Annotated in this window: 111 protein-coding genes, 1 pseudogene, 2 riboswitches and 1 other annotated feature (2 of these 115 cut by a window edge); of the genes and pseudogenes, 37 read left to right on the top strand and 75 right to left on the bottom strand. The window is 38.0% G+C overall.

Annotated elements, in window-relative coordinates; translation table 11 throughout:
* Window positions 1-182: pseudogene (locus CD31_RS16340) on the top strand (arsenic resistance protein) (its annotated part extends 16 nt beyond the left edge of the window); the annotation flags it as partial.
* Window positions 183-457: 275 nt separating this feature from the next.
* On the opposite strand, the gene CD31_RS16335 reads toward CD31_RS16340, so the two are convergent.
* On the bottom strand, window positions 458-967 hold the full coding sequence (locus tag CD31_RS16335; protein WP_036079175.1) for a DinB family protein: 510 nt from the start codon (window positions 965-967) through the stop codon (window positions 458-460).
* A gap of 338 nt (window positions 968-1,305) precedes the next feature.
* Between CD31_RS16335 and CD31_RS16330 the strand changes: the two genes are divergently transcribed.
* Both CD31_RS16330 and CD31_RS16325 read left to right on the top strand, forming a co-directional pair.
* Complete coding sequence (locus tag CD31_RS16330) at window positions 1,306-1,800, top strand: GNAT family N-acetyltransferase (protein WP_052125394.1); 495 nt, start codon at window positions 1,306-1,308, stop codon at window positions 1,798-1,800.
* A 510-nt stretch (window positions 1,801-2,310) separates the two neighbouring features.
* Window positions 2,311-3,195: a hypothetical protein gene (locus CD31_RS16325; RefSeq protein ID WP_036079173.1), complete on the top strand. Its 885-nt coding sequence runs from the start codon at window positions 2,311-2,313 to the stop codon at window positions 3,193-3,195.
* 434 nt (window positions 3,196-3,629) lie between these two features.
* On the opposite strand, the gene CD31_RS16320 is transcribed toward CD31_RS16325, so the two are convergent.
* Window positions 3,630-5,027 (bottom strand): MFS transporter, encoded by a 1,398-nt coding sequence (locus CD31_RS16320; protein ID WP_036079171.1) that lies wholly within the window; start codon window positions 5,025-5,027, stop codon window positions 3,630-3,632.
* A gap of 117 nt (window positions 5,028-5,144) precedes the next feature.
* On the opposite strand from CD31_RS16320, the gene CD31_RS16315 reads away from it, so the two are divergent.
* Window positions 5,145-6,032, top strand: a complete 888-nt coding sequence (locus CD31_RS16315; protein ID WP_036079168.1) for a LysR family transcriptional regulator — start codon at window positions 5,145-5,147, stop codon at window positions 6,030-6,032.
* A gap of 690 nt (window positions 6,033-6,722) precedes the next feature.
* Here CD31_RS16315 and CD31_RS16310 read toward each other — a convergent pair.
* The 6 genes from CD31_RS16310 to CD31_RS16285 form a co-directional block, all read right to left on the bottom strand.
* A complete protein-coding gene (locus CD31_RS16310) occupies window positions 6,723-8,579 on the bottom strand; it encodes an alpha/beta fold hydrolase (RefSeq protein ID WP_036079166.1) in 1,857 nt (618 codons plus the stop codon).
* Between the two features lie 57 nt (window positions 8,580-8,636).
* Window positions 8,637-9,203: a TetR/AcrR family transcriptional regulator gene (locus CD31_RS16305; protein ID WP_036079164.1), complete on the bottom strand. Its 567-nt coding sequence runs from the start codon at window positions 9,201-9,203 to the stop codon at window positions 8,637-8,639.
* A gap of 300 nt (window positions 9,204-9,503) precedes the next feature.
* Complete coding sequence (locus CD31_RS16300) at window positions 9,504-10,448, bottom strand: serine hydrolase domain-containing protein (RefSeq protein WP_244905026.1); 945 nt, start codon at window positions 10,446-10,448, stop codon at window positions 9,504-9,506.
* Window positions 10,449-10,650: 202 nt separating this feature from the next.
* Window positions 10,651-11,412 carry a glycosyltransferase gene (locus CD31_RS16295; protein ID WP_036079160.1) on the bottom strand — a complete coding sequence of 254 codons (762 nt, stop codon included), beginning with the start codon at window positions 11,410-11,412 and terminating at the stop codon, window positions 10,651-10,653.
* A gap of 68 nt (window positions 11,413-11,480) precedes the next feature.
* Window positions 11,481-12,044, bottom strand: a complete 564-nt coding sequence (locus CD31_RS16290) for a GNAT family N-acetyltransferase (protein WP_036079158.1) — start codon at window positions 12,042-12,044, stop codon at window positions 11,481-11,483.
* Between the two features lie 25 nt (window positions 12,045-12,069).
* Complete coding sequence (locus CD31_RS16285; protein ID WP_036079154.1) at window positions 12,070-12,564, bottom strand: DinB family protein; 495 nt, start codon at window positions 12,562-12,564, stop codon at window positions 12,070-12,072.
* Between the two features lie 192 nt (window positions 12,565-12,756).
* On the opposite strand from CD31_RS16285, the gene CD31_RS16280 reads away from it, so the two are divergent.
* The gene (locus CD31_RS16280; protein ID WP_026023331.1) at window positions 12,757-13,143 is read left to right on the top strand and encodes a hypothetical protein; all 387 of its coding nucleotides are present in this window, start codon (window positions 12,757-12,759) and stop codon (window positions 13,141-13,143) included.
* Window positions 13,144-13,254: 111 nt separating this feature from the next.
* On the opposite strand, the gene CD31_RS16275 is transcribed toward CD31_RS16280, so the two are convergent.
* Window positions 13,255-13,842: a hypothetical protein gene (locus CD31_RS16275; RefSeq protein WP_036079151.1), complete on the bottom strand. Its 588-nt coding sequence runs from the start codon at window positions 13,840-13,842 to the stop codon at window positions 13,255-13,257.
* A gap of 308 nt (window positions 13,843-14,150) precedes the next feature.
* On the opposite strand from CD31_RS16275, the gene CD31_RS16270 reads away from it, so the two are divergent.
* Window positions 14,151-14,642 carry a PaaI family thioesterase gene (locus CD31_RS16270; RefSeq protein ID WP_036079148.1) on the top strand — a complete coding sequence of 164 codons (492 nt, stop codon included), beginning with the start codon at window positions 14,151-14,153 and terminating at the stop codon, window positions 14,640-14,642.
* A gap of 82 nt (window positions 14,643-14,724) precedes the next feature.
* Here the strand turns inward: CD31_RS16270 and CD31_RS16265 are convergent, their stop codons facing one another.
* From CD31_RS16265 to CD31_RS16225, 9 genes are all read right to left on the bottom strand, one after another.
* The gene (locus CD31_RS16265) at window positions 14,725-15,573 is read right to left on the bottom strand and encodes a stalk domain-containing protein (RefSeq protein ID WP_036079146.1); all 849 of its coding nucleotides are present in this window, start codon (window positions 15,571-15,573) and stop codon (window positions 14,725-14,727) included.
* Between the two features lie 149 nt (window positions 15,574-15,722).
* Window positions 15,723-16,160 (bottom strand): dUTP diphosphatase, encoded by a 438-nt coding sequence (gene dut, locus CD31_RS16260; protein WP_036079144.1) that lies wholly within the window; start codon window positions 16,158-16,160, stop codon window positions 15,723-15,725.
* 12 nt (window positions 16,161-16,172) lie between these two features.
* Window positions 16,173-17,141 (bottom strand): class 1b ribonucleoside-diphosphate reductase subunit beta, encoded by a 969-nt coding sequence (nrdF, locus tag CD31_RS16255; RefSeq protein WP_004229921.1) that lies wholly within the window; start codon window positions 17,139-17,141, stop codon window positions 16,173-16,175.
* Window positions 17,129-19,222: a class 1b ribonucleoside-diphosphate reductase subunit alpha gene (nrdE, locus tag CD31_RS16250; protein WP_036079141.1), complete on the bottom strand. Its 2,094-nt coding sequence runs from the start codon at window positions 19,220-19,222 to the stop codon at window positions 17,129-17,131. The genes nrdF and nrdE overlap by 13 nt, the downstream gene beginning before the upstream one ends.
* Window positions 19,219-19,578: a class Ib ribonucleoside-diphosphate reductase assembly flavoprotein NrdI gene (gene nrdI, locus CD31_RS16245; RefSeq protein ID WP_016991735.1), complete on the bottom strand. Its 360-nt coding sequence runs from the start codon at window positions 19,576-19,578 to the stop codon at window positions 19,219-19,221. Before nrdI ends, nrdE begins: the two co-directional genes overlap by 4 nt.
* Window positions 19,575-19,799: a glutaredoxin family protein gene (locus CD31_RS16240; protein ID WP_016991734.1), complete on the bottom strand. Its 225-nt coding sequence runs from the start codon at window positions 19,797-19,799 to the stop codon at window positions 19,575-19,577. Before CD31_RS16240 ends, nrdI begins: the two co-directional genes overlap by 4 nt.
* 118 nt (window positions 19,800-19,917) lie before the next feature.
* Window positions 19,918-20,095: riboswitch (cobalamin riboswitch) on the bottom strand.
* A gap of 306 nt (window positions 20,096-20,401) precedes the next feature.
* Entirely contained in the window at window positions 20,402-20,683 is a 282-nt protein-coding gene (locus tag CD31_RS16235; RefSeq protein ID WP_036079139.1) for a hypothetical protein, read from the bottom strand.
* A gap of 9 nt (window positions 20,684-20,692) precedes the next feature.
* A complete protein-coding gene (locus tag CD31_RS16230) occupies window positions 20,693-21,079 on the bottom strand; it encodes an SHOCT-like domain-containing protein (RefSeq protein WP_016991732.1) in 387 nt (128 codons plus the stop codon).
* A gap of 13 nt (window positions 21,080-21,092) precedes the next feature.
* Window positions 21,093-21,458, bottom strand: coding sequence for a DUF2089 domain-containing protein (locus CD31_RS16225; RefSeq protein WP_036079137.1), 366 nt, complete (start codon window positions 21,456-21,458; stop codon window positions 21,093-21,095).
* A 674-nt stretch (window positions 21,459-22,132) separates the two neighbouring features.
* On the opposite strand from CD31_RS16225, the gene CD31_RS16220 reads away from it, so the two are divergent.
* On the top strand, window positions 22,133-23,614 hold the full coding sequence (locus tag CD31_RS16220) for an Lsa family ABC-F type ribosomal protection protein (RefSeq protein WP_036079133.1): 1,482 nt from the start codon (window positions 22,133-22,135) through the stop codon (window positions 23,612-23,614).
* A gap of 32 nt (window positions 23,615-23,646) precedes the next feature.
* Here CD31_RS16220 and CD31_RS16215 read toward each other — a convergent pair whose 3' ends face one another.
* Window positions 23,647-24,066 carry a hypothetical protein gene (locus CD31_RS16215; RefSeq protein WP_036079132.1) on the bottom strand — a complete coding sequence of 140 codons (420 nt, stop codon included), beginning with the start codon at window positions 24,064-24,066 and terminating at the stop codon, window positions 23,647-23,649.
* Window positions 24,067-24,155: 89 nt separating this feature from the next.
* On the opposite strand from CD31_RS16215, the gene CD31_RS16210 reads away from it, so the two are divergent.
* Window positions 24,156-24,896: a DUF3888 domain-containing protein gene (locus CD31_RS16210; RefSeq protein ID WP_036079130.1), complete on the top strand. Its 741-nt coding sequence runs from the start codon at window positions 24,156-24,158 to the stop codon at window positions 24,894-24,896.
* A gap of 28 nt (window positions 24,897-24,924) precedes the next feature.
* On the opposite strand, the gene CD31_RS16205 is transcribed toward CD31_RS16210, so the two are convergent.
* Window positions 24,925-25,392 carry a DinB family protein gene (locus CD31_RS16205; protein WP_036079128.1) on the bottom strand — a complete coding sequence of 156 codons (468 nt, stop codon included), beginning with the start codon at window positions 25,390-25,392 and terminating at the stop codon, window positions 24,925-24,927.
* A 589-nt stretch (window positions 25,393-25,981) separates the two neighbouring features.
* Here CD31_RS16205 and CD31_RS16200 point away from each other — a divergent pair.
* On the top strand, window positions 25,982-26,347 hold the full coding sequence (locus tag CD31_RS16200; RefSeq protein WP_036079126.1) for a hypothetical protein: 366 nt from the start codon (window positions 25,982-25,984) through the stop codon (window positions 26,345-26,347).
* Window positions 26,348-26,427: 80 nt separating this feature from the next.
* On the opposite strand, the gene CD31_RS16195 is transcribed toward CD31_RS16200, so the two are convergent.
* Window positions 26,428-26,859, bottom strand: coding sequence for a DUF2935 domain-containing protein (locus CD31_RS16195; RefSeq protein WP_036079124.1), 432 nt, complete (start codon window positions 26,857-26,859; stop codon window positions 26,428-26,430).
* Window positions 26,860-26,929: 70 nt separating this feature from the next.
* Window positions 26,930-28,345: a MocR-like pyridoxine biosynthesis transcription factor PdxR gene (gene pdxR / locus CD31_RS16190; protein WP_036079122.1), complete on the bottom strand. Its 1,416-nt coding sequence runs from the start codon at window positions 28,343-28,345 to the stop codon at window positions 26,930-26,932.
* Between the two features lie 165 nt (window positions 28,346-28,510).
* On the opposite strand from pdxR (CD31_RS16190), the gene CD31_RS16185 reads away from it, so the two are divergent.
* Window positions 28,511-29,128, top strand: coding sequence for an FMN-binding negative transcriptional regulator (locus tag CD31_RS16185; RefSeq protein ID WP_036079120.1), 618 nt, complete (start codon window positions 28,511-28,513; stop codon window positions 29,126-29,128).
* Window positions 29,129-29,174: 46 nt separating this feature from the next.
* Here CD31_RS16185 and paiA read toward each other — a convergent pair whose 3' ends face one another.
* Entirely contained in the window at window positions 29,175-29,693 is a 519-nt protein-coding gene (gene paiA, locus CD31_RS16180; protein WP_036079118.1) for a spermidine/spermine N(1)-acetyltransferase, read from the bottom strand.
* 125 nt (window positions 29,694-29,818) lie between these two features.
* On the opposite strand from paiA, the gene CD31_RS16175 reads away from it, so the two are divergent.
* Complete coding sequence (locus CD31_RS16175; RefSeq protein ID WP_016991721.1) at window positions 29,819-30,421, top strand: YczE/YyaS/YitT family protein; 603 nt, start codon at window positions 29,819-29,821, stop codon at window positions 30,419-30,421.
* Between the two features lie 49 nt (window positions 30,422-30,470).
* Here CD31_RS16175 and CD31_RS16170 read toward each other — a convergent pair whose 3' ends face one another.
* The 3 genes from CD31_RS16170 to CD31_RS16160 all read right to left on the bottom strand — a co-directional run bounded on the left by CD31_RS16170 (window position 30,471) and on the right by CD31_RS16160 (window position 33,990).
* Complete coding sequence (locus CD31_RS16170) at window positions 30,471-31,079, bottom strand: DUF4304 domain-containing protein (protein ID WP_036079116.1); 609 nt, start codon at window positions 31,077-31,079, stop codon at window positions 30,471-30,473.
* A gap of 171 nt (window positions 31,080-31,250) precedes the next feature.
* Window positions 31,251-32,666 (bottom strand): amino acid permease, encoded by a 1,416-nt coding sequence (locus CD31_RS16165; protein ID WP_036079114.1) that lies wholly within the window; start codon window positions 32,664-32,666, stop codon window positions 31,251-31,253.
* A gap of 121 nt (window positions 32,667-32,787) precedes the next feature.
* Complete coding sequence (locus CD31_RS16160) at window positions 32,788-33,990, bottom strand: MalY/PatB family protein (protein WP_036079111.1); 1,203 nt, start codon at window positions 33,988-33,990, stop codon at window positions 32,788-32,790.
* A 201-nt stretch (window positions 33,991-34,191) separates the two neighbouring features.
* Between CD31_RS16160 and CD31_RS16155 the strand changes: the two genes are divergently transcribed.
* Entirely contained in the window at window positions 34,192-34,656 is a 465-nt protein-coding gene (locus tag CD31_RS16155; RefSeq protein WP_036079108.1) for a MarR family winged helix-turn-helix transcriptional regulator, read from the top strand.
* A 286-nt stretch (window positions 34,657-34,942) separates the two neighbouring features.
* A complete protein-coding gene (locus CD31_RS16150) occupies window positions 34,943-35,851 on the top strand; it encodes a C40 family peptidase (RefSeq protein ID WP_036079104.1) in 909 nt (302 codons plus the stop codon).
* Window positions 35,852-35,978: 127 nt separating this feature from the next.
* Here CD31_RS16150 and CD31_RS16145 read toward each other — a convergent pair whose 3' ends face one another.
* Together CD31_RS16145 and pdxR (CD31_RS16140) are read right to left on the bottom strand one after the other, a co-directional pair.
* Window positions 35,979-37,508, bottom strand: a complete 1,530-nt coding sequence (locus CD31_RS16145; RefSeq protein ID WP_036079102.1) for a DHA2 family efflux MFS transporter permease subunit — start codon at window positions 37,506-37,508, stop codon at window positions 35,979-35,981.
* 973 nt (window positions 37,509-38,481) lie between these two features.
* A complete protein-coding gene (gene pdxR / locus CD31_RS16140; protein ID WP_036079099.1) occupies window positions 38,482-39,915 on the bottom strand; it encodes a MocR-like pyridoxine biosynthesis transcription factor PdxR in 1,434 nt (477 codons plus the stop codon).
* A 352-nt stretch (window positions 39,916-40,267) separates the two neighbouring features.
* On the opposite strand from pdxR (CD31_RS16140), the gene qoxA reads away from it, so the two are divergent.
* From qoxA to qoxD, 4 genes are read left to right on the top strand one after another with little or no spacing between them, the layout of a single operon-like run.
* Window positions 40,268-41,158: a cytochrome aa3 quinol oxidase subunit II gene (qoxA, locus tag CD31_RS16135; RefSeq protein ID WP_036079097.1), complete on the top strand. Its 891-nt coding sequence runs from the start codon at window positions 40,268-40,270 to the stop codon at window positions 41,156-41,158.
* Between the two features lie 20 nt (window positions 41,159-41,178).
* Complete coding sequence (gene qoxB / locus CD31_RS16130) at window positions 41,179-43,128, top strand: cytochrome aa3 quinol oxidase subunit I (protein ID WP_036079095.1); 1,950 nt, start codon at window positions 41,179-41,181, stop codon at window positions 43,126-43,128.
* A complete protein-coding gene (gene qoxC, locus CD31_RS16125) occupies window positions 43,125-43,721 on the top strand; it encodes a cytochrome aa3 quinol oxidase subunit III (RefSeq protein ID WP_036079094.1) in 597 nt (198 codons plus the stop codon). The genes qoxB and qoxC overlap by 4 nt, the downstream gene beginning before the upstream one ends.
* Before the next feature lies 1 nt (window position 43,722).
* On the top strand, window positions 43,723-44,007 hold the full coding sequence (gene qoxD / locus CD31_RS16120) for a cytochrome aa3 quinol oxidase subunit IV (RefSeq protein WP_036079092.1): 285 nt from the start codon (window positions 43,723-43,725) through the stop codon (window positions 44,005-44,007).
* Between the two features lie 202 nt (window positions 44,008-44,209).
* On the opposite strand, the gene CD31_RS16115 is transcribed toward qoxD, so the two are convergent.
* Window positions 44,210-44,764, bottom strand: a complete 555-nt coding sequence (locus tag CD31_RS16115; RefSeq protein ID WP_036079089.1) for a helix-turn-helix domain-containing protein — start codon at window positions 44,762-44,764, stop codon at window positions 44,210-44,212.
* Between the two features lie 134 nt (window positions 44,765-44,898).
* Here CD31_RS16115 and CD31_RS16110 point away from each other — a divergent pair, with 134 nt between their 5' ends.
* Together CD31_RS16110 and CD31_RS16105 are read left to right on the top strand one after the other, a co-directional pair.
* On the top strand, window positions 44,899-46,107 hold the full coding sequence (locus CD31_RS16110; RefSeq protein WP_036079086.1) for an MFS transporter: 1,209 nt from the start codon (window positions 44,899-44,901) through the stop codon (window positions 46,105-46,107).
* Between the two features lie 126 nt (window positions 46,108-46,233).
* Entirely contained in the window at window positions 46,234-47,091 is an 858-nt protein-coding gene (locus CD31_RS16105) for a PhzF family phenazine biosynthesis protein (RefSeq protein WP_036079083.1), read from the top strand.
* A 321-nt stretch (window positions 47,092-47,412) separates the two neighbouring features.
* On the opposite strand, the gene CD31_RS16100 is transcribed toward CD31_RS16105, so the two are convergent.
* Window positions 47,413-47,592 carry a hypothetical protein gene (locus tag CD31_RS16100; protein WP_036079080.1) on the bottom strand — a complete coding sequence of 60 codons (180 nt, stop codon included), beginning with the start codon at window positions 47,590-47,592 and terminating at the stop codon, window positions 47,413-47,415.
* A gap of 93 nt (window positions 47,593-47,685) precedes the next feature.
* Window positions 47,686-48,570, bottom strand: coding sequence for a GNAT family N-acetyltransferase (locus tag CD31_RS16095; protein ID WP_036079079.1), 885 nt, complete (start codon window positions 48,568-48,570; stop codon window positions 47,686-47,688).
* 418 nt (window positions 48,571-48,988) lie between these two features.
* Here CD31_RS16095 and CD31_RS16090 point away from each other — a divergent pair, with 418 nt between their 5' ends.
* Genes CD31_RS16090 through CD31_RS16080 form a run of 3 tightly spaced genes read left to right on the top strand, consistent with a single transcriptional unit; the run spans window position 48,989 to window position 52,758 of the window.
* Window positions 48,989-50,509: a spore germination protein gene (locus CD31_RS16090; RefSeq protein ID WP_036079076.1), complete on the top strand. Its 1,521-nt coding sequence runs from the start codon at window positions 48,989-48,991 to the stop codon at window positions 50,507-50,509.
* A gap of 16 nt (window positions 50,510-50,525) precedes the next feature.
* The gene (locus CD31_RS16085) at window positions 50,526-51,647 is read left to right on the top strand and encodes a GerAB/ArcD/ProY family transporter (protein ID WP_036079073.1); all 1,122 of its coding nucleotides are present in this window, start codon (window positions 50,526-50,528) and stop codon (window positions 51,645-51,647) included.
* On the top strand, window positions 51,634-52,758 hold the full coding sequence (locus CD31_RS16080; protein WP_036079071.1) for a Ger(x)C family spore germination protein: 1,125 nt from the start codon (window positions 51,634-51,636) through the stop codon (window positions 52,756-52,758). The genes CD31_RS16085 and CD31_RS16080 overlap by 14 nt, the downstream gene beginning before the upstream one ends.
* Window position 52,759: 1 nt before the next feature.
* On the opposite strand, the gene CD31_RS16075 is transcribed toward CD31_RS16080, so the two are convergent.
* The 15 genes from CD31_RS16075 to CD31_RS16005 form a co-directional block, all read right to left on the bottom strand.
* A complete protein-coding gene (locus CD31_RS16075) occupies window positions 52,760-53,710 on the bottom strand; it encodes a nucleoside hydrolase (RefSeq protein ID WP_036079069.1) in 951 nt (316 codons plus the stop codon).
* A 156-nt stretch (window positions 53,711-53,866) separates the two neighbouring features.
* Window positions 53,867-57,037, bottom strand: a complete 3,171-nt coding sequence (locus CD31_RS16070) for an ATP-binding cassette domain-containing protein (protein WP_036079067.1) — start codon at window positions 57,035-57,037, stop codon at window positions 53,867-53,869.
* A gap of 103 nt (window positions 57,038-57,140) precedes the next feature.
* Entirely contained in the window at window positions 57,141-57,551 is a 411-nt protein-coding gene (locus CD31_RS16065) for an SRPBCC family protein (protein WP_036079064.1), read from the bottom strand.
* Entirely contained in the window at window positions 57,548-57,874 is a 327-nt protein-coding gene (locus tag CD31_RS16060) for an ArsR/SmtB family transcription factor (protein ID WP_016992666.1), read from the bottom strand. Before CD31_RS16060 ends, CD31_RS16065 begins: the two co-directional genes overlap by 4 nt.
* Window positions 57,875-58,167: 293 nt before the next feature.
* Window positions 58,168-58,386 carry a hypothetical protein gene (locus CD31_RS16055; protein WP_016992667.1) on the bottom strand — a complete coding sequence of 73 codons (219 nt, stop codon included), beginning with the start codon at window positions 58,384-58,386 and terminating at the stop codon, window positions 58,168-58,170.
* Between the two features lie 36 nt (window positions 58,387-58,422).
* Window positions 58,423-58,746 (bottom strand): ArsR/SmtB family transcription factor, encoded by a 324-nt coding sequence (locus tag CD31_RS16050; protein ID WP_036079352.1) that lies wholly within the window; start codon window positions 58,744-58,746, stop codon window positions 58,423-58,425.
* Between the two features lie 103 nt (window positions 58,747-58,849).
* Complete coding sequence (locus CD31_RS16045; protein ID WP_036079061.1) at window positions 58,850-59,536, bottom strand: Dph6-related ATP pyrophosphatase; 687 nt, start codon at window positions 59,534-59,536, stop codon at window positions 58,850-58,852.
* 16 nt (window positions 59,537-59,552) lie between these two features.
* The gene (locus tag CD31_RS16040; protein WP_036079058.1) at window positions 59,553-60,635 is read right to left on the bottom strand and encodes a hypothetical protein; all 1,083 of its coding nucleotides are present in this window, start codon (window positions 60,633-60,635) and stop codon (window positions 59,553-59,555) included.
* 100 nt (window positions 60,636-60,735) lie between these two features.
* On the bottom strand, window positions 60,736-62,172 hold the full coding sequence (proS, locus tag CD31_RS16035; protein ID WP_036079055.1) for a proline--tRNA ligase: 1,437 nt from the start codon (window positions 62,170-62,172) through the stop codon (window positions 60,736-60,738).
* A 344-nt stretch (window positions 62,173-62,516) separates the two neighbouring features.
* The gene (locus tag CD31_RS16030) at window positions 62,517-64,235 is read right to left on the bottom strand and encodes a putative bifunctional diguanylate cyclase/phosphodiesterase (protein WP_036079053.1); all 1,719 of its coding nucleotides are present in this window, start codon (window positions 64,233-64,235) and stop codon (window positions 62,517-62,519) included.
* A gap of 391 nt (window positions 64,236-64,626) precedes the next feature.
* Window positions 64,627-64,797 (bottom strand): hypothetical protein, encoded by a 171-nt coding sequence (locus tag CD31_RS16025; RefSeq protein ID WP_016992674.1) that lies wholly within the window; start codon window positions 64,795-64,797, stop codon window positions 64,627-64,629.
* 218 nt (window positions 64,798-65,015) lie between these two features.
* Window positions 65,016-65,165, bottom strand: coding sequence for a hypothetical protein (locus CD31_RS16020; RefSeq protein WP_004230023.1), 150 nt, complete (start codon window positions 65,163-65,165; stop codon window positions 65,016-65,018).
* 162 nt (window positions 65,166-65,327) lie between these two features.
* Window positions 65,328-65,822 carry a DinB family protein gene (locus tag CD31_RS16015; protein ID WP_036079051.1) on the bottom strand — a complete coding sequence of 165 codons (495 nt, stop codon included), beginning with the start codon at window positions 65,820-65,822 and terminating at the stop codon, window positions 65,328-65,330.
* A 59-nt stretch (window positions 65,823-65,881) separates the two neighbouring features.
* Window positions 65,882-66,844, bottom strand: a complete 963-nt coding sequence (locus tag CD31_RS16010) for a tyrosine recombinase XerC (RefSeq protein WP_036079049.1) — start codon at window positions 66,842-66,844, stop codon at window positions 65,882-65,884.
* 311 nt (window positions 66,845-67,155) lie between these two features.
* Window positions 67,156-67,569, bottom strand: a complete 414-nt coding sequence (locus CD31_RS16005; RefSeq protein ID WP_036079047.1) for a hypothetical protein — start codon at window positions 67,567-67,569, stop codon at window positions 67,156-67,158.
* A 76-nt stretch (window positions 67,570-67,645) separates the two neighbouring features.
* On the opposite strand from CD31_RS16005, the gene CD31_RS16000 reads away from it, so the two are divergent.
* The 3 genes from CD31_RS16000 to CD31_RS15990 all read left to right on the top strand — a co-directional run bounded on the left by CD31_RS16000 (window position 67,646) and on the right by CD31_RS15990 (window position 70,971).
* Entirely contained in the window at window positions 67,646-69,136 is a 1,491-nt protein-coding gene (locus CD31_RS16000) for a circularly permuted type 2 ATP-grasp protein (protein ID WP_036079046.1), read from the top strand.
* On the top strand, window positions 69,090-70,055 hold the full coding sequence (locus CD31_RS15995; RefSeq protein WP_081977507.1) for an alpha-E domain-containing protein: 966 nt from the start codon (window positions 69,090-69,092) through the stop codon (window positions 70,053-70,055). Before CD31_RS16000 ends, CD31_RS15995 begins: the two co-directional genes overlap by 47 nt.
* A gap of 61 nt (window positions 70,056-70,116) precedes the next feature.
* Window positions 70,117-70,971 (top strand): transglutaminase family protein, encoded by an 855-nt coding sequence (locus CD31_RS15990; protein ID WP_036079044.1) that lies wholly within the window; start codon window positions 70,117-70,119, stop codon window positions 70,969-70,971.
* A 43-nt stretch (window positions 70,972-71,014) separates the two neighbouring features.
* On the opposite strand, the gene CD31_RS15985 is transcribed toward CD31_RS15990, so the two are convergent.
* Window positions 71,015-71,890, bottom strand: coding sequence for a tyrosine-type recombinase/integrase (locus tag CD31_RS15985; protein ID WP_036079042.1), 876 nt, complete (start codon window positions 71,888-71,890; stop codon window positions 71,015-71,017).
* 367 nt (window positions 71,891-72,257) lie between these two features.
* On the opposite strand from CD31_RS15985, the gene CD31_RS15980 reads away from it, so the two are divergent.
* Complete coding sequence (locus CD31_RS15980; RefSeq protein WP_036079040.1) at window positions 72,258-73,052, top strand: enoyl-CoA hydratase/isomerase family protein; 795 nt, start codon at window positions 72,258-72,260, stop codon at window positions 73,050-73,052.
* A 46-nt stretch (window positions 73,053-73,098) separates the two neighbouring features.
* On the opposite strand, the gene CD31_RS15975 is transcribed toward CD31_RS15980, so the two are convergent.
* Together CD31_RS15975 and CD31_RS15970 are read right to left on the bottom strand one after the other, a co-directional pair.
* The gene (locus tag CD31_RS15975; RefSeq protein ID WP_036079038.1) at window positions 73,099-73,914 is read right to left on the bottom strand and encodes an ATP-binding protein; all 816 of its coding nucleotides are present in this window, start codon (window positions 73,912-73,914) and stop codon (window positions 73,099-73,101) included.
* A 14-nt stretch (window positions 73,915-73,928) separates the two neighbouring features.
* Window positions 73,929-74,810 (bottom strand): aminoglycoside 6-adenylyltransferase, encoded by an 882-nt coding sequence (locus CD31_RS15970; RefSeq protein ID WP_036079036.1) that lies wholly within the window; start codon window positions 74,808-74,810, stop codon window positions 73,929-73,931.
* A 232-nt stretch (window positions 74,811-75,042) separates the two neighbouring features.
* On the opposite strand from CD31_RS15970, the gene CD31_RS15965 reads away from it, so the two are divergent.
* Window positions 75,043-76,218, top strand: a complete 1,176-nt coding sequence (locus CD31_RS15965) for an aminotransferase class I/II-fold pyridoxal phosphate-dependent enzyme (protein ID WP_036079034.1) — start codon at window positions 75,043-75,045, stop codon at window positions 76,216-76,218.
* Window positions 76,219-76,273: 55 nt separating this feature from the next.
* Here CD31_RS15965 and CD31_RS15960 read toward each other — a convergent pair whose 3' ends face one another.
* The 3 genes from CD31_RS15960 to CD31_RS15950 all read right to left on the bottom strand — a co-directional run bounded on the left by CD31_RS15960 (window position 76,274) and on the right by CD31_RS15950 (window position 78,951).
* A complete protein-coding gene (locus CD31_RS15960; protein ID WP_016992685.1) occupies window positions 76,274-76,639 on the bottom strand; it encodes a cupin domain-containing protein in 366 nt (121 codons plus the stop codon).
* 97 nt (window positions 76,640-76,736) lie between these two features.
* Window positions 76,737-77,936: an AI-2E family transporter gene (locus CD31_RS15955; RefSeq protein ID WP_016992686.1), complete on the bottom strand. Its 1,200-nt coding sequence runs from the start codon at window positions 77,934-77,936 to the stop codon at window positions 76,737-76,739.
* A 64-nt stretch (window positions 77,937-78,000) separates the two neighbouring features.
* The gene (locus CD31_RS15950) at window positions 78,001-78,951 is read right to left on the bottom strand and encodes an LCP family protein (RefSeq protein WP_016992687.1); all 951 of its coding nucleotides are present in this window, start codon (window positions 78,949-78,951) and stop codon (window positions 78,001-78,003) included.
* A gap of 174 nt (window positions 78,952-79,125) precedes the next feature.
* Here CD31_RS15950 and msrA point away from each other — a divergent pair, with 174 nt between their 5' ends.
* Entirely contained in the window at window positions 79,126-79,647 is a 522-nt protein-coding gene (gene msrA, locus CD31_RS15945; protein WP_081977511.1) for a peptide-methionine (S)-S-oxide reductase MsrA, read from the top strand.
* Window positions 79,648-79,709: 62 nt separating this feature from the next.
* Here the strand turns inward: msrA and recQ are convergent, their stop codons facing one another.
* From recQ to CD31_RS15920, 5 genes are all read right to left on the bottom strand, one after another.
* A complete protein-coding gene (gene recQ / locus CD31_RS15940) occupies window positions 79,710-81,482 on the bottom strand; it encodes a DNA helicase RecQ (protein WP_036079031.1) in 1,773 nt (590 codons plus the stop codon).
* Between the two features lie 7 nt (window positions 81,483-81,489).
* Complete coding sequence (locus CD31_RS15935) at window positions 81,490-82,593, bottom strand: TcaA NTF2-like domain-containing protein (RefSeq protein ID WP_176408495.1); 1,104 nt, start codon at window positions 82,591-82,593, stop codon at window positions 81,490-81,492.
* A gap of 248 nt (window positions 82,594-82,841) precedes the next feature.
* Window positions 82,842-84,023, bottom strand: a complete 1,182-nt coding sequence (locus CD31_RS15930; protein WP_036079026.1) for an MFS transporter — start codon at window positions 84,021-84,023, stop codon at window positions 82,842-82,844.
* 130 nt (window positions 84,024-84,153) lie between these two features.
* The gene (gene argS / locus CD31_RS15925; RefSeq protein ID WP_036079023.1) at window positions 84,154-85,827 is read right to left on the bottom strand and encodes an arginine--tRNA ligase; all 1,674 of its coding nucleotides are present in this window, start codon (window positions 85,825-85,827) and stop codon (window positions 84,154-84,156) included.
* Between the two features lie 44 nt (window positions 85,828-85,871).
* Window positions 85,872-86,091, bottom strand: a binding site (T-box leader).
* Between the two features lie 80 nt (window positions 86,092-86,171).
* Complete coding sequence (locus tag CD31_RS15920) at window positions 86,172-88,058, bottom strand: FAD-dependent oxidoreductase (protein ID WP_036079021.1); 1,887 nt, start codon at window positions 88,056-88,058, stop codon at window positions 86,172-86,174.
* A 592-nt stretch (window positions 88,059-88,650) separates the two neighbouring features.
* Between CD31_RS15920 and CD31_RS15915 the strand changes: the two genes are divergently transcribed.
* Window positions 88,651-90,255, top strand: coding sequence for an ABC-F family ATP-binding cassette domain-containing protein (locus CD31_RS15915; protein ID WP_036079018.1), 1,605 nt, complete (start codon window positions 88,651-88,653; stop codon window positions 90,253-90,255).
* A 127-nt stretch (window positions 90,256-90,382) separates the two neighbouring features.
* The gene (locus CD31_RS15910) at window positions 90,383-91,102 is read left to right on the top strand and encodes a metallophosphoesterase family protein (protein WP_036079017.1); all 720 of its coding nucleotides are present in this window, start codon (window positions 90,383-90,385) and stop codon (window positions 91,100-91,102) included.
* Window positions 91,103-91,160: 58 nt separating this feature from the next.
* Here the strand turns inward: CD31_RS15910 and CD31_RS15905 are convergent, their stop codons facing one another.
* The 4 genes from CD31_RS15905 to CD31_RS15890 all read right to left on the bottom strand — a co-directional run bounded on the left by CD31_RS15905 (window position 91,161) and on the right by CD31_RS15890 (window position 94,483).
* A complete protein-coding gene (locus CD31_RS15905) occupies window positions 91,161-91,907 on the bottom strand; it encodes an amidohydrolase family protein (RefSeq protein ID WP_036079015.1) in 747 nt (248 codons plus the stop codon).
* Between the two features lie 203 nt (window positions 91,908-92,110).
* Complete coding sequence (fabF, locus tag CD31_RS15900) at window positions 92,111-93,346, bottom strand: beta-ketoacyl-ACP synthase II (RefSeq protein WP_036079013.1); 1,236 nt, start codon at window positions 93,344-93,346, stop codon at window positions 92,111-92,113.
* A gap of 27 nt (window positions 93,347-93,373) precedes the next feature.
* Complete coding sequence (locus CD31_RS15895; RefSeq protein ID WP_280643436.1) at window positions 93,374-93,916, bottom strand: TetR/AcrR family transcriptional regulator; 543 nt, start codon at window positions 93,914-93,916, stop codon at window positions 93,374-93,376.
* 96 nt (window positions 93,917-94,012) lie between these two features.
* Entirely contained in the window at window positions 94,013-94,483 is a 471-nt protein-coding gene (locus tag CD31_RS15890) for a DinB family protein (RefSeq protein ID WP_036079011.1), read from the bottom strand.
* A gap of 171 nt (window positions 94,484-94,654) precedes the next feature.
* Here CD31_RS15890 and CD31_RS15885 point away from each other — a divergent pair, with 171 nt between their 5' ends.
* Both CD31_RS15885 and CD31_RS15880 read left to right on the top strand, forming a co-directional pair.
* A complete protein-coding gene (locus CD31_RS15885; protein ID WP_036079009.1) occupies window positions 94,655-95,293 on the top strand; it encodes a hypothetical protein in 639 nt (212 codons plus the stop codon).
* Between the two features lie 58 nt (window positions 95,294-95,351).
* A complete protein-coding gene (locus CD31_RS15880; RefSeq protein WP_036079007.1) occupies window positions 95,352-96,167 on the top strand; it encodes a S1C family serine protease in 816 nt (271 codons plus the stop codon).
* A 59-nt stretch (window positions 96,168-96,226) separates the two neighbouring features.
* Here the strand turns inward: CD31_RS15880 and CD31_RS15875 are convergent, their stop codons facing one another.
* The 4 genes from CD31_RS15875 to CD31_RS15865 form a co-directional block, all read right to left on the bottom strand.
* Window positions 96,227-96,718: a YkvA family protein gene (locus CD31_RS15875; protein WP_036079005.1), complete on the bottom strand. Its 492-nt coding sequence runs from the start codon at window positions 96,716-96,718 to the stop codon at window positions 96,227-96,229.
* A gap of 47 nt (window positions 96,719-96,765) precedes the next feature.
* On the bottom strand, window positions 96,766-96,894 hold the full coding sequence (locus CD31_RS24065) for a hypothetical protein (protein ID WP_280522764.1): 129 nt from the start codon (window positions 96,892-96,894) through the stop codon (window positions 96,766-96,768).
* A 119-nt stretch (window positions 96,895-97,013) separates the two neighbouring features.
* On the bottom strand, window positions 97,014-97,214 hold the full coding sequence (locus CD31_RS15870) for a cold-shock protein (protein ID WP_004230088.1): 201 nt from the start codon (window positions 97,212-97,214) through the stop codon (window positions 97,014-97,016).
* Between the two features lie 222 nt (window positions 97,215-97,436).
* Window positions 97,437-97,721 carry a DUF1033 family protein gene (locus tag CD31_RS15865; RefSeq protein ID WP_208644731.1) on the bottom strand — a complete coding sequence of 95 codons (285 nt, stop codon included), beginning with the start codon at window positions 97,719-97,721 and terminating at the stop codon, window positions 97,437-97,439.
* A 123-nt stretch (window positions 97,722-97,844) separates the two neighbouring features.
* Between CD31_RS15865 and CD31_RS15860 the strand changes: the two genes are divergently transcribed.
* Together CD31_RS15860 and CD31_RS15855 are read left to right on the top strand one after the other, a co-directional pair.
* Entirely contained in the window at window positions 97,845-99,572 is a 1,728-nt protein-coding gene (locus CD31_RS15860; protein WP_036078999.1) for a globin-coupled sensor protein, read from the top strand.
* A 44-nt stretch (window positions 99,573-99,616) separates the two neighbouring features.
* Window positions 99,617-99,898, top strand: a complete 282-nt coding sequence (locus tag CD31_RS15855; RefSeq protein ID WP_016994023.1) for an acylphosphatase — start codon at window positions 99,617-99,619, stop codon at window positions 99,896-99,898.
* 69 nt (window positions 99,899-99,967) lie between these two features.
* Here the strand turns inward: CD31_RS15855 and CD31_RS15850 are convergent, their stop codons facing one another.
* The gene (locus tag CD31_RS15850; protein ID WP_036078997.1) at window positions 99,968-100,180 is read right to left on the bottom strand and encodes a hypothetical protein; all 213 of its coding nucleotides are present in this window, start codon (window positions 100,178-100,180) and stop codon (window positions 99,968-99,970) included.
* Between the two features lie 372 nt (window positions 100,181-100,552).
* Here CD31_RS15850 and CD31_RS15845 point away from each other — a divergent pair, with 372 nt between their 5' ends.
* A complete protein-coding gene (locus CD31_RS15845; protein ID WP_004230101.1) occupies window positions 100,553-101,203 on the top strand; it encodes a 5-bromo-4-chloroindolyl phosphate hydrolysis family protein in 651 nt (216 codons plus the stop codon).
* Window positions 101,200-102,267, top strand: a complete 1,068-nt coding sequence (locus tag CD31_RS15840) for a toxic anion resistance protein (RefSeq protein WP_036078996.1) — start codon at window positions 101,200-101,202, stop codon at window positions 102,265-102,267. The genes CD31_RS15845 and CD31_RS15840 overlap by 4 nt, the downstream gene beginning before the upstream one ends.
* Window positions 102,268-102,313: 46 nt before the next feature.
* On the opposite strand, the gene CD31_RS15835 is transcribed toward CD31_RS15840, so the two are convergent.
* The 9 genes from CD31_RS15835 to CD31_RS15795 all read right to left on the bottom strand — a co-directional run bounded on the left by CD31_RS15835 (window position 102,314) and on the right by CD31_RS15795 (window position 114,525).
* The gene (locus CD31_RS15835; protein WP_016994029.1) at window positions 102,314-102,511 is read right to left on the bottom strand and encodes a DUF6501 family protein; all 198 of its coding nucleotides are present in this window, start codon (window positions 102,509-102,511) and stop codon (window positions 102,314-102,316) included.
* Between the two features lie 263 nt (window positions 102,512-102,774).
* Complete coding sequence (locus CD31_RS15830; RefSeq protein ID WP_016994031.1) at window positions 102,775-103,506, bottom strand: amino acid ABC transporter ATP-binding protein; 732 nt, start codon at window positions 103,504-103,506, stop codon at window positions 102,775-102,777.
* A gap of 12 nt (window positions 103,507-103,518) precedes the next feature.
* Window positions 103,519-104,244, bottom strand: a complete 726-nt coding sequence (locus CD31_RS15825; RefSeq protein WP_036078995.1) for an amino acid ABC transporter permease — start codon at window positions 104,242-104,244, stop codon at window positions 103,519-103,521.
* A 170-nt stretch (window positions 104,245-104,414) separates the two neighbouring features.
* A complete protein-coding gene (locus CD31_RS15820) occupies window positions 104,415-105,272 on the bottom strand; it encodes a transporter substrate-binding domain-containing protein (protein WP_036078994.1) in 858 nt (285 codons plus the stop codon).
* A gap of 119 nt (window positions 105,273-105,391) precedes the next feature.
* A riboswitch (Lysine riboswitch) is annotated at window positions 105,392-105,578 on the bottom strand.
* Between the two features lie 340 nt (window positions 105,579-105,918).
* Entirely contained in the window at window positions 105,919-107,178 is a 1,260-nt protein-coding gene (odhB, locus tag CD31_RS15815) for a 2-oxoglutarate dehydrogenase complex dihydrolipoyllysine-residue succinyltransferase (protein WP_036078993.1), read from the bottom strand.
* Between the two features lie 91 nt (window positions 107,179-107,269).
* A complete protein-coding gene (locus CD31_RS15810; RefSeq protein ID WP_016994032.1) occupies window positions 107,270-110,095 on the bottom strand; it encodes a 2-oxoglutarate dehydrogenase E1 component in 2,826 nt (941 codons plus the stop codon).
* Between the two features lie 232 nt (window positions 110,096-110,327).
* Window positions 110,328-111,713, bottom strand: a complete 1,386-nt coding sequence (locus tag CD31_RS15805) for a HAMP domain-containing sensor histidine kinase (protein ID WP_036078991.1) — start codon at window positions 111,711-111,713, stop codon at window positions 110,328-110,330.
* Window positions 111,710-112,384: a response regulator transcription factor gene (locus CD31_RS15800; RefSeq protein WP_036078989.1), complete on the bottom strand. Its 675-nt coding sequence runs from the start codon at window positions 112,382-112,384 to the stop codon at window positions 111,710-111,712. Before CD31_RS15800 ends, CD31_RS15805 begins: the two co-directional genes overlap by 4 nt.
* A 113-nt stretch (window positions 112,385-112,497) precedes the next feature.
* The gene (locus CD31_RS15795) at window positions 112,498-114,525 is read right to left on the bottom strand and encodes a diguanylate cyclase domain-containing protein (protein ID WP_036078987.1); all 2,028 of its coding nucleotides are present in this window, start codon (window positions 114,523-114,525) and stop codon (window positions 112,498-112,500) included.
* A gap of 542 nt (window positions 114,526-115,067) precedes the next feature.
* On the opposite strand from CD31_RS15795, the gene CD31_RS15790 reads away from it, so the two are divergent.
* Window positions 115,068-115,343, top strand: the 5' portion of a protein-coding gene (locus CD31_RS15790) for a GNAT family N-acetyltransferase (protein WP_036078985.1). Its footprint extends 273 nt past the window's final position; the window shows 276 of its 549 coding nt (coding positions 1-276); it begins with the start codon at window positions 115,068-115,070; its stop codon lies off the right edge, out of view.

The raw sequence follows: 115,343 nt of genomic DNA, 5'->3' as shown, positions 1-115,343 counted from the left end.
TAACCAAGCAGCTTTCATTTCTAGATCGTTACCTTACCTTATGGATATTTGTTGCGATGGGAATAGGTATTTTATTAAGTGTGACAATGCCTAATATTGGAGAAGCATTAGAGGCCATGTCTATTGGCACAACATCCATACCAATTGCTATAGGGTTAATTATCATGATGTACCCACCATTAAAGATATATGCTCAGCTAAGCGGAAAGCTAAGACAGGATTTATACAGTAAATACTTTTAAGAAACTTTCATTCAATTAAGACACTCATGTAGAAATGGGTGTTTTCTGTTATAGGGCCATATAATTGAATAAGAAATTAAATAAAATAGGAAACTAATAAATAGAGATAGCGTAGGAAAATGCGGATTTATAACGCTAAGGAAGTTCCACTATTAAAAAACCTAATTTCTCAGTATTAAATGAGAAATTAAGTTTTTTCATTAATAGAAAGAGACTTATAAGTATTTATCACTAATCACTTTCATATGGTGTAACTCGTGCCCAGCAATGCCATATGCAATGGTACCTACCGAAACGGGGCTGTTCATTACAGTTCCATTACGAACCCACGCAGCTTCATCAATAGTTGAAATCAGGCTTAACGTGTTGGAGCGTACCGTGTCTAAACCAGCTAGTAATTGTTCCCAAGATAATTTGTTGAAGTTTGCCGCAGAAACGTATTGATCCTGATCCAGTGCTGGGAGTGGTGCACTTTCATTTCGTGCAATGGCAAGCATTCGATACGACATCACACGTTCCGAGTCGGTCATATGCCCAATCACTTCTTTTAAAGTCCATTTCCCTGGTGCGTACGTCTTCCTTGCTAACTCCTCTGATACGCCGCCTAAGAGGGTAAGGGTATTAGTTCGTTGCTTACTCAGTATTTCTTCAATATCTCCATCTGGCACAAGACTAACATACCTATCATGCTCTGGATTTTCAATAAATAATGGTCGTGGACGCACAAAAATCCTCCTCATCGGAATAGTTAATTATGGTTGTAGGGTAATATTCTACTTTCAAGAGGATATTTCCTTTATTTAATATTTATTTTCACTATTTCGAAAACATATTCAACAATCGGGCGCTTTCTGTAATAAAAATCGGCGCTTGGTTTCATTAAAGGGCCATTTAATGAAATTACACTTCTAAATTTTAAATGGTGTTTTGTGTTAATTTCAATGTGAGTTTTTTAAAAAAATGTACTAAGATAATAGAGCATTTAGCTTTAGAAGAATAGAGGTTTTGATAACCTTAATGTCGAAAAGAATGTATAATCGCTTAAAACAAAAGGAGAGGTTCTTTGAAAAAAATTAGGGAAGCAACAAAAGATGATATGATAGAAATTTACAAGATGGGCTATGATGTTTGGGGAGATAATATGCCATATGAAGAATATATAACTTTGTGCCAGGCTTCCAATAAGTATAAAAAGGGAAAGTGGTACGTTCTTGAAGCAACAGATACAAAGCAACTATTAAGCTCCCTCATCGTATATGAACTAAATCTTTCTGAAGACCAAATTGTAAAAGGGCTTGGTTCAATCGCTACTCCCTTATTATTAAGAAAAAAAGGATACGCTTCTTTATTGGTCAAAGAAATGATAAATAAACTAGAACTGGAAGAAAACTGTAACAACTTTTTCCTTTATAGTGATATTGGGATAGAATTTTATAAAGGATTAGGCTTTATTGAACTACCTAATGATTGTCAAAAATATAAAGACAGTGTTTGTATGTATTACTCAAAAGAAAATGAGATTGACTCTATATCACTACATATCCCCGATTACTTTTAAAGCACATCCTTATTAAAGTAACGGAGGCTTTAGTTCAATAACGGTCTTCAACAATCTGGTGCAATTCGGTCCTGCACCCCAAAAGTTAGAGTGAAAAACTAACTTTTGGGATGATTTATATGACTAAATATAGTGAAGAATTTAAATTGATGGTGGTTCAAGAATATTTAAGTGGCTCTATCGAATTACTCGAAAAGGAAAAAAGGAATAACAACCTACAATATCATAAAGTAAGAGCTATCTTCAGTAGCCACTGAGGTATAAATTGAAATTAGTAGCGCAAAGATCAACAGTAAAACAATTTAGTTTGGAACATATTGTTTACCTTTTAGAGAACTAAATTTAAGGCGAAAGAGCATTTTTATATTAACAAGATTTAATTACTGAGAAAGTTGAAATGACTTATGTCAAATAGTTATAGAGTGGCAAAATAGATTTTTAAATCCATGTGTCGAAAACTCGGTCACAGAACACCGAAAAATTTATGTAAAATTGAATAAAGGAGAATATATGCTGTTATTTAGAATAGAAGATAGTGAAAATATTGATGGTAATCATAGAAGATACCAAATTCCTAAAAAAGAACGGCCTGTAATTAGATTAAGTCAGCTTGATGATTATATTGCAACAGAAATTCGAAAAGAGGTTAACAATTGTAATGATAGACGTTTATTGAGTTATTCAAAGTCATTAGGTGTTTGTCTACTTAAATATAACAAATATACGGACAATGAACTCCATATTAAAATATTAAAAAACCCTTATATCTTAAATGCAGTTAAGTATAAAATAGCCAAAACCAAAGAGAAAAAGTGTATAATCTTTGATTTAAAAGAAAAAAATACATTTAACGAAGATAAAAAAATCAGGATTGACAATTTTGTGCTTGATATCTCTGACAATAAAATTTTGAACGAATATTTAAAGGACAGAACACAAAAAGGTTTAAAAAAAGTTGCATCACCCGAAAAAGACCATGAAGTTGTGGTTATGAGATCACCCAATGATTTGATAATAATAGATTATTTGGAGTCTGTATATCTTTTATATGCTTTATATTTAAAGTATGGTATGAATCAACATATATTCTGTAGCCTTCTAGAACAAATAGAGTCATTAGAAGATTTCCGTTTTGCAAATAGTAAAAAATCCGAAAGAGAAAGTTTAAAAATAATTGTAATGTATCTTTATCATCTTGGTAAAGAAGAGAAAGAAATGAGTTATAAAATATTACAGGATAGTAAGAACTCAGATGAAATTTATTTTTTCTATAATCCGATCGTTCAGTTACACGATATACTAAATAATGGTTTTGATTATGCGTATAGTTTGGCTGAATATAATTCAAATGTAATTTCCGATTATATATGGAAATTGTATGGCTATTTTAGATAATAAAGTTAAACTTGATGAAGTGACTCATTGTAATGAAGCAATTAATAGAGGCTGGGACAAGAAAATTCCAGCCTCTAGATAAAAGCGAACGATTGTATTATGGGGTGTTGACGTATCCAAGCCCTCCTCCTCGCCAATAATTTTAGTTTACATAATATAAATTATAGGAAGTTATGTTTCATTGAAAAGTATACTAATAATAGTGAGACGGAATGGATGTAAAATGTAAAAGGCACTTTTTAGCACACTGGAATGTACTTATTCCTTGTTTCAACCTTTTTGATCAACATCCATGTCTTCCCATAATGCCTCGATCACATCGATTTGGGGTTGTTTATCCTTTTGCATTTCCTGCCAAGCTTGTTCTCATGACGATCATTCCTTGATTTTAACATTTGTCATAACATTAAAAACTCCTATTTTTATTTTTTGTTTTAATTGCTTGTACTCGGTTCATCCAATTGCTCAGAATATCTGAGTCGCAGACTTATAAATACTAAGACCAATGCAATGACCGTTAGGAAAACTCCCAGCAATCGGAATCCTGTAAAGTTGAACGCACCTCCCATAATGATACCTGTTAACAGTGAAGATAAAATTGTTCCCAAATATCTCGATGTATTAAATAGGCCAGATGCTACACCAACAATTTCTTTTGGAGAGCTTTTAAACAAAGCTGCCTGCATACTAACTGCATTTAGCCCGTTGCTAAAACCGAATGCGGCTAACGCCAGGCACACACTGATGACTGGTGAACTTTGCGTCCATGTCACGATCCACACTGCCCCTACTACCATCAGTAATGAGGATACAATCAATGCAGGTCTGGGTCCCGATTTACCGACCCATTTCCCTGCTATTGGTGAAGCGACAATCGAGCTCAAGCCCAAAGTTAACATAAGAATCCCTGTCTGGAATTCACTGACATGCCGCACCATTTGCAGGTATGATGGAATCCCAAAAAAGAGTGAATAATAAAGTAAGTTAACTAGCAAGTATTGTATATTGACCCATGTCATTCCTGGATATTTGGCGAAGGTGCGTAAAGGAATAAATGGCGACACTGTTTTTAGCTCATGTCGTATGAATATTCCCAACGCAACGAGCCCGGTTAGCACAACAATTATATTCCACATAGAGAAATGCCCAGATGATTTCGCTGACAGCAAGCCAACTAGAAAGGCAATCAGCCCCACCGCAAAGAGCAGAATTCCTGGCACATCAATCACACCCAGTAATTTTCGAAACGACATGTCACGTGAAACCGTTGCTACTGATCCATCATTAGGAATCATTTTCCAAGCTAATATAAAGCTCGCCACTACAAACGGGATATTGACGAGGAAGATCGCTGGCCAATCCCACCATTGAATAAGTACTCCTCCGGCAAAAGGTCCTATAGCTGCCGCACCGGATAGGAAAATCGATAAACCTGCTAAAGCATCTGCTTGCTTTTCTGTAATATGAATGCGCACTATAGCTGTTCCAACTGCAATCAGCATACTAGTTCCGATTGATTGTACGATTCTAGACACTATAAGCCATCCGAAGTTTGGAGAAAATGGAGCCAGAATAGAAGAAACTAAAGATACAACAAGACCAGCAAGAAATATCTTTCTCCGACCGAATACATCACTAGCCTTCCCCATTATAGGTTGGGCGATAGCACTAGCGATATAAAACGAAAACACAATCCAGGAAACAGCAGTAAAATCAATGCTATACACATGTTGCAACCTAGCAATAGCAACAGAAATCATGGATGAATTTAAAGGGTTTAATAATATTCCTAGTCCAACGGATATCATTAACCACCTGCTACGAGAATTCATTTTTTACCCCCCTTTATATTTGTTCCATTGATATCTTACTTGAAATTTTACATTCATTCCAACGCATTTAAAGTTATGATATCATTGACCAAAAGGAATGATTGGAGAGAAAAAGAAATGGAACTTCTTCAACTACAATATTTTCTAGAGGTAGCTCGATTAGAGCATGTAACCGAAGCTGCACGAAGTCTCCACGTAACGCAATCGTCGCTAAGCAAAACGATACAGCGTCTGGAAGAAGATTTAGGGGTACCTTTATTTGATCGCACAGGCAGGAAACTGCGATTAAATGAATTTGGCAACAAATTCATTCGTCGCGCGGAAAGGGCTTTGTTCGAGTTGGAACAGGGGAAGCAGGAGATTAGCGATTTGTCCAGAGCGGAATCTGGCACACTAAAGCTTGCGGTAACCACTGCAAGCACTTTGCCCCAGATTATGCGAGAGTTTCGTAAAAAACGTCCTAATATCCAATTTCATGTGCAAATGCTGACCACGCTGGAAATGGTCACGCTTTTGCATCGAGGCGAAGTCGATTTTTGCTTGTCGTCCTCTCCTTTTCAAGGGGAAGACATCGAATGTCAAGTTGTCTATGTTGATCCCATTCTTGTTGCAGTTCCTAATGGGCATCGGCTGGCAGACCGAAGTAGCGTATGTTTAACAGAACTTAAGGATGAATGCTTTGTCGGTGTGAAAAGAGGATACGGCACTCGTGATTTAGTAGACGCTGTATGCAAATCTGCTGGAATTGACCTTAAATATGTGTATGAGGGCGATGAACCTACACGTTTAATCACTCTTGTAGAAGCTGAAATTGGTCTTGCCTTCATACCAAGCACAGCAAAAATATCATGGGGAAAGATTAAATATTTGCAAGTTGAGAATCATGAACTTGTACGTGATATCGCTTTATTATGGCATAAAAGTCGCTACATGACGCAAGCTTCATTGGAATTCCGCGAGGTAGTTCTAGACTATTTTGAGGCAATATCGAACCAGTCCAATTAATCTTATGGCATGACTCGTACCGATTTGATGAGGTTATGGGATAGCCTACTATTAAATGGAGTATGATAACTTCTAACGAATAACGTGCATAGTATGTTTATTAGTTAGAAGTTTTTTATGTCCTGAAGTTACTCCACAATTGGCCCAATTGGGGAATGAAAAAATTTAATATTTGTTAGAAAAACTTATTGTGAATAAACATATAAAGTATTAATTATTTTTCTCAATTAAAAAAGTTGTTTTCAGCTACAATATCCAATAAGAGGACAAATGAACATAAGCTTTTATTTACGAATGCTCATTGAAAAAGATATTAATCCTCAATCACCTCGATATCTATTAAATCGTTTTATAAAATGCAATTAGATCTTGAATTATCTTCAAATAATTTTTCTAATGCCTCTGTTGGAATATGAATAGTATCTTAGCCCCTTTCGTCTTCCCCATACTCTAAAAAGAGATTTTCTATAAATAAAACAATATACTGCATCGGTATATCTTAGTTTTCCTTTTATTGAATTTGTTCTTCTTGATTCCTCAATTATACTAAATAACCAGTCGTCATATAAATTTCGACAACTGGTTAGGTGTATACTTTTCGACTGCAATATCAACGGATTCGTTTTACCGAAGCAAGATCTCATCTTCTTTTGCAAATTGATTTTCATGCTTTTTATTTATCCCACACGCTCATCTGCTAGTACTACTATTTTTTATTACCAAATTAACCGTTTCCCTCGGATGGTTAAGAGGAAAATGATGACCATATGGAACAAAGTCAACCTTCCCCAGATGCGTAGGAGCAGAATAGCCTCTGTCAGAATCCCCCCAAATAATGTGAAGATTATACTTTGCTACTTCATTGAAATCACCTTGAACGTTTTTCGATAGTATACTGTTAAGCTGAACCGTAGTATTTAAAATTCTAGGAGAAGTAAAGCTTTTACTTAATTTTTCAATATAATGTTCAGGGATGCTCTCTATACTTTCAAATAAACCATTACTTAAAAGATATCGCTCTATCAAATTAGTCGTTGCCAATTTCAATGTCCATTTGTTCATAAATTGAGGAGCATTCATGGATTTAGCATTTTTTTTAGCAATAGGTGGCTGAAGTAAAGTAATTGTATGCTTCTTATCTATGTACTTTTGTACTAATGCTTCCAAAAGAATATACGCACCAAATGAATGGCCAATTAGATGGGCACCGTTAGTAGCTTTCTCTAATAACTTTTTCACTACATTCAAATAGATATTTAAAAGATTTTTCTCTCGTTTAAAAGGCGAACGTCCCAAACCTGGAAGATCCAAGATCCATACAGGTTGACCCGTTTTTTCATGAAGCTCTTGCGCTAAAGGAAATAAATCCTCTCCATCACTCAATAAACCATGTAATAAAATAAACGGTTTCCCCTCTCCTTGTAATTGGTAAAGGGTATTGTTATCGCATAATGTTCGCTCAAATAAATGATGATGCTCACCATTTTGATACATCAATCGATAATCCAGATCAGCTACTACGGCAGGGAAAAAGTTCATGACACTCGTCTTCTTAAACCAATCTCCCCCCATCATGTTTTTCACCGAAACATTTGAAAATGTTCGTTTTGTCATAAAATTCAGTCCATCAGAAGGAATGTTTGTTATTTTACTTACGCCACTTTTCATTATTGTTTTCATCAGCGGCATTGGAACAGAGATTTTTGGTGCCCTCATATTCATACTTTCCGACATAACACTTAATAATTCAGCAATGTTCGTATCGTTCTCTTTGTCTTCAACAAGTGTATATGTTTGAATAGCCGGCTGCTCCAATTTGAAAACCTGCACAATAAACTTCGCAAACTCATCGTTTGAAATCAGTGGCAACCTATATCCCTTACCGCCAGGAATCACTGGCATAAGCCCTCTTCGCATACTTGTCACAAGCAAACCTAATCCAGCTATCTGCTCTGTACTCCCTGTTTTACTACTACCGACCACAGTTGGCGGATTAATGACAGACAGCGGATAACCTACTGCTGATGCCTGCTGACGGATATATAGATCTGCTAAAAACTTTGTTCGCTCATATGGATTTTTTATTTTTAAAAAATTGTTTCCTTCTTTAAATACATCTATCGTAACCTTGCTATTATTATCATCAAAGGGACTCATATAGCCTACAATATGAATAAATTGCTGCAATCCCTTCGATTGATGAATATTTTTAGCGAATTCACTAATATGTTGGGCACCATTCAAAAATACGGAGGCTGCCACTTTGCTTGTCGCTTGAATATCCATGGGACCTCCTGCGTGAATAATCACATCCGTTTTCAATACCAACTCCTTATCTTCAGCACTTAGACCTAAGTCTATTTTCGTTAAATCACCTTCAATAAAGTGCATATTTGCCTCTTTTAAGATGCCTCTTTCTTGATAAATGCGTGTTGCTTTACTTTTCGATCTTACTAATAGAAGAATTGTAACATGCTCTTTGGCTAATTCCTTCACTAATTGCTTTCCGATAAAACCTGTTCCACCTGTTAAAAATACTGTTCTCATAAAAATCCTCCTTGTAGTACTGTTCAGTACTAATTCGATGTAAAAAAAATGCTTCTTTTATCGAAGCAAGTTAAACAAATGATCTGCTGTTTTCATGATTACTGCTGCATCCTCCAGTGTTTCTGAAATAAATAGCGCTCCTTCAAGATTTGTTATAAAAAGAGATGCAACCTCGTCAATATTTATTGTCTTTCTAAATTCACCCTTCTCTACCCCTTGTTTAAGTAATAGAGAAACTTTTGTTTGTAAGCCTTTAAAAAAAAGACCTATTTTTTCTTTTACTTTTGTGGCATTTGTAGGACTTTGAATATAAAGCGTAATAAATGGACAGCTCCCCTTATATTCTCTCGTCTGAACTCCTTGTGTTATTTGTTTTAAAAACAGTTGGATACGATCTTCAACTAATAATTGGTTTTGAGACAGTAAGTCATCCATTGCAGATTGATACAATTCAATCCAATAATCAACGACCCCTTCCAACAATTCTTCCTTATTAGAGAAGTGATAATACACATTAGACTTTGAAACTTTGCTTACACGAACTAATTCATCCATGCTTGTATAAGCAAACCCTTTTTCTAAAAATAATGTTGCAGCTACTTCAATTACACGTTTTTGATTCATTAATTTTACCTTTGTCATAATTAGTACTATATAGTACTACAATGGGTATTGCAAGTATATTGTTGAATAAAGAAATTGATCAAAAAGTATAATTGATTTTACTGTTAAAATTAACCTCATTTTGAACTAAAGTGAACAGGGTTTGCAATTTTTCACTTGTGTTTGAACGCTAGGTTCAATAAATATGTTTGTTGGAAGATTGATTCATTAATACCCTTATATTAAATATAAAAACTCCATTTTGATTGATGATGATCAAAATGGAGTGTATTTACCGTAACTTTTTATAGTCACTAGCTGTTATTCAAACAATGGCATTAGATGCTTTCTAATCAATTCAACACGATCCTTGGCACGTGGCATAAAGCGCGAAGTAATCGAAATGACCATCTTCTTTTGAGGATTTATGAAGATTACATTTCCACCATCCCCCAAAGCTGCATAGCAATCATCAACAATCCACCACAAGTAACCATAGGCTAACTCTCCCCATCGACTTTTCTCTTTTGTGCTATCCTCTATCCATTTGGAAGAAATGATGTGCTGTCCGTTCCATACACCTCCATTTAAATATAATTGCCCTATTTTCGCCATCTCCCGTGGCGTTAAAGTAAGTCCCCAGCCAGCTGTATTTACTCCTTTAGGGTCTCTAATCCAGCCAGTGACATATTTATCCTTCAGAAAAGCGAAATAGTCTTCTTTATTTTGTATAGTTGTATTGGAGGGAGCTTTGATTGCAAGAGGTTTAAACAAGTTTTCTGTAGCGAAATCAAGGACAGATTGACCCGTGGCATTTGTAAGAACGCCTGATAAAATATGGGTGCCAACGGTAGAATAGTTAAACTCCCCAATACTACCTTTGCCCCCTAATAAATCCAATGCAGCTTTTACCCAGTCATCACTTGAATATACTTTCGTATAAGGCTCTGACTTGTATTTATAGGGTGCAGTCATTGACAACAAATTTGCTAGGGTGATGTTTTGAATGGTTTTTTCGCCACGCTTCACTGTATAATTCGGAAAAAAATCTAACACATGCTGTTCGATATTTTTTATATATCCTTTATCAATTGCCATACCAATAAGAATGGAGATGATGCTTTTAGTGACAGATGCTATATGCAAAGCATCATCTTGGGTGTACCCATGAAAGTATTTTTCGTAGATTAAATGATTATCTTTTCTAATAGCGATGCCTGCTATATTGGCATACTCTTTTCCGATTAAATCTTCAAAGTTATTCATCATTCTGACTTTTTGGGTTTGACACATTGACGTCAGCTATATCAATCCCAATCCTTTCGCTAAAATGAATCATCAATATTGATGTAATAAAGAATAATTTATTATAAAAAATTATTCAATTCTTTTCTTTAATATAGCTAGAATGATTGCATCGTAACAAAAAAACGTTAATCCTTGTTCGATTAACGTTACGGTTTTCTTTTTATCTATCTTCATTTTCATAATATGCTTCATTCGCATGTTTCTGATCTGTACCTTTAAGGTATGCTAGGATCATTTTAGGACGTTTAAGTAAAACCCAATCTCCATGCTTATCAAATTTTCTGCTTGAAGTGATCATCCCATTTGGAATTGTCCCGAATTTTTTTCCTTGCTTCTTTCCCCATGCTTTTAATCGTTTCGCAAAATCGGCATCTTCTGCCATGAGCATATTTTCATTAAATCCATTAATCGCTTGAAAATCCTTTTTATAGCACCAAAAGATTCCTACAGAAATTGCACCATATTTAAAGAAAAGTGGCCCAATTAATAACAGCGCTGAAACAAAAATACCTAAGGACATTCTTTCAAACTTCCCTGTAACGCCCCCACCAATGTACTTACCCGAGATTAAGTTCTCCACTGCCTTAGATAACAGGTGCTCATTCATCAGTGTATCAGCATCAATTGTGACGATGATTTCTCCTCTTGCTATATCAACGCCAGCGTTCCTAATCTTCGAAAGGTTCTTATCACTATTTTTTAATAGGATACAATTATATGATTTTGCAATTTCCTCTGTTCTATCTGTACAGCGATTTAAAACAACAATCACTTCCACTTGATTTTCAAAGGATTTGGAAGCCTTTAAAATGGATTCTAAGCATTTTCCAATGTATTTTTCTTCATTATGGGCTGGTATGACAATTGAAATTTTTATATCCTCGTTCTTTTGTACTTCTAAAGAGTTCTCCTTGTCGTACATACAGCTCTCTCCTTTTAAATGTAAAATTTTTCTTGAAATGATGCCAATCACCTATATAGCAAGTTTAATTAGGAGAATGACATGTCTTCTGCATTAATAAAATACACTAGGTGATCCGTCCACTTGTCGTCCTCATATATGAAACCTTTCCTTGTGCATTCATAAAGCATTCCAACATTTTCTGCTAATTTTATAGATGCCGTATTGTCGAGGTTTATATGAGCTTCTATTCGATGATAATTTAATTTTTCAAATGCTAGATTAATCGCTGCCTTTACAGCCTCTTTACCATAACCTTTTCTCCAAAAATGATTATGAATGGTATACCCGATCCTAGCCCATTGAAATTCTTCCCTCATAATGGTTGAAAAGTCTACAAAACCAATATGCATATTATCTGTTTTTCTAAACACGCCAAATACATACACCTTATCATCCTCAGCCATCTGATGGTGCTTAGTAACTAAATCACCAAACCATTCTTTCGTACAGATGCTCATATCTAATTTACCTTCATCGTATTTATGCTGAGAAGGTAAACGATTTTCATATTGCGTAAGCCAAGAAGAGTAATCTTCCTCTTCCATTAATCGAATAATTAATCGTTCTGTTTTCGTCATTATCTTATTCAATCGAACACCTCATACCCTTAGTTTACTAGGCTTCTTCGTCTGCAGAAGGGCCGTAGATGCCTGGTACTGGAATATCGAGAAGTCGCAAGTATACCCCAAGCTGTGCCCGATGATGGACCATGTGGCTTAATCCGAAGGTGCGGAACGCAATAGCTCGGGGCTCCTGGCGAATAATATGATCACCGTGACGTAGCGTCCATTCCTCTCCGAGCGTTTTCTCATCACATTCAGTAAGCATCATTTCCACCTTTTTTACGTTTGCATCGAACTCATCCAGAATGTCAGCTCGCTTTTCTAATGCCTCTCGGCGCAACGGAACGGTGGAAAGATCAAAGTCTGAATACTGTAAAATAGCCATTTGCCAGTTTAGCAGATTGATTAGGTGCGTGGCCAGACCTCCTAGTGTCATTGATTTCTCATGTGGCCTCCATGTCAAATGCTCGTCAGGCAAGCGTTCCAGTATGCGACGAGTAGAAGCCAATTCCTGTATTGTATCCCCAACAATCAATTGTTTAACCATAAAATCCCTCTCCTCCCTTTTAATCAGCATACTATAAATTCCATTCAAGGGGAAATATCTCAGATAAGTTTTTATTCTATGGTTAAACCTTTTTTAGACTGTTAGAATATGTAAATATTTTGAGGGTTTGCGGTTTGAAGATGTGTTCATAAGGGAATATACTAGAATGAATAAAGAGGGGTGAAGATCAAGGTGAAAATAAAGACAATTTTGTTGTTAATGATTTGTTCTTTAGCGCTAGTTGCTTGTAACGATCAGAAAGAAGCATCGAAGGTGATAGAAATTCAAGAATTAATTAATTTCGATGAAGTACAACCCGATACTTTACAACAAATCTCTAATGCGGAAGATGTTAAAATTATAGAAAAAACATTTAAAAAAGCTAGAGAATTCGGTGAGGTTGATAACGAAATTGCTCCGCAGTATAAGATCAAACTAAACGATGATGAATACTATCTATGGATTGATAATACAAACACTGGGACAATAGCAAACGTAAACAGTAGAAATATGTTTTACAATATCCTAGCTACCGATGAATTTAAAGAGGCCATTAATTATCGAGAGCAAAATAAATGATTTTTAAATAATAGTAGCAACGATCTGTACGCAACATAGATTGTTGCTATTTTTTAGGGTATGTTTCATATTTATCTGGCTCCATGTTGCTGGAAATGTTCTATCACTTTTTCAACGGATATAGAGCCCCTCCGTATTAGCTATCTTTTCAAATAGCTCAAGATTACGTTGGCTATAGATTAAAAAGGCTAATTCATTCCCACTAAATACCATATTCTCCTCAGGTAAAATGATATGTAGATGGAGATGGTCCGAAACAGCTAATTTTATTAGTGAAATTAATATTGTGTACTCATCAATTTTTAATAAAATGCCTTCTGTAAGATCTTTAGGTATAATTTTATTCCACTCATTCTCGTAGACTTTATAATACAATTGATCCTTATATAAAGGTTCTGGTATGTAATAAAATTCAGATGATTTTAACCACATCAATTCAAAAAATCTCTCGAATTTTTCTAGGCTTTTCTGATAAGAATGATAATCCTGCGTTTTTTCTTGGAAATCGACCATCTCCAATTTATCGAAGAATACTTCTACTTGACTATATTTTTTATTACTTTTTATCTGATAAGGATAAATATCGAGTATTTTAGCACTTTCATAATCATACAATTGCTCTAGTAATTCTTCTAATTTTTTACTGTCTTTATTAGTTGCTTCCTTGCAAATACAATCGATTATATTTTCTAATGACATACCTTTTGACTCCTTTAATTCCTTCTTCAGCACGGTAAAAGAAAAACGTAACGACCTTAGTATACCATCTTTCCTTTGTTGCACCATGCCAACGTTTTACAAGCTATGCAGCTTTTCCTTCTTCCTGATACCAGCCCTCCCCATCTGTCATTAATAAAACTTGTCCAACTTTATGGTCGTGCTTTCTTACATAGTTTAAATAGATGGAATATTTAGATTTTTATTGATGGAATGGAAATGATTAATTATACTTAAATGATTAACGTTTAATTAGTAACATATAATACTAGAGTATTGGGGAGAGAAGAATGGAAGAATTAAAAGTAGAAAAAGCAATTCAAGATATTTATCCAGATGATATCGCTTGGTGTTATGGGTGTGGCCGTTTGAATGATGATGGCCATCATCTTCGCACGGGGTGGCATGGTGATAAGACGATTACAATCTATACACCTGAATCAAAATATATGGGTATTCCAGGATTTATCTATGGTGGTTTAATTGCTTCATTAATTGATTGCCATGGAACAGGGTCGGCAGCGCTTGCCTTGCATCGTAAAAATGGACATGAAATTGGTGATGGAGCGGAGCCACCTCGATTTGTAACGGCTAACCTTAATGTAGATTTCCTCAAGCCAACACCCCAAGATGTTCCCTTAAAGGCAATTGGCACTGTTGAAGAAATTCATCCGAAGAAATGGAAAGTAGAAACTGAAGTTTACGCGCAGGATACGCTTTGTGCTCGTGGAACAGTAGTTCTTGTAGTAATGCCTAGTACTTTTCTAAATAAAAATGATTAGCATTTTTTATCCTCACTAAAATAAGAAGAGCACATCTTATTCATAGATGTGCTCTTCTATTGCGTTTTTAATGGATTCATAATCAAGGAACTGTATTACTAATAACTGTCACAAAGCCATTTCTCGTGGCAGTTTCCATTAACGAATAAATAGAGTCACTGGCAGTTTTGTTAAACTCATACCATTGGTCAACAGCTGCGTCATAAATCAACACGTCTGGCTGTCCAGTCAAAGGTTTATCTGAAGATTGCACCAACGAATAGAGATCATAACGTGCTATACTACTACCTTCCTTGTTCAGGAAATCATATTGGCCCATTTTATAATAGCCCCCAATTACGGTGCTATGGACAGACCATGTGTAATCGTTAGGCTGTTTTATCTTCTTGCCCATATTTTTAGTAAATATACGGTGCATTTCTTCCATATAGGCATTGCCATTGATTTGCTCGACTACTCCCCCCATTGTCATGTGGTATTCATGAAGTAATGCTTTCACCTCCACACCCTTAATCATCAATGGCTCTGTATCGATTGAGATTGTTAAATGATCGTAATGCACTTTACAGCCAAGGGTTTCTGCTAGAAAACGTAATGGCACAATGGTGCGTCCATTCTTTAGGTATGGCTTCGCATCCAATAAAACCGTTTTTCCATTTATTGCGGCTTTACTACTGTTCAACTTTAAACTGACTTTCATCTCACTTTTCGTCAGTGTCACTTGGCCATCCGACCAATGCACCTTAGCCCCTAAATTTTCACTAATCACGCGTAAGGGTACCATTGTTCGATTGTTTTTTATTTCGGGCTTCACATCCGTTTGTACTGTCATACCGTCCACTTTTAGTTGACTACTAGCAGCTGCTGCAGTTGTGAGAGATGTAAGAATGACTATCAACATAAGGAAAATACCTGAACATATTTTTTTCATGATTATTTGCTCCTTTAATTCGCTGTCATTACTTCATTCTAGATGAAGGTAATCATTTCCTTCTTAAGTAAGCTAAATGGTGAAAACAAAAAAATCCTGCATCTTCGCAGGATTTTTTGTAAACTTTATGAGGTTTGTAGACAGGCACGCTATTTCGTACCACTTGCACCAAATCCAGATTCTCCACGGACCGTTTGAGATAATTCATCTACTTCCACTAATTGAACAGAAGGAACAAATTGAATAACCATTTGAGCAATGCGCATTGATTTTTCTACGATAAATGGTTCTTGACCATGGTTGATTAAAATAACACCGATTTCGCCTCTATAGCCTTCATCTATAGTGCCTGGGCTATTCAGTACAGTTACACTATGCTTTAATGCTAATCCACTTCTTGGTCGAATTTGGGCTTCCGTTCCCTTAGGTAATTCAATCTGTATACCTGTCTTAATGAGTTTGGCTACGCCTGCTGGGATTTCTACTGCTTCTATGGAATAGATATCCATGCCTGCATCACCAGGGTTGGCTTGTATCGGTAGCATGGCATCAGCGTGAATTTTTTTAATTTTTACTTCTAGATTCATTGTTCTTCATCCTTAACGATTAAAATTGAATGTGTCATCTGTGATCGGCGCAACTTTTGCCTTGGCATAGGTAGCACCCTTTTGTGAAAAGAAATCATATGTGGAGCCTTCATTACGAATCCCATTCATCACAATTGGATTGACTTCCTCTTCTGGAAACATGGCTTCAAAGCCGACATTCATTAAAGCTTTATTTGCATTATAACGTACATATGCGCGCACTTCAGGTGATAATCCTGTTTCCGCATAAATATCATCTGTATACTTCATTTCATTTTGATATAAATCTAATAATAGTTCATAGCCCCATAAATGTAGCTCTTCTTGCTTTTCCTTTGAAAATTGCTTGAATAGATTTTGAGCAAAAAATCCAACTGCTACCCCATGGATAGATTCATCGCGCAAGATGAGTGAAATAATTTCTGCACTATTTCGTAGGAAGCCTTGTCCTCCTAAGTAGAGTGGATAGAAAAAGCCAGAATAAAACAGGAAAGATTCAAGCATAACGGATGAGAACATCGCTTTCCATAAGCTCTCTGGATTGCCTTCTTCAATACTATTATAAATGTCTGCTATTTTATTGGCCTTATACTGTAGAAATTCATTTTTCTTGACCCATTCAAATAGCTCGTCGATTTCTTCGTTTGTACAAAGCGTTGTGAAAATATAAGAATAGGACTTGGCATGTATCGCCTCGAATGCATCAAAAACGGTTAGGACAGCCTTTTCCTGTAAATCGTCTGTATAAGCAGCAACACGATTCATTCCGATATTTGTTTGTACAGTATCCAGTAAGGTTAATCCTGCAAATACTTTTTTATATGTGTCCTGATGCTCAAAGCTTTTCCATTGTTTAATATCTTTACTAACCGCAATTTCTTCTGGAAACCAAATTTGCTTCCATTGCTGATCCCAAAATATTTGGGCAAGCTCACTTGTTGCCTTATTCCAATTGACTGCCTCATAAATTATATTTGACATGCTACACACTCCTCTAAGCTTTGTAAACGTTGACGAACATAGTAAACAGACTTAATGCCCTTGATCCACGCATAAATGTATACTTTAGCCAATTGTTCGGTTGTCCAATTGTCCGTTACATAAAGCGTCATGGAAATACCTTGGTCAACGTGCTTTTGAGAAGCTGCATATAAATCAATTAAATCATACGGATTCACATCATATGCCTCCACATATAAATGGCTGTTGTCATTTGTTAAATGAGGCATTGGATAAATGGTTCTACTATCAGCATAATCACGAACCTCTACGCGCTCTGTACATGGTGCGATTGAAGCCGTACAGCTACGAATATATGAAATACTGCCAGTTGGGGCAATAGCCAAACGATAGGAATGGAATAGACCGTATTGCATTACATCCTGCTTTAACGTTTCCCACATCTTGTTCGTAATGATTGGTATATTGCCAAGCGCCTTCAATACAACAGGTGATAGTTCTTCGTAAATTTTATTGATATATTGGTCAAAATAGCTACCTGATGCATAATCACTGTCCTCAAATCGGTAGAAGGTTGCAGCTTTTTCTTTCGCCATTTCCATCGAAGATTTCAGTGAATAATAGTTCATCGCTTCCATAAAGTGATCCATGAAATTAATCGAATCTTTTGAGCCGTACAGGATGCCCTCCGTCACGAGATGCCCATGAAGGTTCATACAGCCAAGCCCTACAGAATGCATTAATTGGTTGGCTTTTGCAACAGACGGTACATTCTTAATGTGTGTCATTTGCGATACATTTGTTAATAGGTGCATCGCTGTATCGACTAATGCGCCGAAATCCTTCACTTTACTTGCTGCATGGATATCGATGGAACCTAAATTACACGATACATCTAATCCATAGTCGTTTGGTTGATCCTGGTCCGTAATAATACTTGTCTCTTGCACCTGCAAGATTTCTGTACATAAATTGGACATTTTGACACGTCCAATATTTTTTAAAGGATGTACCTTATTGACATTATCATCAAAGATTTCAAACGGATAGCCTGATTCAAATTGTGCTTTTTTCACCTCTGTGTAAAGCTTACGTGCATTTAAACGTTTAATTTTACGAATTTTAGGGTTATCAAGTAGCTCGTAGTACATGTCTGAAATGGAAATCTCAGACATCCGTTTGCCATATTCTTTAAAAATATCGTATGGGCTAAACAAAACAATATCCTTATCACGTTTCATCAGTTCGAAGAAAATACTTGGTATAATAATTCCTGTTGAAAGTGTAGCAAGACGAATTTTATCATCCGCATTTGGTTTTTTTGATGAAATGAAATTTTCTATGTCTGCATGGAAAATATTTAGATAGACAACACCTGAGCCATTTCGTTGCCCTAGCTGATTCGAATAACTGAAAGAATTTTCTAACAGCTTTGCTACTGGGATGACACCACTTGCACGATTTAATATCTCTTTAATTGGATCACCTAAAGGGCGTAAATCTGTTAGGTTGACCCCAACCCCACCACCAAGGCGTGATAGCTCTAAACAATAGCCAATATTTTCAGCAATACTATTCATGGAGTCATCCATTGATAATTTAAAGCAGCTAACTAATTCACCACGTGCTTTCTTGCCACTATTTAAAGCAGTTGGTGTTGCAGGCTGATAGGCTTCCATCATCGCTTCGACAGAGCGTTCTGCTAGAGCTGTGTTTCCTTGAGCCAAATACAAAGCGATAATGACTATACGATCCTCATACTTTTCTAAGATCTCTTCCCCATCACGACTTTTCATAGCATAGCTATCATAAAATTTACTTGCGCTCATAAAGGATGGAAAGCGGAAATTATAATCATAGGCTTTTTTGTACAACTTCTTTATAAATTCCATCTCGTACATGTCGATAAATGCTTTCTCATAGTAGCCCTCATCAACTAAATAGCGGATTTTTTCCTCAATATCTATAAAATAACGCAAACGTACGTTAACATACTCTAAAAAGTAGCGGCGCGTAGCTTCGCGGTCCTTTTCTAACTCAAGTAATCCAGTTGTACTATAACGATTCAGTACGTCATTATTAAGCTTTAAATAGGTTTTCATCCCATTACCCTCGTTTCATAAAACGTTTGTATTGCTTCGTAATCCGTTTGATTACCTCGTAAATCTAATTTCCTTACTAGGGGTACATGATACGTAGCAGCGATTTTCTCACCAGCAGCGCCAAATACATGATGGCCGAAGTTACTATTCCCACTTGCAACTACTCCTTTACAAAAATCCCTGTTTTTTTCTAAAAAACGTTGTACCTTTGCTGGAATGTCACCTAAACCATCTGTGTAGGTAATTAAAAGATAGGGCTTGTTCAATCGCAATTCCTCCGAGAGCTCGATACATTCTGCCTTTAATTTGGATACAACATTGCGCACATTGCCAGTACGACTAGCGAATACGATCATAGGGCAATCAACTCAATTTGAGAAACAATTTCCTGAACATCTCCTATAAAAGTTCCATTCATCTCTAAAACAGGCACACTTAAAAACCCTGCATTAATAATCGTTTGCTTTGCTTGTTCATCGTGATCAATGTTAACAATTTCAGCTTCAAGTCCTGCACGTTGTAGTTCAGATTTTACCCATAGGCATTTTGGACAAATTGTTTTCGTATAAAGTTTCATAGAAATCCCTCTTTTCATAAAATAAAAAAGCCTATCTCCTCTAGAGAGATAGGCTAAATGGAAACGTTAACATACCAAAAATACTGACGTTCCCATCTCTTAATCCCCGAAGAAATGATTAATTTGTTTTAGAAAGGCAGGTCTCCTGGCTTTGCTTCATTCTCTGATTCCCTTCCCATGCGAATGCACAGTGGTTGTAATCATCGTCAGCTTCACAGTTGCGGGGACAGCGTCGGAATTGTACCGAACTTCCCTTTTAAACTACATATAGTAGTACCTTTGTAAAACGAACACAATATATAGTTGTTGTTCAATAGTTTTAAGTGTACCATCCTTCAAATGAAAAGTAAATCAAGATTCTAAACTTCTTTATTTTTGGATTATTCAGTATTTTTAATTATGTAGTACGAAATAGAGTATCACTAATTACTTATACCCAAATCGAAATCTATTTTAAACGATGAGTGTTTTTCTATTAAAATAGTAGCCTCTCTCGTAAGTCCTGAAATTATTTCATTTCTTCCATATTTCACATGGCACGCATTAAAATAATAAAGAGCATGCTTTTATCATAACATGCTCTACTCACTCTATCTTGGGTATTATAGTCTAACCTTAACCTCAGTTCCGTCCTGAGCTTTGACATCGACTAGCACGAGTCCTTTATAATTTTTTAGTTCCTTGATAATCGGCTTTAGCATTTCTTTGTCGATGAGCGGAAAGGTAAAATCTATTTTCTTTCGATCGAAGTATGCCTTTGTCCACTTATTGGCTTGCTGCTGAATCCATTTAGAAGTTAAAATGGAGAGGACAATAGTTATCACAGTATAGGGAACTGGGACGGTTAAGCGAACGTCTTTTGCTTTCACTTTTACATGCATCATTCGTCGCCTCTACTCAATGAAGACTGCAACGGAATCCCCGTTTGCTGATTTTATATCTACAATTTGTCCATCTAATTCATTTTCAATCGCTTCAAGAAGAAGGTTGATGTCGATATCTTTTACGTATTTTTCGGATTGTGGAATACTCGCAGCGATGCTGTGTCCTGCCATGAGTACGGCTTTGACAAGTTTAATTGGCAAATTTACCGTGACATTATCATTTTCAGTGGATACTACACGGACCTTTAACGTTTTATCTAAATACTTTGTTTTTTCCACAAATTTATTCTCTGATTCTTCTTTCTGTTGTAGCACTTGAATCAGTTCTGATCCTTTATCCGCATCAATTTTTCCCTCTTGAATCATAGTTAACACTTTTGTAATTTCCTCTTTCATGATCCGTTCCTCCCTATTCGTCTTTTAAGAGCTTTATGGCTTCATCTGTTGTGATTTCGCCATTTTCTAGCATGCTTACAATTTTTTTCTCGTCTACTACATTTTTCTTCTTTTCAGCATAGCCAAGGGATGAAATAATATCGTTTAGCTTGCCACGGACTGTGGGATACGAAACTCCCAGTTCCTTTTCAACCTCTTTAATATTCCCTCGACAGGTTAAAAATACTTCCACAAACTGAAGCTGATCCTTTGATAAAGAAGCTAGCTTCGACAATTCAAACTCATTTTCAATAGTCGTGTGACAATGAGAACACTGTAACTTGGTAATTTTCAATGTTTTACTGCAAACAGGGCAATTTGTGATTACTTGATAAGCCATAGTGAACTCCTTCCTTTAAGTTAAGTTGATTATACAACAAAGAAATTAAAGATGTAAATAACAAAAATTAATTATTTTAATTAAAAAATAAATAAAATTAATTATTTAATTAAAAATGTTAATTAATCATTGCTGTATTGCTTGTTTTAAGCATCATTACACAGTACTCTATGTAGTGTTTTCTATTTCTACTTGTAGCTAGCGACATCAGTTAGATGAAAATAAGGTTACATTGTATTCTGTAAAAAAATTTGTTACTATAAAAAGACAATTATGAGAGGACTGATGAATGGACAATGAAGAACTAAACTATATTTTTATTTGAATTGAATGATTTCAAACACAAAATATAGGGTTAGTCTATCCATTTTTAACAATCAGTTTGCATTTTATTTGTCATGATACAAATGGCAAATCGAATTTATGTAGTGAAAGACTAATCCTTCCAATGCACAATTGGAGGGATTTTTTCTTGCTTTCATAGTTGATGTTGTACCTTTCATTTACTCATAAAGGAGAGGAAAAATATGAGCGATTCAGAAACTATTGTGACGCATGTAACACTCCGTATAAGTCGTTAATATCCATCTGCTTATAAGGAGAAATAAAACATAGATGGATAGACCGACTTTGTATGAAAAGTAAAACTGTTGCAATACAAAGGAGGAATTATCATGTCCATGATACAAGTACAAAACCTAACTTTTTCTTATCCAAGCAGCTTTGACAATATTTTTGAGAATGTCAGCTTTCAAATCGATACGGATTGGAAACTTGGATTTATCGGTAGAAACGGACGAGGTAAAACAACATTCTTTCAGTTGTTATTAGGAAATTATGAGTATAGCGGAAAAATCATCTCTTCGGTAGACTTCACTTATTTCCCCTATCCAGTTTCAGATCCAAATAAATATACCCACGAAATATTTGAAGAGATTTGTCCTCAGGCAGAGGATTGGGAATGTCTACGTGAAATAGCTTACCTACATGTTGATGCGGAGGTTATGTATCGTCCTTTTAAAACCTTATCCAATGGCGAGCAAACAAAGGTGCTGCTTGCTGCACTATTTTTGACAGAGGGTCAATTTTTATTAATTGATGAACCAACTAATCATCTAGACACGGATGCACGAAAGACTGTCTCAGATTATCTTCGCAGGAAAAAAGGATTTATATTAATTTCACATGACAGAAGCTTTTTAGATGGCTGTGTTGACCATATTCTATCGATCAATAGAGCCAATATTGACGTTCAAAGTGGAAACTATTCTTCTTGGAAGTTAAATTTTGATCGACAGCAGGAACACGAAGAAGTAACCAATCAGCGACTGCAAAAAGATATCGACCGCTTAAAACAATCCTCAAAGCGTTCGGCAGGTTGGTCTAATCAAGTGGAATCCTCTAAAAATGGGACAACCAATTCAGGTTCCAAGCTGGATAAAGGCTTTGTTGGGCATAAAGCAGCCAAGATGATGAAACGAGCAAAGAATCTGGAATCCAGACAACAAAGAGCTATTGAGGAAAAATCAAAGCTGCTAAAAAATGTTGAAAAAACGGAGTCATTGAAAGTAGAGCCATTGGCATGTTCATCTAAAGAAATGGTTGCTGTAACGGATTTATCGATTCAGTATGCTGACCATATCGTGAATAGGCCTATTAGCTTCAACGTGGAACAAGGTGATCGCATTGTTTTAGATGGCAAAAATGGAAGCGGAAAAAGTAGTATTTTAAAACTTATTCTCGGGAAGCCCATCCAACATACAGGCTCCATAAAGTTAGCTTCTGGTCTAGTCATTTCCTATGTTCAACAGGATACATCCCATTTAAAGGGATTGCTTTCGGAATTTATTGAAGAGCATGGTATTGATGAGACGTTATTTAAATCAATCCTGCGTAAAATGGATTTTGAGCGAATTCAATTTGAGAAGGATATCTCTCATTATTCTGGTGGGCAAAAGAAAAAGCTGCTCATTGCTAAAAGCTTGTGTGAGAAAGCACATTTATATATTTGGGATGAACCACTCAATTTTATTGATATCTATTCACGCATGCAGATTGAAGAGCTCATAAAAAGCACACATCTCACAATGGTGATAGTTGAGCACGATCAGGCATTTCAACAAACTGTGGCTACCAAAACGATAGCGATGTTGTAAAGAGAAGAATCCATTTTATGGATTCTTCTTTTTTAATGATATTGAAACCAAGGGACCCATTTATTATTTGTCTCTTTCACGATATATAGCTCACCCAGTGATGCACTTTGCGCTGGCAGTAATCTTGGGAACCTTAATCGAACAAACCAGGAGTGATTCGCCACATTTTTTCCACAAAAGTTTATCGCCATTTTATAGTAATTTTCCTCCATGCCAGTTAATATTGGCATGGGCTTTATGACCTCAATTTGCCACTCCTGATAATCAGGGCTTGAGCCGTATACTTTTGGAATAATGTCAGCTAATGCTTGAATAAGCTCACCTTTGTCTTTCTCCGTTGTTTTCATCAATACATCTGGATTTGGACATATTAAGCCTTCAGGTTCTGATCCCGAAGTAGCTGTTGGAAATAACAAAAGCATACATAAAAAAGGCATTATTATTTTTCCCATTGTTCAACTCCTTTCTTTAAACATGCTCGATAATTTGCTGTGATTGGTGCACCCTATAAAGTATCATCCTGCAGAAAGGTCACGATTCCATGAAAAAATTTGCTTATGTTTTAATGGCTATCTTAACTATATTGATTCTGCCGTGTAAGATTTATGCGCAAAGTGAACAAACTGATGATCAACTAATCAGGGACACATTCATTACAATCCTTAATCCATTTATCGAAAAGGAAATTGATCATTACTACGGATATCCTAAGCAGTATGGCTTGTATGATGTGAAAATTTTAAAGATTGTCAAAGAAAGTCAGTTTAGCTTTAAAGTTAGCGTGGAAGTTACCACCTTTGAGCATGCACATTCCCCGCCTTTTAGTAAGGAAATCATTACATTTGAAATCAGTCCAAGTGGGGTCAGCACAATTCGCTATATACATGAGGCGGATGATGTAGAAAAAGCAATAGACGCATTTTATAAGGCAACACTGTTAGATATACAGCAGAGTTTTAAGCTGGACTTATCATCGTATACTTCCTACCGATACGATCAATTGCAATATCAAGCTGAAATAAATCATGATATGAAACCCCTTGCTACGATTGCAGAGGAAATAGTGACCACCATTTTATTTCCTGAGCGAAAGATACCATACAAAAATGTCATAGACCCTGTCACCTATATCAAGGGTGATACAGGCTATATGCTCTTTAAAAGGGCGGATGGTACAAATGTAAGCTATCAACTGCAAAAGAAAGACGGCACATGGATCGTAACAGATAAAGCAAGTAAGCCAGGTAGGAAAATGGAGGATCTGTTGCCTTGGTATATATAGAAAAAATGAAGCCAACTGATTCCATCAGTTAGGCTTCATTCTTTAAGAGTATTTGCATCATACTTTTTATAATGCCCATGTGTAGACTTTCATGGTTCATATGAAAGACAACCATATCCCCCAATGTTTTCATACCTAAAAAAGGCTCTTTTAGCGGTTCATGTAAATGTCCCGCACAAGCTTGTTCAATAAGTATAGGTTGTTCCTCTAGGAGCTTAATGATTTGATCCATTGTTGGCGGTTGCTCAGTCCAGTTATCCGGATTACTGCCACTAGGAAACATGACATGATAGGATAGGGGCAAATGCCTTTCTTGTGTAACAGCTGGAAAAACGGTATGATCCCAACCAACTAATAGATGACCAGCATTCCAACGAATAGTGTTTTTATGTCCAATAGGTATCTGATCAACAATATTCTCAGGGATTGTACGTAGAAATTCAACAGTCCAATTACGCCACATTTTCATTTGCTTAAATAATTGTTCTTCGTTCATATATTAACTCCCTCTCTACATGCTATTTACAGTATAAAATATATTTTCTAGTTGGCGTTTATATTTGATCCCCATCCTATCGAAAATGATGAATAACTATAGTTCAAAGTTTGATGATTGAATGAAAACAATCAAGTCGAGGATCTGTTTTTTTAGCTGGATTGGATACTTGCTTCGCCTCATAGAAAACTCCCCTTAGATTATATCTCATCTGTACCTAGTGGGGAGCATATTACGATTTTTCCGGGCAAAATATCTTTCTTTATAATTTTTGGCTGGTTATGGGAGAAAAATATTACCAAATCCTAAAAATATATTGTTCACGTTTTTTCAAGCAACCTCCTTTGAGATCGTAGCATAATAAGGATTGAACAAAATCTAAATAAAGAATAATAACGCCTTTTTTTATAAAAAACCTTTTAGAACATTTAGTTATTATTATTTTGAAAAAACTAATTTTAAAATAATTCTAGAAATCTTTATTAGTAATAAAAAGACCTTCCACATTATTGAAGGAAAATATTAATCATTAAAATTTTTCTAAAAAAATGTTATGATCAGAAAGGATTTTGATTGATGGAGGATTTTGATGAAGGTTGATTTTGAAGAGTTACTAAATGGTGTTTTTTCATCTTTACAAGCTATTGAAGGAGTAAAGTCCGTGGATTCTATTCTTGAAGTACTAAAGGATCGAATTGTTTTCCCTGAGATTACCACTCTGATATTGAACACTAAGTTTGAACTGGTTTATTTATTTAACGAGCAGAAAGTAGTGTTTAAAACATTAAAAGAAGTTTTGATTGATTCAAATTATATAGAAGAAATTAATTTAATCAATCAACATTGTAGTTCAATTGAAAGTATTCTAAATGATTTTGTTAACACAGATACACTGAAGAATTATTCTTTAAGTCTCCTTTCCTTTAAGTATAAAGAGAAAATTCCGAATAGTTAATATTGTGATGGTAATAGCGGTCAAAAAATGGAGTATGGCAAGTGTCCTATTTCCAAACTCCATTTTCTAGACGCTAAGATCTAGTATTTCTGTTGATACAAAATGGTTTGAGCGATTCCGATAAAATATTCGGATTCTACAATGATATGATTTAATACAACTTTAGCTGTCGGATTGGCGCTTATCGGTTGACTTTCTTGCATAAGCGTTCGGCAAAACTGGATAAATTGATCACTCTGTTGAAGACAGAAGGAAGTCAGCTGTAAAATATCCTGAAATAAAGCTGGTGAAACTTGTCCCTGTGAACGATTGACGGTTTCTATATATCTTACAACTTGCTGATGTGTTTGAGCGAAAGCCTTTTCCCATTCCTTTAACGCATCGACATATGACTGCTCCAAATCTTTAACAAGCTCTCTTATTACTACTGTATGCTCTTCTTCTTGGTGCTTCCAAAATTCAGCTTCATCTAATACACGTAATGGCATTTGATTGCCATAATAAAATTGCATGAAAATCCCCCTCCCACTTATCTCTATTATGTATATACAAGAAATGTGGAAATAGAACTTTGAAAGAGATTCACGTCATAGTAGAGCTATTAAACCAAGCATGGTTTAATAGCTTAATGCCCATGGCTATCTCATCTTCCGCCAGATTAGCAAACCCCAATAATACCTTAGCGGGCTGTACGAACGAGGGATTTGCATAAAAAATGGATGTTGGGTAGACCTTAACGCCGGCCATCTTTGCTGTATTAATCAATTCCTCTTCAGTCATCTTATTATTTGGTTCAAGTAAAATATGTAAGCCACTGCTGGCCCCATATATTTTCCCATTTTCCCCGAAAGTTTGATGAATGGACTTTACTAAAGCCTCATATCTTCGCTTATAACTATTCCTTGTTTTATTCAAGTGTCTCTCCCAATACCCACTCTCTATAAATAGCTGTAACGTATGCTGGTGGAGTCTGGACACAGTTTGAACATAGTAATTGTTCTGATGAAATAAATCCATTAATTTTCTTGGTAATATCATATAGCTTAGCTTAATGGATGGAATCAAAGATTTTGAAAAGGTGCCCATATAGATGACGCGATCACTCGAATCTAATCCCTGTAGAGCAGGAATCGGTTTTCCAGCATATCGAAATTCCCCATCATAATCATCCTCGATGATATAGGCATCTTCTTCCCTTGCCCACTCTAGTAATGCTAATCTTCTTGAGATCGGCATAACCGTTCCAAGTGGAAATTGATGGGAGGGTGTGACATAAACGGCCTTAATGTTATTTTTTCTTAATTGATCGATATGAATACCATGCTCATCAAGAGCGATTGGTTTCACCTTTATACCATTATCTTTAAACAGGTAACGAACGCGATAATAACCTGGATCTTCCATAGCAAAAAGCTCATTTCGTCCAATTAGGTTACATACGATACCTAGCAGAAACTGCAAGCCTGCCCCAATAACAATTTGCTCTGCACGACATTGCACCCCTCTAGCCTCATAAAGATAGCTTGCCATATAATTTCTTAATTCCAGCTCTCCCTGTGGATCTCCATATAAAAGGAGTTGAGCCTGTTCTTCATCAAGGCTCTGCATCGATAATTTACGCCATATTTTAAAGGGAAACTCTTTTAAATTAATATCCCCATAATTAAAATCGTACTTAATTGCTGGTCGGTCTTGTTTCTGCTGAGTCGCTAATTGTGGCTTAAAATGCTGAGGGTCCCCTTGAAAATAACCTTTTTCAAGATCAACTACAAATAGTCCCTTTCTTTCTCTACTAACCACATAGCCCTCTGCAAGGAGCTGCTGATAAGCTGCATCTACCGTGTTGCGACTAATTTGTAAATGTTTAGCTAGACTACGTTGAGACGGCAATTTGCTTTGAGCTCTTATCTTTCCATTTTGGATTTCGGCTTTTATATAGTTATATAATTGAAGGTAAAGTGGTTCCTCATTATTCAGATGTGGGGTTATTTCGAGCATATTCTTGGCTCCTTTAGAAATAGCTTTATTGGCACTTTAAAGAGGTGCCAGTGATTGATTATAATAAAATTTACATTGTTGAGTAGAAAATGTAAAGACGTGCCTACACAATTATTTGTTTATTCGAAAAACTTGCGATGATTTTATGTATAAGGAGAGATTTCCATGTATGTTCCTAAGTATTACAAAGTATCGGATTTAGAAGAAATCAAAGAATTTATTCAACATAATTCCTTTGCAACAATCGTTTCAATTCGAAAAGGTAAGCCTATTGCAGCCCATATACCCGTGTTGCTGAAAAAAATCGAAGGTGACTATTATCTGACTGGTCACTTAGCCTATGGTAACCCTTTATGGAAGACCTTTGAGGAAGTACAAGACATTCTCGTGATATTTAATGGTCCACATGCTTATATCTCTTCCTCTTGGTATGAGCAAGAAAATGTGCCAACCTGGAATTATCAAGCTGTCCATATATATGGAAAGGCCAGTCTGATTGAAGGAATAGCTTTAGAACAAGATTTGACTAGCTTACTTGAAAAATATGAGTCATTCCGTGAAAATCCTGTTTTATGGGATAAACTATCTCCTGAGCTTTTGCAGCAAGAAATGAAAGGAATAAAGGGGTTTAAAATAAAGGTGGAAGAAGTGCAGGCAGCCTATAAATTAAGTCAAAATCGGAATGCTAGTGATTACGCAAATATTATAAAGGAACTTTATAAAGAGGAAAATCCCCATGCTGATGCGGTGGCTGAGGCCATGAAGAAAAATAGAAGCAATTAAAACAGCAGGCAGAAATGTTGAGAATCAACGTTTCTGCCCATAAAATTTAGGCAAGTGTTTTCGTCATGATAAGATCAATTTGTTCTTCGTCACCCATATAAAATGAGTGGGCGCCGGTTTGGACAAAGCCTATTTTCTGATAAAAACCGATGGCACTGTCATTTTTCTCCCAAACCCCTAACCAAATGCTTTTTTTGTTTTGAGCCACAGCCTCCTCTATTGCTTTATTCATAAGGTATTTGCCAAGCCCTTTTCCTTGATATTGATGTCGAACATAAATTCTCTCCACCTCTAATGAATCATCTCCCATTCGTTCGGATTGTGCTTCATTGACATTTACTTTTAAATAGCCAGCTATTTCTTCCTCATAATAGATAAAATAGAATGCTGAATCCAAATTGGCTAATTCCTTCTCTAGCTGCTGCTCCTGAAAGGCACGCTCTAAATAAGCCTTCATGTTTTCGGGGGAGTTCTGATCTTTAAATGTATCATTGAATGTTTCAATACTTATTGCTTGAAGCTGTTTTAAATCTGCGTGCTCACACTTCTTTAATTTAACAGACATTGATTCCACTCCTTTTCGTAACTCTTTCTAGAATTTATATTGCAAATGCAATAAAAAGAGTATATAGTCAATTTATCGCAATTTTGTTGTATTTGCAATAAAAATATCAGGAGGAGGTCTTTTAGTTGAAATATATCTTTTATGTAGTGGGCATTTTAATTTTAACGCTAGGTATTTCGCTCACAATTCAATCTAAACTCGGCACCTCACCTTTCGATGCGCTTCTAGTAGGCTTATCTAAAAATGTGGGGCTAACGGTCGGTAGTTGGGAAATCATCTTAGCACTCCTATTAATAGGTAGTAATTCCCTATTAGCTAGAAAAAAGCCTGAAATTTTAGGGTTGATCACCGCATTGATCACGGGCATAGGGATTGATATGTGGTTATTTTTATTACACGATGTAGTATCCCCAGATATTTTGTTTAGCCAAGCGGTCTGTTTTACTACTGGTTTAGTTATAGTTGGGTTAGGAACGGCGACTTATTTACATACAAATTTTGCACCAATTCCTGTAGATCGACTTACTTTAATTATCAAAGAATTAACTAGAAAAACGATTTTTTTCTCAAGAACTCTTATTTATCTTTTATTTTTCATGTTGGCTATCTTTTTTAATGGTCCAATCGGTGTCGGTACATTATTAACCGTTTGCTTCGGTGGCTATATCCTCCATTTTTTTATGCCGATAACTGGAAGAATACTAGATAATATATTGAATAAATCCTAACTTATAAAACTAGTTACTCGCTCAACAATAAATTCTGGTTTTGTGATGCCTAATCTTCCTCAAGTTCCACACCGTATTGATTGAAAATGGCTTGGTATTTATTTTGAAAAATGGACCACCTCTGTTCGGTTCCATACTTCTTCTGCAATGCATTATAATAGAGCTTTGCTGTTGTTACATCATTGGCTTGTAATAAAAAATGAAAACTTTCTTCGCCCAAGTGCAAAAATGGCCCTGCAATATAATAATCAACAATGGATCTTGCACTTGTCATCGTTTCATAGAAACTATGAACCTCCTCAAACCCCAGCAGCAGTATGTTTGTTAATTCGTCCAAATTTGTAGTGGCTGTGATGGAAAATCGATCAGGTGCGTCTTCGACAATGGAGCTAATCCTTGCTCGAAAGTGACATGCTGCTTCTTTGGGTGCTGTCACCATTTCTCTTGATTGTAGCTGTGCTAGCTCTGCTGCATATATCCCACAGTTCACATAAAACATCATCGTATCGACTGTATTACCAGAAGATTTTTGGAAATTGATCAGATAGATAAGGTTTTCGGTTGTTCGATAGAAATTCAATCCTTTCTTTTTGTAGCCTCGCTTGATTAGAAATGGCTTGATGTCCTGTTTTATTAATGCGTTAAAAATCTGCTGCAATGGAATACCTCCTTCTCGTTTAATATTAATTCGATTAATATCTCCTGTTGGACCTATTTATTTCTATTATAGTTTAACGTATCCATTGCTCAAAAATACATAAAAAACCATTAAGGCGAGCAATTTTCCTTAATGGTTTTGTTCTATCTGACAATCAATGTTTTTGAAGTGCTAGGGTACTAACTTCTCTTGAACATTCTCCGGTTCTTTTATTTTTATACTACTGATTTTATAGGAAATAAACAATATACATATCCATACTGGAGCTACATAAAGGGCAACTCTTGTATAGGGCATAAAAGCCATAATGACGATTATAGACAGCATAAATGCAATGGCAAAATAGCTAGAATATGGCCAAAACGGCATTTTATATGAGAGATTCCCCACTTCCCCACTGTTTATTTTAGCTTTTCTAAATTTCAATTGACTAAATAATATGGACAACCAATTAGAAATTAATCCAACTACAACAATTGTGGAAAAAATTTCAAAAGCGGAAGCTGGCATAATATAGTTCATTAAAACACCGAACAGCTGGGTCGCAATAACTATCAGTAGACTGATAAAAGGCACTTTATTTTTGTTTAATTTACTAATAATTGAAGGAGCCTTCCCTTGTAAGGATAAGCTGTACAGTACACGGGTAGCAGAATAAATACCACTATTGAGCGCAGAAATCGCTGCTGCAATGATCACTAAATTGATAACTGAGGCGGCTCCAGGAATCCCTATTTTTTCGAAGACTGTGACAAATGGACTTCCGTGCTCACCAATTCCACTCCAATCAAAGAGAGAAACCATAATTGTAATAGCGCCAACATAAAAAATGAGAATTCTCCAAAAGACACCATTAATCGCCTGCGGGATGGTTTTTTTCACGTTCCCAGCTTCAGCAGCAGCTACACCAACAATTTCAACCCCACCAAAGGCAAAAGCTACTAAAACCAAGGACAAAATCCAGCCTTTCACCCCTAGTGGAAATAGCCCTCCATTATTTGTTAGGTTATCGAATCCTACAGGTTGTCCCCCATTTCCTATACCAAACAACAGCATAGCTCCACCGAGGATAATCATGCCAATAATTGCGATAACTTTTATGAGTGACAGCCAAAATTCGATTTCACCATATGCTTTAACAGATAAAGTATTAATAAGAATGACTAAACAAAGTACAAAGAATGCAGAAACCCAAACTGGGAAATCAGGCACCCAAAACTGAATGTAATGTCCGATAGCTGCATATTCAGCCGCACTGCCGGCCGCCATTGTTAATAAGGCTGTCCATCCAAGGTAGTAGCCCGTAAAAGGAGAAATGTATCGACTAGCATATGTCACATATGAGCCTGATATGGGCTCCTCAACCGTCATTTCGCCTAGTGCTCTCATAATAAAATAAATTACTATTCCAACGGCTAAATAAGCAAATATAATCGATGGTCCAGCTGATTGAATTGCTCCTGTAGCACCATAGAAGAGACCGACACCGATTGCTCCGCCGATTGCTATCATTTGAATATGACGATTCTTTAAACTACGACTTAAGCTTTCATGTTCAAGGGTTGGTTTTTCATTCTTATCAATCATATATTACCTCCTGGTTAAATAAGGTTAAAATGCATTATGAGTGACTAAATTTAATTGATTGAATATTCTGTTATTTTGGAGTAGACGACGTTCTCTTTATCAAATATTTAAAATGATTTCCTTATACTGCAGCAGTGTGAATATCTTCAAAAGCGCCTACTATTCTTTCAAGTGCTTCCTTGATGATGGGCCTTGGTGATGAGATGCAGATTCTTTGATAGTGCAAACCTTCCTCCCCAAACAGATGGCCATCCTCTAAAAGAACATTCGCTTTATTATAGATACGATAATGAACTTCTTCTGGTAATAGTCCATAGCCACTAAAGTCTAGCCACATCACATATGTTCCTTCGGGAATAGTTACTTTTACAAGAGGTAAACGTTGTTCGATAAAGACTTTCACCCATTCCATCGTATCATCGATATAGTCCTTCAGCTGCTCTAGCCAATCTTCCCCTTCGTTGTAGGCAGCAATTAGCGCAGCGATGGTAAATGGGGATGGTAGTTGCATGCCCATCGTCTCAGTAAATTTTTCTCTTAACCTCAAGTTAGGAATGATTAAATTAGTACAATGCAATCCTGCTACATTAAAGGTTTTGTTAATAGCTGTACATGTAATAATATGACTAACTTCATCCACAGCTTTGGCAATTGGGATAAATGTTTGGCCACGTCTTATCAAATCCCCATGAATTTCATCCGCAATGATTAATACATCATTTTCAACACAAATATCTGCTAGCTTTTGCAGTTCATCTTTCGTAAAAATTCTTCCTGTTGGATTATGTGGATGACAAAGTATGAACATTTTCGTGCTTCCATCTTTTGCTTTCTCTTCAAAATCATCAAAATCGATTGAATAATAGCCATTCGTATCACATTGAAGGGCATTATTGATTACTTTTCTTCCGTTTCCCTCTATCGCGGCTGTAAAAGGTGGATAAACAGGCCGTTGTATAATGATGCCATCTCCTTGTTCAGTGAAAGCTCTAACTGCAATATTTAAAGCATAAACCGTTCCTGGACAATACACGATTTCCTCTGCACTAATCGCCCAATCATGTCTTGTCTTAAACCAATGTTGAATCGCTTGGAAATAAGCTGGAGGACACACTGAGTAACCAAAAATTCGATGCTCCACTGTCCTATGCAAAGCATCAATCAATGGCTGTGGTACTGGCAAATCCATATCAGCTGTAAACAAGGGCAATGTCTCTTCATCATATCTCGTTGTATAACCAATTTCTTTTATTAAATCACCACCGTCCCATTTTAAGGAATAAGTTTTCCTACGGTTTATGATTTCATCAAAATTATATTTCATTTTAAGTACTCCCCTCTTCTGATTAAAACGCTTTCAAGACGTTTGTAAAAAATAGTTTAGCACCTAAACTATTCATCGTCAACGTAAAATTCAGAATTTTTAAACATCTACTTTCAACTTTCTCACTGGTTGTGAAGAGTTTGTGGAATGCAATATGGTATAATAATGGAAACTAATAAAAAATGTATAAAGGTGAAATAAATGACTAGAGATGAAGTTTTTTTTGAGTTGATGGAATCGATTTACGAAGTATCTCGTATAACAAGTATCTATGAAAGTATACCAAGGAAATACGGTACAGATGATGAGCTGTATATGGTAGAAGCGCATACGATTAATTTAATTGGGGACAAAATAAAAACGAATACATCAGAGCTTACTCAGCTGACGGATAAAACTAAAGGTGCTATCTCACAAATGGTCGATAAGCTGGTGAAGAAAGGCTTAGTGTTAAAATATAAAAACCCGGCCAATAATCGAGAGGTCATTATCGAATTAACCGAAAAAGGTCAGCAAGTATATGAATACCATAAAGCGCTAGATAAAATGGAATATGCCAAAATATTAAATCGACTAGATGAATTTTCTACAGACGATTTTGAAAAATTTATTAAAATCTCCTCTATCCTTAGTGACATAACGAGAGAATCACTTAAAAATAAATAATGATTAAAAAACCGTTATTTTGGAAAGCCACTATTAAAATAACAGTTTGTTAATTGGATAAAACGTTTAAATTAACACTTATGTCCCTATAAACCCATTAATTTCATATATTTTTAGTAAAATTGCCCATTATTATTGCAAAAGTTTTACACAATTAAAATTAAGGTTTCAATTTTGGTGTTGAGGGGTAATCGGTAATATTATTGAAAAATAACTCTACCCTATTTCATGCTATTCTTACTTTAGTTCAAAAAGGCGAAAGCTTTTTGAAAGGAGTAAGAATGAATTGAAGAAAAAATGGTTACTACCCATTTTCGCATCGTTTATGTTCTTTACAGGTATGGGTATTCATGATGCGAAAGCGGCAACAATAGCAGATATAACAAATACAGCAAAAGCATATATTGGAGCTCCCTATAAATATGGAGGAACGGATATTAAAACAGGTATTGATTGCTCAGCATATACACAATTAGTCTACTCTAAGCTAGGCATTTCATTAGAGCGTACATCTAAAGCTCAATACCAGCAAGGTACTTCGATCTCAAAAGACAATTTAAAAACAGGTGATCTCGTATTTTTTAATACTTCTGGTAACGGTGTTTCACACGTTGGTATATACATAGGTGACAACAGTTTCATCTCAGCTACTACTAGTTCTGGTGTTAAGGTAGATTCAGTCAATGACCCTTACTATTGGGGTTCACGTTATGTAGGGGCAAAACGTATTGCCAGCTTCTCTGATTATGGAGAGGTAAAAGATGCAGAAATTGACTTTAGCATTTATGCATCACGTGGAGAGGTAGCTCTTCGATTAGCTAATAAATTACATTTAGATACGAGTAATACGAATTCAAGTTTCCCAGATATTAAGCCATCGTCTAAATATGCAGGTGCTGCAGAAGCACTTAAAAAAATTGGTGTTTTTACGGGTGATGATAATGGGAAATTCAATCCTGGTTCTCCGATGACACGTGGGCAACTATCTAAAGTTTTAGTGGAAGCATTTCATTTAACTCAGCAAGGTACAGCTGAACAATTCATTGATGTTCCAGGCTCGCATTGGGCAAATAATTATGTAGCGATCCTTGCTTCGAATAAAGTGACTGTAGGTAAAGGTGACGGCACTTTCGGTGTAAACGACAATGTCACATTAGTTCAATTAGAAGCCTTTATCCAACGATTAGCTCAATAACTACTAGAAAGGTGTTTCATCTATAGATGAAATGCCTTTTTTCATTCTTCCTAGGTTTCCCCACCTCTATATAAAATTTCTTAAGAAAAAACGGGCGTTGCTAAACTGAAGCAACACCCGTCTACTATTATTCCTCTACTTGTTTTCCAGCAGCTTCCCCACCTGTGTGATTATCATAGTTAGGCTTAACTCGCTTAATAAAGAAGGCAAGTATCAGTGCGATGGCCGCAATCAATGTGGAAAGGAAGAAAGTATAATTGATGCCATGTAGCATGGCTTCGTTTAAGATTTGCTGTTTTAATTCGCTAGCAGATTGTGTCGTAGCCTGTGCTGCATTGGCACTCATATTGTTCATCGCACCTGCAGCCAGTTCCTCTGCCTTCGCAGTTGTTTTATTGTTCATGATTGTAATCAGCACCGCAGATCCAATCGCACCAGAAACCTGCTGTAATGTGTTGTTCATGGCAGTGCCGTGTGGATTATTGTGTGCTGGTAGCTGATTTAAACCATTTGTCATCACGGGCATCATTACCATAGACATCCCAAACATACGTAATGTATACAGCAGCACCAATGTAGAATAAGCTGTATCCATGCTAATTTTACTGAAGTAATACGTCGTTACAATGGTAATGATTAAGCCAAATATAGCCAAGCTTCTTGCCCCATATTTATCAAAGAGCTTCCCTGTAATCGGCGACATAATCCCCATTACAATAGCACCAGGTAGCATGAGCAGACCTGAATCCATTGGTGAAATACCACGAATGGTTTGGACGTAAATCGGCATTAAAATCATAGCCGAGAACATCGCCACAGAAATAACGATGGAGATGGCTGAGGATAAGGCAAACATCGGATATTTGAAAATGCGAAACTCAAGCATGGGCTCATCCATTCGTAGCTGACGAAGGGTAAACGTAATTAATGCAATTGTCCCAATAATAATAGTTCCATATACAAGGATATGATCCCATCCTTTTTCACCTGCGGAACTAAAGCCATAAAGCAAGCCGCCAAATCCAATGCTTGATAGAATAAGAGAAATCACATCGAGCTTAATGGCACGTTGTGGTGTCACATCCTTTAATTTAAAGGCTGCAAAAATTAAAGTTAAAATGGCAATTGGCAGCACAAGATCAAATAACATTCTCCAGCTGTAATGTTCGATTAACCAACCAGAAAGCGTCGGGCCGATTGCTGGAGCTGTAATCATGACAAGACCGAACATCCCCATTGCAGCTCCTCGCTTTTCAACTGGAAATGCAGTTAGCATCACATTCATTAATAAAGGCATCATGATCGCTGAGCCTGCAGCTTGGATCATACGTGCTGCTAATAACACACCAAATGCAGGTGCAATACTAGCTAGAAATGTACCTAACGTAAACAGAGCCATCGCTGTAATAAATAATTTTTTATCCGTAAAGCGTTGAATGAAGAACGCGCTGGCAGGAATTAAAATACCGTTAATAAGCATATAGCCTGTTGAAAGCCATTGTACTGCGGTGGCTTTCACATCGAATTCGTCCATAATGGCTGGTAGTGCAATGTTGAGTAATGTCTCATTTAAAATAGCAACAAAGGCCCCGATAAATAAAATGGCAATCATGCCATATGGCGCTTTTGTCTCAACTGAAATGGTTTTCTCTGACATATCGTATCAGTCCTACTTTCTTTATCTTTTTCAATTTCATTCACATGTTTGGAAGCCATTTGATGGTCTCAAAGAATGGAGCTTCTTCGTGTGTTTGTTCCCCCAATCTGCTGTTTTGCCCCTGCTAATTTCATCGCAACCACCCCTCAAAAAAATAAAATTAAAATTGTTGACGACACAATAGAGTGTATTGTATAATTAAAATAGGGATAATGCGCGGTATAATAATTATACAGTGTCTATCTCTATAAATTTATCACAAGACTATACATATTTCAATGTATTTTTCATAAATTTTTTCTCAAAAAGTCGCTCCCTGAACTACAGGAATGCGACTTTTTTTTGACGTTATTTTTTTAAATAATCCTTCCCTAGTTCATTCGTAAATGGTAGTGGCGATTATGCGAAACACTAATGATAGTTCCACCAAATTGTCTTCTTGCATTACAACTACTTTTAATGACAAAAAGCAGCCACCTAGCATCGATTGAATAGCGAGACTAAGTGGCTGGATGGTGTTTTTTTAACTAAGATTTAAGTGTCCGTATAGAAGGGGTGCCTATTTCCCAACTATACCTTTGTGGGAATTAAAATATAATAAGGTGTGACTGCCTTGATGTTTTCTCATCAGCAGCCGAAAGCTAACGATTGAGACTGCTTGAACAGGTAAAACTGAGAAAATAACGATACTTGTTGTGAATTTTTTAAATCTCTTGATTAAAGTGTTTGCCTATTTTTATAGCGAATCAAGTGAACTACCTCTTCACTGATATCTTTCTGTCCTATCACCTTCCAGATCATAAAAAATTTCATTACTTGTGTGAATAATTGTGAATCCATCCACACTGCCATGATAGTAGTTAGCCTTGATGGATAGTTGTTATCCATGACTCTATCTTAAATACTTTCTAGCGAATTTAAACCATCCACTTAAGCACTTTCTTAACCGTCCACTTGGCTATAATTTACAAAATTACTGGAAGCTATTTAGAGCTTGTGCAAACCTTTTAATCCCTTCATTGATTGAATGAACATCCTCCCTTGCGTAAGTGAAGCGGACAAAACCCTTTTTGGAGCCCATCGTAGATCCAGGAACATAAATGACGCCTCGCTTAATGGATTCCTCAAGTAATTGCGTTTCGTTATATTCCTTGAGAACATGACACCATAAATGAATCCCACCTTGAGGAATGGAAAACGTCACTTCGTCCTTTAAATACATATCGAGACTCTGTACAATGGTATCTCGTCGTGTTTCTAATTCCTTCACTAAATGCTTAATATGCAAATTAAAATTAGGGGACTCTAAAAAATCATTGGCGATCCATTGCGTGAAACTAGAATGCCCAAAGTCAATTTGCTGCTTGGCATCGGATAGTCGTTCAATTACAGACGAAGGACCAACAATCCATCCTATTCGTAAGCCTGAGGCTACAATTTTGGACAAAGAGCTAATATATAAAACATTGCCGTTTTTATCGAGCGATTTAAGCGTAGGCATTTTATCCCCCGAAAAAGCTGTTAGGCTATAGGGGTCATCTTCTACTACTGGAATACCTAGCTTAGAGGAAATGTCTAGAATAGCTTCTCTTTTCTTCAAATCTAAGGAAGACCCCGTGGGATTTTGAAAATCAGGATTTAGAAAAATCATTTTAATTCGATGTTTTTTATATAATACTTGCAAATCATCCGGGTTAATGCCATCCTTGTTGACAGGAAGATAATGGATGTGTAAGCCTGCTGTTTTAAAGATTGGTAGATTAAAGTTGTAAGAAGGATCTTCTATGGCGACTGCATCTCCAGGCTTTAACAGGCATTGGACAATCAAATGTAGGGCTTGCTGTGCTCCTGATGTAATCAGTATGGAGGAAGGCTTTGTCTCAATTCCCCTACTGTTTTTGATATGCCGTGTAAGGGTTGTCCGTAATATGTCACTCCCTAAAGGATGATCATACCCAAGGCTACCGATAAATGAACGCGTTGCGGTAATTTCTCTTAAGGCGCTTTTTGGAAAAAGATCCTCTGATAATTCGCCAGTAGCTAGATTAATTAATTTATGTTCAATAGCCTCTTTTCTAATTTTTTGAGTAACAGGAAGGTTCGGTAAAAAGGAACCTGCCTCGATATAGCGATTCCAGCTAGGAATTCGTTTCCTCGTAATACCCCAGATGTCTTTGCTAATGGTTGTGCCACTTCCACGATTTCGTTCAATCAGCCCCATTGCTTCCAATTCATCGTATGCACTAACTACCGTACTTCTGTTTACACTCAAAGCGTTTGCTAAATAGCGCTCAGATGGTAAGGGCTTATCGGGCGGGAATGTCCCATCGGCAATCCCCTTTTCAATGTATTCTGCGAGCTGCTTATAAATCGCTTTTTTTACTGTTCGATCAGGTTTCCAATCCATGTTTACTCACCTCAGTTATGCCTTATCCTTTCTTAGCTCTAGTCAATAAGCTAAAAAGACAATCATACTATAACAATATTTGAAACTAACCATCCATTTCCTTATTACTTTCACCATCCACTTTCAATTTCAATCCATTCTAATTAATAAAAGCCCTTACTTGATGCGCATTTCCATCTTTAAAATTATACTAAAATTATTTTTCTCGTTTGAGAACATTCTGTGTTATCTTGGAAAACGCCTTGTCTTTCAAAAGAAGTGCCCCTATTATAAAAATCAATTGTGAATCGAATTCCATACAAACCTGTAGTAGCCTTTAGCACTTCAATGAAACAGTTAAAGGGGTTTGTTTATGAAAAAAAGTTGGCTCAGATTAATTGGTCTTTCCACTATTGTCACTATGCTAACGGGCTGTGACCCATTATTAGTATTAGATCCAAAAGGACCTCAAGCTCAAGTGCAAGCCAAAGATATTATGCTATCGATAGGGATTATGTCCTTTATCGTACTCATTGTTTTTGTGTTGTTGGCTTATATGTTAGTGAAATTTCGTGCATCTAAGCAAAGCCCTGACTATAAGCCTCCCCACATTAAAGGGAGTACAAAGGTCGAAATCATCTGTGTAGGTATACCTGTTTTAATTGTAGCGTACCTATCCTTTATTTCTGTTGAAAGTAACTATAAGGTTGAATCTACACCAGAGAAATACAAACAGGAAGAGCCGTTAATCATTTATGCTTCAACATCGAACTGGAAATGGCATTTTAGCTATCCAGAGGAAGATATTGAAACGGTAAATTATTTGTATATTCCTGCAGAGCGTCCTATCGAATTTAAACTTTATTCTTACGGACCGATTACAAGTTTCTGGATTCCTCAACTGGGTGGTCAAAAATATGCAATGGCCGATATGGTGAATACATTGCATCTGGCTGCGGATTTACCTGGGGAATATATGGGGAGAAATGCAAACTTTAATGGTAAAGGGTTCGCTGAAAATACGTTTAACGTAACAGCAGTGACTCAGGATGAGTTTGATGATTGGGTGAAGGAAGTAAAAGCAACAGCTGAACCATTAACAGAAGAAAAATTTAATACGTTGCTAGAACCAGGACACGTTGGCCAATCAACCTACACGGGTACACATTTAACATTCCTGCCAGCCCCTGAGGGTGAAAATGGTGGACATCAGCATGGCACATCACACATTAAAGATCATGCTTCTCAACAAAAAGATCATTAATTAAAAGGAGACATAGTCATATGGAGTACTTCGAACGATTTGCTATACCCCATCCAAGCCAAGCTATCTATGCATCGATGGTTGCAATTGGCCTGACGGTAATAGCAATTATAGTTGGCTTAACCTACTTTAAAAAATGGGGCTACCTTTGGCGTGAATGGTTAACAACCGTTGATCATAAACGCATTGGTATTATGTATTTAATTTCAGCCCTTCTGATGCTTTTCCGTGGTGGAGCAGATGCGATTATGATGCGCGCACAAATGGCTGTACCTGACAATACATTACTTGATGCGCAGCATTATAATGAAATCTTCACAACACATGGGACTGTCATGATTATTTTTATGGCCATGCCTTTTATTATGGCCTTTATGAATTATATTGTGCCCTTACAAATTGGTGCAAGAGACGTTGCTTTCCCACGATTGAATGCTTTAAGCTTTTGGCTCTTTTTCATGGGGGCCATGCTACTAAATATATCCTTTGTTATAGGTGGCTCCCCTGATGCTGGCTGGACGAATTATTTCCCTCTAGCAAATAATGAATTTAGCCAATCTGTAGGAACAAACTATTATTTATTTGCCTTACAGATTTCAGGTCTTGGCACATTAATTACTGGTATTAATATGATTGTGACGATACTTAAAATGAGAGCACCAGGCATGACACTTATGAAAATGCCGATGTTTACGTGGTCTTCATTAGTAGCAAACGTGATTATCGTTTTTGCCTTTCCAGTTTTAACGGTAGCCTTAACGATGGGAACTTTTGATCGACTATTTGCTACTAATTTTTTCACAACATCTGATGGTGGAATGGATATGCTGTGGGCAAACTTTTTCTGGGTCTGGGGGCATCCTGAGGTGTATATCCTGATTTTACCTGCCTTTGGGATCTACAGTGAGATTATTTCTACTTTTTCAGGACGCAATCTCTATGGCTATAAATCAATGGTCGGCTCCATGGTGATCATTTCCTTCCTTTCGTTTTTAGTATGGACACATCATTTCTTTACGATGGGACAAGGTGCTTTAACAAATAGTATTTTCTCGATTACAACGATGGCCATTGCCGTCCCAACTGGGGTTAAAATTTTTAACTGGTTATTCACCCTTTGGAAAGGAAAAATTGTTTTCACAACGCCAATGCTTTACTCCATGTTATTTATTCCTACCTTTACAATAGGTGGCGTAACGGGTGTAATGCTTGGCATGTCAGCTGCCGACTATCAATACCATAACACAATGTTCTTGGTTGCCCACTTCCATATGGTGATTATTCCCGGCGTTGTCTTTGCAATGCTAGCTGGCTTACATTACTATTGGCCGAAAATGTTTGGCTTTATGTTGAATGAAAAAATCGGCAAGTGGACAGCTTGGATTATTGCTATCAGTACGTTGCTAGCCTTTATGCCAATGTTTGTCTCTGGCTTAGATGGACAAGCACGCCGTATGTACACTTATTCTGCCTCTACTGGTTTTGGGCTGTGGAATATGATTTCGTTTATCGGTGCAATTGGCTTAACAATTGGTTTTATCTTACTTGTTTACAATGTTATCTACAGTATTCGTTATTCACCAAGGAATGTTGGGTCGGATCCCTGGGACGCTCGCACATTAGAGTGGGCTACACCAAGCCCTGTGCCTTACTATAATTTTGCCAAGGTTCCACACGTGATTTCAACAGAAGCGTTATGGGATGCAAAATATCATCAGCATGAACTGTTCCCAGAGCCATATGAAAAGATTCATATGCCGAATAATAGCGGTGTACCTTTCTTATTAGGCTGTATTTTCTTTGCATGGGGCTTCTCCTTTGTTTTTGGTATGTGGATACCAACAATTCTCACAACCATTGGTATTTTTATCTGCATGGCTCACCGTTCATTGGAAAAAGATCCAGGACACTATGTACCTGTCGAAAAAGTGAAAACAACGGAATCGAAATTGCGAGGTAGTCAATTATGAAAATCGATCAATCACTTCCTTTAGAATATAGTACTCAGCAAAATCAATTGAATATATTAGGCTTCTGGGTGTTTATTGGTGCTGAAATTATGCTTTTCGGCACATTATTCGCAGGTTATTTTGTTTTAGTAGACCGTACTGGGAATGGTCCAACAGGAGCGGAGATTTTTGAAATTACACCTGTTTTATTTGAAACGTTTATTCTTTTAACAAGTAGCTTTACCATTGGCTTAGGCATACATGCTATGCGTAAGGGCTATACGAAAGCAATGATATGGTTTTATGTTTTGACATTAGTACTCGGTGTCGTATTTATTAGTTTTGAAGTTTACGAGTTTATGCACTATATTCATGTTGGTGCGAGCTTACAGACGAGTGCCTTTACAGCTGCCCTTTTAACAACATTAGGAACACATGGTGCACACGTTACCTTTGGGGTATTTTGGGGAATGTTCATCGTCTATCAGCTCATCCAACGTGGTTTAACACCAGAAACAGCCAATAAATCGTTTATCTTCTCTTTATACTGGCACTTTTTAGATGTGGTCTGGATTTTTATTTTCAGCTTCATTTACTTGAAAGGAATGGTGTAACATGAGTGATTTATTCCCGATGAAACAAGTCATGGGGTTTGGTGTGTCCATAATCCTTACGATCATTGCGGCATGTGTATATTTTTTCAATCTATCTTTTCCGATTACCATGACTATTTTATTAGTCACAGCATTTATTCAGGCAGGCTTGCAGTTAGTTGTCTTTATGCATGCTGGTGAAACGAATGATAAACCTGCCATCTATACCAATATTTATTATGGTTTAATCATTGCGCTCGTTACCATCTTCGGAACATTATTATGTATGATTTGGGGTTATATCTAAATAGAGAAAAATCGTCCTTACTTTAATTTAGTAAGGACGATTTTTTTATGAAAACACACGATATATAGACAAAATCCAATTATTGCGTGGTGTTTTGAATGCGGGTACCATCAAACGAGCGAGTCCACTTTCATTAATTGTGATATGATGTGATTCGTTGAATGGGTTAAATATAGGATTGCCTATAGTGGATGTTGTTCAATCATGGAGTTGTATACGTTAACGACAGCATTAAATGTACTTTTTCATCCGAGTGATTGATATACGTGTGAAGTTCTTCACCTTTGAATTTGATGATATCCCATTGGTTTAGCTGATGGGTTTTCTCTCCGACCTTTAGCTCCAATTGCCCATTTAATACAAGCACAATTTCCTCGGAGCCTGCTAGGTGACACTCGCTGTACTCACTATTCGGTTCAAGACGACCTCTAAACCACTCAGTTCCATTTGTTTTGAATAATGGATCAACAAACCAGTCGTTATTATGACCTGCGAATTGGTAGTCTGAGCCAAAACGATGGACCTCTATATTTTCCTCAAAAGATAGTAAAGAGACAAGCGGAATATTAAGTCCTCTACAAATTTTCCAAAGAATATTTACAGTCGGATTCGTTTCCCCTCGTTCAATTTTCCCTAACGTCAATTTACTAACATTGCTGACATTCGCCAGCTCCTCTAAACTCATCCTTTTGCTTTTTCGAATTTCTCGTAAATTTCCTCCAACTTGACCAGATAAGTCAATATTTTCCTCCTGCATCCTGCGCACCCCTCCCATTGACTTTGCATAAATAGTATATTATAGTATACAAGTCGGTTAATTATAGTTTATTTTTTGAATTTAAAAGTTAACTATAGTATATCAAATAATAACTAAAAGAGGTGTTTTCAGTGATGGCGAAATCAAAAAACTTTCCGATTATTTGGAGCGTTTTTTCTTTGTTTATACTATCTATGAACTTACGAGCTTCGATCACATCTATCTCACCAGTATTGAAAAATATTCAAATGGATTTGCAGATGACAAGTGTTGTTGTAAGTTTATTAACAGCACTTCCCGTATTTTGTATGGGGATTTTTGCACCATTGGCTGGCAAGCTAAGTGAACGATGGGGTATCGAATGGACGATTGGGCTATCCGTTTTATTAATTGGTGTATCAACAGCTTTACGGTTAGTGGCAACTTTTCCTTTATTTTTATTAGTAACAGCTATTCTTAGTGGGATAGGAATTGCTATTACAGGCCCACTGATTTCAGGCTATATCAAAAAGGAATTTCCTAAATATTCTTCTACGATGATCGGTGTATATTCTGCGGGTATGGGAATTGGAGCTTCTTTAAGTGCTGGTTTAGTTGTGCCTGCTATGCATGCTTTTCATCAATCCTGGAACGCAGCTTTAGCAATATGGTCGGTATTCGCCCTTATGGGTATTATTGTTTGGGCTCCAATTATCAAAAAATCCAAGCAATCTCAAGAGTCATTAGAGAAATCGGCCAGTCAAAAAAGTCGACTACCTTGGGGAAACCGATATGTTTGGCTCCTTATGGTCATGTTCGGTTTACAATCTGGCGTTTATTATTCCCTCGCGACATGGCTCGCTCCAAAAGTACAGGATATGGGATATAGTGACGCCTACGCCGCAACAACGGTAACTATTTTTTCTATCATGCAAATGATTTGTAGCTTTATCATTCCCATCTTAATAAATAATAGTTTCAAAAGAAAACCTTGGATGCTACTTTGTGCTTCGAGCTCCTTTATTGGCATAGTGATGTTAATTATGGGCGGCATCTCTCCTATTTTCTGTGCGACGTTAACAGGGATCGGTGCTGGTGGTTTATTCCCGTTAGCAATGATTTTACCTTTAGATGCTACGACTACACCAAAAGAGGCAAGTGAATGGACAGCGATGATTCAATTCGGTGGCTATATCATTAGTGGTATCATTCCAATGCTTGTTGGTGTCATCAAAGATATGACGAATACATTTGACGTTGCCCTTTTTACCTTATTATTTATCATCATCATTATCATGGGGATGACGTTAAAGGTCAAAACAAAGACGGAATCAGCTACTATTCGCGTTCTATCTAGTAGATGACGGAGTGTTTCAACCTTATTTTAGACTGTAGACAAACTATGCTTTATAGCAAGTATATCCAACAATATATTTTTAAATATTGATTTCTATGCTACTATTCACTATAAGTGAGGAAGGAAGATTCTTATGAAAATATCTGTTTACGTTGCAAGTGCTTTTAGCAAGGATCATCAAGGCGGAAATAAAGCAGGAGTGGTGTTGAATGAAACTACATTGACCACTACTCAAAAAATGGCGATAGCCAAACAACTGGGCTATGCGGAAACAGCATTTATAACAGCATCTGAAATTGCTGATTATAAACTTGAGTATTTTACACCAAAGGAAGAAGTTGATCTGTGTGGTCATGCCACAATTGGCTCTTTCACGATACTGATGCATTTAAATAAACTTTTTAAGGATCGCTATACGATCGAGACAAACAGCGGTGTTCTTACTATTACCATAAAAGATGACATCATTTTCATGGAACAAAACAAACCGATATTCTATGATGTTATAGCTCCAAACGAGTTGATCGACTGTTTTGACATTAAAGCTATAGATAATAAATACCCCATTCAAATTGTTTCCACGGGCTTAAAAGATATTTTAATTCCTATAACAAGCGAAACACAATTACATGCACTGCAGGCTAATTTTGAGAAAGTTAAAGAAATCAGCAAGTATTATCATGTTGTCGGGATGCATTTGTATACTTTTAACGACAATCGAATTATATGCAGAAATTTTGCTCCACTATACGACATCAATGAAGAAGCAGCGACTGGAACTTCAAACGGTGCATTAGCTTGCTACCTTTATGAACAGCACCACTTGCAAAAAGAGGTCTATATATTTGAACAAGGTTATTCTTTACACTCTCCTTCCGAAATATTAGTGAAATTAGCAACCAATAGCAGAAATGAAATAGAAAACGTTTATGTTGGCGGCAAAGGCTATTACTGTGAAACGAAATGTTTAAAGGTAGAAAATATGGAGTGAAAATAATTTCACAACCTGGAGATTTTCTGAGTTTTAATTTAAAAATAGTTAATAAGACAAACACATTATTTAATCAATGTGTTTGTCTTCAATGAATGCTCAACTTCTACTACCTTCTATGAGCTTGTGGCACATCATCAATGAATGTCCTGCCTTTTCCACTCTAGAGGCCCCGTGATCCATTTCAACAAAGTTGTTTTCCCTGCTCAATTATAATAAAACCGTTATCTTGATCACTTATAATCAAGATAACGGTTTGTTTTTTATAATAGTAAACCTACTTTAATCCCTTTATTGATAGTCGATATCGTCATCGATGCATTAACTTAATTCTTTCCATTCATCTATTGTTAAATCTTCAATGGCTTTTTCATGATCTTCACAATAAATAACGATAGAACCGACGATGCTGTGTGCATCTCTGAATGCAACGCCTTTGCTCATTAAATAATCAGCGACCTCTGTTGCATTTAGAAACCCTCCTTTGACGGCTTTTTTCATGTTTTCACTGCTCACCTTCATCGTAGCAATCATTTTTGACATGATTTGTAGACAAGATAAAACCGTGTCCAATGCATCGCATATCTACCCTACCTAGCAATGGGATGTTAAAGGAAACATAAAGTGCCTCTGTAAGAAGGGCTTTTTCGAGTGAATGAATAAGGCATCGTCATCATTTGGGGTGATGGTGGCTGTCATGCCTTCCATTGTAAAGTCAGGTGTAAAATAGAATACTACTTTTTTCGTTGTATCCTTAATAATGCGTGTTAATACAGCCTCTGCATTGGTTGCCTGTAACGAGATGATATCATAAATAGTTAATACCACCTCTTCTTCCTCCATTAATACTATTGTTTCTAATTCTTCTAAATAGTAAATAGCATGAGGGAAAACTAACGTAAAATAAAACATTAATAAACTTTCGTTGTGTTCAACATCTAGAATACTAGAATGGATATGACGATTTTTTGCATAGTTTTCAAGGAGTGCGAGATCTTGTTCAATCGTTAGTTGACGAATGTTTGCCATCTTGTTAGGTTGAATAGGAATTTTTATAAGGTCTAAGCTAAATTCGCTTTCGTGAACGCGTGTAAAGCCAAACTTCGGATAAAAATCCAAGACGGTGTTATTGGCGAAAAGATACATGAAATCACAGGCAACTTCGTACTCTTTCATGATATGCAGCATCAACTGCTTCGCCAAACCTTGATGACGATAATGTTCATCCGTCATCACTGTACCGATCTGAATTCCCTTTAATCGCTCGCCATTTACGTGAATGCACATCTTATATACAGAAGCATTCGCAATCACTTTTCCTTTTTGTACAAATGAGTAAGGAATATATCGGTCATTCCAATAGCCTTTGTTATACCAGCCTCGAAAATCCAAACCAAATGTTTTCATGGCTAAATCATTAAAACTTGCCTTTAATTTTTCATTGTGACGATAATTACTAACTAATTGATACTTTTCCACGTCTATTCCCTCCACTTTTATGTTACAATCGCTAATTTTTCTGGGGATCATCACCTCCTAAAAACAGAAAAAGACTCTATGAGTACAAGCTCATAAAGTCCGTTGTTATACACAATATAACTGTGGATTAGACATCATTATGCTTCTCTTTTTATCGCAAAAGGGCAATACGAAATAACCCCTATAATTCAAAAAATTATAGACTGGCCCCTCTATTAAATTCATTAGAATTTAATTTGCGATAATTAGTTTTAGCATAAATAGCTAATCTCCCTTCTGTTTTTAAGAATACTATTATATTACCATTATTTGTTAGACGTTGTCTACTTGATGAAAATGAATGAAATAAGTATAGAATACCCCTTTAAAGTCAATTCTATAAACGAAGTCAGCGATGAAGGGAGCCTACAATTCAAGAATGAAATTTAAACTACCTTTCAATAAAAAACAACCACAGCCAATCAATGAGGCACCTAAAGAAAGTCTAGTAAGGGTTGCTAGCGCAAGCGACCATTTTATTCAGTCGATTCAAAATGCCACTAATAATCCTGCTGATTTAATTATTAAACTCGTTCCACCAAACCTTACCTTAATTTATATTGATAATTTAGTCGATATTGAAACGTTAAATAATGATATTATAGCTAATTTACAAAATAAGCCTCATGAAACGCTCGAAGAAATTGAGATTGCCATGTCAATTCCGGAAATACAGCACTCTAATTTACTAAAAGAAACTGTAGAATCCATGGTCAATGGCTCTGTTCTTATTCATGTTGAAGGCTATTCACAGGTCCTTTTAGCCAATATAGCAACTAGAGAATCGAGAGCATTATCAGCACCTGAAAATGAGTCACAAGTTATTGGTACGCAAGTTGGTTTTAACGAAAGCCTTTCAACGAATATTTCGTTAATACGTCGCTACATAGTGAGTCCTGAACTTTGCAATGAAAAATTTAAGATAGGTACGCGCACGAATACGTCGATCTCCTTGTTATATATGAATGGGATTGCCAATGATCAAATGGTTAATACATTGCGGCAACGAATTACCGATCTTTATATCGATGAACTACTTGATAGTGCAGTTCTTGCAGAAATGATCGATGATAATTCATTATCTGTCTTTCCGCAGATGCTCCTAACAGAAAGACCTGATAGGTTTTGTGATGCGATTTTAGATGGGAAAGTTGGGATTCTTGTTGATGGTAGCTCGATGGCCATTATTGCACCACAATCATTTACAGAGTTCTTTCAAAGTCAAGAGGATCAAAATTTAAGATGGCAAATTGCAACTTTTCTTCGTTTGTTACGGCTTACTGCCTTCTTTTTATCTGTTTATTTAACGCCGTTTTATGTGGCAGCTGTAACATTTCATTATGAAGTCATTCCACAAGCTTTTTTAGTGCCATTAAGTGAGTCAAGAGCGTTGGTTCCTTTCCCCCCTATATTCGAGGCTTTGCTCCTTGAATTTATTATTGAATTACTGCGGGAAGCTGGGGCAAGATTACCAACCAAAATTGGTCAAACCATTGGGATCGTTGGAGGTATCGTAATCGGGACAGCTGCTGTACAGGCTGGTATTACAAGTAATATTTTACTTATTATCATCGCCTTAAGTGCGCTCGCCTCTTTTACCTCGCCAAGTTATATGATGGGTAACGTCATTCGTCTTATTCGTTTCCCGATTATTATCCTTGCAGGTTTTTGGGGATTTTATGGCATTATGCTTGCATTTTGTTTTATTCTTATTCATCTATTACGTCAAACAAGTTTGGGGGCCCCGTATATGTCACCTTTCTACCCACCTAGAATGAAAGAAATGCGTGATAGTATCGTTAGAATGCCCATACCATTAACAGCAAAAAGACCTGCTTTAACAAGGCCAAAGGATAAAAATAAATTCAAACCTCAACCTGTAAAACCGAAAAAAAGTTGAAATGAAGGTGAAGGAAATGACAAAGCCTATACAACTTAGCCCTAAAGATATGATTAGCGCCTATTTACTATTTTTTATTATACACGGCGCACAAGTTGGGGTCGGTATACAGGGATTTCAACGGATTATTTATATAGATGCAAGACAGGATGCATGGATCTCTGTACTGATTGCTGGCATTGCCACACATATCGTCACGTTTTGCATGATTAAAACATTGGAGATCTACGGCTCCAATGATCTTTATGGGATTCAAATTGATATTTTTGGTAAATGGATCGGAAATTTATTTAATTTAATGTATATCGTGTATTGTTTTGTAGCTTGCTTTTCTGTGTTACGAAATTATATTGAGGTCATTCAGGCATGGCTTTTTCCAAGCATTGGGACCTGGTTTCTGTCGGCCACCTTACTCATTATTATTATATATGCCTTTACGGGAGGTCTCCGCGTAATAGTAGGTGTGTCTTTTTTTAGTATTATTCTTTCGTTATGGATATTACCTATGCTAGCCTTTCCTTTGAAATACTCGACAGCTGAAAGCCTCTTTCCAATTTTAGAAAACGACTTTCGCTCAATTTTAAAAGGCGCTCACTCGATGACGTTCACCATTATTGGCTTTGAAATATTAAATATCGTTTATCCCTTTATTAAGGATAAAGAGAAGATCAGAAAACCTGTTCATTTAGGTTTATTGTTATCAACTTTGATCTATCTAGCGGTCATGCTTGTGTCAATTACCTATTACAGTGGGGGTAAATTAGTAAAAACGATATGGGCGACATTAACATTATTTAGTTTTATCAGCTTCCCCTTTGTTGAGCGCTTTGAATTTATAGCGGTTTGTTTTTGGATGATCATTATTTTACCAAATATGTGTTTTTATTTATGGGCTGCGTATCGTGGAGCCACTCGATTATGGAATATAAGCGGCGTAAAATTTGTTTGGTTATTTTCTTTCTTTATTTTCATCTGTAGTTTAGTCATCCAAACACGCACACAGATTAATACTATGAACACTATATTTGGAAAGGTGGCATTTTATGTCGTCTTTGTCTACCCTATTTTACTATGGCCAATCGCTTTATTAAAAAAGAATTTCACATCAAAGAAGGTGAAACATAATGAACAAGCTTAAAGTCACACTGGTTGTTCTTCTCTCATTGTTTTTTTTATATGGGTGTGTACAGACAAATATTTTAGATAAAGTAGGATTGACGACATTAGTTGGTTATGATAAAGGCTCAGAGCACAAAATAGAGACGACTGCTGTGATTCGCGAAGTAAATCCAGAATTCCAAAGTAAAGTAGAAGTTATCACAACAGAGAACGATACGAGTAAAGGGAATCGAATGGAAGCAAACCGCAGGCTTTCGAAAAAAATCATGGTAGGACAAATGAGGGTTGTGTTGTTAGGTGAAGAGTTGGCGAAAGAAGATATTCGCTATTATCTTGATACAAATCTTGAAAACGCTGATGTCAGCAATAGTATTTATATGGCGGTAGTTGAAGGTAGAACAGCACCCTTTTTGACTTATGAATATAAGGATATTGATGATATTGGCCAGCATATTTACAAGCTTATCGAGCAAAATGTGAGGCAAGAATTTATGATTAATGCTACGCTTCATCAAATTGCCCATGATTATTATTCCATTGGGAAAGATTTAGCTATGCCGATTATTAAAAGAGATCAAGAGTTTGTGGAACTTAGTGGTGTCGCTTTATTTAAAGGCGGCAAAATGGTTAGTAAGCTCCCTGCGAAAGATAGCTTTTATGTGAAAATTGTCAGGGATACATTTAAAGTGGGTTTATATGAAACCATATTAGATAATGATGATATTCCCTCCAAAATACTGCAAAAACCAACGGATAAAATAACGATAGCTTTTGACGCTATCCATTCGAATCGAGAATTGACATTAGTGGATGCCAAGAAACCAGAATTTGATCTAGATATTAACATTCGATCAAGAGTATTAGAAGTTTTCCCAGACATCAACCAAGGTGATAGAAAAAGCGTGGCTGAACTAGAAAAAGCAATTGAAAAAAAAATATCGAAGGAAATAGCACGAGTGATTGCTCATAGTCAGGAAGTTGAGTCAGATATTTTTGGATTTGGTGAAAAATATAGAAGTATTGTGAGGCATTCAAACCTCACAAGAGAAAAATGGCATAAGCTATATAAAGATATGAAAGTGAATGTCAATGTTAAATTTGTTATCCTAAGAGATGGTGTTTTTGAATGAGTCACATTTGGCCTGTCATGACCGACATAAATTGATGAAAGAACATGTCATAATGAATATCGAAGGCAATTCGGTGTTTTTTCTCTCCGTTGTGTACACTTTCATATGGACGTGTTTCGGCAATACTTTGCCCCCTAGCAGGCCCCTCTAATTTATCGACAACCTTTACGGGATAAGACTCAAATATAAACATTTCAGGAGAAGTCGTAGCCATTAGCGTTAACGCATCATGGACGGGGCTCCCTAAGAGTGAAGGGTCCCGTTCTTGATAAAAGCGCGTATAGTATTCCATTAAGGGCTTGAATATTTTGGTTTGCCCAAATGAGTCAATATAATCCACCATCCCTGGTGTGACTATCGCCTTTTGTGTAGCATTCAGAGGAATGATCGTTACATTTGTAGCGTAAGTAAGTACAATATTAACAGCAATCGGGTCACCATGAAAATTCGCTTCTGCCACTGTTGTGACATTACCAGGAACCCAAAAAGCCCCACCCATAATATAATATTCCTTGATATTTTTCATGAGGTCATTGTAAAGAATAAACATCGTTGCTAATGAGGTTAAACGGCCAATATTGACAATAATCAGCTCTTCATCCTTATAGTTTTCAATGATGCTGACGATTTCAAAAAAGTTTTCGATTTTTAATTCGTATTCGTCATCATTCGGTACAATAGGTCCAAGCCCTCGTATTCCATGAATTTCTGGATAGTAAGTAGGCTGTTCCCCAGTTAAAGGTACTTCTGCTCCTAAAATAACGGGAATATCTCGTGGAAAGTTAAACAATTTCATGACATAATAAATATTAGACATCGCATCCTCTCGTGAGACATTACCGTAATCTGCAACTAACCCCACAATTTCTACTTCTTTATTTAACCATGCATAGATTAATGCAACCGTATCATCAATGCCAATATCCCCAAATAATAGCACTTTTTTGACCATAGTATAACCTCCCTTTTACAGCCAATCGAGCTATCCCTATAGTACGATTAAAATGGCAAAGACGACACTGATTGTTAACTTTTTTGGGAAAATAAGTGTGATTCCAACAAATAAACCCACTTGCTTGGCGCAAATGGGCTTTCTATTATATTGGACTTAGTTATTATGCTGTAAATATTGATAGACCGCCATCATTTCCTGTTTATTCAACTCGCGAATCCGATTAAAAATAGGAATACTGGCAACGGCCTCAAGCTGCGAGCCCTCTGTTACAACATCGCTTACAGTACCAGTTAGCCATGTTTCCACATCAATGCCCTCAACAATTTGCTTGCGTCCCTCCTCATTAATACCACTTGCGCCACAGCTTACACAAGGCACAGTTAATTTATGGACTCCATCATGCAGTCCATCTTCAGAGAGCACCTTTTTCCCTTGACAGAATGGACAGGAATGACTGGCTTTGACTTTATTGATTTGGGTAACGATTTTCTTGTAGCCCAATGCTTCATAGACATATGTTAGTTTTTTGTATTTGCCATTTGTAAAATATTGATCGATGATGGTTTCTCTTGTTTCCTGTATATTGGCAAAATCACAGATGGTCACTTGATTTTTACGGCTGATGCGCTCTAGATTATCCCTGATTTTGTCCCAGAACGGAAAAGCATTTTGTAGCACGATTTCATAGCCGACAAAGCTTGCCAGCTCTAATTCAAGCATTTTTAGTGATACCTGTGTTTCCCTTGGCAATAAGGAAACATCTTGTAGCAGTGACATGTCTCCGCCCACGATGGCTTTGATTTTTTCTAATTGTGGTAAGTTGCCTACAATGTTGATGACTTCATCAAGCGGCTGGCGAATTAAGTCACGAATATCTGTGTCCCCAAATCGCAATTTCTTTTGGTGGTTGAGCACAGTACCATGACAAATTGGGCAAGGCACCATTTCTCTTGTTTGCTTCATTTGCTCTTTAATAATGGATTTTGAAATCACGATATAACGACCAATGATAAAATTAAAGCCCTCCCACTTTTTCGAGGATTTCGTTGCCTTATCGTAAAAGGACTTGTCCCAATAACCATATAAAAATGTATGCTTTTCTTCCTCGGTCATGTCATGATAGCTTTTACTAATATCCTGACCAAGCTCAATTTTAATCTGCTCAAAGAGAAATTCTAATTTAGAATGTTGATAGTATTTTAAAACCTCCATTATATCAGGATGTAAGAGACCGTCCCAAAATGGCACGTTTTTATCTTGTACCACAAGATCAAAATCGAATTTTTCAATTTCCAATCGACCAGAGCAGCTAGGACAATGATTTTCTTGGCTATAAAAATCGAAGCTTCTCGTATCCTTATTTGTTGGATGAGCAGCCACAATATGATTGATCAAACCACCTATTTCATAAAGAAAACTATATTGGCTATATAAATGTCTTTCCAAATCAATGGCAACAACAGGGGCAATCTTGTTTGATTCGTATTCACCGTAAATCAGACGAGCCATGGAAGATAAGCTTTTTAAGATGCCACCCTTATATATATTTTCCGCATTTTTGAAATAGCTAATATGGTTGTCTTCTAAGTATTGAATGCCATTTCTTGATGCGAGCGTTGACGCGATGTGCAATGGAGCCGTATTGCTTACATGTTGATCCTGATTAAAATAATCTTCATGGCTAACTACATCCAGATGTGTTACAGGCTCCTGCTGTCTTTTACCGAAGTCCACAATAAAATCAGAGCTTTCCAGCATATAGGCATTGTGCTCAATCATGATGATGGAGATAGACTCATCCTCTAGGATATCCCTTACACTATCGATGAACTGATTTAAAATGTTTTGAGATAGTCCTTTAGAAGGCTCATCAAAAATAAATAATGTATGGGGATTACGAGCGTTGGCAAATAACTCTGAAACTAAATGTACACATTGAAATTCACCAGTCGATAGAGATTGCGTTTTTCTTTCAAGCGTTAAGTAGCCCAGTCCAAGCTTAATCAATAAGCTTAAGCGTTTATGTGCGATATCTTCATTAGGTAGTTCATCGATTATATCTTCAATCGAGCGCTGGAAAATATCATCAATGTCCTCACTATATTTTGTTAGTTTCTTTTTAATATCGAGGAATGTTGCGACAGTGGAACGACTCGTTATTGATTGATTACGATCTTGCCCAACCATCACGAGTTTGTCCTTTGGATAGCGCTTGATAAAATCTTTAGCGATACACTCATTGACAAGCGTTGATTTTCCACAACCTGATTCTCCTGTAAAGGTAACAAGTCGGTTTTGTGGAATGTCTATTGCATCCATTTGGATATTACGGCAATGTAGATCTCGGAATTGATAATAGGATGTTGGTGCTAATCGCTTTCGCTCCCAATAGATAGGCTTTGGTCGTGGAGATTCTTCAACGATTTTTCCTCCGTATTTTCCACTACCTGGTCCAAAGAATAGCTGCTCGTCTGCCGTGTCTAACACCGTATCAGAATGGTCAATCAACCAAATTTGGTTTTTAGCGCCTAGCTGTTGAATTTGCTCTAAAATTTTAAGTAAGGTATTATGGTCAAGGCCTACAGAAATTTCATCAACAATAATCACTGTATTTTCACTTGTTGCCATGAATTCTGCTAAGTACAGTCTTGTTAATTCTCCACCTGATAAAGTCCCCATAATGCGATTTAATGTTAAGTAGCCAATATTCATTTGCATAATATTGTGAAGAATATGCTGTTTTTCTTCGCTGATATTTAATTCTTCTGATAAGGAATAGATGGCTTCTATACTTAAATTGTGAATATCAGAAATACTATAGAGTTCATTCCATAAAGTGATTTTATGCTGCTCCACTTCTGGGCTATAGCGCTTACCCAAACATTTTTTACATTCTACATTTTTTGTCGTGCCTCGCCCCTTACATGCAGGACACCAGCCTAACGCATTGTTAAAGGAAAACATCTCTGGAGAAAGATGAAATTCATCTGCCAGTCGATTACGAATTTCTTTAAAAACACCTGTGTGTGTACCAATCGTGGAACGTGGGTTGCTAGAGATTGAGGATTTTCCTAGAAAAAGTACAAGAGGCATGTCCTCCATTTTAATGGCACTGAAGTTCGTTTCCATAATGTTTGGAAACAAATATTGATATTCAGCCTTTGGTAATAAAGAGACGAGACGTTTTTTTGACTCTTCCCCAATCGTTTGACAAAATGTCGTTTTCCCTGAGCCAGATAACCCGGCAATTCCAAGTGATTGATCCTCTGGTAAGACAACATCTAAACGACTGATATTATTGGCAATTAATTGATTGATCTTCATGTCATAATCCTTTCGTGTATAATAGGCTTGTTAGAAAATGAAAGAACACAATTCTTGCTCAGGAATTGCGTTCTTCATTGTAAGATTATAAATAATGATTAGGCTAGGCTAATACTTTTTCAAGCTGGGCACCCATATTTGTCCAAGCGTATTTAGCACCTTCAATTGCTCCTTGACGAGCCTTTGTTTCTTCGCTAAAGCCACTTTGATCGAGGTGAAGCTGTATTGTGCCATCTGATTGTTCTGCTAATGTCCAAGTTACTGTAGTCGTTTCGCCAGCACTTGTCCACGTATAAGATAATTTGTGAGGCTCTTCTACTACCAGCACCTCACAATCTACAATGCCGTCCCACCATTCGTTTGGTTCAGCACGAAATTGAAATTTATGCCCCACAACGGGTTGGAAGTCATTGCTCCATATCCATTTTGCAAGCGTATCTGAATCAGTTAAAGCATGCCATACTTGCTCGATGGAACTTGTAAATTTAAAATCTAAGGATACATCTGGTTTCATTTGTTTTCCTCCAATAAAAGCTGTAGTTTTGATATTCTTTCTTTCCAAAATCCTTCATACAACGAGACCCAATCCTGTATTTCCTTCAATGGAGCAGCATTCAAGCGGTACCTCGTCTCTCTACCTTCCTTGCGAGCCAGAACAAGACCTGCATCTTTCAGGATGGCTAAATGTTTCGATACGGCCGTACGCCCCATATCAAATTGAGCGGTTAATTCGTGAAGCGGTAACTCCTCTGCCTCTGCTAATAAACGAATCAATGTTCGTCTTGTTGGATCAGCGATAGCTACATAGACGTCACGCTCTTGATGATTGTTACTCAAAACCACCACCCTTTCTAATAGGACACTAAATGGTGTCTTAATTATATGCCACCATTTAGTGTCCAGTCAAATGTTATTTTAGACAAAATGCTATGTATTCTAATCACCAAAAAAGAAATAGGTGAAATACAAAAAAGTACAGAGGTGAGCACCTTGTACTTTTACTAAACTAATTCATTTTTTATAACTATCCAGCATACGTAGACAAAGGATGATCCTTAGACTGGTTATCTGAAAAGAAAATTCTTCAAATATTTAATACAGGACAATAATCCTACAAACAGTAGTATTCCCTAATCCACTTGTTTCAGTATATTTTCGATATTCGTTAAGCGTTTGTTTATTTCTTGAATTTGCTGTTGTTGCAATTGAGCTGTTTCTTTATCTAATTTTAGTTGTTCTTCGGCACGGCGCTCCGCTCGACGAATGACAGTGAACACAAAAATAAAAATTAAAATAAGAACGATAAGTGGCAGCAAAGAAACTACAGAAACTATCGACATTGATGACATTTGTTGACCTCCTTTTCTATCTAATTCTTACAAAGTCTACTCCTTACTATTTTTATCCGTGATGTCGTTTGCAACTTGGGAAATGACATCGGCATTTAAGGTCAGGCTAAAAGGGTTTAGGGTATAATACTTCATTGCTTTACCACTTTCAGAAACCTCATGATAGCCATTAATTAAGTGGGCTTCCTCTAATTTCTGTAAGTGCAAATAAAGTAATGGTCTACTAATTCCTAACTCTCTTGCAAGTTGACTAACATATTGCTTTTCTTGATGAAGAATGGCAATAATTTTTAAACGATAAGGATTTGACAGCGCACCCAATACTGTTAACAGCTCATCACCTTTAAATATATCTTTCATATGTAATAATTTTATTACATATGAAATAAAAAGACAAGAAGAGATCAAAAAAAACCTTTAATGTAATGAATTGGTCATCACATTAAAGGTTATCTTGAGTGACTTACGCAAGCTCCAAAGGTAAAAATGCATAGTCTCCATCTCGTATTACTGGGCATTTCCGGACAGTAATTGGCTGCTGAAAAAGCGGTCCATCTAAGACGGTTGTATGGAATTCTCCGCCCTCACCACAAGGGTCAATGCCGCGAGCTTCGAGTTCCTGAACAAAATCGTTAGTAAGGATTCTTCCTAAATCTGCTTCGGTCATACCTAACGATAGGTTAACTGTGACAATCATCGTGCTAAATCCTAAGTGAATAAATTCATCGACAGCTTCCCGATGGTTCATTTCCCATAAAGGCATACCAAGCTTTAATCCGGCCTTTTTTGCCACTTGATCATGCCAGCAGCCGTGTGCAGGCATATCTAAATCACCTGTAACTAATACCTCAGCTCCTTGATTTTTTGCATTTTCTAAAAGACCAATAAACACTCGCTCATACTCGGCCCAGCTTGCAGCAGCCGTATAGACAGGTAGCCCAATAGAGTCGGCTTGTGCCTGGATAATCTCTGGTGGCATTCCATGCGACCTTGAGCGTTGCCCTTCTTCCTCCAACATCACGATAAGACCTATTGCTTGACCTTCCTGTGATGCTTTATATAAAGCTAAGACACTATCCTTTCCACCACTAAATGAAGCAATAAATTTTTGATTCAGCGCATTATTTTTCCAGCTTGTGCTATCTGTCATTTTACGTTCCTCCCTATTATTTATCGAGATAGATTTTTTTAGCTTCCTCGTCGAAAAACTGAGTAATTTTCGGATAGTTGTTGATGTCCAGATTGGACTGCCTCATGATTTTCTGTAAAAAGATCGTTTCGGCAAACAATTTATTGAGGATGAGCTTACACGGTAATGGGTGGTCCTGAAAATACTCGATTAAATCATCGAGCTCACCGAAATGGAAAGACAAAATATAAGTAGCATAATTTTGTAATAACATACTTACGCAATGTTCTCGATAAGAATTTGTCTGTTCTTCTAGCACAGTGCTGTGTAGCAGTTGAAAGAATGCTAGTTTATTTTCCGTATACATATGTAAAAAATGGTTGACATCATTCAGCAATAGTATGATTTCCCCTAGTCCTTCCTCATAAGGCATCGCGAGCTTCTTGGATTTCCCCTCTAAAGTATGTAAGAGCTCTAAGGTGAGGTGCTTACAAGCATCTATGTCTTCAGGCGCAATGACTAATTGCGCCTGATAGTTGTAGAAATGCTCATTAAAATAGTCATGGTAAAGAGAAATATATTGCCCTAGATGGATATTCGTTTTTGTATGCACTAACGTCTGGTCGAGAAAAGAAAAGGCGTATAGCGTTTCCTCATTCACTGGATGCGCATACAGATAGAAAAAGAAGAAAAAATCCTTTAATTGTCGTCTTTGCTTATCGTCTAATCTAGTAATAGACGCTAGCTGAGATAGCTGGAAGAAACAATAATTTTTCATCAAGTCATTCATCTTATTATAGCGATTACGCGGAACAATCTTCGTCGTAGCGTTAATAGTATAAATTAAATAGTAAAATACTTGCTCATCGTACACATCGAGCTGATGGAATTTCGATGAGAGTATAGGTTTCTCATTTAGCATATCACTGTACTGCGGATCTGGTGGTTGAAGCTCCTCTGCCCACGCCAAAAATGTTTCATGCTCATGAGCACTAAAAAAAAGCTCTGCGCTATGATCGTCTAATACAGCATACTCAAAGTCCTCCATTGGAACAGCTTGTAATCCCCGATTGAATTTGATATTTAGATAGTTATTGAATAATGCTTGTACATTCACCATGCATATCCTCATTTCTTTATGGCAAGTCATAACGTCCCTTTATTTTATCATAATCTAACAACAACACCCTCCTACAAAATAGGAGGGTGTTTGAATGATATTAATATGCTTGTGCAAACCAAACTGTATGTTTTGCTTCGTTTCCACAGCCAATACATGCCGTTTTCGTTGTTGGTGGATTAAATGGAATATTGCGAGATGTGTATTTTGTTTCTTCCTTCACTTTTTCCTCGCATGCATCCTCACCACACCATCCAGCAAGTACCCAGCCAGGGATTGTTCCATTGTCTTTGGCAGTGTCAATGTGCTGCTGTAATTGTGGAAGCGTGTCTATCGTTGTGTGAGCATTTGCTTCACGGAATTGACGAGCTTTTTCTAATAAGCGCGTTTGCATGGTTGTTAATTCTTCTTCAATAGCTGTGATGATTGTAGCTAAATCGACAGTTCGTTTTTCCTCTTCATCACGCGCTTTCAGTAAAGCTTGCTTATTTTCTAGGTCACGTGGCCCTAATTCAACACGAACAGGTACGCCCTTTAGCTCCCATTCATTGAACTTATAGCCTGGTGATTGGTCTGAGTCATCCAGACGTACACGAATTCCCTTCGCTTTTAAGGCCGCAAAAATCTCATCTAAATGCTCCATGATTTGAGGGTTCTTTTTCCATGGACCTACTGGAATTAAAACGACTTGCGTTGGTGCGATGCGTGGAGGTAAAACAAGTCCCTGCTCATCCCCATGCACCATAATAACCGAGCCAATTAAGCGTGTAGAAGTACCCCAAGATGTTGTATGCACATATTCATGCTGGTTTGCTTTATTTAAATATTTAATATTAAAGGCTTCAGCAAATTTTGTTCCTAAATAATGCGATGTTCCTGCTTGAACAGCCTTGCCGTTTTTCATCATTGCCTCAATTGAGTACGTATCGACAGCCCCTGCGAAACGCTCAGAAGGGGTTTTTTGTCCATCATAGACTGGAATTGCTAGCACCTGTTCTACCACTTCTTTATAAATGTCTAGCATTTGCATTGTTTCTTGACGAGCATCTGCTTCATCCTCGTGCGCAGTATGCCCTTCTTGCCATAAAAATTCAGAGGTACGAATAAAAGGTAGTGTTTTCTTTTCCCAGCGGAAGACATTTGCCCATTGATTGATCAGCACTGGTAGGTCACGGTAGCTTTTAATCCAATTAGAGTAAAGATGACCAATCATCGTCTCAGATGTTGGACGAAGCGCTAGCCGTTCTTCTAATTGTTCTCCTGCTGCCTCGGTTACCCAAGGAAGCTCTGGTGAGAACCCTTCGATATGATCCTTTTCCTTTTGGAAGAAGGATTCAGGAATAAGCATTGGGAAATAGGCATTACGATGTCCTGTCTCTTTAAAGCGGCGATCCATTTCCTCCTGAATATGCTCCCAAATTTCATAGCCGTCTGGTTTAAAGGCGATACAGCCTCGAACAGGTGTATAATCCATTAAATCGGCTTTTTGGATGGTCTCAATATACCATTTCGAAAAATCTTCTAGTTGTTTTGACATGTGTTCTCCTCCAATTTTGTAAAATGAATGCTGTTGAAGCAAGAAAAAAGCACAAAGCTGTCCTCTGAATAAGGACGTCTTTGTGCTGGGATGACGTGGTACCACCTTGATTTAGCTTTAAATAGAATTTAAAGCCCTCTCACGTTTGGTAACGAAAACGACTCGGTTATGTTTGCATAACATCTCCGTGGTAGGTGTTCAGTGAAGAAGCGGTGATATAGCTCTCAGCAGTTGCTATATTTTCTGTTTCACAATTCTTACTTACTTGGCCACATCATCAAATGGTTTATCTTGTTTACAGTTTTACTTTATCCCACTTTAGCAAAATCATTCAGGAATAGCAATTAATAGCTGGATTTATTTGTGACAGTATTAACAATGAGATTCGTAAAATCTCCTACGGATAAAGGCTTACTGAAATAATAGCCCTGCACATACTCACAGCCATGCTCACGCAGGACGTTTAATTCAGCTTCCTCCTCTACACCCTCAGCTACTACTTGTAGGTTTAAGGCATGGGCTAGTGAAATCATGGCTGAAATCATAGCGATTCCTGACTTTTCAGGTACGATATCACGGACAAAGGCACGATCAATTTTAAGTACATCCACTGGGAATTTTTTTAAGTAATTTAACGATGAATAGCCTGTCCCGAAATCATCTAATGAAATAGTAATACCTAGTTCTCGTAAATGCTTGATCGTATCAATTAAATCTTCCGTATAATCAAGCATACTCATCTCGGTAATTTCAATTTCTAATAAATGAGGGTCAATGCCTGTTTCTGCAATGACACCACGCACCATATCTACAAAGCCACCTGTACTAATATGAATCGGCGAAATATTCACAGCTACACGCAGTAACAATTCATGTGATTCATTCCACTGACGAGCTTGAGCACAGGCTTTACGTAAAACCCAGACACCGATATCATTAATCAGCCCACAATCCTCTGCAAATGGAATAAAACGATCTGGTGGAATATGACCTAATTCTGGGTCATACCAGCGTAGCAATGCCTCCATACCAATAACAGAATCCGTTTTTAAGTCGATCTTTGGCTGATAATGTAATTCTAGACGATCTTGCTTTAATGCTTGATGTAATTTCGTTTCCAGCAAAAGCCATTTATCATTGGCCTCGTCCATATTGTCGCGATAAAGTCGATATTGATTGCCTCGTGTAGATTTTGCTGCATACATAGCAATATCCGCATTTTTCAATAATTCTTCCACAGAGTTTGCATGATCTGGGAATACACTGATGCCGATACTAATACTCGCGTAAAATTCATAGGTATCGACAATAAAGCTTTCATTGAAGACGCCAATAATTTCCTTAGCCATTTCATCAATGCGATTGACATCATTTAAAATCATGACAAATTCATCGCTATTGTGGCGATAGAAAGAATTCGATGTATGATCAATATTGCGCAGACGATTGGACATTTCCACTAAAAACATATCGCCAATAATATGACCAAGTCCGTCGTTAATGTGTTTGAAACGATTCACATCAATGAAAAATAACGCAAACTTCTCTCCTGTACGTCGAGATTGATGAAATTCATTTTCTAAACGCTGTTCTAATTTGCGACGATTTGGTAGCCCTGTTAGTTCATCGTGATAGGCAATATGAGTAATTTTTTTAATGTCCTTTTGCGCTGTAATATCTACGCGAATGGCAATATATTGATAAGGCTTTCCTCGTTCATCTAGGAACGGAAAAATCGTTGTTTTCACCCAATATAAACTGCCATCTTTCGCACGATTGCACACCTCGCCATTCCACATATCGCCATTACCGATTGTTTTCCACATCTCTCTAAAGAAAGATTTAGGATGAAAGCCTGAATTTAGTAAACGGTGATCTTGGCCAACTAATTCTTCACGCGTATACTTTGAAATTTTACAAAAATGATCATTAACAAAAGTAATTTTTCCGGTGCGATCTGTAATCGCTACAATGATGGAACTATTCATGGCGGAAAAGATATCTTGTAATTCTTTTAGACTGTAGTTCATTTGATTAACACTACTAGGCGTGATATTCATCATTTTCATTCTCCATTCATTAAAATATGAAGGGTTTGGTACTTTTGCTTTATCTTACAGCGAGGTATAAAGTTGTGGTATATCGCCCTTTTTTATGTAATTATATTATAGTCTTAGAAAAGCAGTTAATTCAACCCAAATCTCAAAAACATTCAAAGCAGCATTTGATAGTTTTTAATAAAATAGACAAAATTTAGTGTATCTAAACACCTTGAAATTGTCTAAATATATAGTTTTTCGATACTTTTGAACTATATAAGTTAGTTTATTTAGGCTATTTATCTTTTTAATACAAAATATAAAAGTTTCATATAGTACGTTTTGATGTCTTGTAAAATTTTTGTTAAAGTAAAATGCCTTACTGTCCCGCATAGGAAGTAAGGCATTTTAGATGTTAAGAGACCTCATATTCTATTGAACCCCCCGTTGATTTTGCCTGCTTGTTGTAGGCATCTAATTGCTCTTGAGATAAATTTAAAATGTAATAGTGAAAATTAATAGGCTCTAGCCCATGCTCCTCACATACTTGGCGATAAAATTCATAACCTTCTCGATAATCCGTCATCCTCATAACTTCCTTTCCCATTCGCTACTATAATATCTAGTTCATTTTGTTATATAACAGAAATATTATTTGTTTAAAAATATATAACAGACTACTATACTTGTCAATGAATTATCTGAAATTTCTTGCTGAAATCACGAAAGCCCAGACCATTTTATTTAGTATGGCTGGGCTTTTCATAAAATATTCACGGCGGCTTCCGTCATAATCACATCCCTTTAAATTCCTAATTGTTTTGCTTGCATATTGTAAGCTGAAAGTTGTTGCTGTGATAATTGTAATACATAATAGCGGAAAGAAATTGGCTCTAATCCGTAGCGCTCACACATTTCACAATAAAATTCATAACCATCACGATATTTTGACATTTAAAATTCCTCCTCTAACGAAATCTGTTTTATAACAGTTGTTATTATTTTTATTTAATATATAACAGATTATGTAGCACGTCAAGAGATTATAACAGAAAAATTGAATAACAATAAAAGGAATTTAGCTCACTCCCAGTGGCCAAATTCCTTTGATACATGCTATTTTCTAACGATTTCTTGTAATTGCTTGATATGACGCTGCTCATGCATATAGACCATTTCAATCCATTGGTCGAGTGGTAATTCTCCTAAGGCTGGGTGCTGCACAGCGCGCTTAGCTAATGCTTCGGGTTCCTCGATTGTTTGCAAAAAAGCGAGGAGGTTCTGTCTTGTTGTAGCGAGTAAATCCAGCATCGCTTGAACAGTGAAGGGCTCTTCTGCTGGCTCTACAATAGGCGGTGCTTGGAACTTTCTTGTTCGATCTAAGATGAGCTGCACATTTTTTCGAGCGGGTGTTGACTGTTCCTCTGCCTTTAATCCCCATGTAATGGCTTTCTTTGTTGCTTCCTCCACTAATACGAGATGGTGGCAGATTTGCGCTACACTCCAGCTTTGTGCATCTGGTTTCTTATTAAAGGTTGTATCGTCCAATGTGTGAATCTCCTGAAGCAATTGTGTTCTTGTGGCATCAAGATGATCTTTGACGTTTGACATACTTAGGCTACCCCTTTCATTAGGTCTTCTTCTATATATTCGATATGGAGGGGTGAAAATCATCTTTCACGAACAATATTAAATGGATTATTCTCTAACACATGCTGTAGCTGCTCATCTTCAATATGTGTATAAATTTGTGTGGTTGCCACGCTTGAATGCCCTAAAATGTGCTGCAAACTACGAATATCTGCCCCTGCCTTATACATCATCGTTGCAGATGTATGGCGTAGCTTGTGTGGTGTAAGACGTTCTTTTTGAAGACCTGACTGCTGATTAATGCGTTTAACGATTTTGGCAACGGTTTGACGTGTAAAGCGTGTTCCCTTTTGTGACACAAAAAGGGGCTCCTCGCCTTCTCCTTTATAGGGTGTCTTCCCACTGTTTTCATAGTCAGCAAGTGCCTGCATACAGCTATCATTTAAATAGACTGTGCGCTCTTTGTTGCCCTTCCCAATTACGGTTAAATAACGTCCTTGAATGGATGTCTTGTTAAGCTGACATAGCTCGGTGACACGTATTCCTAAATTTAAGAAAAACATCATCATGCAATAATTTCTCGGGGATGCCTGATTGCTTTTTATCCCATCTATAAATTGTGTAGCTTCTTGTAGGTTCATATAAATAGGTCGTTTTCTGCCTATCTTTGGTGTTTCTAATTCATCTGCTGGATTTTCCTCGATAAGTCGACGTTTGCCTTTTAAATATTTAAAAAAGGATTTTAATGTTGCCACTTTTCGCGCTCTTGCAGCAGCTGAATTGCCTCGCTGTACTTCGCAATATTCCATGAATAAATAAAGATCCTCTAATGTCATTTCGCGTATTTCTTCTATTGTAATAGTGCCAATATCAATGGTGGATAAATTCTCTATATCCAAATCCTCCTGGACAGCTTTGTAGAAGCGAAAAAATAAGGTCAGGTCATATTCATATTCTTTTCTTGTACGCTGGGACTTTCCTTTGATGGTTGTTAAATAGACAAGAAAATCCTTCATGAATTTTGGTTGCTTCGTTTTTTGCATGCTCATCACCTCTATTTTCTCTATTTTACCATGAAAAAACGTTCCCAAATATAAATTTGGGAACTTTATTGAAAAAAATGCCCTTTTTCGTACGTTAGAACAAATGTTCTGTTCGAAGGTAATAAAAAAACCCCTTTTTAAAAAGAGGATTTTTGTTACAACTATTTTGTGACAGTTATAGGATTTTAGGCATAAAGTTCTCGGTAAATGAATATTAAAATCTAGTAGACTTTATTTGCTGTGTGAGACGCTTCGAAAAAACAATAGATGGGTAACTGTCCATGTCGATTCGTCTCACAACGCGCATGGGATTATTTTACAAAAACTGAATAAGTCCCATCCTCTTGTTTTGTTAGTGACCAGTTTGTCGATAACATTTGCTGAAGTCTTGTGACTGTTTCCTCATCACACGTTAAATGCTGGATACCTGTTTCTAATAGTTGGTAATCCTTCCCTTCTTCTAATTGAAAGCGTAGCTGCAATAAACGTTGGATGCCTGGTAATGTTACATACTTGATTCGATAATGGCCATGGTATGCATTTAAGAACTGTTGTTCCCCTTCCTGATATAGAGCCATTGTCTCGCTAAATTCATAGTTTGGCACTTGTTCTTGCCAAGCTGACACATCCCCCGAACGCAAAGCTCGTAAAATTTCCTCGTCTGATAAATTTAATTTGGATAGTTTATCTAATTCATACGCTTGCATTAAATTAATGATGGTCATGGTTGTTAGCTCCTTTTATGTATTTATTCACAGTGTAACATGTTTTCACTACTACTTGAATTCGGAGGCGATCCATATGATGAATTTATATGATTCTAGTCTGTTTTTCGATGAAATGTTTGATGGCAATAAGCCAAAGCCTCATTATCGATCTTTTCATCATAAGCTAACCTTTTTTTCGCGGGAGCAACTTGAAGAAAAATACCGACAAGCGCAAGCGAGCTTTCTCAGACAAGGGATTACTTTTACGATATATGGTGCACAAGATGGAACAGAACGTACCATGCCTTTTGATTGTGTCCCAATTATTATTCCTCAAAGCAAATGGGCCATGATTGAAGCAGGTGTCAAGCAGCGCGTGGAGGCACTCAACAAATTTTTACAGGATGTTTATGGACAGCAAAAGATCTTTCAGGACGGTCTTATTCCGAGGCAGCTTGTTGAAAATAATCCTTATTTCAAACCAACCATGAGAGGACTTCAAGTACCAATTGCGAATCATATATTTTTAGCAGGGATTGATTTAATTCGGGATGAAAAAGGTGATTATCATGTACTCGAAGATAATTTACGCAACCCTTCCGGCATTTCCTATGTCTTTGAAAATCGGGATGTGATGAAGGAAGTATACCCTGAATTTTTCTCCAAGCATACGATTCGTCCTCTTGATAAACAGATGGCTTATATGAAAAAAGCACTTCTTGCACATCGCCCACCTTCCTTGCAAGCAGAAAGAGAGCCTAAAGCTGTGCTCCTGACAGCAGGCATGTACAATTCTGCGTATTATGACCATGTTTTTTTAGCCCAGCATTTAAACATCCAGCTCGTCGAGGGCCGCGATTTAGTTGTACAGGATTTGAAGGTCTATATGAAAACCATTTATGGCCTACAGCAAATCGATATTATTTATCGTCGAATTGATGATGACTTTTTAGATCCTACTGTCTTTCGTGAGGATTCTTTATTAGGTGTTCCACATTTAATGGCTGCTTATCAAGCAGGTCATGTATCCATCTTGAATGCCGTTGGGAATGGGGTGGCAGATGATAAAGCAATGTATGCCTATGTGCCTGAGATGATTCGCTATTATTTACAGGAAGAACCTATTCTACCAAATGTGAAAACCTATCATCTTGGAGATGACAGTCAGCGTGAATGGGTGCTAGAGCATATACACGAGCTCGTTATTAAAAATGTAGGAGCCTCTGGTGGCTATGACATGTTAATTGGTCCACATGCAAATAAAGAAGAGATTGCTTTGTTTAAGCAAAAAATTATTGATCAGCCCTATCAATATATTGCACAACCAACGATTAAATTGTCCAGAGCCCCTGCCTTCCAGAATGGGCGATTTTATCCTTGCCATGTTGATTTACGTGTTTATGTTATGAAGGGTGAGGATTGCTATGTGTTGCCTGGCGGTTTATCTAGAGTGGCACTACAAGAAGGGTCTCTTGTTGTGAATTCCTCTCAAGGGGGCGGTGCAAAGGATACGTGGATTTTAAAGGAGGAATTGCAGCATGCTAAGTCGAGTAGCCGACGCGTTGTACTGGATGGCACGTTATAGTGAACGTACACAAACAAATGCACATATATTACAGGTACAGCTGTTGAATATGTTGGAGCAATCAGGGCAAGAACATGATTATATTGATCATTGGGAGGCTGTTTTAAATATTTGTGCCTCTAAGGAGGAGTATTTAGCAAATTACACAACGATTCGTGTTAATCCATTGATTGATTATCTTCTGTTTTCTGAGAAAAACGGTAATGCCCTTCATGCCACATTACGTGCTATTAGGGAAAATGCACGAGTTACACGTGATAGTATGCCAACGGAACTTTGGGAAATTCAAAATTCCTTTTATTTAACAAAGCAACAGTCCATACTAAAAAGAGAGCGACCTATTCCACTCATTGCCCTTCAAGATTTTTTACAGGATGTTCGAAAGACTTTATGGATGGAGACAGGGCTAATTGAGGGTACAATGGATCGCGATCTTCCCTTCTATTTTATGCAGGTCGGCAAATGGCTTGAACGAGCAGAAAAAACCATTCGGATGATCGTTGTAATCGTAGAACAACAGAAGCTAACAGGCACGTCACTGTTAGAGGATGATGGTACCTTTTTATTGGATCTTTCCGCAGCTAGAGAATCCTACATGCGGAAGCATCGCCAGACCAATTTACTAACGGTCATTCGGTATTTAGTCCAAGATGTGCATTTCCCATGTTCTGTGATGTTCTGTGTAAAGAAAATAGAAGAAGCCATAACGGCTATTGAACACGATTCTTTATCCTCACGATTTTTAACGCTTCAGTCGGATATTAGTAGCCTCGTTCTTGCAATCGATCATATTGATTTTTGGCAAATGACTATTGAGGAAACCCTAAAACTGATGGAGGAAAGATTGTCTCAATGTATGGCTTTTAGTGATGCCTTTTCGACAATCTATCATTTATATGAACCCAGCGTACAACCTTGAAAGGAATTCACCACAGCTCCCTTTCAACAGGCAAGTCAGTAAGCAGAAGGAAGCGGACACGATGAAATTTGAAATTCAGCATACAAATATTTTTCAATATGAGTCTGAAGTCGATCAAAGCTTGAATACGATTCGTTTAAAGCCGCGTAGCGATGAGCGTCAGCGATTATTATCTTATCGAATTGCCATCACGCCATCCTCCCTAACCCGTGAGCATACGGATATTTGGGGCAATACAGTTGGTTCTTTTTATATACCAGAGCAACATCAAATACTAGAAATTCATACATCTTCAATTGTTAGTATTCAACGAGCACCATTTATTCATCGTATACAATATTCACCCGAAATGCAGACAATCTTTCACTCACAGCTATTCTATGAGCATTATTTACCGTATTTAAAAGCAACACATTTTACATTTATGACAGAGCAACAATTAGAGGAAGTTTATCATGCGATCGGTCATGCTGAAAATCCTGTGCTCTTTTCGCTTAATTTAATGCAGTATTTATATGCTAGCTTTGAGTATGACCCGACCGCAACAGATGTCACGACAACAGCAAGTGAAGCTTTTGCACTAAAACGGGGCGTTTGTCAGGACTTCACCCATGTCATGCTTGCTGTTTTACGGGCGAAAGGAATACCGGCTCGCTATGTCAGTGGCTATCTATATGTCGATGAAAACTCTGCCCTCATCGGCGATATTGCAACACATGCCTGGGTAGAGGTCATGATTCCAGGCATTGGCTGGATCGGTCTTGATCCCACAAATAATGTGGAAGTATTAGAAAACCATATTATTTTATGTATTGGTCGCGATTATAGTGACATTAGCCCTGTGGAAGGTGTATATTCTGGAGGCAAGCATGATTTAACAGTGAAAGTGAATGTCAAAGCATTGAATCATTTATAAAAGGCGTGCAGTAATGGTGATAAATCGCGATTACTGCACGCTTTTATTCTAGGCGCTGCTGTCTTTCTGTTAGCACCCATTTTCGTACATAGCCCATTTCTTGTTGAATATGCTCCAGGGTTTTTTCCTGTTGAAACGCCCGTTGCATCACCGTATAACGCAAGTCAGTGGCTCTTACATTCTTCCCTATATCTTGGGATATCGTTTGAAAAATGCGTTCAACTGTTTTCGTAGTAATTGGCTTCGCTATACTTGCCTCGCTTACCCAAACCCATTCTCCCACCTCTTGCTCATGTAAATTGCTCGTCTCTTTTTTATACTGTGCTAGCATGTCCATGAGGATCGGTGAACACTTTATTTCTCGACGTCCATTTCGATTGGCTATAAAAAGCGTCTCTTTTTCTTCATTAAAGTGAGTCCATTTCATGCGAACGAGCTCGGCAGGCTTACAACCCGTTTCCATCAACACTTGAACGATACAGCCATTGCGTCTTGCCAGCCATGCATGCTCCTGTGTTTTAGCATATTGAAAATAGGTTGGCCATACGTTAGCAATTTGCATGATCTGCTTGTTTGTTAGTGCTTGCAGTGTCTCTTTTTGTCTTTTTTTCGGCTGTAAAAGATGCTGATAATCATAAGGCTCCACCCATTCTCGTAAAAAAATAAAGTCCACAAAGCCTCGCAATGTCGCTATTTTATGGTTAAACGTGTTGATATTACTATAGGTGTCCTTTAAATAGTCGCAGTAGAGCTGTAATAAATGTTTCAATTGATGATCTACATACAAGTAGTTTTGCTTATGGGCGAATGTTAAAAATTGCTGCCCATCCATATTGTATTGTTTTTTTGTGGCAGCACTTTTTTTCAATGATTGCAGCATTAATACATAGCTATTCCATGCGTCCTTGAGTGTAACCATATCGCCCCTCCTTGTTGACTTTGCGTGATTTATTTATATTTTACTATATTTTGGGTGCGTAGGTTTAATTTCATTTTATTATATTGTAATGTCGGATAATCTGTATTTCCATAACATAAACCCGCTTCTACCATTTAAATGCCCCTTACATAATGAAGAAACATATGTTCCGAAAGTAGTTTCTCATAATTTTTGCTTTCTTACAATAGTAAATTCCGCTCCCCTGTTGTAGTACAATAAATGCTTACTATTCCCTACATTCTTGTATAACAACGCAATTTTATGTGAAAATTCGTATCATTTCGTGTTTATCGTTGATTGTGTTATATAATAAAGGTAGACACTAACATGTAGGAGGCTTTCCGATATGCAAGTAAAAACGACTCGACTGGAAGCAGAAGATGCTAAAATTATTTATCAAGAAACAGCTGGACTAGCGATAATTACGATTCATCGACCACAAGCAAAAAATGCATTAACCGCAAACATGTGGGATCAATTAGCCAAGATTGCCCTACAAGTATTAGATAATCCGAAAAATAAAGTACTAATTTTACGGGGCTCTGGCCAAAACTTTACAGCAGGCTCTGATATTAAAGAGTTCAATGCCATTTCTCTTGAACAAGCTGAAGAAGCCTTTGTACATATGGAAAAAACTATTTCTACCATTGAGCGTCTCCCGATTCCAACGATTGGCGTCATCAATGGGCCTGCGATGGGTGCTGGCTTGGAATTAGCCTTGGCCTGCGATATCCGCATTGGCTCGGACAAGGCCAAGCTCGGTATTCCTGTCGGTAAATTAGGAATCACCTTAAACAACAAATTTGCACAGCGTTTAGTCCAGCTCGTTGGCCCTGCCACAACCAAGGATTTAGTCTTTACAGGACGAATGTTTAAAGCAGAGGAAGCCTTCAAGCTTGGAATGCTTAACTACCTAGTAGCTGAAAAAGATTTAAATAAATACATGATTCGTATGGGTAAGCTTGTTGCAGGAATGTCGCCTGAATCCTTACTTGCTGTGAAGCAATCTGTTCAAGAATGTCTCGATAGTGTGCCGACCTTATGGCAAGGCTCTTCGCCATTTGTAGGCAGTGATTTCGCAGAGGGTTGTCGTGCCTTTGTGGAAAAACGCCAGCCACGGTTCACCCGCCAACCAAAGTAAAAAACAGGTACTCTTAACGCCAACGTGCGCGCAGAGTACCTGTTTTTTACGCTTTTTTCTTTTGCAAAGCCGTTTTCACATGTACATGAATAGCATCTAATTCATAGCCAAAATGTAGATAAAAGTCTTGCTGCACAGCTTGTTGTAATGCCAATAAACGTGCTGCTAGTGGATAATCGATCGGTAGCTTTACCTGAATAGTGAGGATAGCTTGAACCTGATCTCCTAGCACAAATTGTGCCTGCTCCACCTTTTGTACAATTGCCTGTTGGCTACAGCAGTATGTCAGTAGCTGTACATAAACATGCTTGCTGATTTCTATATATTCCCGCTGAAAATCAGGGCGTACAATTGTCGTTTCTCCGATTTTTTCACGTTTCGATGAAAAAATCTCCATGCCCTTTTGCACCAATCGTTTAAAGAAATTTTGCTCCACTTGTCTATATGGAATTGGCATAACATGCTTACCCTGTGTTTGACGGATAAAGCGTGCTTTTTGAATATCTTTCAATGAGCGGACATCTTCCACATCATAATAGCGTTCAATCGGACCTAGCTCTAGCTGCTTGGCAATACTATTCGTCATTTTAGTCGATGTGCCTATCAGTAAAATAGACTGTACCTGATGATGAGCTAGCGCCTTTTGGACAGCCTCACGATGGACAGGATCTGTAAAAATGGCGCGTCGTACAGCGGTAATCGTATTTTTTTCAAATTTTGCAGAAACGCCTGCAACCCTGACACCATTCACAATGAGTAATCCATCATCAACAATGGCCTCCACCCCTAATTTATGGGCAAAGGCCAGCGCACTTGTACTTTTGCCTGTGCCACTTGGTCCACTTAATGAATAAACCTTCACTGCCCTCTTCCCCCTTACAATATCGTTTTCGCATCTGGTGGTAATGTACGTACATGCTTCAAATAGGCTGACATATGGGCATCATCCTCGTGAGGGTACGCGAACTGAAAGTGATGGGCTACCTCCTTTGCGATACTTCGAAAGAGTGTGCATGCCGCAAACAGGGCATTCCACATGTTAGCATAATCAGCGTCGGCATAGGTTTTTACGTACAATGCCCAATAATTAGCTGGCACATAATTTTTTAAATACTTCCCCATTTTGCCCGTAGATATCTGATAATGATGGTGCTGACCAATCCACCAATTAAGCATTTGATGCAAGGACTGCCTTGTCGTTTCCTCAAACATTTGCTTGGCATATGGGAGTTCGTCTCGCCAAATGCCCTTGGCTACATTTTGTAAACACCACCAAAAATCATTCGTACAGCTAGCAAATTGCCCCACAGTTGGTGGACTAATATGATAGTCACAATCTGAGGATGGAGAGATAGGTGGCAAAAGCTGATCCTTATCGAGTAAAGGGACGGTCAGCTTGTCTTGCCCATACTCATCTAGCATAGCTTGTATCGATAATAAGCGAAGGTCAATGCGATGCCCATCCTTCAGTAGCATTAAATATGTATAGCTATAAGTAAAGTCTTTGTCCAAGCCAAGCCCCTTATCCAATCGATCAGGCTCCTGCATCATCAGCCGCTCGCCAAATACGTGAATCCATTTGTCATCTTGTAAGAAAGAGGCTATATCTGTTACGACATACACAACATCAAAATCTTGAAACATATCCCTTGGAACATTCGGATTTGCTCTTGAGCCATTTAGGTAAACAGCACGAATTCTAGTGTCCTGTTGTGCAGTGGCCAGGATTAAATCATACATTTCTTGCTCTGTTCTCATAAGACTCCCCCCACCTGAAAAGCTTTATACCCAGTATAATACACTTTCCTCTTTGAAGAAATTTATAGTAGCTTCTCCCAATAGTAGAAAATCTTTTTTCGCTAGTCTATGCACACATCCTCTTCATTATATAAATATTTTCTTTTTTCAGAATATCTGTCCCTTTCTGCGCTTCAGTATGATAAAATGTGAACTACTATTCTGTTATACAACTACAAGGAGTGTACTAGTTTTGAAAATCGTACCATCTAAAAAAATGTCATTATTTACACCAGCAATTTTCGGAGATTTGAAAAATTTTGCTCGAGAACAGCAAGCAAAGGGCATGACCTTAATTGACCTAAGCTTAGGCAGCCCTGATCTTCCTCCACATGCCAAAATACGTGAGCATCTTTCCTTTCGTGCAGGTTTAGCTGAATCTTACGGCTATACACTGACTGGCACACAGCGTTTTTATGACGCAGTAAGTCGCTACTATAAGCGTCGTAGTAATGTTGATTTAGATCCCGCGACAGAAATTATTCAAACCATTGGATCGCAAGAAGGCTTAGTGCATTTACCAATTGCCTTTTGTGATCCAGGAGACATCGTCTTATCCACAAACCCAGCTTATGTAGCGTATGACGCAGGGATTCACTTAGCTGGCGCAACACCTTATTACATGCCTCAAACAGCCGACAACGATTATTTACCTGATTTAGACGCTGTACCAGAAGAAATTGCACAGAAAGCAAAGCTATTGATTTTAAACTTACCAGGAAATCCTGTACCAGCGATGCCGTCACTAGCGTACTTTGAAAAAGTCATCGCCTTTGCTAAAAAGTATAATATCATCGTCCTCCATGATGCAGCCTATTCAGAGTTCTATTTTACGGGAGATGGCCCTATTAGCTTCCTAGCTGCACCAGGAGCAAAAGAGGTCGGTATGGAGATTAACTCCCTCTCTAAAAGCTTTAGTCTTGCCGGTACACGTATTGCCTATATCGCAGGAAATGCAGAAATGATCGCTGTTATTAAGCAATTAAAATCAAATTTAGATTTCGGTATTTTCGAGCCTATTCAGGATGCGGCTGTCGTCGCACTGGATAACGCTGAGGAAATTACGGAAAGCTTACGTGCCACTTTCTCTGAGCGCCATAAAACGCTAATGAATGGCTTACAAGCTTTAGGCTGGGAAGCAGCACCCTCTGATGGTGGAATGTTCGTATGGGCTAAATATCCCTATGCTATCGATTGCACAGAATTAGCCTTTCAATTGATTGAACAAGTAGGCGTTGTCACAGTTCCAGGAACCGTATTTGGTACAGCTGGACAAGGCTATTTACGTTTAGCATTAGTCCAACCAAAGGAACTTCTACAAGAAGCAGTGGATCGCTTAGCAAAAGTACAGTTATTAGCAAAGCAATAATTAGTCAATGTAAAAACCCTTCTAACATTTAGTTGGAAGGGTTTTTCTATGATAGTTAAATCCACACATCATTTTCAGCGGTAAGCGCTGATTGCTCCTCACCTGTATTCACGACACCCATTGGCTCTACAAGCAGAATTTTACACTCCGAAGCAGCAAAGGGTTTATGTTCCACATTGCGAGGAACCACAAACATCTCTCCTGCGTGCAAGCTTACCTGGCCATCTCGGAATTCGATGATTAAATGCCCCTCAAGGACAATAAACACCTCATCCGTATCCTCATGCTTATGCCAAACAAAATCCCCCTGAACTTTAACGAGTTTGAATTGATAATCGTTCATTTCAGCAATGACCTTTGGAGACCAATGCTCTTGAAATTTAGCCAATTTCTCTTGAAAATTGATCGGTATGTATGCCATTTCCTTTCCCCCTTGTTTTAGCTCTACTAATAGAATAGCATAATGCGATTTTCCACAGCAAAAAACAGCTACTGCGTTGCTAGCAGTAGCTGTTTTGTTAGATATCATATTTTTGATGAACGTCATCTTCGTAGCGGTTATAGCGCTGCTTAAAGAGCTTGAATAAATGCGTGACAAGTACCTTAAAGATCGCATAGCCAGGAATCCCTAAAATAACACCTGGGACACCAAATAACGAGCCTGCCGTTAATAGCACAAAGATAATCGTAATTGGATGAATACTGAGTGATTTCCCCATAATTTGCGGAGAAATGAACTTTCCTTCGATTAACTGAACGATTGTCCATACAATCGCTAGCTTAATCAGCATCAATGGGGATGTAACAAGAGCGATAATGACTGCTGGTGTGATCGCAATAACGGGTCCTAAATAGGGCACCACACTTGTAATCATCGCAAGGAAGCCGAGCAATAAAGCATACTTCATGCCAATAATTAAGAAGCCAATCGTCACCATTGCTCCAATACACATGGATACTAAAATCTGTCCCTGTATGTACGAACTAATTTGCTTGTCCATGTCATGGAAAATCTCAGTTACCTCTTTACGCATACGTGGCGGGCACACTTTCAGCATAAATTTCGGTAATTTTTCGCCCTCTTTTAGTAAATAAAACAGGATGAATGGCACCGTTACAAGTGATAGCACAATACCTGTTAACGTTGATAGGAAGCCCGTAATACCAGATGCCACACCCTGCGCTACATTGGTCGCCATATCCTTCACTGTTTTTACCATATCCGTTGTGAAGTTATTCAAAACTTCATCAAAATTAAAACTAATTTTATCTAAGTACTCATTAAAACGTGAATGATTCAGGAATTCTACAATGTTTTGCGTAAATGCCATAAAGTACTCTGGGAATTCCTGTGCTAAATTCGTGAACTGATCGCGTAAAAATGGATAGACTAGCACCACAAGTAATGTAATGACACCAATGACCGCAATATAGAGGATTAAAATACCCCATATCCTTGGGATACGCCATCGTACCAGAATTGCCAGCAATGGGCGTAATAAATAGTAGCCAATGACGGCTAGTACCCCAGGTAAAATGACTACTTCAAATAAAACTTGTAGCGGGGTAAAGATAAAGGAAACTTGATTAAACATAAAAATAACACATGCCACCAGTAATAAAATCACTAGTGTAAATAATAGGTTTCTACCACCTAAAAAACGAATAAACTTGGTTGCTAACAGGCTTGAACGCTCTTTTGGTCTCTCTTTTTCCATATATCCACCCCAATCCAAATGCTCTACCTTTATATTACAGGATAATGCTGGTTTTTGCGAAACATCACTCTAGTGAAATACCTAAAAAATCACTTAAAAAGGCTTTGTTTTGCTCTACATCGATGACAATGGAATCGCCCGCATGGCTAAAGTTTTGGAATCGATAGCTCCCCTCGATAGGGATGGTTGCTTTCTCAATGTTTACCTTGCCCTTTGATAGCAATTTTAGCACTTGCTGCATTTCCTCAGTAGATGAATAATCTGTTGTGATATAGCCCTGTGCCGCACCAACAAATTTTGGTAAATGCAGCATATTCGAAGGTGTTAATAACTCTGTTTTTAATGCTTCAATTACTTTTTGCTGACGTGCAACACGCCCAAAATCACCTTCTGCATCATGACGGAAGCGCGCATAGCCTAGTAGCTCCTGACCATTTAAACGATGAACACCTTGCTTTAACTCTACCCCAATATTTTCAGACATATCCTTTTCAACATCCATTTCCACACCATTTGGTGCTAAAATATCCACTAATGATTCAAAGTTTTTAAAATCAATCAGTGCATAATGATGGATCGGTAGGCCAAACATATTTGTCAATGTATCCTTTAATAGCTGAACACCGTCTAGGTAGTAGGCTGTATTAAGCTTATAGGATTGATAGCCTGGTATATCCGCGTAAATATCACGCATAAAGGATACGAGTTTAATATCGTTATTTGCTTTATTCCAGGATAATACCATCATTGTATCGGTACGTGATTTTTCTTCACCACGTGTATCGACCCCTAAAATCAAATAGTTTTCGATATCCCCTTTGATGCTATCACCCGTAAAATCTTCCTGTGCAACTTTGGTGTCGTTGGCTAACTCAAGCCCGCTGCGATATTGCATGACCGAATAGCCGACAATCACAATGATACACAATAGTAATAGTGTAAAAAATGCTCTCCCTTTACGTAATCGACGCTTTTTAGGACGTTGGGAGCGTCTTGTATAATCTTGCTCTTCCATAACAACTAACTCCTCTATTTTGATATAGTTAATGTAACGATTGATTAGCTAGAAAGTTTCATTTTAAAAAGGATCTATTCCATGTTTTTCTATCTAAACGTTATTTTACACCCATTTGCACAGTTTGGCGTAAAACAATGCTATAATATTTTCACAAAAGAAAGGATGATTCAAATGATAGAAAAAGCGACATTTGCTGGTGGCTGTTTTTGGTGTATGGTCAAGCCATTCGTCGAGTGGGACGGTATACATAAAGTCACTTCAGGCTATATGGGTGGCCACCTAGAAAACCCAACCTATGAAGATGTCAAAAAAGGAACGTCAGGTCATTTAGAAGTAGTAGAAATCGAATTCGACCCTGCTATTTTTAGTTATGAGCAGCTCCTTGATATTTATTGGATGCAAATTGACCCGACGGATGCGTATGGACAATTCCATGACCGTGGCGAATCCTATACAACCGCTATCTTTACCTATACAGATGAGCAAAAGCAAATCGCAGAGGCCTCGAAAGAAAAGCTTGCCAATAGCGGACGCTTTGATAAACCTATTGTAACCAAAATTCGCAATGCTGAACGCTTCTACCCAGCAGAGGACTATCACCAGGATTATTATAAAAAAGAGGCAGCACACTATCAGCAAGACCGTGCCGTTTCTGGGCGAGATACATTCATTGCGAAGCATTGGGAAAAATAATAAAGAAAGAGGGGTCTCACAAGCTGGAGACACCTCTTTTCTATGCGATGGCAACAAATTTATTAGACGGAGGCCTCTAAAAACGATTGTAGTGCGTCAAAGAAGCGTTGACCATACTTCTCATATTTCACTTCCCCTATACCACTCACCTGTCGTAAATCCTCCAATACGGTTGGTCTTTTATCACATAGATCACGCAATGTTTTATCGGAAAATACAACAAATGGCGGTACCTTTTCCTCATCAGCAATCTCTTTGCGTAATACCCGTAAGTGTTCGAATAATGGATCATTATCCACCAGCTTCTTCACTGTGACAGCTTCCTTCCGCATGACCTGTCGATTGCCAAGCAGCACTTCCTTGCCTTCAGCCGATACATAAATTGTTGGGAATGTACCGTGCTTCACGGCCAGCAAGCCCTCTGCAATTAAAAATTCGATAAAGTTGGAGACATCCTTTGAGGCATATTGTCCTTTTAAAATGCCATAGGTCGATAAACGGGCAAAGCCAAATTCAGCTATTTTTTGATTTTTAGAGCCAATTAACACTTGTGCCACCATGGTCTTACCAAATTTTTGTCCCATACGCACAACACAGGCCAGCACCTTTTGCGCATCCTCTGTCACATCTGTCACTGCTCGCCCGTCAATACAGTTACTACAACGCCCACATGGCTCCTCCTCTACTTCTCCAAAATACGCTAAAATCGCATTCTGTAAGCAGCCCTCTGTATGGCAATAATCGACCATTGTTTGTAGTTTAGCTAGCTCCTGTGTAATACGTGCCTCATCCTGTGACTGTTCGATAAGAAAACGCTGTGTTTGAACGTCCCCTGAAGCATACAGTAAAATGCAGGCACTTGGCAGACCATCTCGGCCAGCACGGCCCGCTTCCTGGTAATAGCTCTCCATATTACGAGGCATTTGATAATGCAACACAAAGCGCACATTACTTTTATCAATCCCCATACCAAAAGCATTCGTTGCCACCATGATACGTGCCTCATCTTTTAAAAACCGCTCCTGCTCAGCCATCCGCAAGCTCTCTGATAGACCTGCATGATATTTTGCAACGGCTTCACCAGAGCGGCTCAGCACATCATAAATGGCGTCCACCGCTTTTCGAGTAGCTGCATAAATGATGCCCACTTCCTGTTTATTTTGTTGTACATAATTTTTTACATACCGTTCTTTATTTTCACCAATTAACACCGAAAGTGCCAAATTCTCACGTGAAAAGCCTGTCATGACCGTTGCCTGCTCATCAATCGCTAACAATTGACGAATATCATCACAAACCGTTGGCGTTGCCGTGGCTGTCAGCGCTAAAACAGTGGGCTTTTGTGGCCATAGCGTAAAAAGCTTGTGGATCGAACGATAGCTTGGTCTAAAATCATGCCCCCATTGCGATATACAATGGGCCTCATCCACCGCAAGTAATGGGACAGATAAATACGACAATGCTTGAAGAAACGTCGTACTTTCCAGTCGTTCAGGTGCAATATAGAGGAGCTTTAAATAACCCGCACGAGCAAGCTGCATGGTTTCATCTACTTCCTGTGCTGTCAGCGTACTATTGATATAGGCTGCTGGAATATTCGCTGTACGTAAAGCCTCCACCTGATCTTGCATCAGTGAAATCAGAGGCGAAATTACGATGGTTAACCCCTCAAGCATTAACGCTGGAATTTGATAGCAAATGGATTTCCCTCCACCTGTTGGCATGACACAAAGACTTGACTGCCCTCGTAATGTTTGTTCAATAATTTGGGCTTGTCCTTGGCGAAAGGTATCATAGCCAAAATGATGCTGTAGCATTTGTCTAGCTTGCTCCATGCAAAATTCACTCCTTGTTTGTGAGACCAAGTAGCTTGTACTCGCCCTGTTCATTTTTTTCTAACTCATACACCATATTGGAGTAGGCAAGTGCCTCCTGTCCAGCAGCATTCGTTAGGATATATTCCGTTTTAGCCTGTACGATAAGACGCTGTCCCTCTACACGAATTGCCTGAATATCCGTGTCGGAGAAATGAATTTTGGCTTGCTTGGAAGCATAATAGGCAACCATACTAGCCAAGGTTTCTTGTATAGCCTCTGTGCCGACAATCGATTTCATCACACTTGCATCCTGAGTTGTCACTGCCCCCTTTAAATGCTTGTGAAACGTATCTAAAAATAGCTTAATTTCATCGGTATTATATGCAAATACATTTTCTCCATATTGTTCGATTGCTTGCTGTACAGCTTCTTTATCCCCTTGTTCAATATAGGGGTACAAGTTTTTCGATTGGGAAAGTCGTACACTGGCTGTCATGCCCTTTTCAATCCATTCATCAATGGATCCTTGGAATTCCTTTATAGGCAATATGTATGGCTGGGATTCTCCTTGCTGTTGTCGATTAAAATATAGACCGACAATGGCGCCATTTTCAGCCTCCATAACAGGGCTTCCTAGAGGTATCGATTGTTCTGCTTCTATATAATAAGCCGCAACTTTATCTTGGTATTTTTGAATCGTATAGGGTAAGCCATTCACATAAACAGCTAGCTGATTGAGCTCACCTTCATATAGCTTGGGCACTTGCACATCCGCTTGATAGGTTACTCGTAACAGGGCCATATTATAGGCGGTTGACATAACATGAATAGTTGCTGCTACCAGCTTGTCCTGACCAAATTGAACAAGGGCAGTTGGCTTGGATGCCACTAGTGCGCCATTCGTTAAAATATACAGTTGATCATCCTGTTGTCTGATAATAATGCCTGCTCCAACACCATGCTCTCCAATCACTTTGACCTCTGGGACAATTTTTTCCTGTTGCTTCGTCACAGCTCCCTCTGTTTCCACCTCTGCCTTTTTATTTTGAAACCATCCTGTCCCTATTTGACTGTCGCAGCCTGCTAAAAGAAAAGCTGTCGCTCCTAAAATGAGCACTTTTTTATACATACCTTCACCAAAACTTTCTTTTCTACATTCTCTCTTCTCTATCATAATCAAGGACTAGTAATGTTTCAAGTTTACATAATATTATTATAAGTTAATTAATATTAGAAAAATGTAGCAACTACCCTAAAGTCATTTCTTTCTACCCATTAATATTGGGGAAAGACGAAATTTGCTATGAGGATGGAAGGATAACATACCCACAAAATAATTTTCACATAAAAAGACATGTGCAACCTGACACATGTCTCTTACAATGATTTTTTCCTTAATAGTCCTGTCGTTACTAGAATGCCGAGCATTAATAGTACAAAGATCAGATACGTCCATGTATGGTTGCCAGTTAGGTCATAGCAAACGCCTATTAGAATGGGGATAATGGCACTTACCATAAAGCCACCTGCCAGCACCATAGATGACCAACTAGTGGCCTCCTGATCATTTTTGGCTTCATCAAGAGGCAACAATAGGCCGATTGGAAACAGCCCACTTAACACAATACCAATTAATAAAACAGCCAGCCATAGGTAAATACCTGATGTCAGCCACAGCAGCATAAATCCTATCACGCCAACAAAGCTTAACACTAGTAGCCATGCCATTCGACTGGGCCATTTTTCCATGAACATTGGTACCGCCATATTCCCTATCATTTGTACAATCGACATAATGGTCAGCATGGTACTTGCTGCCTCTAATGACAGGCCTTTATCCTGCAATAGCGGTGTAAGCCATGACATGATTGAGAAAAAAAGTGATGTTTGTAAACCAAAGTACAGTAAGATTACCCAGGCACGTCTAGATGTCCACGGATTACGGACATCTTCTGACGCAGTTACTTGGTGTAGCTGCTCGTTGTGTTCGGATGGAATTGCCGCTAGCCAGATAGCGAGAGCAACTATCGCAAGGATTGACCACATACCAAGGGCGATTGTCCAGCTATTACTGAAACCCTGATAAAAGGTCACGGTTAAGGCTGCACTTAAAGTAGCCCCTACGCCAATACCGAATGAATAGATACCGACAACTGTCGTAAAGCGTTCTGGAAACTTTTTCTTAATATAAGCATTTAAAATAGGACCAATCATTGCAATCGCTAAGCCTGCCGCAAAGCTTGTCACGATGAGCAAGAGATAGCTTGCTTGGAAAAAGCGTAGCCCATTCGCGACGACCAGGATAGCCATTAAAAGGGTGATAGCTGATTTCGTGACCATTTTTCGCTGAAGTGGGACAGCCAATGGAGCAAATAATCCCATACAAAAAACGGGAATCGCTGTGAGAAAGCTCATGCTTGTATTCGAGACATGTAAGGATGTCATGAGGATGTTAAAAAGAGGTCCTATTCCCGTGACGGCTGGTCTCATATTAAGTGCAACAAAAAATATACTAATGACTACGAAGGTGAGTGAAATGGTCCATTGTTTTTTAGCCATTTATTCGATCCTCTCTACTATTACGCAGCCTTCATTTATGAAAAGCTTGCATGGATTCCTCTATCCTTTTATCATGTTTTCAAAGGATGGTCAATCATTGGCCAGTTTGCCTTTAAATGGCTATTGTTTATTACATATTTTCTGGTGCTTCAATACCTAATAAGGCTAATGACTCTTTTAAAACAATCGCGACACTCTGACATAGTGCAAGACGGGATGCTTGCTGTTCATCATCTGCTACTATTTTGTGCTGTGCATAATATTTATTGAATAAGCGTGCCAATTGTAAGGCATATTTCGCTATTTGAGACGGATCAGCCTGCTCAAAAGCCATAGCTGCCGTTTTGGGAAACTGTTCTAGTAATAAGATAATCGGCCAAGCCAGCTCTCCTAAAGAATTCAATATCATATCTTGATTCGGAGCTTTCGCTTTATCTAAAATAGAGCAAATACGCGCATACGTATACTGTACATATGGACCTGTTTCGCCTTCAAAATTCATCATCTGCTCGATTGAAAATTCAATATCGTTTAGACGATGGTATTTTAAATCATTAAAAATTACCGCTCCAACCCCCACTTGCTGTGCTACTTGCTCTTTATTTGAAAGATGAGGATTTTTCTGCTCAATATTACGCTTTGCCGTCGCAATAGCCTCAGCTAGCACATCTGCTAATAACACCACCTTGCCTTTACGAGTCGACATTTTTTTGCCATCCTTCAGCATCATGCCAAATGGGACATGCTGCAGATTCTTTGCCCAAGGATCGCCCATTTTTTCGATGACCTGAAAAAGTTGTTTAAAGTGGAGGGACTGCTCATTACCAACGACATAGAACATCTTTTCGGGCTGATAGTGCTGTTGACGATACAGGGCGGCTGCTAAATCACGCGTCGCATACAGCGTGGCACCATCCGTTTTCGTTATTAAACATGGAGGCATCTCCTCCATCTCCACAACATACGCACCGTCTGATTCTACGAGTAGCCCTTTGTCTTTTAGCGCTGTCACAACGGGCGTCATTTTGTCATTGTAAAAGGCTTCACCTGTAAAGGCATCAAAATCAATTCCTAACAGCTTATAGATTGTTTGAAACTCATCTAATGACACATCTCGGAACCATTGCCACAATGCTAGTGCCTCTGCATCACCATCCTCCAATGCTTTAAAGGCTGCACGAGCCTGTTCATTCAATGTTGGATCTTGCTCTGCCTCTTCATGAAATTTCACATAAATCTTTAGCAACTCCTTAATCGGTGACGCTGAAATAGCCTGTTTGTCCCCCCAAAGCTGATAGGCAACAATAAGCTTACCAAACTGTGTACCCCAGTCCCCTAAATGATTGATACGAATCGCTTGATAGCCATTTTTCTCTGCTATATTTGCTAAGGCATTGCCGATAACCGTTGAACGTAGATGTCCCATCGAGAAGGGCTTGGCAATATTAGGAGATGAAAAATCCAAGACGACCGTTCCCATCTTTGTTGAGATAGTACCATATTGTTGCTTATCGCGCAGAATCTTGCTCAACACCTGTTGCGTTACCTGTTGCTGAGCTAGAAAAATATTGACATAGCCACCAACGGCTTGCACACGCTCGATACTGTCATGGTTTAATTGACTTGCTATTTGTGCTGCAATACTTTGTGGAGACTGTTTCCACACTTTTGCTAGGGTAAAGCATGGAAAGGCCACGTCCCCTAGCTCCAAGCTTTTTGGTTTTTCTAATAGTGACAATATTTCCTCCCCTGTTATTTGCTGCTTTAATACGACTGCTATTCTATCGGCGATTTGTTTATTCATCTTGCTCCTCCTCCTATCCAAATAAAAAAGCCCTCGCCTCTATAATTAGAGACGAGAGCATGATAATCCCGTGGTACCACTCTAGTTGCCATGTGACATGACCACTTTCCATTGTTAACGAGGTGACGCCCCGCTATTCTCTACTACTATTTCGAGAATCTTCTCCAAAGTGCGCTTCATTCATGGTTCCTGCATTAGGCTCCCACCATCCCTAACTCGCTTGCCAGTCTTCCCATCAATTACTCTCTTTTTCATCGAATTTTTCTATGATTTTGACATATATTACAGGACTTCCTTAGCAGCGTCAACCTTTTTTATGTTGCCCATTCGGCAAAAAACGCTCCTCACAATGAGGAACGTTTTTTTTCTACATAATGAATAACATCAGCCATAATGGCATACATCTCTTTTAATTTTAGTTTCTTATTATGAGAGATTTTTTTGGCTACTTGCTCAGTGACGATTCCTTTTTCAACTAACGTATCCCAGCTAGTCGCATTGGATTCACCGATGAGGACATCAGCCAAATATTGGGCTAGCTCATCTCGCTCAATGGGTTCATCACCTTGATTATAAACTTTATTGATAACAATTTCGAGCTGATCCTTCATTCCTGATGCACTTTCTCCACCAGCACGTAGCATACTCTCTTTTAACATTTTCGCAAACTTTATTTTTGTCGCCTTACTATCTACTTTTAGGTCATTATCATAGCCACCCACTACAAGGCCGTAATTAATGAGCGTTTGAATGGCTTTATCATACCATTCTCCTTGATATGGGTACTCAATTGAAAATGAATCAACATAGGCACCTTGTTTAGCCAATTGCTTTTGTAATGTAGCAATTAATTGTTTATCCTTGCTCATGTCTCTAAAGGTTACATCATGCTTCTGTGCAAGAGCAGCCGCAGTCCCAGCCGCTTCACCTGTCACCATCCCTGTTGGAACAATACGTGCACTACCAGCCGCGAGTGATGAGTAACCAGCAGAGCGTCCGACAACCAGTAAGCCATCAATGTCCTTCGGTACTAATGAACGGAATGGAATGGCATATTGCTTTGGTGATGCGATCACATAGCCGTAATCATGAGGCGTTTGCGCTTGCACATCGACTGGATAAGAGGCAATGCCAATGCTATCCCACTGATCACTATTTTTCCAAAGGTCTGCCATTGGTAATTGATACTCTGCCCAAATATGTCTTGTTTCTCGGACGTAGAGTTCTTCTGGATAGCTAACAATTTCAGCCTTTTCAAATCCTGGGAAGTTTGTTTGTAAATATTTTAGAATGTGTAACGTTTCTTTCTTTCCAGTGGCAATGGCCGCTTGTTTGGAGGATTCATTCAAGCCATCAATACCAAAAATCTGTAAGGCATTGATGAAATATTCATCATCTACACGAGCTAAGTTTAACCCTCGTAATCTTGTACCCTCTTGTAATGGCTTGTATTCATCATGCAGCTTTGTAAAGCCCCACATAACGGTATGATTTAAATTAGCACCGCCAAATACACCAGACTTAGCCGCTTTTTTTACTTCATCCCAATCGACATTTTTTAGATGCAGCATTAAAGTCACAGCCATACGCTTATCCTTTATGCCAATATCTTCTCCACCCACAAAGAATGGAACGCCTGACATGGCTGCAAAATCAGCATCCTGTGTAGCATCTATGAAAGATTTCCCCGTCACAACATATGTACCGTACTTATTTTTTAATTCCACGGACGTTAATTGTTGTTGTTTAACATTCGCTTTCACGATCTCGGTTTGCACGGATAAAGTTAAGTTGGGCTCTTCATCGATCAGCTTTTTAAAGGCTGCCTTAGCACCTACAATGCCAAAAGCGTCATTCCCTCTAACAAGCTCATGCCATTCCTTAAATATTCCCTCACTTATTGAGTTGTTATGGCCATCACGAGGAATGTCGAGGAAATTCAGCATACCATATGTAAATAATCCACCTAACTCTTGTCGTTTTTCGACCAACAATGTTTTCGCACCATTTCGAGCAGCAGCAACAGCAGCAGCAACACCCTCTGGTTCACCACCAATGACAATAACATCATATTCTGCCTCTATATGTTCAATTGGTTCTGGCTTTTTATACTCATCCACTAATTTATTGTATGCCATTGAGTTTGTTATTTCTTTAATAAAATAGTAGCTACCAAACCCAAGTAAAACTACTATTACACAAGTGGCTGTCCATAATAAGCCCTTACCCATAATATACCTCCAATTGTTAAATTTACCATCAATGTGTTTATTTAATCATCATTCCCGCCTCAAGGGCTGAATGTCCTAGTTGAACGCAGGCATATCATTACCACAAATGAATAATTTTTTTGCTTATAGCATTCTCTATGAAATTATCATCAAGATAAATGAATGAAATCATTTATGAGGATTGTGATGTTTTTAGTCTAACATTAGCAACATCAATCTAGGATAAATGAAAGAGCCACGAGTAGCTGGCATTCAAAACGGGGATGGGCTTGTGGGCACCAGTGATGATTTACTTGACATATAAACAGTCAGAATCATTTTAGACGAAACCTTTGTAAATAAGCAACTAAAATCCCCATGGAAAATGATGTCATTTTTCTATTCTTTTTCAAAAATAGTTAATCACACTACAATAGACGCTCCACTCTCAAAGAAAGTTACACCAAATTTAATTTTTTTATTGTATCTTTATTCAGTTTATGTTTAACAAAAAATGTGGAAAGAACGCCAAACCTTGATTTAATAATGTTTATAGACTATGGAACATATTTCATGCTATACTAGAGCCATTGTGAAAAAAGGAGGAACTTGCATGATTCAAGTTAGTAATGTAGGTCTTCGCTATGGCGATCGTAAACTATTTGAAGACGTAAATATAAAATTCACACCAGGCAATTGCTACGGTTTAATTGGGGCAAATGGTGCTGGTAAATCAACATTTTTAAAAATCCTTTCTGGTGAAATTGAAGCGCAAGAAGGCAATGTATCGATGGGTAAGGACGAACGTTTATCTGTTCTGAAACAAAACCACTTCGAATACGATGAGCATACAGTGCTCGACACAGTTATTATGGGGAATAAACGCCTTTATGACGTGAAAACAGAAAAAGACGCTATCTATGCAAAGGAAGACTTCTCAGATGAGGATGGCATGCGTGCTGCAGAGTTAGAAGGTGAATTTGCAGAGCTAAACGGTTGGGAAGCTGATTCAGAAGCAGCTACACTATTGAACGGTTTAGGTATCTCAGATGATCTTCATTACATGCTAATGGGTGATCTTGAAGGTTCTGACAAAGTCAAAGTATTACTTGCACAGGCCCTTTTTGGTCAGCCTGATGTGCTATTACTCGATGAGCCTACCAACCACCTTGACTTAAAGGCAATTCAATGGCTGGAAGAGTTCCTGATTAACTTTGAGAATACAGTTATTGTTGTATCCCATGACCGTCACTTCTTAAACAAAGTATGTACACATATTGCGGATTTGGACTTCTCTAAAATCCAATTATATGTAGGGAACTATGATTTCTGGTATGAGTCTTCTCAATTAGCGCAAAAAATGGCACAAGACCAAAATGCGAAAAAAGAAGAGAAAATTAAAGAACTACAGGCGTTCATCGCACGTTTCTCTGCGAATGCTTCTAAATCAAAGCAAGCAACATCTCGTAAAAAAATGCTGGATAAAATTGAGCTGGATGATATTAAGCCATCAAGCCGTAAATATCCATTCATCAACTTCCAAATCGGCCGTGAAATTGGTAACGATGTCCTAACAGTAGACGGCCTAACGGCAAGTCATGAAGGCGAAACACTATTCAAGGACATTCGCTTCTCGATGAACAAAGAAGATAAAATTGTTTTACTTGGTAGCCCAATGGCGAAAACAGCCCTTCTTGATATTTTAATGGAAGAAAAAGAAGCAGATGCTGGCACATTTAAATGGGGTGTAACGACATCTCAAAGCTACTTCGAAAACGATCATGACAAGTACTTCGAAGGTTCTGAAAAAACATTAGTAGAATGGCTACGCCAATATTCTCCAGACGATGAAACAGAAAGCTTCCTACGTGGTTTCCTAGGACGTATGCTGTTCTCTGGTGAAGAAGTGAAAAAATCCCCTGCAGTTCTATCAGGGGGCGAAAAAGTACGTTGTATGCTATCAAAAATGATGCTGGCAACAGCAAACGTTATTTTATTAGATGAGCCAACGAACCACCTTGACCTTGAATCTATTCAAGCATTGAACGAAGGCTTAATTCGTTTCAAAGGCGCAATGATTTTCACATCTCATGACCATCAATTCATCCAAACAATTGCTAACCGTGTCATCGAAATCCGTGAAGACGGTACTATTTTAGATAAGCAATTAACATATGATGAATTCTTAGAGTGGAAAGATAGCCAAGGCTTAAGCTAAGCTTTACAAAAATCCTCTACCAACAGCGGTAGAGGATTTTTTTGTCTTTTGCGTTTATATGGTTTATAAAGGTATTAAAGGATTTTTATAGAATGATAGAGTATAGCATTGATGAGGGGGAAACGTTGTGAAGAAAATTGCCATTATATCAGATATTCATGGAAATAAAACGGCATTAGAGGCCGTGTTAGCAGACATTCGCTTAAGAAAAATTGACAGAATTTTTTGTTTAGGTGATTTAATTGGCAAGGGCCCTCAAGGATCTGCATGTATAGAGCTCATCCAACAGAATTGTGAGCAAGTGGTTCGAGGCAATTGGGATGTATTTATTCAATCCCCTACTGACAATGATTTTCTACAATGGTTTAAAGATCGATTAACAACAAAAGACTATCAGTATCTCGGGTCATTACCCTTTCATATTGATCTTGAATTAAATGACCAGCTTATTAGATTTTTCCATGCATCCCCAAGAAGCGAGTTTGAACGTATCTTACCGAGTCATCCACTTGAAAAGCGTTTATCTATGTTTGAGAATAATGCAGTAACCAATTCAATCCATTACAAGAAACAACCTGATATTGTGTTCTATGGTGATATCCATACAACTTTTTTACATACATATAAACAAGGAATTCTTTGTAATGTTGGGAGTGTTGGTAATTCACTTGACCTAACTTCCGCTTCCTATGCCATCCTAGATGGAACACAGTCCAATAATGCCATCCAATTTATTAGAGTAGCATATGACCGTGAGGCTGAGCTGATGATCGCAAAAGAGCTGGGTATGCCTCAATTAGACCAGTATTATAAGGAAATTATGTTTGCCAACTATCGAAATGCTTAGTACCGTCACAATCAATAAAGAATCCATTTTGATGCCAAAATGGATTCTTTTTTCCTATTCAACGTTGGAAATACCATTGTAGCGCATTCTCATAGAGGATTTTATCAGCAGCCTGTTGATCAAAAAGCTGTTGAATCAATTCAACATCCGCATTGTTAAAAGGTCGTTTGGCTCTTGTGGATGGCAAATCTGTTCCAAACATAAGCGCATCTGGATTAACATGATAAATCGCTTGTAACGCATGCTGCACATCTAGCTCTACACGACCAAAGCCAGTCGCCTTGACACGTATACCCTTATCAACAAGCTTTAATAGATGTGGTAGCCCTTCTTCCGACAGCCCTAAATGATCGATGGAGATGGCTGGTAATGCTTCAATTGTCGAGGCTATCTCGGGTAATTCCTTCGCGTCGATATATAATTCACTATGCCAGCCCACCAAATCATAAACCCGTCGTGCAAAGGTATCTAGCTGTGATAAATCCTCTGAGCCACCTCGTTTTATATTAAAGCGTAATGCCCGTACCCCATTGTTATGTAAATGTACAATTTCATCATCCGTGACCGTATTAGGTAATTGCGTTACCCCACAAAACGTGGGACCCAGTTGTTTCAATGCTTTTAAAAGATAGGCTTGGTCAAATCCTTGAAAAGATCCTGATACAATGGCGCCTCCCGCTATCTGAAGATTCACTGTATCCTTTTGATAATCCGCTACTATATAGCTTGGTGGTGTATATCCTTGATTTTCGATAATCGGAAAATTAAAGTCAATGATATGAAAATGTGCATCAAAGATTCGCATTATCCATCCCCCTTTTTCCTTTGAATTTACCATAGTCTAAATATAAGTTATAATACGATTTTCTAGCCCTTTATCATAAGGAAAACTTATTGACTTGCCATAGCTTACGTTCCCTCTCCTCTTTTCAAGTTGATAGAACAAGCGTAAAAAAATGGTATGAACAATCAAATTCATACCACTTTTTTTATCTAATAGCGAATGCCTTATTCCTCAAATTTTTTAAATGCTAGCACAGCATTATGACCACCAAAGCCAAACCCATTGGATAGCGCAAAGTTAACGTCTTGATGAAGCGCCTCATTAGGAACATAGTTTAAATCACACTCGGGATCTGGTATTTCATAATTGATTGTTGGTGGAATAATGCCATCCATTATACTTTTCAATGTAATAATGGCTTCAATTCCACCAGCCGCGCCAAATAGATGTCCTGTCATTGACTTTGTGGAGCTGACCTTTAGTTGATAGGCATGGTCACCAAAAACGTGTTTAATCGCCTTCGTTTCAGATTTATCTCCCTCTGGTGTGCTTGTACCATGTGCATTGATATAATCGATAGCTACCCGATCGATAGCTGCCATTTTTAATGCCAGCTTCATGGCATTGGCGGCACCTGTAAAATCAGGTGCTGTAATATGATAAGCATCTGTTGTCACACCATAGCCAACAATCTCACCGAGAATTGTAGCGCCCCTTTGTTTGGCGTGTTCATACTCCTCTAGGAATACGATGCCAGCTCCTTCAGACATGACAAAGCCATCGCGCTCGCTATCGAATGGTCGACTGGCCTTTGTTGGCTCATCATTTCTAGTGGACATGGCTTTCATGCGTGAGAATCCTGCAAAGCTAAGTGGATTGATCGGTGCCTCCGCTCCGCCAGCTAAAATGCCATCCGCATAGCCATGTCGAATCGCTAAGAAAGCTTCTCCAATCGCTTGGTTTCCTGTCGCACAGGCTGAAACAGGTGAAAAGCTTGGTCCTTTAAAGCCCGTTTTAATTGCTAGTATTCCTGCAGCCATATTGCTTATCATCATGGGCACCATAAATGGTGACACCTTCCGAGGCCCATTATCAAGCATAGCCTGATGATTTTCTAAAATTGTGTCAATGCCCCCAATGCCAGAGCCAATGTAAACGCCTAAACGCTCCTTATCTACCTGCTCCATATTTAAATTGGCTTGTGTCAGAGCTTGTTGGGCAGCGGCAACAGCATATTGCACAAATAGATCATATTTACTGATTTCTTTTTTATCCATATACTGCGTTGCATCGAAATCCGTACTCGTCCCAGCAATTTGCGTATGAATGCCGCTGAATGCCTCCCCTTGAATTTTTTGAATCCCTGATTTTCCTGCTTTAATATTCTCCCATAAGGCTGATACCGAATTACCTAACGGGGAAACAACACCATAGCCAGTCACAACGACTCTTCGTACCATGCACATCGCTCCTTCTCGTTTCATGTCTTACTTTAACAGTTCCTTTAATTGCTCCAGCATCTTTAAAAAGAATGCTTCTCCTACAACACGTTTATATTGTAATGCCCCTTTCGTACTCGAAATAAGTAATATAGCGAGAGCCTCCAAATCATTAGTAGCTTGGAGTGCGCCCTGTTGTTTTGCTTCTTTCAATAGCTCAACAAAGACATCGATTTCCATTTGACTAAGCTGCTGAAGCTTATCTTGCATTGGTTGCGGTAATTCTTGATAATCTGCCTGCAACGCTGAGATAGGACAAATGCCGTCTTGCTCAAGAAATTTTATTCGCTGCATAATAAAGGCAAACGGCTTTTCCTCAGCTGGCATAGTGGACTCCTTTATCAATGTAAAAGTTCTCTTTAACCCTTGTTGAATTCTTTCGCAAACAGCAATCCCTAAATCTCCCTTCTTCTCGAAATGATAGTGAATACTGGCCTTCGTGACGCCAAGCTCCTTTGCTAAATGCTCATAACTAAATGATGTGAATCCTTTTTCCTGAATATTCTTCAATGTTAACTCTATAATTTGCATTTTTCTATTGGTCATGGCTTTATACTAACTTACTAGTAGGTAAGTGTCAATTTAAAAAAATGCAGCAGATAAACTATTTATCCGCCGCTCACGTGATTATTGCATTTCCTTTGTTGGTCCCATCACGCCAGGTACTGGTAAACCTGCTTGACGTAGCAGAACCGTCATTTGTCCACGATGATGTGTTTGATGGTCGATTAATACACGTAATATAGCCCCTTTCGGCATTGGCGCAGTAAAGCCATTTACAACCTCTAATAAATCTTCATTAGCAAGCTTAGCCACTTCCTCTTTAATACCATTTGCTACGTTTTCATAGGCTGTCACGATCTCAGCCGCAGTCGTTGGCACAGGATCTTCTTGACGAATCGACGGCACCTTTAAACCTGCAAGATAGCTAAAATAACCTGCTGCTCCAACTAAATGCCAACCTAACCAGCCAAGTGTACTGTGACCCTCTATAATACTTTGATCTAGCTTATCATCTGTTAAAGCCTGTAATACCTGCAGTGTTCCGTTTGATGCACTGGACCATTCTTGTAAGAAATCATCTACTTGTCTATACATGTCTTTGCCCCCCATTTTTTAATTTCAATTCTATCATAGATAATTTTCCATGCTGTTACAAGTTTCTATTATTTAGTCTACATAATAATATTATTGCATTAATATCTCATTTCATTCGTATAACACTTCTCGTTCACGTATAATAAAAGAAAATAGCGAAGGAGTTTGCCTATGAGATACCCTGTTCTAGTACTTTCTGTAGCATTTTTACTTGCTGGCTGTCGTGAAGAAGTCCAGGAAGAGTCGGTGCCATCACCAACTCCGGCTGTGGAGGACAAGCAAACAGTAGAACAAGATCACACGTCACTTCTCTCCTATTTTCCACCTGATGGATCTGTTGCTTCTTTTCAAGGGGAAGGAAATGAATTTGCCAGCTTCACACTAAAAACTACCTATCTCGATACACAGCATATCGTACAAATAGAGGATAATGGTGGAGTGACACTATTAAAAATCTATCGCATAACGGATACAAGTATTGATCTTGTCTATCGAGAACCTGTTGACAGTAATCCAAGCATGCCAAGTACAGCTGAGGCAGCTTCTTATCCTGTACTGGAAACCATACTTCAAAAGCCATTGCAAGTCGGGACAAGCTTTCAAGGTTGGACCATTGAATCAACCTCTGCTACTGTTGATACTGGTACAACGGTCTATCGAGATGTCATCCAGCTAAGTCGCTCTGAAGAACAAATGACCACAACCAAATATTTTGCAAAGGACATTGGTCTAATTCGAAAAGAGGATAGGATGGAAACAGAGCAAGATGAGCCATTTGTTGTGACATCAACCTTGCAAAAAATAGAATAATAGAAAGAAAACAGGCGTCCTGCTTGGGCGTCTGTTTTTTAGCAAAGGGGGCCAATCAATGAGTGATATACATAATGCAACACCAAAGCAAGATGAATTAACGGAAGAAGAATTTATTGAACTTGTACTCGAGGAACAGCAAAAAGCCTTGGCACAGGCGAGAGAAGAACGCATTCATGGAAAAAAGCCCAAAAAACAAAAGCCTCTTGTACGCTGGATTGTGTGGGGTATGGCACTAGTGCTGTTTTTCAACACCTTTGCCCTCATTTTTCAAATCTACTCCATACCTGCGCTTGAATTTATCAAGGTTTCAACGCGGCTCTCTGCACAAGAAGATATACAAACCTATAAAAAGGCAGTCGTAGAAATTTCAACAGGCTCCAGTAAAGGCACTGGATTTGCCATCTCACCAGATGGTCTGATTGTCACCAACGCCCATGTAGTAGAACATGCCACAACATTATCAGTCGTCTTTCCTGATGAGGGATTGATGGAGGCAACATTAATCGAGAGCTATCCAGCTGTAGATTTAGCCTTCGTTCAGGTGCAAGCCGAGCAACTGCCCTATCTACCTCTTGCAGAAGATCCACCTTACACGGTTAATGAACATGTCTATTTTATTGGAAATCCACTTTCATTCACCGGCATTGCTAATGAAGGAACCTTGCTAGAATCCATTCAACTAGAAGATTGGCAGGAGCCAGTTAGGATGCTAAAAGCTCCTGTTTATCGTGGCAATAGTGGTAGCCCTGTAATCGATCAACATGGTGAGGTCATTGGGGTTATCTTTGCCACGATGAAATATGAGCCCATTGGTCGCGTTGGCCTATTTGTACCTGTACAACAGCTCCGTAATTTATTAGAGGAGCAATAAAAAAGAACCTGCTTATGACAGGTTCTTTTTTCAGGGTATTTTAAGTTTACATAATATTATTATTTATCTTTACTTTCTTGCTTAACAAACTGAGCAATTGGCGATTTTACAGGAATTTTACTGACAACCTCATCACTCACTTCTGCAACCTTTTGTAGCACATGTAAAAGCTTGTCATCCCCTGTCCAATGCTTTTCCACTACATCTGGGCCCAACTTATTAATAATCGTATTTATTACAAAAGTTGCTAGTACAACATCATCTAAATAGCCACCAAAGCCTAGCAGTCCTTCTGGCATTAAATCCATTGGCAATACAAAATACGCAATGGATGCCCCAATTAATGCACGACTCTTCTTATCCACACCCGCATCGGTTACGGTTTTAATTAATAAATGAAATAAATCAGGCACAAACATTAAATATGGTGTAAACTTATTACTTTTTCCCTTTTTCGATCCAAGAAACGCTACTAATTTTGTACGTAGTTTCTGATAAAAATCTTGCTGCTCCTGTTCATCAGGTAGTTTTTCTTCATTATTCACATTCATCTGCCTCCTTCATTACAAGTGATGCGGTATTTTGGCGGTACTAATCTTCATTTTATGGGGTTAGCTGCTACTTTTGTGTAGCTATCCATTACTTTCGTATGGCTATCCACTACTTTTATAGCGCTATCCGCTACTTTGGCAATGCTATCCTTCACTTTTGCAAGTCTATCCGCCACTACTATATATTTAACCTAAAATAGGATTTGTAATCCTTAAACTTACAAATGATACAAAAAAGACATCCTATTTGCATAGGATGTCTTGGGTTTAACGAAGTAATTTTAATTACTGAGAATTAAAGTTTAGTTACGTTAGCAGCTTGTGGTCCGCGGTTGCCATCTACAACTTCGAATTCCACTTTTTGACCTTCGTCAAGAGTTTTGAAACCTTCGCCTTGGATAGCTGAGAAGTGTACGAATACGTCGTTTTCACCTTCAACTTCGATAAATCCAAAACCTTTTTCTGAGTTAAACCATTTTACTGTACCTTGTTTCATTTAAGAAAACCTCCAAAAAATAAAAGTGAACAATATGTAATTTCTTCAGCGATTGAAAAAAATTCACATATTACAAAGAGTACCGAACTAACGCGATCACTTTTTGTAATATGTGAATTCATGTTTCCGGTGAAGCAATTAAATTGTTAACTCAAGTATAACTGCCATTCATAATTTTGTCAAATAAAGAAAAAATCTTTTTTACTTTTTTTCAAAATTATTTTACTTCTCTTCTATTTTACACGCAATTATTCCATGATATACTTGTGCATCATCATCGCAAGCCTCACAATAAAAGCTTTCATCCTCAGACCAAAAAGCCCAATATTGCTCCTCTTTCGTTGCCTCATTATCGTAAGAGGAACGAAAATGCGCTAATTTTTGCTGTAATGCACGTTCAAAGAGCTCCTTCGTGTCAAATGTATCCTCTGTTTGAATATAAGCTTCCCAGCCTTCAAATTTCCACCAAGGCTCATAGTCCGCTTTCATGTAAATAATTGTATACATATTTGCCCATTCCTTGCTGTCATAAGATAGTTTCATTTTAGCAAACACAACTGAAATGTCTATTAAAACCACCTGAATTATGCTATTATTACCTTATTATACATACTTTTTGGAGGTTTTTTTATGTTTTCAAGTATTCGACCTAAAGCAGAGCTAGAAGAACTACTAAAACGTGGTACAGATTTACATGCAACAGGCCGATTTTACCAAACACTGGCATTCAATCATTTCAATTCACAAGATGAGGAGCACTTAAAGGCACTCTATCAAAAGCTCAAAGATATTACCCCTTCCATGAATGCCATTTTTCATCATTATTTAAGCGAGATATCCCCTACCTCTCAATTAATCATTAGTGAAGAAAATATTAATCAATACTTAACGCAGTTTTTCTTAGCAACTCGTGATGATCATTATGTAGACGAAACTGTCAAATTTTTCAATCTATTTCGCAAGCATCAATATGAGCCAGGTAAATTAATTGTTGTCTTCAACCAATTTGCCTTCTATATTACTACATATATTTTATACAATTTTGGAATCAAGCCGAATAAAGCATTTCAATATATGAAATCATTCCAATCCGCTGTAAATGTTGATCAAGAATTATTAGTGGAAGTGTTGACAGAGCGCATTATTGAAAATGTGGTGGGAGAAGTATCCTCTTTAATGGATGTCAATGCCAAAATTATGTACATGAAGGATTTAGTTTTTAGCCTAGATAAGCAAAATGAGGAGATTCAATCCTCTACTGCTGCAACAGAACAGATCGCTGCCTCTATCAATGAGGTTGCACGCATGTCTTCTCATATATCCGAGAAAACAACTGAATCTGTTGACCATGCTACGAAAGGTAAAAACGCGATTGAGCATGCTTTGTCGGAGATTTTTAAAACAGAAGAAACCTTTACTTCCATTGTAGACTCATTTTCAGAACTGCAAAAACGGGTAAATGATATTGAGCAAGTTGTCACATTGATCAACCAAATCGCCGATCAAACCAACCTACTTGCGCTTAATGCCTCCATTGAAGCAGCGCGTGCAGGTGAGCATGGAAAAGGCTTTGCGGTCGTTGCACAGGAAGTACGAAAGCTTGCTGAAAACACGGTAGCTGCGCTAAGTGAAGTTTCTGCCAATGTTCATCATTTAAAGAGTTATTCCAACGATGTATCTAACTCAATTACAGATACAACAGCTATTATTAAAGAAGCAACCGTAGAAGCAAAAGATTCGTTACCATTATTAAATGCCATTGTTCAAGCGATTGAGGGTATTAATTTAGATGTGACAAATACAGCTGCCATTTCCCAGGAACAAGCAGCTGCGATTGATGAAGTCTCAGCAAGAATGATCCAAATTTCAAGCTTGCAGGAAGATATTCGTGATTATAGTCATAATACTTCCAGCGATATTCATTTATTAGGGAAAGAAATTAACCGCTTCCGTAATGATCTTATTGCAAACAATAATGTACAGCTTTCATCTATTGCCCTTTTACAATTATCGAAGGCGGATCATATCTTATGGAAATGGCGCATTTATAACATGTTCCTTGGTCTAGAAAACGTTGATCCAAGCGATGTTTCTTCTCATCGAGACTGTCGACTTGGCAAATGGTACACAGCACCTCAGACAGTCGAACGTTTCGGTCATTTACAGGACTATCATGAATTAGATGGCTATCATTTACGCGTCCATGAATCAGCGAAGCTTGCGGCTGAAGCCCATAAAGCGGGTCATATCGAGCAAGCTGATGTTCATCTAAAAGAGGTCGATGAGGCATCCAAGCATGTACTCTATCACATTAATAACTTAATTGCCTATTTAGAAAAAGAACGTGTCATGCAATAATGGGGAGGTTCGCCCCTCTCCCTCATGAAGTAGGAGGTATTCCCTTGAACAAACGAGCAAGTATAAAATTTTTTGGTGATGTCTACGGCACAGGCTACCGTTTCTTCATCAAGCAAAAAGCTATTGAATTAGGGTTAAAAGGATACTGTCGATTGAATGACGCTGAACAAATTGAAGTGGAAGTGGAGGGCTCAGAAAAGGCACTCAATGAATTTCTTCTTTTTGTCCAAAAAGGCGTTAGCCCCCAAGCCGATTCCAATTCATTCTCGTTAGAATTATACGATGATTTAAAAGGCTATATACGTATGGAGTCAGACATTGTTTAATGTCTGGCTTTTTTAAATAGCTTTTAAAATCATTAAAAAAGTCATGCTCTTAAGAACATGACCTCATCATTATTTTTTGATTTTTATTTTTTGAATTGCAGCAACTAATATCGATTCATCAGTGATTTTCACATATTGATTTTTAGATTCCTTCATATACCCTTCTTTGTTTAAATAGGCTTTTACTTTTGATTTTTTCTCAAAGACTTTTTCTTTCACTTTCTGCTCACTTACTTGTTCATCGATATTTTTAGTAATAGACACCAGAAAAATTTTCGTCATCCTATATCCCCCTTTGTATCAGTTACGAATTCATTTGGAAAAAGTTTCATATAAGGCCTTTAAAATTCCATTTATTAGCTCATGGATTTCATTTAACCGCTCGCTCTGAGGCAGAAGCGATCTTGAATCAAATTGCGCTCCTCTATGCAAAGACCGAATTGCAAAAAATCGCTCATTCAGATACCAAAATGGCTCCTTAGGATTACAAAACCGACTTATTCATCGAAACAACTCACTTATTCTATGTATTATCATTGAGAAAGTTCACAAATAGCAGTAAAATTTATGTAAGGGATTAATTTTCAATGAAACTTTATGTCGATTATTTCGTATAAGAAGATAGACATATTGAAAAGCAAGGAGGATGAAACAATGCTTAGTGTCGGACAGTTTTTCTCTAGACATAGTGCCAGCTTTCTTATTTCGCTCACGACTGTTTCTATCGCAGCAATTGCGGCAAATCCTGGATTCTTCCTTGGTGGTTTACTGTTTGCGGGTTCCTATGCGACGAGTACAGCGTTGCTGAAACATAGACAAAAAAAGAAAGTCATGCAAATAGCAGGCATCACAAAAGAAGAATTCAAACACATTGAAACACAAGTATTAACAGCTAATAAGCATATTCAAACATTGAGTCAAAACTATTTACGTGTACGTTCTGTTTCTGCTTTTAAACAACTACTTGAAATGACACGTATCTCCAAAAATATCGTCAAAATCGTCAAGACAGACCCACGTAAATTTTATAATGTGGAACCATTTTTCTATGCACACTTACCTTCTGCTGTGGAATTAACGGATAAATATACGATGCTTTCAAAGCAGCCTGTGAAGGATAAGGAAATTCAATTGACCTTATCAAAAACACGTGAAACCCTAACTGATTTGAATGATACAATTCAAATTGATTTAAAGGATGCGCTTGCTAATGATATCGATCATCTGCAAATGGAGATTGAATTCGCAAATCGTTCCAATCTTAGACGTAGAGAACAATTGGACTGGCGAGGCGATGATAAATGACAGCGAACGAACACGCATTTCAACTAAATACCATACCAGGGCTTTCTCCACTAGTCCAATCCTATTTAGAAACAACTCCACAAAACGAGGCGATGGCGACTTATGAAACGCTATCGCCTCTTGCACAAAGTCGTGCATTACTATATGCCAGTCAAATCGATTTGACTGATTTTGAATCATTGCTGTCCCTTGGGCAAGATTCACAGCGAGCTCTGTCTCAATTTGCCGACCGCATGCTTGCTCAAGTAAAGCAAAAGGACGTTACAAAAATTGGCCAAATGCTTGATTCTTTAATGCAGACGTTAGATCGAGTAGATCCGACCGCCTTGGAACCAAAGAAGCAAACCTTTTTCAAAAAAATCTTTGGCAAAACCGAGCCTACTGTAAAGCAAACACTAACAGAATTTGAACGTATTAGTATACAGGTGGAGCGTATTGGTGTACAGCTGGAACGTGCACAGCTCCAGCTGATAAAGGATGTTGAAAACTTAGAGGCGCTTTATGCCCATAATCGAGGATTTTTTGAGGAATTGGCAACTGCCATTGCCGCAGGACAAATGAAGAAGCAGCAAGCCATTGAGGTAGAGCTACCTGCACAAATAACGAGTGTCCAAGCAAGCAAACAGCCACTTGCGATCCAGCAATTAAATGACTTTGCTGCTCAAATTGAAAGACTGGATCAACGTATTTATGATTTACAAGTATCTCAGCAAGTCGCGCTGCAAACAGCTCCTCAAATCCGTATGATTCAGCAGGCCAATCAAACGTTAGCTGAAAAAATTGAATTTTCTATCGTTACCTTAATTCCGCTCTGGAAAAATCAACTGGCGATGATGCTGTCCATGCATATGGATCATCATTATGCACGTTTAGAAGAACGATTATCAAGGGCCCATGATCGCTTCTCAAGTCCTACGTTTGAACAGCAAGTTTCGAAATTTAAAGAAACACAGCGAGAATTACAAACAGCGATTAAGGATGTCTTTGCACTGCATACAGCAACCGAACAAGAGAAACAACAGCTGCAAGATGTAGCGGGTGCTCAAGGCTATCAGCGAGATTAAAAAAAATGGGTGGCTCAGCAAATACTCTGAACCACCCTGTTTTTATTTATTCAAAATAATCTTTATAATAGCCGCCGACATTTCCTGTGTTGTCGATAATAAAAATGAATTCTTCTGTTTCATTTTTCACTTCATATTCTTTGCCTACTGTTAACACGTTTGATACTAAGTATTTCGATGCGTTTGTATGTTTGCAGGTAACCGTTCGTAATGTTGGCGCATCTTTCCATTTTAAATGTAACATATTCTCTCTACCTCTCTTTACTAGCAAAAGCTAATGTCTATTGCTTATTTTATAATATTTTTGGTCTTTTGTGGAGAAAAAAGAAATACTATACCTATTCTATCCAAAAAAAATGAAAATTTGAGGTGTTATGATGAGTTTTGGTGGTGTACCGCAATGGTTTTTTATCATTGCTGTAGCATTCGCAATCTGCTTTGTGCTTTATGCAGAATGGAATTCTAGAAAATAAGTGAGTCCAACCTGTTGGACTCACTTTTTTGTGCTTATTTTAATGTACGCTTTAAAAATTCCTTCGTACGTTCATGTTGCGGATTGACTAATACTTGTGCTGGAGGGCCTTCTTCCACAATTACGCCTTTGTCCATAAAGACAACACGATCTGCTACTTCTTTGGCAAATTCCATCTCATGTGTCACGATGAGCATCGTATTGCCCTCGTCTGCGAGCTGGCGCATTACCTTTAACACCTCACCCACCATTTCTGGGTCTAATGCGGATGTTGGCTCATCGAATAGCATTACATCTGGATTCATTGATAAGGCACGAGCGATGGCCACACGCTGTTTTTGTCCGCCTGAGAGCTGCCGTGGCTTGGCGTTGACATATTGGTCCATACCAACGATTTTCAAATATTTAAGCGCCGTTTCTTCCGCTTCTTTTTTCGAACGTTTTAACACTTTGATTTGGCCCACTGTACAATTACTTATGACATTGTGGTTGTTAAATAAATTGAACTGCTGGAACACCATGCCTAGATGTGTACGATATTCTTGTATATTGTGCTTTTCATCTAGGATGTCTTCCCCCTTATAAATTATTTGACCGCCACTTGGCGTTTCTAATAAATTTATGCAACGAAGCAATGTGGATTTACCAGAGCCAGAGGAGCCAATTAAACAAACTACCTCCCCTTTCTCCACTTGGAAATTCACATCTTTTAACACTTGGTTACGTCCAAATGATTTACTTAAATGTTCGATTTTAATGACTGCCATTTGTGCGTCCCCCTATACGGCTTCTTTTTGTTCTTTTTGATAGGCATCAGGACCATCTAGACGTTTTTCAACATAGAGAAGGATGCGAGATGCGGTAAATGTCATGATGAAGTAAAGAACACATGCAACGAAGAATGATTCGAAGTAACGGAAGTTGTTACCCGAAATTGATTTTGTTTGGAAGAATAATTCCGTTACCCCAATGACATTTAATACGGCTGTATCTTTAATATTCATGATTAATTGGTTACCTGTCGCTGGTAAAACATTACGCGCTACTTGTGGTAAGACAACATGAAGCATAATTTGGAAGTGATTCATGCCAATTGCTGATGCTGCCTCGTATTGACCATTATCAATGGAGGCAATACCGCCACGAACAATTTCTGCCATATAAGCCCCTGTATTGAGGGAAACGACTAAAATACCTGCTGTAATAAAGTGCATATCGATACCGAATGCGATATCTAATCCGTAGTAGACAACCATAGCCTGTACAATCATTGGTGTACCACGGAAAAATTCAACATAGCATGTCAGTATAAAATTAATGAGCTTTAAGCTATAAAATTTCACACCTTTTTTACGAACTGGAATCGTATGCATAATTCCGATGAAAAATCCGATAAATGCACCAATAATTGTACTAATACTCGAAATCAGTAACGTATAATACGCACCTCGTAAAAACATTTGCCAGTTGTTTTCAATAATTGAAAGTATCCATTCAAGACTCATGATGTTCCTCCTAACAATGTCATCTTGCTTGCTTATTTCTTTTGTGCCCTAGCTCTTTCTACCATTCTATGATTTGTCACGCTAGGACATTATCATTATGTAGAGAGGTTCTCATTTTGATAATGATGAAATGATCATGCACGGACTAGTTGCTAGTCCGTGCCATGTCATTATTGTGCTGCGGGTTGTTGAGAAATAGCTTCTTCCATAATCGCTTGACGATCATCTTCTGAAATACCTTTTAGGATTTCATTGATTTTTTCACGATTTGCGTCATCTTTACGTAAGCCTACAGCAATTGAAGTATTTGATAGGTCTGTATCAAAGCCTTCTTCAAATGCTACATATGTGAATTTATCGTTGGCAGCAGAAGCGGAAATGCCCTCTGGACGTTCAGCTACATAGCCATCAATTTTACCTGCTTCTAAAGCCACACGCATTGCTGGGAAGCTCTCCATTGCCGTTTGTTTTTCTACACCTTTAATTTGGTCAATCACTGTGTAGTTAGATGTATTTAATTGTGATGTAATTTTAGCACCTGAGAAGTCTTGAATCGATTTTGCGTCTTCATATTTGCTACCTTTTTTAATAACCATAACAAAATCAGAAGTATAATAGTTTTCTGTAAAATCAATTGTTTTCTTACGTTCTTCTGTTGGTGACATACCTGCGATAATTGCATCAATTTTGTTCGATTGTAGCGCTGGAACTAATCCGTCCCACTCCATTTTAACAATGACTAACTCTTTGCCTAAACCTTCAGCAATTTTCTTTGCCATTTGTACATCATAGCCACCTGCATACTCTGCATTATCCGCAATTTTCACTGCGCCATTTGCATCGTCTTGCTGTGTCCAGTTGAACGGTGGGTAGCCAGCCTCCATTCCGATTCGGAATTCACCGCCGCTTTCTTCTTTGTCAGTTCCAGCATCACTTGAACCGCCCTCTTTTTTGTCACTCGTGCCACATGCAGCTAGCACAATTGCCGTCATGATAGAGATCATTACTAACAACCATTTTCTTTTCATGAAAAACTCCCCTTTTCTGTAAAAAAATAAGACAACTGTACTAAAAAAGACCTAAGTATATTGAACTTAGGTCTTACCTTTTATGACAGTTGCCCAAATCCTCACTATAATTTCCATGTTTCCGAGATAGCACAACCTAGTAAATCTGGAAATCCATTTACTAGGACAGTCCTGCACTTATTCACTGCAGACCCAGTATAAAAGTACGAGCTCCTTTTATACTTCGGCGATATTTCCTTCTTCATTGCGTCTTCGCTTGCTTGTACTCAACAATGAACTAATAAATACCGCGCCTCTACCTCACTGGTAAAAATCCGTGAGGTTTGTTTATTTAATTGATATTTAGATACTACTATAAAACTAATATGTTCGTCAAGACGATTTTAACATTTTTCTGACTAATGACAATATTAGGATATTGCGCGTTCTGTATCCATTTTAAATCGTTGAGCTTTCGTCGATATTTCTGAAAATTACAACAAATTTTTATTATAGACTATGTGATCTATGTGAGAAAAGTTGTGTTTATTTCTTTTTTGCTCCTCTTAACGATATAACATTAGTACTCTTTCAAAACTAGAATTGGCCAAATCTTTCGTCATGCACAAAAAACCCTGCTGAACATTGTTCGCAGGGTCTAGTGACATTATGAATTTAATAATAAATCTTCAGGATTTTCGATTAATTCTTTAACCGTTTTTAAGAATCCTACAGAATCTTTACCATCGATGATACGGTGATCGTATGAAAGTGCTACATACATCATTGGACGGATTTGAACTTCACCATTTACTGCAACTGGACGGTTTACAATTGAGTGCATGCCTAAAATACCAGCTTGCGTACCGTTCATAATTGGTGTTGACATTAATGAACCGAAAACACCACCATTTGTGATTGTGAATGATCCACCAGCCATGTCATTTAAGCCTAATTTTTTATCACGAGCTTTTGTCGCTAAGTTAGCGATATCTTTTTCGATTTCTGCAAAGTTTTTGCTATTTGCATCGCGTACAACTGGTACGACTAAACCTTCTTCAGTTGATACAGCAATACCGATATCAAAGAAGTTATTTAAATGAATTTCATCGCCAGAGATTTGAGCGTTTACGTATGGATATTTTTTCAGTGCTGCAACAACAGCTTTCGTGAAGAATGACATGAAACCAAGTTTGATGTCGTTTGCTTTTACAAACTCTTCTTGTTTACGTTTACGAAGTGCCATGATGTTTGTCATGTCAATTTCGTTGAATGTTGTTAACATTGCTGTTGATTGTTTCACTTCTAATAAACGTTTTGCAATTGTTTGGCGACGACGGCTCATTTTTTCAATTGTTACACGGTCAGAATTAGCTGCTGGTGTGAACACTACTGGGCCACCTGAAGTTGCTACTGATGTAGGTGCTGCTGGTGCTACAGCTGGTGCTGTACCATGAGCTGCTACATCTTGTACACGTACACGTCCTTGTGGATCTACTGGAGATACCGCGGCAAGGTCAATACCTTTTTCACGTGCAAGACGACGTGCTGCTGGAGATGCAACTACACGCTCACCAGAAGTTTCTTCTACTACTGGAGCTGCTGCAACTGGTGCTGCTGCGGCTTGTGGCGCTGCTGGTGCAGGTGCTGCCTCAGTTGGTGCTGCCGCTGCTGGAGCTGCTGCTGCGCCTTCGCCTGCTTCTACTACTGCGATAACTTGACCAACTAGTACAGTATCGCCTTCTTCAGCTAAAATTTGTGTTAATACACCTGCTTCTTCAGAAATGATCTCAGCGTTTACTTTATCTGTTTCAAGTTCAACGATGAATTCACCTTTTTCAACGCGATCGCCCACTTTTTTTACCCACTGTGCGATACTACCTTCTGTAATCGATTCTGCTAATTCAGGGACTTTAATTTCAGCCACTTTCATTTCCTCCTTTGATTAACGTGCATGACGCACATAGAAGGGCTACTGCTTAAGGGCAAGTAGCCCGGTTTCAAAAATTAATATGTGATTATTTAACCTTTACTGGCTCAGCAACCGCTTCTTCAATAAGAGCTGCTTGTGCTGCTTTATGAGAATCTGCATCCCCTTCAGAAGTTGAGCTCATTGCAGGACGGCCTACATAGCGAAGCTTTTTACCTTCTGAAAGTTCATATAATGTTTCTAATGCATAATTCCATGAGCCTTGGTTTTTCGGTTCTTCTTGTACCCAAACGATCTCTTTTGCATTAGGATACTTAGCAATGATACCAGCAACTTGCTCTTTTGGGAATGGGTAAAGTTGTTCTACACGAATAATGTGTAGGTGATCGAAGCCTTCGCCGTCTTTCACGCGCTCTGCTAAGTCGATCATCACTTTACCTGTACCTAAAACGATACGCTCTACAGCTTCTGGTTTCGCCCCTAAGCCTGGTTGCTCAATCACTTCTTGGAATGAACCATTTGCTAATTGCTCAGCATTCGCCGCAGCTAATGGGTGACGTAATAATGATTTTGGTGATACGACTACAAGTGGACGTACCCCTTCTGTACCTAATAATGCTGCTTGACGGCGTAATAAGTGGTAGTAGTTTCCTGCATTTGAACAGTTCGCTACAAACCAGTTATTTTCTGCTGACATTTGTAAATAGCGTTCCATACGGCTTGAAGAGTGCTCTGGACCTTGACCTTCATAACCATGAGGTAAAAGGATAACTAGGCCAGATTTTTGACCCCATTTAGAGCGTGCCCCTGAAATAAAGTTATCAAACATCACTTGCGCCATATTCGCAAAGTCACCGAATTGTGCTTCCCATACTGTTAGTACATGGCTGTTTTCTAGGTTGTAACCATACTCAAAGCCTACTACCCCAGCTTCAGTCAGTGGAGAGTTGTGTACTGTAAAGGATGCGTTCGCACCAGAAATATGGTGTAGTGGTGTGAAGACATTGCCGTTATTTTTATCATGCAGTACTAAATGGCGTTGAGAGAATGTACCACGTTGTGCATCTTGACCTGTAAAGCGTACTGGTGTGCCATCTTGAATAATTGTTGCATATGCTAAAGTTTCAGCATGACCCCAGTCAATTTTTGCAGATGCATAAGCATCACGGCGTTTTTCTAAGATTTTACCAAGCTTTTTCTGTGGCTCGAAGTTTTCTTCAAACACTAACAGCTCTTCATTGATTTTTTCTAAACGTTCCGCACCAACTGCTGTATCGATTTGTGGGAACTCTACTTTTAATTCTTCTGGCATTTCTAAATGATGATGATCATCCTTATCTGCCATTTCTTTTACATGGTCATAGGCTGCTTGCATTTCTGCATAGATAGCTGTATCTAGTGCCGCTACATCATCAGCAGTTAAAAGACCTTCTGCCACTAATTGTGCACCATACAATGCACGCACTGTTTCATGTTTAGACACTAATTTGTATGTTTCTGGGTTTGTCACGGTTGGATCATCTGTTTCGTTATGACCGTGGCGACGGTAACCAACTAAGTCCACAATAATGTCTTTGCCAAATGTTTGACGGTAGTTTGCTGCAAAACGACCAACTTGTGCTACTGCCTCTGGGCTATCTGCATTGACATGGATTACTGGTACTTCATAGCCTTTTGCTGGGTCAGAAGAATACACAGAAGAACGAGAATCATAATGTTCCGTTGTGAAACCGATCATATTGTTTGCGATAATGTGGATTGTTCCACCTGTTGTAAAGCCTTCTGTTTTAGCGAAGTTTAACACTTCAGTTACAATCCCTTGACCTGGGAAGGCAGCATCACCATGCACAAGAATGCCTAAGCCCTTTGTACGGTCGAAAACAGGTTGCCCTGGTTTAGACGTATCATCTTGTGTTGCACGAGTAGCACCAAGTACGACTGGATTGCCTACTTCTAAGTGAGATGGGTTGTAAGCCAATTTCACGTTCATACCAGATTCACGGTTGTAAGAAGCACCCATGTGGTATTTCACATCACCTGTCCAACCTTTTGTAATTTCAAGGCGGCCATGCTCTGGCATAAATAAATCATTGGAAACATGTGCAAAATCAGAGAACATCATGTCATAAGGTTTATTTAAAATGTGTGTTAAAACGTTTAAGCGACCACGGTGTGCCATACCAATACGTACGTTTTCCACATTTTTCGCTTCTGCCGTTTTAATGATTTCATCAAATAGAACGATTTGCGTGTCTAAGCCCTCACCAGAGAAACGCTTTTGCCCTACAAATGTTTTATGAATAAATTTCTCGAAATTTTCAACGCGAGTTAAACGATCTAATAAGGCTTTCTTCTCATCCGCAGATAATGCTTGTTTGAATGAGCCTGATTCGATTTGCGCTTGAATCCAATCACGTTCTTCAGTAGCTACTACGTGACCATATTCAAATGCTACTTTATCTGTATAAATAGCTTTTAAATAGTCGATTGCATCCTTACCATTTTTCACGTTTGCTGGCACATCTTTGAAGAAGATTGCTGCAGGAATTTCAGCTAAATCTGCAGCGCTTAAGTTGAACGCGCTTTCTTCAATTTGAGCTGTTTGTAGTTCACGGTTTTTCAGAGGATAAATATCTGCTGCTAAATGACCGCGTGAACGAATTGCATCTGCTAGTTTTACAGCGGCTAACACTTTTTTGTAATCGCCAGCAGGAGCCGCTGCTGTATGACTAGCTACAGCTACTTCACCTTCTACTACTACTGGTGCACCAAATTGTTGGAATAAAGAAACTAACTCCGGTTCTACTTCTTCAGGAGACTGTAAGAATAAGTCGTATTGCTCCATCACATATCCTAGGTTAGGACCAGAGAAAGCTGACCATGGAGAACTTACAGTTGTAACGTTGTTCGACATGAAAAATGACCTCCAAATTTTGCCTTTCGGCAGTTCCATTAATTAAATTGCAATTAATTATATAATATTTAGCCGTTCTTTAAAAGAATGTTTCACACTACTTTACCATATTTTAAAGAACGTTTTTTCCATCTCAATCTTACTACTCTTCACAAAAAATACAACTCTTTTTAGCAAATTAAGCAATTTTTTTCGCAAAGGATAGAATAATGAAATAAAGCGTGTATTTTTCTTAATATTTTAGTGGGATTTTCAGCGAGAAAACGGTTCCAATATGAACCTCACTCTTGACTTCTACTGTTGCATTGTATTTTTCAAGTAACATCTTCGAAATACTAAGCCCTAAGCCTGTTCCACCTATTTGGCGATTTCTTGCTTCATCCACTCGATAAAAACGATCAAAGATAAACGGAATATTGTCTGGTGCTATTCCTATACCATTATCAGCAATTTCTAAACATGCATAATTTCCAGCAACAGAAATAGAAATTTGTATCTCAGGAATTTTTTCACAATAACGAATAGCATTTTCTATTATATTACGGACGATTTGACTTAGTGCATTTTCGGTGATAAATAATGGACCGATGTCACCATGTTTCGACAGCGACATTCGCGCTTGTGGATGAACAAGCCTCAGCTCATCCATTACTGCTTCAATGACCACTAGTGCATTGGCCTCACTTGTTTCATCTTTTTCCTCACGGCGTGCAAGCTCTAATAATTCCTCAATCATTTTGCGCATACGTGCAATTTCTGTTAAGGAGGTATCAATGGATTCCTCTAATATGGCAGGATCATGTTTGCCCCACCTTTTTAAAAGAGAAAGATGCCCTTCAATTGCTTGAATAGGCGTACGCAGCTCATGTGAAGCATCTGCGACAAATTGCTGCTGCTGGGTAAAGGAGATTTGTAGCTCATTCATCATGGCATTGTACATTTTCAGTAAATCTCCAATTTCGTCATGTGATGTATAGGTTAGCTGTATTGGCTCATTAAATCCTTGATCCATTACTGTTTTCATGGATGCACGCAATTCATGTAGTGGCTTCATTAAATAGTTCGCTAGATAATAGCCAATAGAGCCAGATAACACTAAGGCACCTAACCCTGCAATCAGCATGGCTGTCAAGAGATAATGCATGAGAGATTGAAAACTAGTTAACGGATGAATCACTTGAATATAGCCTTGGAAAAAGCCCATCCGAATCGGTTCATTGATGACCAGCACATCCTGCTTATCAATGGTCATCTCAAAAATTTCTTGCAACGAATTAAGTGGTGCAGCAGCAGAGGTATCATTAATCCGTAAAATATCCACACCATCTGCATTAAATATTCGGACCGTCTCATCACGATCCGCAATCGATTTGAGCAAGCCTGTATTTTGCTGAATTTGCTGAATGGTAATTGTAGGACCCTGTGACTCAAAAAAAGAGATGATATCCTTACTTGTCCGATTGACCTTACTCTCCTCATCGTTTAATAACCATGTATGCAAAGAAAGATAGACGACTACACAAATAATCGTAAAGCTAATAAAGATGACACTGCTTGAGGTCAGCATCCATTTTTTCTGCAACGACTGCTGACGCAAATAATTTCTTAATCTATTCATTCTCGCATCACATACCCGACACCGCGAACGGTTTCAATATAATCGTTCATTGCCCCTGGGAGCTTTGTTCGTAAATGTCTGATATAAACATCTACCACATTGGTCTCAATATCCGTATCATAACCCCAAACCGATGTTAAAATATGCTCTCGTGTACAGACTCTATTTTTGTGCTCGATTAATAGTTTCAGTAAGTCATATTCTGTCTTTGTTAGGTCAAGTTTATTCCCCTGAACGAAAACTTCATAGGCTGCTACATCTATTTCAATATCCCTTAGGCATAAAGATTCACTGCTTGTCTGCTCTGGTGTGACACGACGTAAAATCGTCCGTATTCTAGCCAGCAGCTCTTCAATCGCAAAAGGCTTGACGATATAGTCATCTGCCCCTGCATCGAGTCCTGCTACACGATCCATCACAGCATCTCGTGCCGTTAATAAAATAATCGGCACTTGTGATTGTGTACGGATACGACGACAAATCTCAATTCCATTAATGCTCGGTAACATCACATCCAGTAAAAGTACATCAAAATTTTCGGATGTTGCCAAAGCCAATCCTTCTCGACCATCATAGGCAGTTTTCACTTCATAGCCTTCGTGCTGTAATTCAAGTTCAACAAAACGAGCAATATGCTTCTCATCTTCTACCAACAATATCTTCTTAGGCATCGTATCACCTTCTATTCCAAAATAACGATGTAGGATTTTTATCCCTATACTGTTATAGCATAACATCAAATAAAAAGTCTGTCTCACAAGGAAAACCTTGTGGACAGACTTTTTTAGTGTATGTCGGAAATGGAGAGGTTGTTTTTCCCCAATTCCTTTGATTTATATAATGCTTGGTCAGCTAAATCCATTAGCTCATCCAGTGTTTGTGCATGGTCTGGGTAATAGGCAATGCCAATAGAAGCAGTGGGTGTAAAAAGATGGTCCTCTATCATCCAGCCTTCTGCTAATTCATCGCGTATCCGACGAATAATATGCATAATTTGATGATGTCTTTTTTCTTGATCTCTCGTTAAGCCAGTTAAGATGACAATAAATTCATCGCCACCTATTCGAATAACTAGATCATGGCTTCGAACTGTTTTGTTCAAGGAAATGCCGAATCGCTGAATAAACGCATCGCCCGTCTCATGGCCAAAGCGATCATTCACTTCTTTAAAATCGTCACCATCTAAATAGAGCATCGCCACACAAGTTTGATTTTCATTTGCTTCTGCTAGGATTTTAGGAAACTCCTTTTGTAAAAAGCGCCGATTTGGTAGCTGTGTTAAGGCGTCATGATAGGCTAGATACAGCAAATCATTTTCCCTTTCTTTGCGATGCGTAATTTCACGAGACACCATCATAATTTGCGAAACCTTTTCACGTTCAGGATCATGCACAACTGTGACATTTCCTTCTGTCCATATCGGTGTTCCATCCTTCGCCTTCAGTAAAAGCTCAAACTGTGAATCTGTTTGTCCCGTATAATTATTTAAGAATGTTTGCCACTCGCCTTTACTTTCTCGATCAATAATGTCACTGTAAAATTGTCCTTGTAGCTCTACATTTTCATACCCTAAATAAATACCATACGACGGGGAAGCATAGATAATGATGCCATCCTCATTTGTAATCACAATTAAGTCATTTGTATTTTCCGTAATGAGACGGAAAGTACGTTCAATATTTTTTAATTCTGTGAACATTCTTTTCTTATCTGTAATATCATAGTTAATGGTTAAAATTTGTTCGATTTGACCAAACTCATCTTTTAATGGAACGATGGTAGCTTCTACCCAGTAATCGGCATGATATTTCGTTCGATAGCAAAGCTCTCCACGCCACATCCCCATCGTATCCAGCTTATCATCAATTATTTGTAAAAGATTTTGCCCACGGAATCGAGGTTCGATTAATGCGTAGGGCTGACCGATTAACTCCTCTGCCGTGTAGCCAGAAGCCTGTAAAAACATATCACTCACTTCAGTAATATTCCCCTTATTATCTAATACGGCAATGGCCGTAGCTGAGTTTAATGCCGATTTAAATACCTCTAGCCCGTGAGACTTCGAACGTAATTCTGCTTTTTGTATAGTAAATTGTGTAAAATCCTGCATGATTAGAAATATGGCAAAGGAATTATCATCCTGCATCACTGGTGATAGTGACAGCAAATACATGCGTTCCTGCTGGTCCAATGTATGCAATTTAATGAACTTCTCGCCAACGTTTTCCCCTCTTGCAGCCTTTTGCAAACAAATTTTAAGTTGTTCAACTTCTTCTTTTGGAATAATTGGTAAATCCACAAACATTTTTTGTTTGACGGTTTCATTATCTAATTGAAAATCATCCATAAAGCTTGAATTCACTTCGTATATTATGCCCTCAGCCGATAAAATGACCGTAGAAAAAAAGGCATGGTCAAACATGGACCGCATAAATAAAAATTTATCTTCAATACTGCGGTCATAGAGTATTTCCTTCGTAATGGCTAATATATAGTCTTCATTCTTATATTTCAACGGTCTGACGGATGTTTCATATTTACGAACCTCCGACTGAACATATGCATAATCTACATAGTCAACCTGTTTATGTTCTCTAATTGCCTCATCATAATTTTTCTGAATGATCGAAAAATTACGCTTTGAGGTAACGGTCGAAATCATTTTGCCAATCGCCTCATTCGATAACAGATCTTGAGCTGCTTGATTTAAGCGAATATATTGATAATCGTCCCCTACTTTTTTCACGAGAAAAACAAAATCCTTGCCAATAAATAATGAGTTAAAGAAATCTTCGCTTAAAATATACTCCATGCTGTCACCTCCAGAAAAGCCCTTGCCATCATGATAGAAATGTTCATATGTATGTTTCGTGAGATTAAAAATAATACTACTATTATAACATAAAAATAAAAAATTACCTTTCTAGAATCATAAAATTTATATCCTTTTAAGGATAATATTTGATATATTACCTATTATAACAAGTAACCAATACTACTAAAGATGTAGATAAATGATTAATATTAGATAAAATTGATAGGATAGGCTTAATGTTATAAAACAACAATATTATCGATCATCTCGTTTCATTTATCAGAATTTACTGACTATTAAACTCAAATTTTGTTTTTTTACGAGCAAAATAATTGCATCAAGCAGATTATATGTTATATTATATTTAAAAAACTAGCCTTTTTTCGGTATGGTCGAAATCAGTAAGACAGCGGGAGATTATGGAATATCATAGTTATAACGTCTAGTTCTTTGGGTTTTAATTCCAGTACGAATTTTAGTTTTCTTCTTTATGCTTCAACGGAATTGTTTTAACTACCCTAGTAAAGGAGGCGTTTCGTATGCTTAAACATCGAGACCTGCATGAATGTACAGAGCTTTATGAGCTATTATCACACCCTTCTGTATTCCCTTTTGTCCGTCAAAAAGCCACATCCGCTGATGAATATTGGTTTATGACAAAACAACTGATTGAAGAGGAAGCGAGAGGACTCGCTATCTCGAGGACCATAACTGATGATTGGGGTCAACCAATCGGCACCATTAGTATTCACGATGTGGAGGACGGTGCAGGCTTTCTAGGAACGTGGATTGGACTCCCTTACCAAGGTAAAGGT

It is taken from the genome of Lysinibacillus boronitolerans JCM 21713 = 10a = NBRC 103108, from assembly GCF_000772935.1.
Lineage (GTDB): Bacteria > Bacillota > Bacilli > Bacillales_A > Planococcaceae > Lysinibacillus > Lysinibacillus boronitolerans.
The sequence above is the reverse complement of the archived record's forward strand: the minus strand, read 5'-3'. Positions and strand labels throughout refer to the sequence as shown.

Bases quoted from the DNA above. Each gene is read 5' to 3' on its own strand.
- CD31_RS16325 (WP_036079173.1), top strand. From the start codon at position 2,311: ATGCTGTTATTTAGAATAGAAGATAGTGAAAATATTGATGGTAATCAT.
- CD31_RS16320 (WP_036079171.1), bottom strand. From the start codon at position 5,027: ATGAATTCTCGTAGCAGGTGGTTAATGATATCCGTTGGACTAGGAATA.
- CD31_RS16315 (WP_036079168.1), top strand. From the start codon at position 5,145: ATGGAACTTCTTCAACTACAATATTTTCTAGAGGTAGCTCGATTAGAG.
- CD31_RS16310 (WP_036079166.1), bottom strand. From the start codon at position 8,579: ATGAGAACAGTATTTTTAACAGGTGGAACAGGTTTTATCGGAAAGCAA.
- CD31_RS16305 (WP_036079164.1), bottom strand. From the start codon at position 9,203: ATGAATCAAAAACGTGTAATTGAAGTAGCTGCAACATTATTTTTAGAA.
- CD31_RS16300 (WP_244905026.1), bottom strand. From the start codon at position 10,448: ATGAATAACTTTGAAGATTTAATCGGAAAAGAGTATGCCAATATAGCA.
- CD31_RS16295 (WP_036079160.1), bottom strand. From the start codon at position 11,412: ATGTACGACAAGGAGAACTCTTTAGAAGTACAAAAGAACGAGGATATA.
- CD31_RS16285 (WP_036079154.1), bottom strand. From the start codon at position 12,564: ATGGTTAAACAATTGATTGTTGGGGATACAATACAGGAATTGGCTTCT.
- CD31_RS16275 (WP_036079151.1), bottom strand. From the start codon at position 13,842: ATGTCATTAGAAAATATAATCGATTGTATTTGCAAGGAAGCAACTAAT.
- CD31_RS16270 (WP_036079148.1), top strand. From the start codon at position 14,151: ATGGAAGAATTAAAAGTAGAAAAAGCAATTCAAGATATTTATCCAGAT.
- CD31_RS16265 (WP_036079146.1), bottom strand. From the start codon at position 15,573: ATGAAAAAAATATGTTCAGGTATTTTCCTTATGTTGATAGTCATTCTT.
- dut (WP_036079144.1), bottom strand. From the start codon at position 16,160: ATGAATCTAGAAGTAAAAATTAAAAAAATTCACGCTGATGCCATGCTA.
- nrdF (WP_004229921.1), bottom strand. From the start codon at position 17,141: ATGTCAAATATAATTTATGAGGCAGTCAATTGGAATAAGGCAACAAGT.
- nrdE (WP_036079141.1), bottom strand. From the start codon at position 19,222: ATGAAAACCTATTTAAAGCTTAATAATGACGTACTGAATCGTTATAGT.
- nrdI (WP_016991735.1), bottom strand. From the start codon at position 19,578: ATGATCGTATTCGCTAGTCGTACTGGCAATGTGCGCAATGTTGTATCC.
- CD31_RS16240 (WP_016991734.1), bottom strand. From the start codon at position 19,799: ATGAAACTTTATACGAAAACAATTTGTCCAAAATGCCTATGGGTAAAA.
- CD31_RS16235 (WP_036079139.1), bottom strand. From the start codon at position 20,683: ATGATGCATGTAAAAGTGAAAGCAAAAGACGTTCGCTTAACCGTCCCA.
- CD31_RS16230 (WP_016991732.1), bottom strand. From the start codon at position 21,079: ATGAAAGAGGAAATTACAAAAGTGTTAACTATGATTCAAGAGGGAAAA.
- CD31_RS16225 (WP_036079137.1), bottom strand. From the start codon at position 21,458: ATGGCTTATCAAGTAATCACAAATTGCCCTGTTTGCAGTAAAACATTG.
- CD31_RS16220 (WP_036079133.1), top strand. From the start codon at position 22,133: ATGTCCATGATACAAGTACAAAACCTAACTTTTTCTTATCCAAGCAGC.
- CD31_RS16215 (WP_036079132.1), bottom strand. From the start codon at position 24,066: ATGGGAAAAATAATAATGCCTTTTTTATGTATGCTTTTGTTATTTCCA.
- CD31_RS16210 (WP_036079130.1), top strand. From the start codon at position 24,156: ATGAAAAAATTTGCTTATGTTTTAATGGCTATCTTAACTATATTGATT.
- CD31_RS16205 (WP_036079128.1), bottom strand. From the start codon at position 25,392: ATGAACGAAGAACAATTATTTAAGCAAATGAAAATGTGGCGTAATTGG.
- CD31_RS16200 (WP_036079126.1), top strand. From the start codon at position 25,982: ATGAAGGTTGATTTTGAAGAGTTACTAAATGGTGTTTTTTCATCTTTA.
- CD31_RS16195 (WP_036079124.1), bottom strand. From the start codon at position 26,859: ATGCAATTTTATTATGGCAATCAAATGCCATTACGTGTATTAGATGAA.
- pdxR (WP_036079122.1), bottom strand. From the start codon at position 28,345: ATGCTCGAAATAACCCCACATCTGAATAATGAGGAACCACTTTACCTT.
- CD31_RS16185 (WP_036079120.1), top strand. From the start codon at position 28,511: ATGTATGTTCCTAAGTATTACAAAGTATCGGATTTAGAAGAAATCAAA.
- paiA (WP_036079118.1), bottom strand. From the start codon at position 29,693: ATGTCTGTTAAATTAAAGAAGTGTGAGCACGCAGATTTAAAACAGCTT.
- CD31_RS16165 (WP_036079114.1), bottom strand. From the start codon at position 32,666: ATGATTGATAAGAATGAAAAACCAACCCTTGAACATGAAAGCTTAAGT.
- CD31_RS16160 (WP_036079111.1), bottom strand. From the start codon at position 33,990: ATGAAATATAATTTTGATGAAATCATAAACCGTAGGAAAACTTATTCC.
- CD31_RS16155 (WP_036079108.1), top strand. From the start codon at position 34,192: ATGACTAGAGATGAAGTTTTTTTTGAGTTGATGGAATCGATTTACGAA.
- CD31_RS16145 (WP_036079102.1), bottom strand. From the start codon at position 37,508: ATGTCAGAGAAAACCATTTCAGTTGAGACAAAAGCGCCATATGGCATG.
- pdxR (WP_036079099.1), bottom strand. From the start codon at position 39,915: ATGGATTGGAAACCTGATCGAACAGTAAAAAAAGCGATTTATAAGCAG.
- qoxA (WP_036079097.1), top strand. From the start codon at position 40,268: ATGAAAAAAAGTTGGCTCAGATTAATTGGTCTTTCCACTATTGTCACT.
- qoxB (WP_036079095.1), top strand. From the start codon at position 41,179: ATGGAGTACTTCGAACGATTTGCTATACCCCATCCAAGCCAAGCTATC.
- qoxC (WP_036079094.1), top strand. From the start codon at position 43,125: ATGAAAATCGATCAATCACTTCCTTTAGAATATAGTACTCAGCAAAAT.
- qoxD (WP_036079092.1), top strand. From the start codon at position 43,723: ATGAGTGATTTATTCCCGATGAAACAAGTCATGGGGTTTGGTGTGTCC.
- CD31_RS16115 (WP_036079089.1), bottom strand. From the start codon at position 44,764: ATGCAGGAGGAAAATATTGACTTATCTGGTCAAGTTGGAGGAAATTTA.
- CD31_RS16110 (WP_036079086.1), top strand. From the start codon at position 44,899: ATGGCGAAATCAAAAAACTTTCCGATTATTTGGAGCGTTTTTTCTTTG.
- CD31_RS16105 (WP_036079083.1), top strand. From the start codon at position 46,234: ATGAAAATATCTGTTTACGTTGCAAGTGCTTTTAGCAAGGATCATCAA.
- CD31_RS16100 (WP_036079080.1), bottom strand. From the start codon at position 47,592: ATGAAAAAAGCCGTCAAAGGAGGGTTTCTAAATGCAACAGAGGTCGCT.
- CD31_RS16090 (WP_036079076.1), top strand. From the start codon at position 48,989: ATGAAATTTAAACTACCTTTCAATAAAAAACAACCACAGCCAATCAAT.
- CD31_RS16085 (WP_036079073.1), top strand. From the start codon at position 50,526: ATGACAAAGCCTATACAACTTAGCCCTAAAGATATGATTAGCGCCTAT.
- CD31_RS16080 (WP_036079071.1), top strand. From the start codon at position 51,634: ATGAACAAGCTTAAAGTCACACTGGTTGTTCTTCTCTCATTGTTTTTT.
- CD31_RS16075 (WP_036079069.1), bottom strand. From the start codon at position 53,710: ATGGTCAAAAAAGTGCTATTATTTGGGGATATTGGCATTGATGATACG.
- CD31_RS16070 (WP_036079067.1), bottom strand. From the start codon at position 57,037: ATGAAGATCAATCAATTAATTGCCAATAATATCAGTCGTTTAGATGTT.
- CD31_RS16065 (WP_036079064.1), bottom strand. From the start codon at position 57,551: ATGAAACCAGATGTATCCTTAGATTTTAAATTTACAAGTTCCATCGAG.
- CD31_RS16055 (WP_016992667.1), bottom strand. From the start codon at position 58,386: ATGTCATCAATGTCGATAGTTTCTGTAGTTTCTTTGCTGCCACTTATC.
- CD31_RS16050 (WP_036079352.1), bottom strand. From the start codon at position 58,746: ATGAAAGATATATTTAAAGGTGATGAGCTGTTAACAGTATTGGGTGCG.
- CD31_RS16045 (WP_036079061.1), bottom strand. From the start codon at position 59,536: ATGACAGATAGCACAAGCTGGAAAAATAATGCGCTGAATCAAAAATTT.
- CD31_RS16040 (WP_036079058.1), bottom strand. From the start codon at position 60,635: ATGGTGAATGTACAAGCATTATTCAATAACTATCTAAATATCAAATTC.
- proS (WP_036079055.1), bottom strand. From the start codon at position 62,172: ATGTCAAAACAACTAGAAGATTTTTCGAAATGGTATATTGAGACCATC.
- CD31_RS16030 (WP_036079053.1), bottom strand. From the start codon at position 64,235: ATGATGAATATCACGCCTAGTAGTGTTAATCAAATGAACTACAGTCTA.
- CD31_RS16025 (WP_016992674.1), bottom strand. From the start codon at position 64,797: ATGACGGATTATCGAGAAGGTTATGAATTTTATCGCCAAGTATGTGAG.
- CD31_RS16020 (WP_004230023.1), bottom strand. From the start codon at position 65,165: ATGTCAAAATATCGTGATGGTTATGAATTTTATTGTGAAATGTGTGAG.
- CD31_RS16015 (WP_036079051.1), bottom strand. From the start codon at position 65,822: ATGTCAAACGTCAAAGATCATCTTGATGCCACAAGAACACAATTGCTT.
- CD31_RS16010 (WP_036079049.1), bottom strand. From the start codon at position 66,844: ATGCAAAAAACGAAGCAACCAAAATTCATGAAGGATTTTCTTGTCTAT.
- CD31_RS16005 (WP_036079047.1), bottom strand. From the start codon at position 67,569: ATGACCATCATTAATTTAATGCAAGCGTATGAATTAGATAAACTATCC.
- CD31_RS16000 (WP_036079046.1), top strand. From the start codon at position 67,646: ATGATGAATTTATATGATTCTAGTCTGTTTTTCGATGAAATGTTTGAT.
- CD31_RS15995 (WP_081977507.1), top strand. From the start codon at position 69,090: ATGCTAAGTCGAGTAGCCGACGCGTTGTACTGGATGGCACGTTATAGT.
- CD31_RS15990 (WP_036079044.1), top strand. From the start codon at position 70,117: ATGAAATTTGAAATTCAGCATACAAATATTTTTCAATATGAGTCTGAA.
- CD31_RS15985 (WP_036079042.1), bottom strand. From the start codon at position 71,890: ATGGTTACACTCAAGGACGCATGGAATAGCTATGTATTAATGCTGCAA.
- CD31_RS15980 (WP_036079040.1), top strand. From the start codon at position 72,258: ATGCAAGTAAAAACGACTCGACTGGAAGCAGAAGATGCTAAAATTATT.
- CD31_RS15970 (WP_036079036.1), bottom strand. From the start codon at position 74,810: ATGAGAACAGAGCAAGAAATGTATGATTTAATCCTGGCCACTGCACAA.
- CD31_RS15960 (WP_016992685.1), bottom strand. From the start codon at position 76,639: ATGGCATACATACCGATCAATTTTCAAGAGAAATTGGCTAAATTTCAA.
- CD31_RS15955 (WP_016992686.1), bottom strand. From the start codon at position 77,936: ATGGAAAAAGAGAGACCAAAAGAGCGTTCAAGCCTGTTAGCAACCAAG.
- CD31_RS15950 (WP_016992687.1), bottom strand. From the start codon at position 78,951: ATGGAAGAGCAAGATTATACAAGACGCTCCCAACGTCCTAAAAAGCGT.
- msrA (WP_081977511.1), top strand. From the start codon at position 79,126: ATGATAGAAAAAGCGACATTTGCTGGTGGCTGTTTTTGGTGTATGGTC.
- recQ (WP_036079031.1), bottom strand. From the start codon at position 81,482: ATGGAGCAAGCTAGACAAATGCTACAGCATCATTTTGGCTATGATACC.
- CD31_RS15935 (WP_176408495.1), bottom strand. From the start codon at position 82,593: ATGTATAAAAAAGTGCTCATTTTAGGAGCGACAGCTTTTCTTTTAGCA.
- CD31_RS15930 (WP_036079026.1), bottom strand. From the start codon at position 84,023: ATGGCTAAAAAACAATGGACCATTTCACTCACCTTCGTAGTCATTAGT.
- argS (WP_036079023.1), bottom strand. From the start codon at position 85,827: ATGAATAAACAAATCGCCGATAGAATAGCAGTCGTATTAAAGCAGCAA.
- CD31_RS15920 (WP_036079021.1), bottom strand. From the start codon at position 88,058: ATGGGTAAGGGCTTATTATGGACAGCCACTTGTGTAATAGTAGTTTTA.
- CD31_RS15915 (WP_036079018.1), top strand. From the start codon at position 88,651: ATGATTCAAGTTAGTAATGTAGGTCTTCGCTATGGCGATCGTAAACTA.
- CD31_RS15905 (WP_036079015.1), bottom strand. From the start codon at position 91,907: ATGCGAATCTTTGATGCACATTTTCATATCATTGACTTTAATTTTCCG.
- fabF (WP_036079013.1), bottom strand. From the start codon at position 93,346: ATGGTACGAAGAGTCGTTGTGACTGGCTATGGTGTTGTTTCCCCGTTA.
- CD31_RS15895 (WP_280643436.1), bottom strand. From the start codon at position 93,916: ATGCAAATTATAGAGTTAACATTGAAGAATATTCAGGAAAAAGGATTC.
- CD31_RS15890 (WP_036079011.1), bottom strand. From the start codon at position 94,483: ATGTATAGACAAGTAGATGATTTCTTACAAGAATGGTCCAGTGCATCA.
- CD31_RS15885 (WP_036079009.1), top strand. From the start codon at position 94,655: ATGAGATACCCTGTTCTAGTACTTTCTGTAGCATTTTTACTTGCTGGC.
- CD31_RS15880 (WP_036079007.1), top strand. From the start codon at position 95,352: ATGAGTGATATACATAATGCAACACCAAAGCAAGATGAATTAACGGAA.
- CD31_RS15875 (WP_036079005.1), bottom strand. From the start codon at position 96,718: ATGAATGTGAATAATGAAGAAAAACTACCTGATGAACAGGAGCAGCAA.
- CD31_RS15870 (WP_004230088.1), bottom strand. From the start codon at position 97,214: ATGAAACAAGGTACAGTAAAATGGTTTAACTCAGAAAAAGGTTTTGGA.
- CD31_RS15865 (WP_208644731.1), bottom strand. From the start codon at position 97,721: ATGTATACAATTATTTACATGAAAGCGGACTATGAGCCTTGGTGGAAA.
- CD31_RS15860 (WP_036078999.1), top strand. From the start codon at position 97,845: ATGTTTTCAAGTATTCGACCTAAAGCAGAGCTAGAAGAACTACTAAAA.
- CD31_RS15850 (WP_036078997.1), bottom strand. From the start codon at position 100,180: ATGACGAAAATTTTTCTGGTGTCTATTACTAAAAATATCGATGAACAA.
- CD31_RS15845 (WP_004230101.1), top strand. From the start codon at position 100,553: ATGCTTAGTGTCGGACAGTTTTTCTCTAGACATAGTGCCAGCTTTCTT.
- CD31_RS15840 (WP_036078996.1), top strand. From the start codon at position 101,200: ATGACAGCGAACGAACACGCATTTCAACTAAATACCATACCAGGGCTT.
- CD31_RS15835 (WP_016994029.1), bottom strand. From the start codon at position 102,511: ATGTTACATTTAAAATGGAAAGATGCGCCAACATTACGAACGGTTACC.
- CD31_RS15830 (WP_016994031.1), bottom strand. From the start codon at position 103,506: ATGGCAGTCATTAAAATCGAACATTTAAGTAAATCATTTGGACGTAAC.
- CD31_RS15825 (WP_036078995.1), bottom strand. From the start codon at position 104,244: ATGAGTCTTGAATGGATACTTTCAATTATTGAAAACAACTGGCAAATG.
- CD31_RS15820 (WP_036078994.1), bottom strand. From the start codon at position 105,272: ATGAAAAGAAAATGGTTGTTAGTAATGATCTCTATCATGACGGCAATT.
- CD31_RS15810 (WP_016994032.1), bottom strand. From the start codon at position 110,095: ATGTCGAACAACGTTACAACTGTAAGTTCTCCATGGTCAGCTTTCTCT.
- CD31_RS15805 (WP_036078991.1), bottom strand. From the start codon at position 111,713: ATGAATAGATTAAGAAATTATTTGCGTCAGCAGTCGTTGCAGAAAAAA.
- CD31_RS15800 (WP_036078989.1), bottom strand. From the start codon at position 112,384: ATGCCTAAGAAGATATTGTTGGTAGAAGATGAGAAGCATATTGCTCGT.
- CD31_RS15795 (WP_036078987.1), bottom strand. From the start codon at position 114,525: ATGGAGTATATTTTAAGCGAAGATTTCTTTAACTCATTATTTATTGGC.